At 62.5% G+C, this 115343-nt stretch carries 98 protein-coding genes (2 of these 98 running past the window's edge); 50 read left to right on the top strand and 48 right to left on the bottom strand.

Annotation, left to right across the window (positions count from 1 at the left end; all coding sequences use genetic code 11):
• Positions 1-31 carry the 3' end of a LabA-like NYN domain-containing protein gene (locus ACW9UO_RS09980; RefSeq protein WP_457085664.1) on the top strand. Its footprint begins 539 nt before the window's first position, so only the last 31 of its 570 coding nucleotides appear in the window; the start codon falls outside the window, past its left edge; the stop codon is at positions 29-31.
• A 15-nt stretch (positions 32-46) separates the two neighbouring features.
• Positions 47-478, top strand: coding sequence for a YqaA family protein (locus tag ACW9UO_RS09985; protein WP_457085665.1), 432 nt, complete (start codon positions 47-49; stop codon positions 476-478).
• Between the two features lie 144 nt (positions 479-622).
• Here the strand turns inward: ACW9UO_RS09985 and ACW9UO_RS09990 are convergent, their stop codons facing one another.
• Positions 623-1093: a c-type cytochrome gene (locus ACW9UO_RS09990; RefSeq protein ID WP_457085666.1), complete on the bottom strand. Its 471-nt coding sequence runs from the start codon at positions 1091-1093 to the stop codon at positions 623-625.
• A gap of 139 nt (positions 1094-1232) precedes the next feature.
• Between ACW9UO_RS09990 and ispH the strand changes: the two genes are divergently transcribed.
• The 4 genes from ispH (at position 1233) to ACW9UO_RS10010 (ending at position 4344) form a co-directional block, all read left to right on the top strand.
• Positions 1233-2186 carry a 4-hydroxy-3-methylbut-2-enyl diphosphate reductase gene (ispH, locus tag ACW9UO_RS09995; protein ID WP_457085667.1) on the top strand — a complete coding sequence of 318 codons (954 nt, stop codon included), beginning with the start codon at positions 1233-1235 and terminating at the stop codon, positions 2184-2186.
• Positions 2187-2191: 5 nt separating this feature from the next.
• Positions 2192-2854 (top strand): MarC family protein, encoded by a 663-nt coding sequence (locus ACW9UO_RS10000; protein ID WP_457085668.1) that lies wholly within the window; start codon positions 2192-2194, stop codon positions 2852-2854.
• A 106-nt stretch (positions 2855-2960) separates the two neighbouring features.
• A complete protein-coding gene (gene rnhA / locus ACW9UO_RS10005) occupies positions 2961-3419 on the top strand; it encodes a ribonuclease HI (RefSeq protein ID WP_457085669.1) in 459 nt (152 codons plus the stop codon).
• A gap of 301 nt (positions 3420-3720) precedes the next feature.
• Positions 3721-4344, top strand: coding sequence for a trimeric intracellular cation channel family protein (locus ACW9UO_RS10010; RefSeq protein WP_457085670.1), 624 nt, complete (start codon positions 3721-3723; stop codon positions 4342-4344).
• Between the two features lie 47 nt (positions 4345-4391).
• Here ACW9UO_RS10010 and ACW9UO_RS10015 read toward each other — a convergent pair whose 3' ends face one another.
• Entirely contained in the window at positions 4392-5450 is a 1059-nt protein-coding gene (locus tag ACW9UO_RS10015) for an NAD(P)/FAD-dependent oxidoreductase (protein ID WP_457085671.1), read from the bottom strand.
• Between the two features lie 56 nt (positions 5451-5506).
• Between ACW9UO_RS10015 and mnmD the strand changes: the two genes are divergently transcribed.
• Together mnmD and ACW9UO_RS10025 are read left to right on the top strand one after the other, a co-directional pair.
• A complete protein-coding gene (mnmD, locus tag ACW9UO_RS10020; RefSeq protein WP_457085672.1) occupies positions 5507-6175 on the top strand; it encodes a tRNA (5-methylaminomethyl-2-thiouridine)(34)-methyltransferase MnmC2 in 669 nt (222 codons plus the stop codon).
• The gene (locus ACW9UO_RS10025) at positions 6172-7065 is read left to right on the top strand and encodes a DMT family transporter (protein ID WP_457085673.1); all 894 of its coding nucleotides are present in this window, start codon (positions 6172-6174) and stop codon (positions 7063-7065) included. The genes mnmD and ACW9UO_RS10025 overlap by 4 nt, the downstream gene beginning before the upstream one ends.
• 136 nt (positions 7066-7201) lie before the next feature.
• Here ACW9UO_RS10025 and ACW9UO_RS10030 read toward each other — a convergent pair whose 3' ends face one another.
• A complete protein-coding gene (locus ACW9UO_RS10030; RefSeq protein ID WP_457085674.1) occupies positions 7202-9436 on the bottom strand; it encodes a lytic transglycosylase domain-containing protein in 2235 nt (744 codons plus the stop codon).
• A 141-nt stretch (positions 9437-9577) separates the two neighbouring features.
• On the opposite strand from ACW9UO_RS10030, the gene dapA reads away from it, so the two are divergent.
• Complete coding sequence (gene dapA, locus ACW9UO_RS10035) at positions 9578-10453, top strand: 4-hydroxy-tetrahydrodipicolinate synthase (protein WP_457085675.1); 876 nt, start codon at positions 9578-9580, stop codon at positions 10451-10453.
• Positions 10454-10558: 105 nt separating this feature from the next.
• On the opposite strand, the gene ACW9UO_RS10040 is transcribed toward dapA, so the two are convergent.
• From ACW9UO_RS10040 to ACW9UO_RS10075, 8 genes are all read right to left on the bottom strand, one after another.
• Positions 10559-11911 carry a M16 family metallopeptidase gene (locus tag ACW9UO_RS10040; protein ID WP_457085676.1) on the bottom strand — a complete coding sequence of 451 codons (1353 nt, stop codon included), beginning with the start codon at positions 11909-11911 and terminating at the stop codon, positions 10559-10561.
• Complete coding sequence (locus ACW9UO_RS10045; protein WP_457085677.1) at positions 11908-13281, bottom strand: M16 family metallopeptidase; 1374 nt, start codon at positions 13279-13281, stop codon at positions 11908-11910. Before ACW9UO_RS10045 ends, ACW9UO_RS10040 begins: the two co-directional genes overlap by 4 nt.
• A gap of 185 nt (positions 13282-13466) precedes the next feature.
• Positions 13467-14255: an exodeoxyribonuclease III gene (locus ACW9UO_RS10050; protein ID WP_457085678.1), complete on the bottom strand. Its 789-nt coding sequence runs from the start codon at positions 14253-14255 to the stop codon at positions 13467-13469.
• A 166-nt stretch (positions 14256-14421) separates the two neighbouring features.
• Entirely contained in the window at positions 14422-15600 is a 1179-nt protein-coding gene (locus tag ACW9UO_RS10055) for an ABC transporter permease (RefSeq protein WP_457085679.1), read from the bottom strand.
• A gap of 5 nt (positions 15601-15605) precedes the next feature.
• Positions 15606-17276 (bottom strand): ABC transporter permease, encoded by a 1671-nt coding sequence (locus ACW9UO_RS10060; RefSeq protein WP_457085680.1) that lies wholly within the window; start codon positions 17274-17276, stop codon positions 15606-15608.
• Positions 17276-17566, bottom strand: coding sequence for a DUF1330 domain-containing protein (locus ACW9UO_RS10065; RefSeq protein ID WP_457085681.1), 291 nt, complete (start codon positions 17564-17566; stop codon positions 17276-17278). Before ACW9UO_RS10065 ends, ACW9UO_RS10060 begins: the two co-directional genes overlap by 1 nt.
• Positions 17567-17682: 116 nt before the next feature.
• Positions 17683-18804: an extracellular solute-binding protein gene (locus ACW9UO_RS10070; RefSeq protein ID WP_457085682.1), complete on the bottom strand. Its 1122-nt coding sequence runs from the start codon at positions 18802-18804 to the stop codon at positions 17683-17685.
• A gap of 121 nt (positions 18805-18925) precedes the next feature.
• Entirely contained in the window at positions 18926-20026 is a 1101-nt protein-coding gene (locus ACW9UO_RS10075; RefSeq protein WP_457085683.1) for an ABC transporter ATP-binding protein, read from the bottom strand.
• Between the two features lie 383 nt (positions 20027-20409).
• Between ACW9UO_RS10075 and ACW9UO_RS10080 the strand changes: the two genes are divergently transcribed.
• On the top strand, positions 20410-21603 hold the full coding sequence (locus ACW9UO_RS10080; protein ID WP_457085684.1) for a M24 family metallopeptidase: 1194 nt from the start codon (positions 20410-20412) through the stop codon (positions 21601-21603).
• Positions 21600-22745 carry an acetylornithine deacetylase gene (gene argE / locus ACW9UO_RS10085; protein ID WP_457085685.1) on the top strand — a complete coding sequence of 382 codons (1146 nt, stop codon included), beginning with the start codon at positions 21600-21602 and terminating at the stop codon, positions 22743-22745. Before ACW9UO_RS10080 ends, argE begins: the two co-directional genes overlap by 4 nt.
• Before the next feature lie 72 nt (positions 22746-22817).
• On the opposite strand, the gene ACW9UO_RS10090 is transcribed toward argE, so the two are convergent.
• The 3 genes from ACW9UO_RS10090 to ACW9UO_RS10100 all read right to left on the bottom strand — a co-directional run bounded on the left by ACW9UO_RS10090 (position 22818) and on the right by ACW9UO_RS10100 (position 25511).
• Entirely contained in the window at positions 22818-23345 is a 528-nt protein-coding gene (locus tag ACW9UO_RS10090; RefSeq protein ID WP_457085686.1) for a GNAT family N-acetyltransferase, read from the bottom strand.
• A gap of 13 nt (positions 23346-23358) precedes the next feature.
• Positions 23359-24753: an aspartate aminotransferase family protein gene (locus ACW9UO_RS10095; RefSeq protein ID WP_457085687.1), complete on the bottom strand. Its 1395-nt coding sequence runs from the start codon at positions 24751-24753 to the stop codon at positions 23359-23361.
• Between the two features lie 95 nt (positions 24754-24848).
• Positions 24849-25511, bottom strand: coding sequence for a GntR family transcriptional regulator (locus tag ACW9UO_RS10100; RefSeq protein WP_457085688.1), 663 nt, complete (start codon positions 25509-25511; stop codon positions 24849-24851).
• Positions 25512-25658: 147 nt separating this feature from the next.
• Between ACW9UO_RS10100 and ACW9UO_RS10105 the strand changes: the two genes are divergently transcribed.
• The 11 genes from ACW9UO_RS10105 (at position 25659) to ACW9UO_RS10155 (ending at position 37475) form a co-directional block, all read left to right on the top strand.
• Positions 25659-26744, top strand: a complete 1086-nt coding sequence (locus ACW9UO_RS10105) for a polyamine ABC transporter substrate-binding protein (RefSeq protein WP_457085689.1) — start codon at positions 25659-25661, stop codon at positions 26742-26744.
• A gap of 60 nt (positions 26745-26804) precedes the next feature.
• Entirely contained in the window at positions 26805-27926 is a 1122-nt protein-coding gene (locus tag ACW9UO_RS10110; protein WP_457085690.1) for an ABC transporter ATP-binding protein, read from the top strand.
• A 3-nt stretch (positions 27927-27929) separates the two neighbouring features.
• Positions 27930-28820 carry an ABC transporter permease subunit gene (locus ACW9UO_RS10115; RefSeq protein ID WP_457085691.1) on the top strand — a complete coding sequence of 297 codons (891 nt, stop codon included), beginning with the start codon at positions 27930-27932 and terminating at the stop codon, positions 28818-28820.
• Between the two features lie 76 nt (positions 28821-28896).
• Positions 28897-29715, top strand: a complete 819-nt coding sequence (locus ACW9UO_RS10120; protein ID WP_457085692.1) for an ABC transporter permease — start codon at positions 28897-28899, stop codon at positions 29713-29715.
• Positions 29716-29858: 143 nt separating this feature from the next.
• A complete protein-coding gene (locus tag ACW9UO_RS10125; RefSeq protein ID WP_457085693.1) occupies positions 29859-30935 on the top strand; it encodes a coiled-coil domain-containing protein in 1077 nt (358 codons plus the stop codon).
• A gap of 220 nt (positions 30936-31155) precedes the next feature.
• The gene (locus ACW9UO_RS10130; RefSeq protein WP_457085694.1) at positions 31156-32286 is read left to right on the top strand and encodes a hypothetical protein; all 1131 of its coding nucleotides are present in this window, start codon (positions 31156-31158) and stop codon (positions 32284-32286) included.
• Positions 32287-32377: 91 nt separating this feature from the next.
• A complete protein-coding gene (locus ACW9UO_RS10135; protein ID WP_457085695.1) occupies positions 32378-34312 on the top strand; it encodes an AAA family ATPase in 1935 nt (644 codons plus the stop codon).
• Complete coding sequence (locus tag ACW9UO_RS10140; RefSeq protein ID WP_457085696.1) at positions 34309-35052, top strand: HNH endonuclease; 744 nt, start codon at positions 34309-34311, stop codon at positions 35050-35052. The genes ACW9UO_RS10135 and ACW9UO_RS10140 overlap by 4 nt, the downstream gene beginning before the upstream one ends.
• Positions 35049-36392 (top strand): DUF6638 family protein, encoded by a 1344-nt coding sequence (locus ACW9UO_RS10145; RefSeq protein WP_457085697.1) that lies wholly within the window; start codon positions 35049-35051, stop codon positions 36390-36392. The genes ACW9UO_RS10140 and ACW9UO_RS10145 overlap by 4 nt, the downstream gene beginning before the upstream one ends.
• A 3-nt stretch (positions 36393-36395) precedes the next feature.
• A complete protein-coding gene (locus ACW9UO_RS10150) occupies positions 36396-36671 on the top strand; it encodes a hypothetical protein (protein ID WP_457085698.1) in 276 nt (91 codons plus the stop codon).
• A 159-nt stretch (positions 36672-36830) separates the two neighbouring features.
• The gene (locus ACW9UO_RS10155) at positions 36831-37475 is read left to right on the top strand and encodes a DUF1523 family protein (RefSeq protein ID WP_457085699.1); all 645 of its coding nucleotides are present in this window, start codon (positions 36831-36833) and stop codon (positions 37473-37475) included.
• 101 nt (positions 37476-37576) lie between these two features.
• Here the strand turns inward: ACW9UO_RS10155 and ACW9UO_RS10160 are convergent, their stop codons facing one another.
• Positions 37577-38716 carry a citrate synthase gene (locus ACW9UO_RS10160; RefSeq protein ID WP_457085700.1) on the bottom strand — a complete coding sequence of 380 codons (1140 nt, stop codon included), beginning with the start codon at positions 38714-38716 and terminating at the stop codon, positions 37577-37579.
• Positions 38717-38744: 28 nt separating this feature from the next.
• Between ACW9UO_RS10160 and ACW9UO_RS10165 the strand changes: the two genes are divergently transcribed.
• On the top strand, positions 38745-39596 hold the full coding sequence (locus tag ACW9UO_RS10165) for a phosphate acyltransferase (RefSeq protein WP_457085701.1): 852 nt from the start codon (positions 38745-38747) through the stop codon (positions 39594-39596).
• 56 nt (positions 39597-39652) lie between these two features.
• On the opposite strand, the gene xsc is transcribed toward ACW9UO_RS10165, so the two are convergent.
• Both xsc and ACW9UO_RS10175 read right to left on the bottom strand, forming a co-directional pair.
• Positions 39653-41428, bottom strand: a complete 1776-nt coding sequence (gene xsc / locus ACW9UO_RS10170) for a sulfoacetaldehyde acetyltransferase (RefSeq protein ID WP_457085702.1) — start codon at positions 41426-41428, stop codon at positions 39653-39655.
• 153 nt (positions 41429-41581) lie between these two features.
• The gene (locus tag ACW9UO_RS10175) at positions 41582-42703 is read right to left on the bottom strand and encodes a glycosyltransferase family 4 protein (RefSeq protein WP_457085703.1); all 1122 of its coding nucleotides are present in this window, start codon (positions 42701-42703) and stop codon (positions 41582-41584) included.
• Positions 42704-43068: 365 nt separating this feature from the next.
• Between ACW9UO_RS10175 and ACW9UO_RS10180 the strand changes: the two genes are divergently transcribed.
• Positions 43069-44490: a hypothetical protein gene (locus ACW9UO_RS10180; RefSeq protein ID WP_457085704.1), complete on the top strand. Its 1422-nt coding sequence runs from the start codon at positions 43069-43071 to the stop codon at positions 44488-44490.
• A gap of 3 nt (positions 44491-44493) precedes the next feature.
• Positions 44494-45822: a glycosyltransferase family 4 protein gene (locus tag ACW9UO_RS10185; protein WP_457085705.1), complete on the top strand. Its 1329-nt coding sequence runs from the start codon at positions 44494-44496 to the stop codon at positions 45820-45822.
• Here the strand turns inward: ACW9UO_RS10185 and ACW9UO_RS10190 are convergent.
• Together ACW9UO_RS10190 and ACW9UO_RS10195 are read right to left on the bottom strand one after the other, a co-directional pair.
• A complete protein-coding gene (locus tag ACW9UO_RS10190; RefSeq protein ID WP_457085706.1) occupies positions 45797-46384 on the bottom strand; it encodes an exopolysaccharide biosynthesis protein in 588 nt (195 codons plus the stop codon). The genes ACW9UO_RS10185 and ACW9UO_RS10190 overlap by 26 nt on opposite strands.
• Complete coding sequence (locus ACW9UO_RS10195; protein ID WP_457085707.1) at positions 46381-47241, bottom strand: SDR family oxidoreductase; 861 nt, start codon at positions 47239-47241, stop codon at positions 46381-46383. Before ACW9UO_RS10195 ends, ACW9UO_RS10190 begins: the two co-directional genes overlap by 4 nt.
• Positions 47242-47374: 133 nt before the next feature.
• Between ACW9UO_RS10195 and ACW9UO_RS10200 the strand changes: the two genes are divergently transcribed.
• The gene (locus ACW9UO_RS10200) at positions 47375-47860 is read left to right on the top strand and encodes a transglycosylase SLT domain-containing protein (RefSeq protein ID WP_457085708.1); all 486 of its coding nucleotides are present in this window, start codon (positions 47375-47377) and stop codon (positions 47858-47860) included.
• Between the two features lie 197 nt (positions 47861-48057).
• Here ACW9UO_RS10200 and ACW9UO_RS10205 read toward each other — a convergent pair whose 3' ends face one another.
• The 4 genes from ACW9UO_RS10205 to ACW9UO_RS10220 form a co-directional block, all read right to left on the bottom strand.
• Positions 48058-48813 (bottom strand): class II aldolase and adducin N-terminal domain-containing protein, encoded by a 756-nt coding sequence (locus ACW9UO_RS10205; RefSeq protein WP_457085709.1) that lies wholly within the window; start codon positions 48811-48813, stop codon positions 48058-48060.
• A gap of 181 nt (positions 48814-48994) precedes the next feature.
• On the bottom strand, positions 48995-51157 hold the full coding sequence (locus ACW9UO_RS10210) for an esterase-like activity of phytase family protein (protein WP_457085710.1): 2163 nt from the start codon (positions 51155-51157) through the stop codon (positions 48995-48997).
• A gap of 120 nt (positions 51158-51277) precedes the next feature.
• Positions 51278-53236: a vWA domain-containing protein gene (locus ACW9UO_RS10215; RefSeq protein ID WP_457085711.1), complete on the bottom strand. Its 1959-nt coding sequence runs from the start codon at positions 53234-53236 to the stop codon at positions 51278-51280.
• Positions 53233-53769, bottom strand: coding sequence for an RNA polymerase sigma factor (locus tag ACW9UO_RS10220; protein WP_457088635.1), 537 nt, complete (start codon positions 53767-53769; stop codon positions 53233-53235). The genes ACW9UO_RS10215 and ACW9UO_RS10220 overlap by 4 nt, the downstream gene beginning before the upstream one ends.
• A 316-nt stretch (positions 53770-54085) precedes the next feature.
• On the opposite strand from ACW9UO_RS10220, the gene ACW9UO_RS10225 reads away from it, so the two are divergent.
• Positions 54086-54946, top strand: a complete 861-nt coding sequence (locus ACW9UO_RS10225; RefSeq protein WP_457085712.1) for a DMT family transporter — start codon at positions 54086-54088, stop codon at positions 54944-54946.
• A 33-nt stretch (positions 54947-54979) separates the two neighbouring features.
• Here ACW9UO_RS10225 and ACW9UO_RS10230 read toward each other — a convergent pair whose 3' ends face one another.
• The 3 genes from ACW9UO_RS10230 to ACW9UO_RS10240 form a co-directional block, all read right to left on the bottom strand.
• Entirely contained in the window at positions 54980-56188 is a 1209-nt protein-coding gene (locus ACW9UO_RS10230; RefSeq protein WP_457085713.1) for an aminopeptidase P family protein, read from the bottom strand.
• 222 nt (positions 56189-56410) lie between these two features.
• The gene (locus ACW9UO_RS10235; RefSeq protein ID WP_457085714.1) at positions 56411-56698 is read right to left on the bottom strand and encodes an HU family DNA-binding protein; all 288 of its coding nucleotides are present in this window, start codon (positions 56696-56698) and stop codon (positions 56411-56413) included.
• A gap of 131 nt (positions 56699-56829) precedes the next feature.
• Positions 56830-58314, bottom strand: a complete 1485-nt coding sequence (locus ACW9UO_RS10240; RefSeq protein WP_457085715.1) for an AMP nucleosidase — start codon at positions 58312-58314, stop codon at positions 56830-56832.
• Between the two features lie 88 nt (positions 58315-58402).
• On the opposite strand from ACW9UO_RS10240, the gene ACW9UO_RS10245 reads away from it, so the two are divergent.
• Positions 58403-58861, top strand: a complete 459-nt coding sequence (locus ACW9UO_RS10245; protein ID WP_457085716.1) for a VOC family protein — start codon at positions 58403-58405, stop codon at positions 58859-58861.
• Here ACW9UO_RS10245 and ACW9UO_RS10250 read toward each other — a convergent pair.
• The 5 genes from ACW9UO_RS10250 to ACW9UO_RS10270 form a co-directional block, all read right to left on the bottom strand.
• A complete protein-coding gene (locus tag ACW9UO_RS10250) occupies positions 58827-60245 on the bottom strand; it encodes a pyridoxal phosphate-dependent decarboxylase family protein (protein WP_457085717.1) in 1419 nt (472 codons plus the stop codon). The two genes, ACW9UO_RS10245 and ACW9UO_RS10250, sit on opposite strands and share 35 nt — an antisense overlap.
• Positions 60246-60421: 176 nt before the next feature.
• On the bottom strand, positions 60422-61306 hold the full coding sequence (locus tag ACW9UO_RS10255; protein ID WP_457085718.1) for an OmpA family protein: 885 nt from the start codon (positions 61304-61306) through the stop codon (positions 60422-60424).
• Between the two features lie 41 nt (positions 61307-61347).
• Positions 61348-61920, bottom strand: a complete 573-nt coding sequence (locus ACW9UO_RS10260; protein ID WP_457085719.1) for a peroxidase-related enzyme — start codon at positions 61918-61920, stop codon at positions 61348-61350.
• Between the two features lie 20 nt (positions 61921-61940).
• The gene (locus tag ACW9UO_RS10265) at positions 61941-62669 is read right to left on the bottom strand and encodes a GNAT family N-acetyltransferase (protein ID WP_457085720.1); all 729 of its coding nucleotides are present in this window, start codon (positions 62667-62669) and stop codon (positions 61941-61943) included.
• Positions 62666-63388, bottom strand: coding sequence for a competence/damage-inducible protein A (locus ACW9UO_RS10270; protein WP_457085721.1), 723 nt, complete (start codon positions 63386-63388; stop codon positions 62666-62668). Before ACW9UO_RS10270 ends, ACW9UO_RS10265 begins: the two co-directional genes overlap by 4 nt.
• Positions 63389-63434: 46 nt before the next feature.
• Between ACW9UO_RS10270 and sfsA the strand changes: the two genes are divergently transcribed.
• From sfsA to ACW9UO_RS10305, 7 genes are all read left to right on the top strand, one after another.
• The gene (gene sfsA, locus ACW9UO_RS10275) at positions 63435-64142 is read left to right on the top strand and encodes a DNA/RNA nuclease SfsA (protein WP_457085722.1); all 708 of its coding nucleotides are present in this window, start codon (positions 63435-63437) and stop codon (positions 64140-64142) included.
• A 156-nt stretch (positions 64143-64298) separates the two neighbouring features.
• On the top strand, positions 64299-65111 hold the full coding sequence (gene map, locus ACW9UO_RS10280) for a type I methionyl aminopeptidase (protein ID WP_457085723.1): 813 nt from the start codon (positions 64299-64301) through the stop codon (positions 65109-65111).
• Positions 65112-65230: 119 nt separating this feature from the next.
• The gene (gene gpmI, locus ACW9UO_RS10285; protein ID WP_457085724.1) at positions 65231-66754 is read left to right on the top strand and encodes a 2,3-bisphosphoglycerate-independent phosphoglycerate mutase; all 1524 of its coding nucleotides are present in this window, start codon (positions 65231-65233) and stop codon (positions 66752-66754) included.
• On the top strand, positions 66751-67869 hold the full coding sequence (locus tag ACW9UO_RS10290; protein ID WP_457085725.1) for a murein hydrolase activator EnvC family protein: 1119 nt from the start codon (positions 66751-66753) through the stop codon (positions 67867-67869). Before gpmI ends, ACW9UO_RS10290 begins: the two co-directional genes overlap by 4 nt.
• Positions 67870-67876: 7 nt before the next feature.
• The gene (locus tag ACW9UO_RS10295; protein WP_457085726.1) at positions 67877-69217 is read left to right on the top strand and encodes a S41 family peptidase; all 1341 of its coding nucleotides are present in this window, start codon (positions 67877-67879) and stop codon (positions 69215-69217) included.
• A 106-nt stretch (positions 69218-69323) separates the two neighbouring features.
• On the top strand, positions 69324-69815 hold the full coding sequence (locus ACW9UO_RS10300; protein WP_457088636.1) for an RNA pyrophosphohydrolase: 492 nt from the start codon (positions 69324-69326) through the stop codon (positions 69813-69815).
• 4 nt (positions 69816-69819) lie between these two features.
• A complete protein-coding gene (locus ACW9UO_RS10305) occupies positions 69820-70326 on the top strand; it encodes a hypothetical protein (protein ID WP_457085727.1) in 507 nt (168 codons plus the stop codon).
• Between the two features lie 63 nt (positions 70327-70389).
• Here ACW9UO_RS10305 and ACW9UO_RS10310 read toward each other — a convergent pair whose 3' ends face one another.
• Both ACW9UO_RS10310 and ribA read right to left on the bottom strand, forming a co-directional pair.
• Entirely contained in the window at positions 70390-70869 is a 480-nt protein-coding gene (locus ACW9UO_RS10310) for a L,D-transpeptidase family protein (RefSeq protein ID WP_457088637.1), read from the bottom strand.
• 2 nt (positions 70870-70871) lie between these two features.
• On the bottom strand, positions 70872-71966 hold the full coding sequence (gene ribA, locus ACW9UO_RS10315; RefSeq protein WP_457085728.1) for a GTP cyclohydrolase II: 1095 nt from the start codon (positions 71964-71966) through the stop codon (positions 70872-70874).
• Positions 71967-72118: 152 nt separating this feature from the next.
• Between ribA and ACW9UO_RS10320 the strand changes: the two genes are divergently transcribed.
• Complete coding sequence (locus ACW9UO_RS10320; RefSeq protein WP_457085729.1) at positions 72119-72805, top strand: response regulator transcription factor; 687 nt, start codon at positions 72119-72121, stop codon at positions 72803-72805.
• Between the two features lie 421 nt (positions 72806-73226).
• On the opposite strand, the gene ACW9UO_RS10325 is transcribed toward ACW9UO_RS10320, so the two are convergent.
• The gene (locus tag ACW9UO_RS10325; protein ID WP_457085730.1) at positions 73227-74096 is read right to left on the bottom strand and encodes a branched-chain amino acid aminotransferase; all 870 of its coding nucleotides are present in this window, start codon (positions 74094-74096) and stop codon (positions 73227-73229) included.
• A gap of 159 nt (positions 74097-74255) precedes the next feature.
• Here ACW9UO_RS10325 and ACW9UO_RS10330 point away from each other — a divergent pair, with 159 nt between their 5' ends.
• The 6 genes from ACW9UO_RS10330 (at position 74256) to dxs (ending at position 79489) form a co-directional block, all read left to right on the top strand.
• Entirely contained in the window at positions 74256-74750 is a 495-nt protein-coding gene (locus tag ACW9UO_RS10330) for a MarR family winged helix-turn-helix transcriptional regulator (protein ID WP_457085731.1), read from the top strand.
• Positions 74747-75448 (top strand): response regulator, encoded by a 702-nt coding sequence (locus ACW9UO_RS10335; RefSeq protein WP_457085732.1) that lies wholly within the window; start codon positions 74747-74749, stop codon positions 75446-75448. The genes ACW9UO_RS10330 and ACW9UO_RS10335 overlap by 4 nt, the downstream gene beginning before the upstream one ends.
• A 62-nt stretch (positions 75449-75510) precedes the next feature.
• Positions 75511-76437, top strand: coding sequence for a histone deacetylase family protein (locus tag ACW9UO_RS10340; RefSeq protein ID WP_457085733.1), 927 nt, complete (start codon positions 75511-75513; stop codon positions 76435-76437).
• Entirely contained in the window at positions 76434-76676 is a 243-nt protein-coding gene (locus ACW9UO_RS10345) for an exodeoxyribonuclease VII small subunit (protein ID WP_457085734.1), read from the top strand. Before ACW9UO_RS10340 ends, ACW9UO_RS10345 begins: the two co-directional genes overlap by 4 nt.
• Complete coding sequence (locus tag ACW9UO_RS10350; RefSeq protein WP_457085735.1) at positions 76677-77543, top strand: polyprenyl synthetase family protein; 867 nt, start codon at positions 76677-76679, stop codon at positions 77541-77543. It abuts the gene before it with no gap.
• A 17-nt stretch (positions 77544-77560) separates the two neighbouring features.
• The gene (gene dxs, locus ACW9UO_RS10355; RefSeq protein ID WP_457085736.1) at positions 77561-79489 is read left to right on the top strand and encodes a 1-deoxy-D-xylulose-5-phosphate synthase; all 1929 of its coding nucleotides are present in this window, start codon (positions 77561-77563) and stop codon (positions 79487-79489) included.
• On the opposite strand, the gene ACW9UO_RS10360 is transcribed toward dxs, so the two are convergent.
• Entirely contained in the window at positions 79486-80238 is a 753-nt protein-coding gene (locus tag ACW9UO_RS10360; protein WP_457085737.1) for a WecB/TagA/CpsF family glycosyltransferase, read from the bottom strand. The two genes, dxs and ACW9UO_RS10360, sit on opposite strands and share 4 nt — an antisense overlap.
• A gap of 258 nt (positions 80239-80496) precedes the next feature.
• On the opposite strand from ACW9UO_RS10360, the gene ACW9UO_RS10365 reads away from it, so the two are divergent.
• The 6 genes from ACW9UO_RS10365 to ACW9UO_RS10390 all read left to right on the top strand — a co-directional run bounded on the left by ACW9UO_RS10365 (position 80497) and on the right by ACW9UO_RS10390 (position 88188).
• Positions 80497-81618 carry a Gfo/Idh/MocA family protein gene (locus tag ACW9UO_RS10365; RefSeq protein ID WP_457085738.1) on the top strand — a complete coding sequence of 374 codons (1122 nt, stop codon included), beginning with the start codon at positions 80497-80499 and terminating at the stop codon, positions 81616-81618.
• A complete protein-coding gene (locus ACW9UO_RS10370; protein ID WP_457085739.1) occupies positions 81606-82553 on the top strand; it encodes an NAD-dependent epimerase/dehydratase family protein in 948 nt (315 codons plus the stop codon). Before ACW9UO_RS10365 ends, ACW9UO_RS10370 begins: the two co-directional genes overlap by 13 nt.
• Positions 82550-83791 (top strand): glycosyltransferase family 4 protein, encoded by a 1242-nt coding sequence (locus ACW9UO_RS10375; RefSeq protein ID WP_457085740.1) that lies wholly within the window; start codon positions 82550-82552, stop codon positions 83789-83791. The genes ACW9UO_RS10370 and ACW9UO_RS10375 overlap by 4 nt, the downstream gene beginning before the upstream one ends.
• A complete protein-coding gene (locus tag ACW9UO_RS10380) occupies positions 83788-84762 on the top strand; it encodes a glycosyltransferase family 2 protein (protein WP_457085741.1) in 975 nt (324 codons plus the stop codon). Before ACW9UO_RS10375 ends, ACW9UO_RS10380 begins: the two co-directional genes overlap by 4 nt.
• 5 nt (positions 84763-84767) lie before the next feature.
• A complete protein-coding gene (locus tag ACW9UO_RS10385) occupies positions 84768-86861 on the top strand; it encodes an NAD-dependent epimerase/dehydratase family protein (protein ID WP_457085742.1) in 2094 nt (697 codons plus the stop codon).
• Between the two features lie 103 nt (positions 86862-86964).
• Positions 86965-88188: a CpsD/CapB family tyrosine-protein kinase gene (locus tag ACW9UO_RS10390; protein ID WP_457085743.1), complete on the top strand. Its 1224-nt coding sequence runs from the start codon at positions 86965-86967 to the stop codon at positions 88186-88188.
• 21 nt (positions 88189-88209) lie between these two features.
• On the opposite strand, the gene ACW9UO_RS10395 is transcribed toward ACW9UO_RS10390, so the two are convergent.
• The 6 genes from ACW9UO_RS10395 to ACW9UO_RS10420 form a co-directional block, all read right to left on the bottom strand.
• Positions 88210-89517: a GumC family protein gene (locus ACW9UO_RS10395; protein ID WP_457085744.1), complete on the bottom strand. Its 1308-nt coding sequence runs from the start codon at positions 89515-89517 to the stop codon at positions 88210-88212.
• A 235-nt stretch (positions 89518-89752) separates the two neighbouring features.
• Positions 89753-94312, bottom strand: coding sequence for a MupA/Atu3671 family FMN-dependent luciferase-like monooxygenase (locus tag ACW9UO_RS10400; RefSeq protein ID WP_457085745.1), 4560 nt, complete (start codon positions 94310-94312; stop codon positions 89753-89755).
• A complete protein-coding gene (locus tag ACW9UO_RS10405; RefSeq protein ID WP_457085746.1) occupies positions 94309-95301 on the bottom strand; it encodes a glycosyltransferase family 2 protein in 993 nt (330 codons plus the stop codon). Before ACW9UO_RS10405 ends, ACW9UO_RS10400 begins: the two co-directional genes overlap by 4 nt.
• Before the next feature lie 2 nt (positions 95302-95303).
• The gene (locus ACW9UO_RS10410) at positions 95304-101732 is read right to left on the bottom strand and encodes a type I polyketide synthase (protein WP_457085747.1); all 6429 of its coding nucleotides are present in this window, start codon (positions 101730-101732) and stop codon (positions 95304-95306) included.
• 82 nt (positions 101733-101814) lie between these two features.
• On the bottom strand, positions 101815-103182 hold the full coding sequence (locus tag ACW9UO_RS10415; protein WP_457085748.1) for an oligosaccharide flippase family protein: 1368 nt from the start codon (positions 103180-103182) through the stop codon (positions 101815-101817).
• Positions 103179-104018, bottom strand: a complete 840-nt coding sequence (locus tag ACW9UO_RS10420; RefSeq protein WP_457085749.1) for a glycosyltransferase family 2 protein — start codon at positions 104016-104018, stop codon at positions 103179-103181. The genes ACW9UO_RS10415 and ACW9UO_RS10420 overlap by 4 nt, the downstream gene beginning before the upstream one ends.
• Positions 104019-104115: 97 nt before the next feature.
• On the opposite strand from ACW9UO_RS10420, the gene epsE reads away from it, so the two are divergent.
• Positions 104116-105336, top strand: a complete 1221-nt coding sequence (epsE, locus tag ACW9UO_RS10425) for an exopolysaccharide biosynthesis GT4 family glycosyltransferase EpsE (RefSeq protein ID WP_457085750.1) — start codon at positions 104116-104118, stop codon at positions 105334-105336.
• On the opposite strand, the gene ACW9UO_RS10430 is transcribed toward epsE, so the two are convergent.
• The 7 genes from ACW9UO_RS10430 to ACW9UO_RS10460 all read right to left on the bottom strand — a co-directional run bounded on the left by ACW9UO_RS10430 (position 105330) and on the right by ACW9UO_RS10460 (position 115004).
• Complete coding sequence (locus tag ACW9UO_RS10430; RefSeq protein WP_457085751.1) at positions 105330-108356, bottom strand: calcium-binding protein; 3027 nt, start codon at positions 108354-108356, stop codon at positions 105330-105332. The genes epsE and ACW9UO_RS10430 overlap by 7 nt on opposite strands.
• 205 nt (positions 108357-108561) lie before the next feature.
• Positions 108562-109257 carry an urea ABC transporter ATP-binding subunit UrtE gene (urtE, locus tag ACW9UO_RS10435; protein ID WP_457085752.1) on the bottom strand — a complete coding sequence of 232 codons (696 nt, stop codon included), beginning with the start codon at positions 109255-109257 and terminating at the stop codon, positions 108562-108564.
• 2 nt (positions 109258-109259) lie between these two features.
• The gene (urtD, locus tag ACW9UO_RS10440; protein ID WP_457085753.1) at positions 109260-110000 is read right to left on the bottom strand and encodes an urea ABC transporter ATP-binding protein UrtD; all 741 of its coding nucleotides are present in this window, start codon (positions 109998-110000) and stop codon (positions 109260-109262) included.
• Positions 109997-111175, bottom strand: coding sequence for an urea ABC transporter permease subunit UrtC (urtC, locus tag ACW9UO_RS10445; RefSeq protein ID WP_457085754.1), 1179 nt, complete (start codon positions 111173-111175; stop codon positions 109997-109999). The genes urtD and urtC overlap by 4 nt, the downstream gene beginning before the upstream one ends.
• A gap of 94 nt (positions 111176-111269) precedes the next feature.
• Positions 111270-113231: an urea ABC transporter permease subunit UrtB gene (urtB, locus tag ACW9UO_RS10450; RefSeq protein WP_457085755.1), complete on the bottom strand. Its 1962-nt coding sequence runs from the start codon at positions 113229-113231 to the stop codon at positions 111270-111272.
• A gap of 68 nt (positions 113232-113299) precedes the next feature.
• On the bottom strand, positions 113300-114583 hold the full coding sequence (gene urtA / locus ACW9UO_RS10455; RefSeq protein ID WP_457085756.1) for an urea ABC transporter substrate-binding protein: 1284 nt from the start codon (positions 114581-114583) through the stop codon (positions 113300-113302).
• 169 nt (positions 114584-114752) lie between these two features.
• The gene (locus tag ACW9UO_RS10460) at positions 114753-115004 is read right to left on the bottom strand and encodes a hypothetical protein (protein ID WP_457085757.1); all 252 of its coding nucleotides are present in this window, start codon (positions 115002-115004) and stop codon (positions 114753-114755) included.
• Between ACW9UO_RS10460 and ACW9UO_RS10465 the strand changes: the two genes are divergently transcribed.
• Positions 115005-115343: the 5' portion of an urease accessory protein UreD gene (locus ACW9UO_RS10465; RefSeq protein ID WP_457085758.1), read on the top strand. It continues 480 nt past the right edge of the window; the window shows 339 of its 819 coding nt (coding positions 1-339); its start codon is at positions 115005-115007; its stop codon lies off the right edge, out of view.

A 115343-nucleotide genomic window follows, 5' to 3' on the forward strand; every position in this document is an offset into this window, starting at 1 on the left:
AGAGCGGACCGCTTCGGCCGTAACAGGCTGATCCGGGCCACCTGACTTGGGCGAGGTTGTCTCTCTGTTCACGCTGTTTGCAGCGGCGTTCGGGGCGGCGACCCTTTTGCCGTTGCAGTCAGAGGTGGTCTTTGTCGCCATGCAACTGGGCCAGACGGCTCCGGTTCCCACGCTGATCCTTTGGGCCAGCGTGGGAAACGTGCTGGGCGCATGTGTGAATTACGTGCTGGGGCGGTTCGCCGTGCAGTATCAGGACAGGCGTTGGTTTCCTGTTTCACGGTCCGCGATGGCGCGGGCCGAGGGATGGTATGCGCGTTGGGGTGTCTGGTCGCTGCTGCTCAGCTGGGCGCCCTTGGGCGATGCCTTTACCGTGATTGCGGGCGTGTTGCGCACCCCGGTCTGGCTGTTCGTGCTATTGGTCACGCTGGCCAAGACCGGGCGCTATATTGCGCTGGCTTGGGTCACGGCGCAGGTATAGCGGCCACGCGCCAATGGCCTCCTGGACGAGCGCCGGAAGGCCATGGGGGCGGGCTGGCGGGGAGGCCCCGGATCATGTCCGGGGCGCTTTGGCGCTGTCCGCCCACTGCGCCCCGGCTAATGCGCCTCGTCTACTGCCCTTCGTTTACTGCGCCTCGACCCGCCGATTCATTTCATTGTGGCGGGCGATCACGCGCTCGGGCCACTGCGCCTTGATATAGGCCAGCACCGCCAGAATCTCGTCATCGCTCAGAACATCGCCAAAGCCCGCCATGTCGGATTCCACGGCACCTCCGGTGACAACCTCGGTGCCACGCTTGGTGATATCGAACAGTTGCGCATCGGCGTGGTGCCAGGTGTGGCCGGTCTCGTCATGTGGTGGCGCGCGGAACCCGCCGTCGTCTTTGCGCCCGCGCCAGTCCTCCTCGCCTTCCAGCTTGGCCCCGTGGCAGGCCGCACAGTTGTCCGCATAAAGCGCTGCCCCCTGTGCCACCGCAGCCTCGTCCCAATACGGAAACAGCCCTGCCGCATCCTCGGGCCGCTCTTGTGCCACCAGCGGCGCGCCCGCCAGCACCATGGTCATCGCCACCGTCATCGCCAAAACCTGTCGGTTCATCTGTCATGCTCCATGTCATTTTGCCCCCAATCGGGCCTTCCCACACTGGAAGGTCAAGTCACCGCCCCGTGATAGCGCCCACCTCTGGACGCCGCGCCGCAGAGCCATTACTTCGGGAGGGACACCGGAGGCCCCTGTTATGACCAATACCCCTGCCCTGACCCTTTATCTCGCGGCACCGCGCGGCTTTTGCGCCGGTGTGGACCGGGCGATCAAGATCGTCGAAATGGCGCTCGAGAAATGGGGCGCGCCGGTCTTTGTGCGCCATGAGATCGTGCACAACAAATATGTGGTGGATGATTTGCGATCCAAGGGCGCGGTGTTTGTCGAAGAGCTGTCGGATTGCCCCGATGACCGGCCGGTGATCTTTTCCGCTCATGGTGTGGCGAAATCGGTGCCTGCCGCCGCCAAGGCGCGCGAAATGGTGTTTGTCGATGCCACCTGTCCGCTGGTCAGCAAGGTGCATATCGAGGCGCAACGCCATGCCGACAACGGGTTGCAAATGATCATGATCGGCCATGACGGCCACCCCGAGACCGTCGGCACCATGGGGCAATTGCCCGAGGGCGAAGTGCTTTTGGTGGAAACGGTGGCCGATGTGGCAGAGGTCACGGTACGCGACCCGGCCAAGCTGGCCTTTGTCACCCAGACCACGCTGTCGGTCGATGACACCGCCGATATCGTCGCCGCGTTGAAGGCGCGATTCCCGGCCATTGTCGGCCCGCACAAAGAAGACATCTGCTACGCCACCACCAACCGGCAAGAGGCGGTCAAGGCGATGGCGGCGAAATGCGATGCGATGCTGGTGGTGGGCGCGCCCAACTCCTCAAACTCGCGCCGATTGGTCGAGGTGGGTGCCCGCGCGGGCTGCAATTATTCGCAACTGGTGCAGCGAGCGACCGACATCGATTGGCGCGCATTGGACGGCATCCGCTCGGTCGGCATCACCGCAGGCGCATCCGCCCCCGAAGTGCTGGTGAACGAGGTGATCGACGCCTTCCGCGCTCGCTATGACGTGACTGTCGAACAGGTCGAGACCGCGCAGGAAAACGTCGAGTTCAAAGTGCCGCGCGTCCTGCGCCAGACGGCCTGATCGGGATGGACTGGACCGCGCTGCTCCGCGAATTTATCACGCTGACCGTGGTGATCGACCCGGTGGGCACGATCCCGGTCTACCTGTTTGCCGTGCAATCGGTGCCGCGCCACCTGCATCGCCGGTTTGCCATTCGCGCCATCCTGATTGCGACGCTGGTGCTGCTGGCGTTCCTCGTCGGCGGACAGTTCATCCTCGAAACGCTGGGTCTGCGGCTGGGGTCGTTTCAAATCGCGGGCGGGATTGTGCTGTTCCTGTTTGCGATGACGATGATCTTTGGCGATAGCAAACCCGCGCGCGAAATCGAAGAAGCCGAACGCGATGATCACCTTGCCGGGGCGGTGTTTCCACTGGCGATGCCGTCGATTGCCTCGCCGGGCGCGATGCTGGCGATTGTGGTGCTGACCGACAACCACACCGAACCGCTGGCGGAACAGCTGATCACCGCTGGCATGCTGGTGGTTGTGCTGCTGTTTACGCTTGGTCTGCTGCTCGGGGCGAGCGTCATCCACCGGGTGATCGGCAACACCGGGGCTTCGGTGATCAGCCGGGTGATGGGGATTATCCTGGCCACCATTGCCGTCGATCAGGTGCTCGGCGGGTTGAATGCGATGGGTGTGCTTGACGTGACCGGCGCACCGGCGTCCGTGCAAGCGCCGCTGCCCTGACGCCACGCGCGCCAAACCGCGGGCCACACTGTCGCGCAACAAGAGCCCCTTGCAACCTGCGCCCGCCTTTGCGATGTGGCCCCAAACCCAAGCCCGGAGATGCCCCATGACCGCCCTTTTTGCCTATACTGACGGTGCCTGTTCCGGCAATCCCGGCCCCGGTGGCTGGGGTGCCTTGATGCAGGCCAAGGACGGCGACACCGTCGTCAAAGAGCGCGAGCTTAAGGGGGGCGAGGCCGATACCACCAACAACCGCATGGAGCTTCTGGCCGCGATCCACGTGTTGGAGGCCTTGGAGCGGGCGTCCAAGATCACCGTGATCACCGACAGCGCTTATGTCAAAAACGGCGTGACGGGGTGGATTCATGGCTGGAAGCGCAATGGCTGGAAAACCGCCGCCAAGAAGCCGGTCAAGAATGTCGAGCTGTGGCAACGGCTGGATGAGGCGCAGGCCCGCCACGACGTGACGTGGGAATGGGTCAAGGGCCACGCCGGCCACCCCGAAAACGAGCGCGCAGATGAGCTGGCCCGCGCGGGCATGGCCCCATTCAAGAGCAAACCGTGATCCGCGCGCGCCCCGATCTGTCGACAGATCGGTACCGATCCATCAATGGATCGGTCTCCCCCGCCGGAGCAACTCCCCGCAAACATACCCCCATCCAAACCCGTACCTCACAGCGCGCACACCCCGATCTGTCAACAGATCGGCACCGATCCATCAATGGATCGGCCTGCCCCACCGAAGCAGCCCCCCGCAAACGATCCCTCCTCCAAACCCGTACCTCACAGCGCGCGCACCCCGATCTGTCAACAGACCGGCACCGATCCATCAATGGATCGGGCGCCAGTACCCTAGGCCGCGCGCAATGATCCTGACCCTGCTCGATTACGCCTCGGTGGTGGTCTTTGCCCTGACTGGCGCGCTGGCAGCCTCGCGCGCCCAGCTCGATATCGTTGGTTTCGCCTTTCTCGCCAGTCTGACAGCGGTGGGCGGCGGCACCGTGCGCGACCTGTTGCTCGACCGGAACCCGGTGTTCTGGGTGGCTGATCCCGGCATCATCCTGACCGCCTGCGGTGCCGCCCTGTTCGTGTTCTTCACCGCGCATTTGGTGGAAAGCCGCCTACGCTGGCTGCTGTGGCTCGATACCTTTGCGCTGGCCGTCGCCGTCGCCGCAGGCACCGGCGTTGCACTGTCGCTCGATCAGCCGCCGGTGATCGTGTTGATCATGGGCGTCACCACCGGCTGTTTCGGCGGGCTGATGCGCGACGTGGTGGCCAACGAGGTCCCGGTGGTGCTGCGCCAAGGCGAGCTTTATGCCACCGCCGCACTGGCCGGATCCGGCACAGCGCTGATCATCAAGACGCTGGGTTTCGGGCCAGATTGGACCCTGTTGGGCTGCGCCGTCGCGACCTGGGCCTTGCGCGCAGGCAGCTTGGGATTTGGCTGGTCGCTTCCAGTCTACAAAAGCCGCCCACCGCGCGAGAAATAGGCGAGGGGCGGGCCAGCGGTGCCCACAAAGTGTCGCTGCAACGGCACTTAACGCCGTGCCCCGCTGTCGCCCCGCGACAACGCGTACGGCCTGAAACCCTCCGGCACCCTGTCCTGCCCCTCCAGCACCAGATCGGCCATCACCTCGCCCACCAGCGGCGCCATGCCAAAGCCGATCTTGAAGCCACCGTTGGCAATAAACGCCCCCTCGTGCAGCGGATGCGGCCCGAGCACCGGCGCGCGGCTCTTCGCACGCGGACGCACCCCGGCCCAGCGCGCCACAATCTCCGCCCCCGCCAACACCGGAAACGCCGCAATCGCCCGCGCAATCACATCGTCAAGCAGGCTGTCCACTGCCTGCGGATCGTCATACTCCCGCTCAGAGGTCGAGCCGATCGCCACTGTGCCATCGCCATGCGGCACAATATGGAGCGCATCGGCAAAGAGCTGCGGTCGGTCGCGGGCCTCAAAGCGCAACAGCGCCGCCTGTCCCTTCACGCCGGTGCCCATCATCCGCCCCGCCGCCCGGCTCATCGCGTCAAGATCATGTACGCCGGTCGCCCAGACCACCGCGCCCCGGTCCGATCCCTCGGCGAGGATCTCGACCCCCTTCGCCTGACAGGCCGCCACCAAGGCCGCACAGGCCTGACGAGGATGCAGCCGCCCGGTCAGGCTGTCCTCTACCAACAAACCGGTGGGCGAGAACGGCGCCCAGTCACCGAACCCCGCTGCATCAACCACACGCCACGCGGCCTTGCCCTGCCACAGCATCTCTGCTGTCCCGGCCCGCTGCCGCGCCAAATCCACCGCGCGCGCGTCCGCCAGAGGCTGCAACCGGCCCGACCGCAGATAGCCGGGATCGCGCCCGCCGGCGGCCTGCACCCCGGCCCAAAACGCCTCGGCCATGATCAAGCTTTCAAATTGAAACGCCTTCTTATCATTCCAGTTCTCCGGCACATGCGGCGCAAGCGCCCCGACGATTCCGCCAGAAGCCCCCGCCCCCGGCCCCTGCGGATCGATCACCCGCACCCGCGCGCCCCGTTGGGCGCAGGCCCAAGCCACCGACAGCCCAAAGATGCCGCCGCCTCGCACTGTCACGTCGCCCATTGCATCGCCCTCCGAACAGAATTAACCCCACAGGGAAACCCATAAGGCAGCCGAAAATGACAGACCAGAGCGCAGAGCTGGAATGGCGCGACGGGCGCGTGCCTGTCTCGACCCGGTTTGACGATCCGTATTACTCGCTCGACAACGGGCTTAACGAGACCCGACATGTGTTTCTGGCGGGCAACGACCTGCCTGCGCGCTTTGCCGATGGCTTTCACATTGCCGAACTGGGCTTTGGCACCGGGCTGAACCTGCTGTGCGCGTTGCAAGCCTTCCGCGGCGCCAACACCGGCGGCCGGCTGCACTTCACCACGTTTGAGGCCTATCCGATGGCCGCCGATGACATGATCACCGCCCAGGCCGCCTTTCCCGAACTGGCCGATCTGGCCGCCGAATTGCACCCCTTCTGGCTGGCCGGCGACACCACATTCCAGACCGCCGACCTCAGCTTTACGCTGATCCAAGGCGATGCGCGCGACTCCCTGCCACACTGGGACGCCGAGGCCGATGCGTGGTTCCTCGATGGCTTTTCACCCGCCAAGAACCCCGAATTGTGGGGCGAGGACCTGATGGCCGAGGTGGCCCGCCACACCGCCCCCGGCGGCACAGCGGCAACCTACACCGCCGCGGGCCATGTGCGCAGGGCGCTGGCGGCTGGCGGATTTACCGTCACGCGCGGCCCCGGCTTTGGCCGCAAACGCCATATGACAAAGGCCACCCTATGACCCAGAACGACTCCGTTCGCGGCATCTGGCTGATGGTCGCCACCACCTTTATTTTCGCGATCCAAGACGGGATAAGCCGACACCTCGCCTCGGAATACAACGTGTTCATGGTGGTGATGATCCGCTACTGGTTCTTCGCGGCCTTCGTCATCGCCCTGTCGGCGCGCAAATCCGGCGGGCTGCGCGATGTGGCCCACACCGACCAGCCTTGGGTCCAGGGCTTCCGCAGCGTCCTTCTGGCGCTGGAAATCTGCGTGATGGTTGGGGCGTTCACCTTCCTCGGGCTGGTCGAAAGCCACGCGGTCTTTGTCAGCTACCCGCTGCTGGTCGCGGCCCTCTCTGGCCCGGTGCTGGGCGAACAGGTCGGCTGGCGGCGCTGGCTTGCGATCGCGGTGGGCTTTGTCGGCGTCTTGATCATCATCAACCCCTCGGCGGGCGTGTTCTCGGTCTATGCGCTGATCCCGCTGGCGGCGGCCCTGATGTTCGCGCTCTATTCGCTGCTCAACCGCTACGTCGCCCGACGCGATTCCGCCGCCACCTCGTTCTTCTGGACCGGCATAGTGGGCTGCGTCGTGATGACCGCCATCGGCATCTGGTTCTGGGAGCCGATGACAGCGCCGGATTGGGGCTGGATGATCGCGCTGTGTTTTACAGGCGTGGCGGGGCACTGGTGCATGATCAAATGCTACGAAGTCGCCGAGGCCAGCGCGGTGCAGCCCTTCGCCTACCTGCAAATGCCCTTCGCCACCGCCATCGGCCTTGTGGTGTTCGGCGAAAACCTGCGGCTCTCCGTGGTCTTCGGCGCGGCGCTGATCGTCGGGGCCGGCCTCTTCACCCTCTGGCGCGAACGCAAACGCCGCCGCGCCGCCCAAAGACGCGCCCAACCGTAACCCAAATCAAAGCGCTCTCGGCCCTCACACCCTCCCCCTGCTTCTTCTGTTCAAAAATACCTCGGGGGAGAGGCCGCAGGCCGAGGGGGCTGGCCCCCTACTTCCTACAACGCCTCCCCACACGCGCCGTCTCAGATCACTCCGACACCGGCAACAACGTCGATCCCACAAGCTCTTGGGAAAACGGCACCGGATGCGGATCTTTGCCCAACCGCGCGCGATACACCGGCAGGCTTTCAGACACCCGCATCACGTAATTGCGGGTCTCGTTAAACGGGATCGTCTCGATCCAATCGATCATGTCGATCTCCCCCTTCAACGGGTCGCCATAACTCGACTTCCAGCTCCTTGGCCGCCCAGGACCGGCGTTATACCCCGCCGACATCATAATCACATTGCCATCGAAATCTTCGGCCAGACCTCGCAGGTAGTCGGCCCCCAACTGCGAATTATAGACCCAATCGCTGGTCAGCCGGTCGCGGCTATACGAAAGCCCCATCCGCCCGGCGACCAGCCGCGCCGTCGCAGGCATCACCTGCATCAACCCGCGCGCCCCGGCATGGCTGACAACGGCAGGATCAAATTCGCTTTCGCGCCGCGCAATCGCCAGCACCATTTCCTTAGGAATTGGATGCTTGCGGCTCGCGACCGGATGCAGCGCGTAATATGGCGCGGCGATTTCAAACCCGGCCTGCGCGGCCCGCTTGCCCAACATCACACCCAGATGCGGCTGGCCAAGGTCTTCGAGCATCTTGCCCATCATCTGAAGGTTGGCCTCATCCTGACTTTCCGCCAGATGCGTCCAGAATTGTTCGGCCTGCCACTCTTCGCCGGCCGCGAGGAACAGCATCGCCGCCTCATGCACCCGCGATTTGGCAAATGCGGCCTGCTTCCAATCCCCCGCAGGCAGCTTGCCCGCCAAGGCCACATTAAACGGAAGCCCGCCGCGTTCAGCGGCCAGTAGCCCATAGAAGCTGGTCTGATAGTCGGCCCCCAGAGCATAGGCCTTTTTCGCGGCTTCGGCATTTCCGGCGGCCTCATGCGCACGGCCCAGCCAATATCCGGCACGGCCCAGCGAAATCGGCGTAAACACCGCGTCCTTGAACTTGGTGAAATGCGCCAGCGCCTTGGCCGGATCCTTCTGAAACCGCAGTGCGAGGTAGCCCGAGAGCCACTCCAACTCGGCAAACTGACTGCCTTCGGTGGCGAAATTGGTCGCGGCGATGCGATAGGCTTTTGTGGTCTCACCTGCGCGCATGGCGCGATGCGCCATCGAATGGCGCCGCCCGAGCCAGTAATCCGGCTCACCCAGGCTTTCGGCACCGGTCGACCGCTCGAGCATAAGCTCAAGCCCGCTGTCGCTCAGCCCTTTTTGCATCCGCCACTCATAACGCTCATACGCCAGCCCCGGATCATCCGCGAGGCTCTTGGGCACGGCGGCGATCAGCGGATCGGGGTTGCCCTCGCGCTCGCGCAGCCCCATCCGCGCCTTGGCCAGCTTCTGCCACCCGTCCGAGACCAGCGGCAGCATGCGCGTGGCATTGACCTTCCAGCCTTCCCACAACAGTCGATCCATCCGCGCCTCGTGGTGCGGTTTGAGCAGGTCGTTATAGCTGGCCAACATCCGCGATTGTTCGGTGTCCGACAGCGCCAGCGTGCGCCACGCCAGAACGATCTCGGCCTCCGCCGCGCCGGTGTTGCCCGCGTCTTTCAATGCTTCGGCATAGGCCAGCGCCCCGGCGCCGGTTTCCGGGCGGTGATCCTTGAAAAACGCCAAACGCTCCGAGAAGGGCGCATCGCTCATGGTCTCTTCGGTTTTTTCGCGCAGATAGGCGAGGCCAGGCCAATCGCCGCTGCGCGCCAGAAAGCCGGTGACATCGCCGGAACTGCCGCTGCCCCCGCGCAGGAAATGCCACATGATGACGTCGCGCGCGACCGAGCCTTCGGGCCCGGCGGTGCGGAATGCATCCTCCCAGCGGTCATTGCGCATCGCCCTGAGGGCGGCGGTAAAATCGGGGTTGGTTGCCGGCACATTGGCCGCCAGCGGTATGGTGATCAGCCCCTGTGGCCGAGACTGCGGCCGCAGACCGGCCAATTCGGCCAGCGCCTCTTCGACAGGGGCCACCGCGTCGGGCTCACCCGCCACCGGGCCGCCCGCATCCAGCGCCGCGTCCGCGTCACCGGACACTTCCTCCGCGAGATCACCCACCTCCGCGTCGGGCACCGCGTCGGGATCTGGTGCCTCGGTCGAGGCGCGCGCGCGCGGGCGCAGGCTCGACGTTGGGTCGAGGGTAAGCCCCTCATCGGAGGCTTGTTGGGTCACGGCTGGCGTTGCCGCCATGACAAGGAGGCAAAGAAGGGCACGCATCATGACTTGCAATTTCTTATGTGAGAAGGAATAGACACGATCCAGAGGATAACCCGCCAAACGCATCCTTCAACTCACGATGCTGACAGTGGCGGATCACCGCGGCCAAAATCGACCGCCTGACCAAAGAAAAGGAGCGTCACCATGTTTAAAGGGTCCATGCCTGCCCTGGTCACGCCGTTCAAGAACGGTGAGATCGATCTGGAGACGCTGGAAAAACTGGTGGATTGGCACGTGGAGCAGGGCAGTACCGCCCTTGTGCCCGTTGGCACCACCGGTGAAAGCCCCACCCTGACCCACAAAGAGCACGAACTTGTGGTGACCGAGGTTGTGCGCGCCGCCGCAGGCCGTATTCCGGTGATTGCCGGGGCCGGGTCGAACAATACCGCCGAATTGATTCGTCTGGCGAAACATGCCAAATCGGTCGGGGCCGAGGCCGCGCTGGTGGTCACGCCGTATTACAACAAACCGACGCAAGCCGGGCTGATCGCGCATTTCACCGCGATCACCGAGGCCGTGGACCTGCCGATCATCATCTACAACATCCCGCCGCGGTCTGTTGTTGATATGACACCGGCGACGATGGGCGCATTGGCCAAGCTGAAAAACATCATCGGCGTCAAGGATGCCACCGGCGATCTGGCGCGGGTTTCGGCGCAGCGGATCACCTGCGGCACCGATTTCGTCCAACTGTCGGGCGAGGATGGCACGGCGCATGGCTTTAACGCCCAAGGCGGCGTCGGGGTGATCTCGGTCACGGCCAATGTCGCGCCGAAACTGTGCAGCGATGTGCAAAAGGCCTGCCTCGCGGGCGATTACGCCACCGCACTGCAGGTGCAAGACAAGCTGATGCCGCTGCACCAGGCGATCTTTACCGAACCGGGGCTGTGCGGCGTGAAATACGCGATGTCGAAACTGGGCCTGTGCGAGAACAGCGTGCGCCTGCCGCTCTTGCCGGTCACTGAAGCGACGCAAGCCAAGATCGATGCCGGCCTGCGCCACGCGGGACTGCTGACCTAGACGGAACCAAAAATTTTTCGAAAATTTTTGACAAATTCCATCAATGGAATTTGCACCGTTAGTGGCCCGGTCGCGATCAACGCGCCGGGCCATTTTCTTGCGCGGCTACTGGGTTGCGTCCGCGTCGAGGCCTTCGGGCTGACCCACCACGACAAAGTGCAGGTTTTCCGGCGTATAAACCCGCTGGGCCACGCGGTTGACCTCTTCCAGCGTCAGCGCCTCGACCATCGCATTGCGATCGGTCACGTAGTCGGTCGACAAACCGTCCATCTGCATGCCGACGAGAATATTGGCAATTGGCCCGTTGCCATCAAACCGCAGCGGATAAGCGCCGGTCAGATAGGTCTTGGCTGCCGCAAGCTCCTCGGCGGTGACACCCGCTTCGGCCAGCTTTGCCCACTCATCCCGCACAACGGCAATGGTAACGGCCACCCGGTTGTTGGCCGAGGCCACCGACCCCATCACCAGCGCCGCGTGATCCTTGGGCACCAGGTAGGAATACACCCCATAGCTCAGCCCGCGCTTTTCGCGCACCTCTTGCATCAATCGGCCCGTAAGCCCGGAGCCGCCGAATATCTCGTTCACCACATAAGACGCCAGGAAATCCGGGTCATCGCGTTCCAGCCCTTCATGGCCGAACAGCACCACCGATTGCGGCGTCGCGAAGGGTTCGACCGTCAGCCCGCCTTGCATCAGGAACGGGGCCGCGCCCGGCAACGGCGCGCCGGTTTCGGGCAGATCCCCCAGCAGCGTATCAAGCAAGGTCGACAGCCCCTCGGCGTTGATATCACCGACAGCACTGACAAACACCCGGTCGCGCGTCAGGGTTGCACGATGGGCCGCAACGATATCCTCGCGGGTCAGCGCCGCCACGCTTTCGCGGGTGCCGTCAAGCGAGGTGGCATAGGGATGATCGCCAAACGCCAGCCTGTCAAACAGCCGACCGGCGATGCTGTTGGGGTCGGTTTCATCCGAGGCGATGCCGGAAAGAACCTGCGCCCGCACCCGGTCCACCGCCACCTGGTTGAACGCCGGCTCTACGATCGAGGCGCGCAACAGCGCCATCGTTTCATCGGTCGTGTCGGTGAGGAACTTGGCAGAGATCGAGAGGGTGTCATCGCGGGTATTATAGTCAAACGACGCCGCGAGGGTTTCAAGCGCGCGTGCAAAGGCCCGCGCATCCATCTCGCCGGTGCCCTCTTCGAGCAGCCCCATCATCAGGTTGATCGCCCCGCGTTTGCCCGGCGCATCCAGCGATCCACCGCCCTGAAACCGCAGCTCCAGTGCAACAATCGGGATCGATGGTTCTTCGACCAGCCAAGCATTGATGCCGCCGGGCGTTGTGATTTCCTGAATTTCGATTTCGGCAGAGGCGGGCAGAGCCGCCATCACCAGCGTGGCCGCCGCAGTGGCAGCAAGGGCCAAAGCCCGGAGCGGTGTCTTCAACAGCGCGGTCATTGGGTCACCTCCTGCGGGCGTTTGAGCCAGCTCGTGACGCTGGTCTTGGGATCAAAAACATCGCGCGCGGCGGCAAGGATGTCTTCCTCTGTCACCGCCTCGACGATGGCGGGCCATGCGTTGACATCTTCGATCGTCAGGCCCGAGGTCAGCGCGCGGCCATACACGTTGGCAATGCTGTTCACATCGTCCCGCGCATAAATCCGGCTCGCCGTCATCTGCCGCTTGATCCGGGTGAGCTGTTCTGGGTCGACACCGGCCTCCATGAACTCGGCAACGGCCACGTCAAGCGCATCCTCGGCCTCTTGCAGCGTCACCCCTTCCGAGGGCACCACCACCAGCGAGAAGGTGGTATCGTCGAGATTAACGCCACTGTACGACGCGCCGGCATAGACCACTTTCTGTTGCTCGAATTGCAGCTTTTCGTTCAGAACCGAGGTTTGCCCCCCGCCAAGAACCTCGGCCAAAAGCTCCAATGCGGCGGCAGTCTCTTGCGCGCCCGGGTCCCGCTCGGGGGCGAGATAGGTGCGGATCACATAGGGTTGCGATACGCGCGGATCTTCGAACACCATGCGGCGCGGCGCGGTTTGCGGCGGCTCTTGCGGGCGGGCGCGCGGCTTGAGATCGGGGTTGGGGGCCAGCGGGGCATAGTGCTTTTCAGCCAGCGCCATCACCTCGTCCGGGGTCACGTCACCGGCCACCACCAAGAGCGCATTGTTGGGCGCATAATAGGTCTGATAATAGTCCAACGCGGCCTCAAGATCGAGGCCCTCCATCTCATGCTTCCAGCCGATGACCGGCACGCCATAGCGATGGTTGAGGAATTGCGCGGCGCGGGCCTGTTCGCGCATCAGGGCACCGGGGTCGTTCTCGGTGCGCATGTTGCGCTCTTCGATGATGACCTCGCGCTCGGTGCGAATTTCCTCATCACCGAGCTGAAGGTTGACCATCCGGTCCGCCTCCATCTGCATCATCAGGCCCAGTCGGTCGGCCGCAACACGCTGAAAATACGCGGTTTGGTCATAGCTGGTAAAGGCGTTGTCAGTGCCGCCATTCTCGGCCACCACCCGGCTTAGCTCTCCGGGGGCCATGGTCTTGGTGCCTTGAAACAGCAAGTGTTCCAGAAAATGCGCCACACCCGACACGCCGGGGCGTTCATCCGCGCTGCCTGCGCGATACCAGACCATGTGCACCACCACCGGCGCGCGGTGATCTTCGATCACGATGACCTCCATGCCGTTGTCGAGGGTGGCGGTGGTGACGAGATCCTCGATCTTGGTCTCGGCCTGGGCCACGCTGACCGCGCCGGTCAGCAGTAACGCAGCCGCACAGAGGCGCGCGGCGGCACGCCTGAGGGGGGGAAGGGGCATGAAACTCTCCTGGAAAGGCATTTGCTATAGAATGGCCCCAAACGGTTTGAGATCAAGAGCAGACCGCGTGACACTTGCGTGAGCGCGGGCGTTCACTGGCCTAGCCCGGCGCGGGCGTTCACTGGCCAAGCCCAGCGCGGCCTGTGTTTGGCGACAAGGCCGCGCCTTTGGTCCGGGGCGGCGTTTCAAACGTCGAAGGAGGCAAACACCGGCGCGTGATCAGACGGCTGCTGCCAGCCGCGCACCGGGCGCAGGATGCGGCTGGAATGACCGGCGTTCGAGATGTCGGGGGTGGCCCAGATGTGATCGAGCCGGCGGCCCTTGTCGGCACTGTCCCAATCGGCGGCGCGATAGGACCACCAGCTGTAAAGATTGCCCTCGGGAATGTCCTGCCGGGTGATATCGACCCATTTGCCTGCGTCCTGCGTCTCGGCCAGATGTTCGACCTCGATGGGGGTGTGCGACACGACTTTCAGCAGCTTCTTGTGATCCCAGACGTCATCCTCGCGCGGGGCAATGTTGAGATCGCCAACAAGGATCGCCTTTTCGGGAGTTTCCGAATGAAACCAATCGCGCATCTCGGTAAGGTAGTCGAGCTTTTGGCCGAACTTTTCGTTGATCTCGCGGTTGGGTTTGTCGCCGCCCGCCGGGACATAAAAGTTGTGCACCGTCACGCCGTTTTCCAGCTTGGCGGCAACGTGGCGGGCGTGGCCCAGCGTCGCGAAATCTTGGCCGCCCGCGTCTTCCATCGGGATTTTCGACAGGATGGCGACGCCGTTATAGCCCTTTTGACCGCGCGCCACCATGTGGCGATAGCCCAGCGCGTGGAACGCCTCGACCGGGATCTTGTCGACCGGACTTTTGCACTCTTGCAGGCAGAGCACATCCGGCGCTTCGTCGGTCAGCAGTTTCTCCACCAGAGCGGCGCGCAAGCGGACCGAGTTGATGTTCCAGGTGGCGAGGGTGAAGGGCATAAGGGCGGCTCCGGGTGTTGCAAGGCTGGCGGAGAATGACGGGTCACGCCGTGGGTTGCAAGGCGCGACGGGCCCAAAGTAGCGCCCCGCCCGGCGGGAGGCCGGGCAGCCCCCGACCGGCCCCACGGGCGGGGCCTGCCCTTTGCTCTGTCACATTAACCGTTGCTTAGGACGGCGACATGCCCCGCATCCGCTCTGACCGGCGGCGCAGCACTTCGACGGTGGCCAGCAGCGCGATGGAAATCCCCACGAGGATCGTTGCCGCCGCAAGGATGGTCGGCGAGATCTGCTCGCGCAAGCCGGTGAACATCTGCCACGGCAGGGTCTGCCATTCCGCCGACCCAAGGAAGATCACCACAACAACCTCGTCAAACGAGGTGATAAAGGCGAACAACCCGCCCGAAATCACCCCCGGCAAGATCAGCGGCATCTGCACCCGAAAGAACGTGGTGACCGGATCGGCCCCCATATTGGCCGCCGCGCGTGTCAGCGAGCGGTCAAAGCTCACCAAAGTTGCCGTCACGGTGATGATCACAAAGGGAATGCCCAGCACAGCGTGCGCCAGAACGATGCCCCAATAGGTGCCCTGGATGCCGATGGAGGAGTAGAAGAAGTACATGCCGGTGGCCGAAATGATCAGCGGCACGATCATCGGTGAAATCAGCACCGCCATGATGATCCGCTTGCCCGGCACATGCGATTGCGACAGGCCAATCGCCGCCAAAGTGCCCAGCGAGACCGAGATCAGCGTCGCCACCGGGGCGATCTTGACCGAGTTCCACACCGCGCCGGTCCATTCCGAGTTGGTCAGGAAATCGCGGTAGTGCTTGAGCGAATAGGCATCGGGATCAAGCTGCAACATGCCCGGCGTGAAGGTAAAGAAATCCTCGGCGTTGAACGAAAGCGGCATCACCACGATGATCGGCGTGATCAGGAAGGTGAAGATCGCGCCGCAGATCACCCGGAAGGTATAGTGCCACAGCACCTGCCCCGGCGTGAGATACGGCACCAGCTTGGCGCGATACCGCCCCTCGCCGATCCAGAACAGGAACCAGCCGGTGAACCAGCCAAACAGCCCGGCCATGATCGCCCCGGACACGCCGCCCATCAGAAACCCCACGAGCGTGAACGCAATGAGGATGATCCAGCGGGCGGGTTTTTCCTGTCGCCAGACTTCGAGGAAGAGATAGGCAATCCCCGCCATGACCACCGCGCCAATCAGCACGCCAAGGATGCCAGAGCCGTTGGCGATGCCCATGAGCAGGCCGACAAAGCCGCCAAGCGCTGCCATCACCGGGCCGGAAAACGAAAACGGTTTGGGTTCGATAGGTGTCAGTGCTGCCATGTCTCTTACCCCAGTTTCACGTTATCGATGCCGACGATCTTGTCGTAGGCCCAGTACAGGATCAGGACGACCGCAAACAGGATCGTGCCCAGCGCCGCCGCCAAACCCCAGTTCAAAGAGCTGGAGATGTGATAGGCGATCCGGTTCGAGATAAAGACACCCTTGGTGCCGCCCACGATTTCCGGCGTGATGTAGTACCCAATCGACAGGATAAACACGAGGATCGACCCCGCGCCAATGCCCGGCACCGATTGCGGGAAATACACCCGCCAAAAGGCTGTCCAGTTCGTCGCGCCCAGCGATTTGGCGGCGCGCAGATAGGTCGGGTTGATGGTCTGCATCACCGAATACATCGGCAAGATCATGAACGGCAAAAGGATATGCGTCATCGCCACGATGGTGCCGAACTGGTTGTTGATCATCACCAGCCGGCTGTCATCAGCCACAAGCCCCAGCCAGACCAGCACATCGTTGATCACGCCTTGCTGTTGCAGCATCACCTTCCACGCCGAGGTGCGCACCAGAAGTGAGGTCCAGAACGGCAGCAGCACAAGGATCATCAACAGGTTCGCGGTGCGCGTCGGCAGATTGGCCAGGATCCACGCCACCGGATAGCCCAGCAGGATGCAAGACGCGGTGATCACCAGCGACATGAAGATCGTGCGCTGGAACAGGGTGATATAGATCCGCTGGTTCTCGGGCCGCGCCTCAAACCCGTCGGGGGTTTTCTGGAGGTCGACCGAGTTCAGGAAATAGCCGTTGGTGTAGCGCGGGCTGTAGGTCTGGAAGGTTTGCCAATTGTCGATCTCACCCCAATCTTCGTCGAGATCAAGGAAGGCCGCTCTGAAATCGGGCTGCGGCAGGATGTCGGTGTTGGCGGCGGCCTCTTTCAGCAGGTCGGCCTGCGGGCCGCTATAGCCTGCCAGTTCGGCGGCGGCCCCATCGGCCATCAGGTCAAGCGCAAGCGCGGCATAGACCGCTTCCCACGGGTCTTCCTTGGCAACTGTATCGTTGTCGGCATAGACGGTGAACATCGCCCAGGCGGTATAGGCGCGGGTGGTGCGGGGCAAAAGCGCCGCAATCTCTTGGGACGGCACAAAGCCAATGTCGCGCTTGTCCTCAGAGCTGGTCAGCCGGTTGTAGCGTTCGCGTTCGCTTTTGACCAAAGCCATGGCCTTGTCACCGCTGCCGCTCATCAGCTCATACCAAACAGCGCCGTCTTTCCATCCTTTGTTCAGATTTTCCAAAGGCTTCTGAAATTCCTTACCAACGTCATCAAGCTTGCGGCCAGATTGCCGGAAAAGCGACGACACGCCGGTTTTCTCATAGTTCAGTCGGGTGCCAAGCTTGGTGTGCTCTTTGGCCTCGGCGGCATAGAACAGGTCGAAAAACAGGTTCTCATAGACCTCTTCCGCCGGCATTTCGCCGGTGCCCGCATCCCATTTTTCAAGCGAGGCGATTGTCATTGGGATGGTGTCTTGGACGATATCGTTTTCAACCGAGCGGAACAGCATCGACGCAATCGGCGCGATAAAGGTGACCATCACAAACAGCAGCAGCGGCGCAACCAGCAGCAGGGCGCGGATCTTTTGCACCCGCAGCGCACGGCCCAGCGATTTCTTGAGCGATTGGCCATCGGCTGTGGTCAGCGTGCCTGAACTTGTTGCATCCGACATTATTCGGCCCCTTCGACGATGATGATGTCACTGTCCGCGTTTGCCCGGCGGATCGCGGCGACTTCTTGATATTCGGGATCATTGTAGGCAGCCAAGGCCGCCTCATAGCTCGGGAACTCGATCACAACATGCCGGTCCTTGCTGACGCCTTCGGCCGTTTCGGACGGGCCGCCGCGCACAATAAACTTGCCGCCAAGTCCCAAAAGGATCGGCGTGTCGCGCACGACGTATTCCTTATACGGCTCGGGGTCGGTCACTGTGATATGCGCAATGATATAGCCCTTGGGCATCGGCACTGTTCCCTGTTTTTGTTTGTTTTTCTTGTGGTTGGAAAGGCGCGACAAGGGCCGCACCTTTCAGGATCATGCCGATACGGCGGGCCATGACGACCCGCCGCTGTGCTGTCTTACTTCGCCAGCCACGCCTGGAATTTGGCGTCGATGTCGTCGCGGTAATCCGCCCAGAACTCGTAGTTATAGAGGAACGTGTTCTTGGCGTTTTCCGGATCGGTCGGCATGTGTTGCGCCATCTCGATACCAAGGTCGGCGTGTTGGCCAACCAGCGGTGCCGAGGACAGACGCGCCGGACCATAGGAGATGTACTTCGCCTGATCGGCCAGACGCTGGGTGTCGGTCGCGAACTTTACAAAGTCCTTGACGCGCGCCAGACGATCGTCAGGCAGACCTGCTGGGATGATCCAACCGTCGAGGTCGAACACCTGTGCGTCCCACATCATGGCAACGGGCTGGTCCTGCTCTTCGATCACGCTGAACAGACGGCCGTTGTAGGTCGACCCCATGAAGACTTCGCCATCCGCCAAAAGCTGCGGCGTATCGGCACCGGCCGACCACCAGACAACGCTGTCTTTGATGGTGTCGAGCTTGGCAAGCGCCTGCTCTTGACCTTCTTCGGTTTCAAGCACGTCATACACGTCGTCTTTGGCAACGCCGTCACAGAGCAGCGCCCATTCCATGTTGTTGATCGGGCGCTTTTCCAGCGAACGCTTGCCGGGATAGGTTTCCAGATCGAAAACCGAGCAGATTTCCGACGGCGCATCGACGCCTTCCGGTACCATATCGGTGCGATAGCCGAAGGTGGTCGAATACACGATCTGCGGGATGAAGCAGTCGCCGACCAGCAGGTCGCCAAAGTCATCCTCGGCGCTGGTCCCATCGGGGGCCGCGGCCAGATCTTCGTCTGGGTCGATTTCCATCGCCAGACCTTCGTCGCACAGGCGCAGCGCGTCTGCCGCCACGACGTCGACCAGATCCCAGGTCACGTTGCCGGCTTCGTTCATCGCGCGCAGCTTGGCCACGGCCTCGGCCGAGCTTTCATCCCACGAGATGTTCACGTCAGCGTTCATCTCTTGGTAGGGGTCGGAATAAGCTTTGATCTGCGAGTTCTGATAGGCACCGCCCCAGCTCACCAGCGTCATGTCATTGGCCATGTTCGCATGGGCTTCGGCAAACGCCATCCCGCCAGCAACCGTGAGTGCGGATGTTGTCAGAAGGATTTTCGTCATTTTCATACTTTGTGCTCCCTGTAAAATACCCGTGTCGTGAACGTGCAGCCGGTAAGCGACGGGCGACGCCGTGCCGAACCGCATACATCATGCCTCCGCCCGCTTCGGGGCGGCAGGCATGTTCTACTTACGCATCAAGCGCGCGGCAGTCTTCCGGCAGCCACCCGATCTCGATCTGTTGGCCCGGCTTCAGGCGAACCTGATCCGGCGCATTGCGTGTCTTGACGACGAATTCGCTGTTGCCAGCGACCCGCAGACGGGTGCGGAAAATGTCGCCCATGTAAATGAATTCAAGCACTTCGGCCTTCAGCGTATGCGCGCCTTCGGGCATCCGTTCCTTGTTGAACTCCACCCGCTCGGGGCGGATTGACACCCGCGTGCGTTCGCCCACCTGGCTCACGTTGATCGGCTTGCAGTCGATCAATTCGCCATCGTCAAGCTGCACCAGCGCGAGGCCGTTGTTGATTTCCTTGACCGTGCCTTCGAGCGTGTTGTTCTCGCCAATGAACTGCGCAACGAAGCTGTTTTCCGGCTCTTCATAAAGCTGATCTGGCGGCGCAAGCTGTTGAATGCGGCCATCGTCAAACACCGCAACCCGGTCCGACATGGTCAGCGCTTCGGTCTGGTCGTGGGTCACATAGACCACAGTGATGCCCAGACGGTGCGCCAGATCGGTGATCTCGAACTGCATCTTTTCGCGCAGCTGCTTGTCGAGCGCGCCAAGCGGTTCGTCCATCAGCACCAGTTCGGGTTCAAACACCAGCGCCCGCGCCAAGGCGATCCGCTGTTGCTGACCACCGGACAATTGCGCTGGGCGGCGGCCGCCAAAGGCCCCCATTTCAACCATATCAAGCGCGCGCTTCACCTTTTCCTCACGCGTCGATTTGCCGATCTTGCGGACTTCCAACGGAAAGGCGAGATTTTCGGCAATCGTCATATGCGGGAACAGGGCGTAGTTTTGAAACACCATGCCAATGCCGCGTTTGTGCGGCGGGATGTTGTTGATCGAGGTGCCGCCAAGCCGGATGTCGCCGTAAGTGGCGGTTTCGAACCCCGCAAGCATCATGAGGCAGGTGGTTTTGCCCGACCCTGACGGCCCGAGCATTGTCAGGAACTCGCCCTTCGGCATCGAGAGGTTAAGGTCTTTGACGACGAGCGTTTCGCCATCATAGCTTTTCTGCACGCGTTCAAATTCGACGAAAGCGTCGTTCCCTGAGCTGTCTGCCAAAGCTGGCTCCCTGTTTTTCTGTTGGGGTTTTCCCCTTTGCCCCAGAGTAAAACGCGCATTCTCCCAGACTGCAACTGAGTTGCGACGCTTTACCGACCATCTGCGCCATAGCAGGACAATCGACCTCAAAAGTGCAATTCAGCAGGACATTTCACTGCGATTGCCGCGAAATCTATTGGCACCTGTGCGGGGATTAAGCATTTCCGTGCTTCTCAAACCGCTTTTAGAGACAAGGGGCGCCAAAGATTCCAACTGCCCAAAGCTTCGACTCACCGCCCCGCCCCGAGCGAATTTGTGCAGTTTTCGAGCAAAAATGTCGTTTTCCTTCGTGCGTCTCCGCATCTCCCGGTCCACGGTTGCGAAATCAACAACAGGGGGATTGCATGCCGCAGCACCGTTTCGCCAAGGACATTCCGTTTTCGGATGCCGAATACGCCCGCCGTCTGGCCAAAACCCGCGCCGCGATGGCCGAACGCGGGCTCGATCTCTTGTTTGTCACCGATCCGTCCAACATGGCGTGGCTGACCGCCTATGACGGCTGGTCGTTCTATGTGCATCAGGGTGTGATCATCCTGCCCGACGCCGATCCCATCTGGTGGGGCCGCGCCCAGGATGCCAATGGCGCGCTGCGCACCGTGTGGATGGATGACGACCGGATCTTTGGGTACGCCGACCACTTTGTGCAATCCACCGAACGCCACCCGATGCAGGATCTGGCCGTGCGAATCGGCGATCTGGAGCTTTCGGCGGCGCGGATCGGCGTGGAGATGGAGAACTATTACTACTCTGCCAAGGCGCATCAGGAGCTGATCGCTGCCTTGCCGCAATGCGAATTTGTCGAGGCCACCGCGCTGGTCAATTGGTGCCGGGCGGTGAAATCCGACGAAGAGATCACCTTTATGCGCCGCGCCGCGCGGATCAGTGAAAAGATCATCGACGGGCTGATGGAGCGCACCGAACTGGGTGTTCCTAAAAACGTGGTCGCCGCCGCCGCGATGGCCGATGCGATCGAGGGCGCGGATGGCCACTGGGGCGATTACCCGGCCATTGTGCCGCTGTTGCCCTCGGGGCCGGATGCCGCCGCACCGCACCTGACATGGAACGGCAAATCCTTTGCCGGGGGCGAGGCGACTTTCTTTGAAATCTCCGGCTGTTATCGCCGCTACCACGCGCCGCTGTGCCGAACGATCTTTCTTGGCACCCCGCCCGATTTCCTCAAACGCGCAGAAGAGGCACTGGTGCGCGGCCTAGAGGCCGGGATCGAGATGGCGCGCGCTGGCAACCGTGCCTGCGACGTGGCCAATGCGCTGGCTGATGAATTGGGCAAATCCGATATCAAACGGGCCGCGCGCTGCGGCTATCCCATCGGTCTCAGCTATCCGCCCGACTGGGGCGAACGCACGATCTCGCTGCGGTCTGAGGATGAAACCGTGCTGGAACCGGGCATGACCTTTCACTTTATGCCGGGGCTCTGGATGGAGGATTGGGGGCTGGAAATCACCGAATCGATCCTGATCAAACCCGACGGCCCCGCCGAACCCTTCTGCAACCGGCCGCGCATGGTGACCGTCAAATGAGCCATCTGAAGGACAGTATCGACTTGCTGGCAGAGCTGGTGGCCTATCCGACCGTCTCTGCCGACAGCAATCTGGAAATGATCGGCTATCTCGCGACCCGTCTCGAAGATGTCGGCGCGCGGGTGCGTATTCTGGCCGATGACAGCGGCACCAAGGCCAATCTCTTTGCCTCGCTTGGGCCGGACACCGGCGGCGGGCTGATGCTGTCGGGCCATTCCGATGTGGTGCCGGTGCTGGAGCAACCCTGGAGCAGCGACCCCTTCGAGATGGTCGAACATCGCGGCGCGCTGTATGGCCGGGGCACCTGTGATATGAAGGGGTTCATCGCCTGCGCCACCGTCATGGCCGCTGAATACGCCCAGCGCGACCTGCGCCGCCCGGTGCATTTCGCCTTTACCTATGACGAGGAAACCGGCTGCCTTGGTGGTCAGGCGCTTGTCGACAGCCTGCGCAAGATGGAGATTCGCCCCGACATGGCCATCGTCGGTGAACCCACGTCGATGCGGATCATCGAGGGCCACAAGGGATGTTGCGAATACACTGCCCGGTTCCGCGGATTGGAAGGCCACGGCAGCGCGCCCGACCGTGGGGTGAACGCTGCAGAATATGCCACGCGCTACGTGTCGCGCCTGCTTGACCTGCGCGACGAGTTGAAATCGCGCACGCCATCGACCAGCCGTTTCGTGCCGCCTTGGTCAACCATCAACATCGGCGCAATCCACGGCGGCCATGCCCACAACGTGATTGCCGCGATGGCCGAGGTGGCGTGGGAAATGCGCCCGGTCCAGCCGACCGACGCGGAATTCGTCACCGGAGAAATGGCTTATTACGTTGAAAACGTCCTGCTGCCCGCGATGCGCGCGGTCGACCCCGAGGCCGATATCAGCGTCGAAACCATTGGCGAGATTCCGGGGCTAGAGCCGATGGAGGCCAACGAAGCGCGTGACCTCGTGGCCCGGCTGACCGGCGCGAATGGAACCGATCTGGTGGCGTTCGGGACCGAGGCAGGGCTGTTTCAAAGCCTCGGCACCGATGTGATTGTCTGCGGCCCCGGCTCTATCGAACAGGCGCATATGGCGGATGAATTCGTGACCATTTCCCAGATGCAAACCTGCCTCGATATGCTGGAAAAGATCGCCTGACCTTCAGGTCTCTTCCGCTTGAACAGGGATCGCGGGGGCCAGCCCCTCGCGCCCCTTTTGACCGCAAGCGCCTTATGCCGCCCAATCCACGCGCCGCACCCGATAGCACCGGTAATCGGACGCGCCGTTCCCAAGGTTGAACGTGGCATCGTTCACATGCACCGCGCCAATCTTTTCAGCGGCGCGTTGTGACCGGATATTGTCGAGACCGATATCAAGCCAGACCTCATCGAACACCGTGAAAACGTGACCGAACATCAGCGCCTTCATCCGCGCGTTCATTGGCCCGCCCCAATAGGCGCGCGACAGAAAGGTGAACCCGATGGCCATCGTGCCGGGCCGCTCTGCGACCTGGTAAAATCGGGAACAGCCGATCACCTTGCCGCCAAGGTCCAGATCTTCGGCCACCAATGTGCCGCCGGCTTGGAGAAGAAATGCGAAGTATGGGGCGAACACCGCTGGCTGGTGTCGCGTCTTTGCCGGGTGCTGCGCCCAAATCAAAGGATCGGACGCAGCGGCCAACAGCGGTTCGAAATCCGCCTGCCCCAAGGGGCGCAGGCGCAAATTTTGGTCGGTCAGATCAGGCGCGACATCAAACATGATCCCGCACCACTCAAGCCGCTTTATACAGCCCGTCCGCCTTGATCTTTTCAAACGCCTGATCCAGCGAAAGCGTCGCGCGTTCGATCAGCAGATCGATCTCGTCCTTGGTGATCACCAGCGGCGGCGACACGATCATCCGGTCGCCCACATGGCGCATGATCAGGTTGTTGGCGAAACAGATGTCGCGGCAGATCCAGCCGATCGTGCCCACATCCGCCGCAAATTTCGCACGGCTCGCCTTGTCCGGTGTCAGTGCCAGTGACGCCATCAGCCCCGAGATTTTCGCCTCGCCCACCAGCGGGTGATCGGCCAGCGCCTCCCATTTTTGTTTCAGGTAAGGCCCGGCCACATCGCGGACGTGATCGACGATGTGCTCTTCTTCAAGAATACGCAGGTTTTCCAGCGCCACAGCCGCCGCAACCGGGTGGCCGGAATAGGTGTAGCCGTGGTTAAACTCACCCTTCGCAATGGTCGCTGCGACCTCATCACAGACAATCGAGCCGCCGATGGGCGCGTAGCCAGAGCTGAGCCCCTTGGCGATGGTCATGATATGCGGGCGGATGCCCACGGTCTCTGAGCCGAACCAGTTGCCGGTGCGGCCAAAGCCACAAATCACCTCGTCGGCGATCAGCAGAATCTCGTATTTGTCGCAAATCCGCTGGATCTCTGGCCAATAGCTGTCGGGGGCGACGATCACACCGCCCGCGCCTTGCACCGGTTCACCGATAAAGGCGGCCACGCGGTCGGGGCCAAGCTCTTTGATCGCGTCTTCCAGCTCGCGCGCACGAGCGAGACCGAATGCCTCGGGGTCCATGTCGCCGCCTTCGGCCCACCAATTCGGCTGGTTGATGTGGTGAATGTTCGGGATCGGCAACCCGCCCTGCGCGTGCATCCCCGACATGCCCCCCAGCGAGCCAGAGCCGACCGACGAGCCGTGATAGGCGTTCTTGCGCGAGATGATGATATTGCGATCCGGTTGGCCCTTCATCGCCCAATAGTGGCGCACCATGCGGATATTGGTGTCATTCGCTTCCGACCCGGACCCGGCAAAGAAGACTTGGTTCAAATCGCCCGGTGCCAGATCGGCAATCTTCTTGGCCAGCGCGATGGCGGGCACATGTGTCGTTTGGAAAAACGTATTGTAATACGGCAGTTCGCGCATTTGACGCGCGGCAACCTCGGCCAGCTCGTCACGGCCATAGCCGATGTTCACACACCACAGCCCCGCCATCGCATCAAGAATGCGCTGGCCATCGCTGTCGGTGATGAAAACGCCATCGGCCCGGGTGATGACCCGCGCGCCCTTTTGCGCCAAGGTATCCCCGGCGGTAAACGGGTGCATATGGTGGGCGGCGTCCAGCGCCTGAAGCTCTTCGGTGGGCAGGTGGTTGGTAATCATGTTCATGGGCTGGTCCTCGCGCGCCAAAGTGTCGCCACCCAAAATATGATCAAATTTCGCCCTGTCAATCGAATCAACCGCCTTCGCAGGTGCAATCGCGGCTATTCCACCGTTTGCAGGATCTGCTCCATGCCTTGGCGGACATCTTCCTCCATAGCGCAGGCGGCGGAGTCGGCGTCGCCCCGCGCCATCGCCGCCAAAATCGCCTTGTGTTGATCCGGAAGGCTTTGAGTTCCGTACCGGCCGCAGACCACCCGCAAAGACGGCCCAAACCGCAGCCACAAACCCTCGGCCAATTCCTGAAGGATCGGTGCCTGTGCCAAACCGTAAAGATGCAGGTGAAAGCGGTAATTCTGCTCAAGATAGCCGCGCACATCGCCCTGCGCGATGCTGGCATCAAGCCGGTCATCAATCATCCGCAGCGTGGCAAGATCGCCCACACCCGCCGTATCACAGGCGCGGCGGGTCAACTCTGGCTCGATCGCCACGCGCGCATGGATCAACTCGCTCACCGCCCCGGCATCAAGCCGCGGCACCGACACCCGGCGATTGCCTTGAAACACCAGCGCGCCTTCGGCTGTCAAACGCCGGATCGCTTCGCGCACCGGGGTCATGCCGGCCCCAACCTCAAGGGTCAGCCCCTGGATCGTGACCGGCGCGCCGGGTGGCATTTCGCCAAACAGCAGCAAATCGCGCACCTGCCGATAGACCTGTTCATGCGCCGGGATCATCGGCTGTTCGGGCTGTTTTGCGATGTCGTTCATCTGCTTGATAATTCACCAATTCGTGGGGACTTGCGACTTTACCCTGACCGTGGAAGCATTTCCATATTGCCTGATTGGGCATAATTTGATCAAATCGGGGCAAGGCGGCAAGCTCTTATGACCGCCATAACCCAACGGGAGCACGAAATGAAGAATTCTGTGATGGTCTGCACCGCGGCGCTGGCACTCGGCGCATCGATGGCGGCCGCCGAGGAAGTTCGGGTCTACAATTGGTCGGACTATATCGATGAAGCGCTGCTTGAGAAATTCGAGACCGAAACTGGCTTGGAGCTGATCTACGACGTGTTCGATTCGAACGAAGTTCTTGAAACCAAGATGCTGGCCGGCGGCTCGGGCTATGACGTTGTTGTGCCCACCGGCACCTTCCTGCAGCGCCAGATCCAGGCGGGTGCGTTCCAGAAGCTTGACCCCGAAATGCTGCCGAATGCGGGCAACATGTGGGATGTCGTCAGCTCGCGGACCGAGCAGTATGACCCCGAAAATGCCTATTCGATCAACTACATGTGGGGCACCACCGGGCTTGGGGTGAACGTCGGCAAGGTCAAGGAACTGCTGGGCGAAGACGCCCCGATTGACAGCTGGGCGCTGGTGTTCGATCCGGCCAATATGGAAAAACTGGCCGGTTGCGGCGTGCACTTCCTTGATGCCCCCGCCGAGATGATCCCGGCGGCGCTGAAATTCATTGGCGAAGATCCCAACAGCCATGATCCGGACGTGATTGCCAAGGCCGAAGGCGTCTATATGCCGGTCCGCCCCTACATCCAGAAATTCCACAGCTCGGAATACATCAACGCGCTGGCCAATGGCGATATCTGCGTCGCGGTGGGCTGGTCTGGCGACATTCTTCAGGCGCGTGACCGTGCGGCCGAGGCCGACAATGGCGTCGTGATCGCCTATAACGCCCCCTCCGAAGGCGCGCAGATGTGGTTTGACCAGATGGCGATTCCGGTGGATGCACCCAACCCCGAAGGCGCGCACAAGTTCTTGAATTTCATCATGAATGCCGAGAATATGGCCGCCGCGTCGAACTATGTGAACTATGCCAACGGCAACAAGGCGAGCCAGGCGCATCTGATCGAGGACGTGATCAGTGACCCGGCGATCTATCCCTCGGAAGCCGCGCTGAACAACCTGTTCACCACCACGCCGTTTCCGCCCAAGGTACAGCGTGTTGTGACCCGGCTCTGGACCAAGATCAAATCCGGCACCTGAGACAGACAAGCGGCCCGCGCCACCCCCGGCGCGGGCCTTCTTTTTTCGACTGGAATTGTGATGTCCGACCCCGTCTTTGCCCCTTGGACCGACCCGACGCAAAAGCCGCTTATTCAGTTCAAGAACGTGACCAAGCGGTTTGGCGAATTCACCGCCATCGATAATCTGACGCAGGATATTTACCCGCAGGAATTCTTTGCCCTGCTTGGGCCGTCGGGCTGTGGCAAGACAACGATGATGCGGATGCTGGCCGGGTTCGAGAACCCGACGGAGGGCCAGATTCTGATTGCCGGTCAGGACGTTGCTGGCCAGCCGCCGAACAAGCGGGCGGTGAACATGATGTTCCAGTCTTATGCGCTGTTTCCGCATTTGAACGTGTCCGAAAACATTGCCTTTGGCCTGAAACGCGAGGGCAAGCCCAAAGACGAGATCGCCGCGCGGGTGGCCGAGATGCTGCGTCTGACCCGATTGGAGCGGTTCGCCCAGCGCAAGCCGCACCAGATTTCCGGCGGCCAGCGCCAGCGGGTGGCCCTTGCCCGGTCACTGGCCAAGGCCCCGAAACTGCTGCTGCTGGACGAGCCCCTAGGGGCGCTCGACGCCAAGCTGCGCCAGCAAACGCAATTTGAGCTGATGGACATTCAGGAAAAGACCGGAACGACCTTTGTGATTGTGACCCACGATCAGGAAGAGGCGATGACCGTCGCCAGCCGCGTGGCGGTGATGGACGAGGGGCGCATCGTTCAGGTCGCCACTCCGGCAGAGATTTACGAACAGCCGAACTCGGTCTATGTCGCTGATTTCATTGGTGATGTGAACATTATCGAAGGCAGCGCCACGCCGTTGGACGATGGATATGAGGTGGCGTGGGCCGAGGGGTTGCCCGCGCTGCATGCCAAGACGGACCGGGCGTTTGACCGTGGCCAGCGCTGTTACCTCGCCATGCGCCCCGAGAAGGTGGCGATTGGCACCGAAGAGCCCGCGACCCGCAACAAAGTCCGCGGCCGGATTCATGACATCGCCTATCTCGGCAATCTCTCGACCTATCATGTTAAGGTGGCGGGCGGGCGGATGCTCAAGGCGCAGACTGCCAATACCCGCCGCCTTTCCCGGCGGGCGCTGACGTGGGAAGATGACGTCTGGCTCAGCTGGACCGACACCGCCGCCGTGCTGCTGGAGGCCTGAGGGATGCGCCGTCTGACCCTGATCGCCGTCCCCTATCTCTGGCTGCTGGCACTGTTTCTGGTGCCGTTTCTCATTGTCCTGAAAATCTCACTGTCGGACACGGCCATCGCCATTCCGCCGTACACGCCGACGCTTGACCTCTCTGCCGGGTGGACGGCGTTCCGAGACTTCCTGTCGCAACTCGACATGGAGAACTTTGTCTGGCTGACCGAAGATGACCTGTATTGGAAAGCCTACCTGTCCAGCGTCAAGATCGCCTTTGTCGCGACGGTGCTGACGCTTCTGGCTGGCTATCCCATCGCCTATGCGATGGCCCGCGTCGCGCCGGAATGGCGTCCTACGTTGCTGATGCTGGTGATTTTGCCGTTCTGGACCTCGTTTCTGATCCGGGTCTACGCGTGGATGGGCATCTTGTCGAACGAGGGGTTGCTCAACAGCTTTTTGATGTGGACCGGGTTGATTTCCGAGCCGCTGACTATCCTGAACACCAATTATGCCGTCTATATCGGCATCGTGTACACCTATCTGCCGTTCATGATCCTGCCAATCTATGCGGCGTTGGAAAAGATGGACGACAGCCTGCTGGAAGCCGCCGAAGACCTAGGATGTTCGCGGTTTCAGGCGTTCTGGCTGGTCACGGTGCCGCTGTCAAAACAGGGCATCATCGCGGGCTGTTTTCTGGTGTTCATCCCGGTGGTGGGCGAATTCGTCATTCCGTCGCTATTGGGGGGATCGGGAACGTTGATGATCGGCAAGGTGTTGTTCGAGGAATTCTTCAACAACCGCGATTGGCCGGTGGCCAGCGCTGTGGCGGTGATCCTTCTTCTGGTGCTGATTGTTCCGATCATCCTGTTTCAACGCAACGAGCAAAAGCAGCGGGAGGCCGAAGGATGAGCGCAGCGCAGCCGAAATCTTACAAAGATTTCGGACCGATTTCTTTGAAAGAAATCGGCTCCGGGACGGTGACCACATGAAACGGTTTTCTGCCTTTAACGCGGTGTCGCTGACCCTTGGCTTCGCCTTCCTCTACTTGCCGATGATCATTCTGGTGATCTTTTCGTTCAACGCCTCCAAGCTGGTGACAGTTTGGGCCGGTTTCTCAACCAAATGGTACGCCGAATTGCTCCAGAACGAGGCGTTTCTCGATGCCGCCTGGGTCACCATCCGCGTCGCTGTCGTCAGTTCGTCCATCGCCACGGCCCTCGGCACGATGGCGGCCTATGTTTTGGTGCGCGCAGGTCGCTTTCATGGCCGCACGCTGTTCTCCGGCATGATCTATGCCCCGCTTGTCATGCCCGAGGTCATCACCGGGCTCTCGCTGCTCTTGCTGTTCATCGGCATCGGGCTCGACCGTGGCATCGTCACAATCATCCTCGCGCACACCACCTTTTCGATGTGCTACGTTTCTGTCGTGGTCTCCTCGCGCTTGGTCAGCTTTGACCGTTCTCTCGAAGAAGCCGCGCTTGATCTCGGCTGCACCCCGTTTGAGGCCTTCCGTCTTGTGACCTTGCCGATCATCGCGCCCGCTGTCCTTTCGGGCTGGTTGCTGGCCTTCACCCTGTCGCTGGATGATCTGGTGATCGCCTCGTTCACCGCCGGCCCCTCGGCCACGACCCTGCCGATCAAGATCTTCTCCGCTGTGCGCCTCGGTGTCTCGCCCGAGATCAACGCCCTGTCGACCATCATGATTGCCATCGTCACCGTCGGCGTCATCACCGCCTCCTTGGTGTCGAAACGCGCCAGTGTCCGACAGCAAGCCGACGAACAGGCCGCCCTGCGCACCTCCTGACCCCGCACAAGGGGGTCAGGTATTTCCGACCTTTCTTTTGCAGCGCGCTTTTGCCAATGTTTGCGAAAATCCGGTGCGCCCTGATGTAAACCGGCATAACATTACCCATATTCGTCGCAAGCATTTGCAATAGGGAGTTTGACATGTCCAATTTCGACACACAGTTGCGCGAAAGCCAGTCGCAGGTGGCCGAGACCCAATCCAAGATTTCCGAGATCACCAGCCGCATCGAAACCGCCCGCCAGAAGATGAAGGAAGGCACCGAGACTGACATCGATGTCGAAACCGCCACCCTTCAGGACGTGCACAATCATACCGAGGTGATGAACGCCAATATCGCCGAGCTGATCATGGGCCTCGACGATGTCACCGCCGCCTTTTCCCGCGATTTCGACGAGATGCGCTCAAAAACCGGCTGGGAGAGCTTTGTTGGGGTGTTCTCCAAGGGCCGGTCGGATGCCCTGCGCCAGGAGCGGATGAAAACCGCCAATATCGATGACAAGCTGCAAGACCTGATTGCCAAGTCTGACATCATCACCAAACTGCTGGAAAACCAGCTTGCGGTGTTGGAGGACCAGAAATCCAAGGTCGAAACCAACCTGACCGAAACGCTGGACGAGCGTGAAATGACGGTGGGCGAGCTGGAGGCCGTCAAGGCCGAGATCCTCGCGATGGATCCGCAGATCATCGCCCTGGAAAACAAGATCGCGGTCGAGCAAGACGCCAGTGCGCGCACCAAGCTGGAGACCGAACTGGCCGATCAAAACAAGGCCTATAACGCGTTGGTGCAGAGCGAACAGGTCAAGATGGCCAAGAGCCAGACGCTGGAACGCTATATCGAGAAAGGCAAAACCTGGGTCGATTCACTGCAAAATCAGGCGGCGACGCAGATGGTGCTGATCAACAAATTGCAGACCGACACCAAGCAACGCGTGGTGCTGTATGATGCGCTGACCAAATCGCTCAAAACCGCGCAGCAACAGGATGTGGCGCACCGGATCAACGAGATCGGCGTGAAAACCGATCAAGAGGCACAGACCGCGATGGCCGCCATTGGCTCCGCCACCAACCAAAAGATGGCCGATATGCTCGAGGCGCACGAGGATCACATGGTCTTTGCCCGCGATGTGCTTGAGGCCAAGGCCAAGGCCGACGAACGCTTTGCCCGCCGCTTTGCCGCGATTGTCGAAAAGCATGACAGCAATGCGTATGGTGGGTGATGTCTGATCTGGCCCGCCGTGTTCTTAGGGACTCCGGACACAGGTCTGGGTCTCGCGCAAGCCGCGTATCGCAGGGCCGTGGTGCGGCGGTCCAACGGGTGTTCGGAGCGCTTTATCTCGCAACATCCGTAAGAGCTGCGAGCAATGCGACGGTGGCGGCCATATCGCCGCTGTTCACGCGGTTGGCGCTTGGACCCGGCCGTTTCGCGGGTGGTAAGCTATGACGGGGCGCACGACGGACGCCGCCTCTGATCACAAAGGCCTCACCGACACCTTCGCCAGCCGGCGCTATTTCCAGAAGTTCGAGGCGATCACCGCCCATCTCGGCCGCGTGGCCGCCGTGATGGAAACCGAGGGCAGCCTGAGCCGCGAGGATGTGAAAATCCTCGCGCGCTATATCCGGGGCATCGCGTACACCTTCAAGGCGCTCAGCATGAAATACCTGCTGGTGGGCCGCGACACCGGGCAGTTCTTTGGCTCGCTCGCCATCGACGCGCACGAGAGCGGATTTCCGACGTTCCAAGAGCTGCTGGTGATGGCGAATGACGCCCAGCAGGCCGAGGCGCATCTGGAAAACATGCCCAGCGCGGCGGTGATGAAGGATCAGATGATCAGCCAGATCATCTCGGAGCAGACAATCCCGACCAAGCTGCAATTCGCCCTGTCGCAGCGCCTGTACTACGAAGAACTGCTGAGCGGCCACCTGTTCTGGGCCCGGATGGACCCGCGCGTTGATTGGGTCGAAGGCTTTGAAGGACGGCGCAAATATCGCATCCATTGGGCGGTCTATGACAGCCAGATCAACCTGCCGACGATCTATATCCTCGAGCTTGACGACACCGGCCGCACCGCCCTGCCCAAGGACGAACGCCGCTGGCCCGAGGTGCAACGCCATCTGATGGCGCAATCGCTGGGCGCGCTGAAACTGTTGACCATCGCCAAGGGCTTTGACGAGAGCTTTGACGATCTGCACCCCAAGCGCCTGCGCCGGTTTCACATCGGCCCGATGTATTCGCACGGTTTCACACGCCAGACCGGACCAATCCGCGATGTGCTGGCCGAGGCGAAATCGCCGCCGGGCGAAGACTGGACCCTGGCCTGGACCGCTGAAACGCTCGAAAGCGAGCGGGTCAAGGAAGAGCGCGCCGGGTGGTTTTCCACTGTCGAGCGTGAGGTCTTTGCGCTCGATCCGTTTTCGGGCCGCGGCGTCGACACCGGCGCGACCGACACCACCCGCGCCATCATCCTGCCCCAGCGGCCATTTCAGGTGCTGGCCGAGAAAAACCCGCCCGGTTTTGCCACTGTGCGCAAGTTTGTCGTCAGCCCCGGCGGGCGGGTTTTGTCTTATTAGACCGCACGTTAGACCGCACACCGGGCTGAGGCCCGACCTACAGTATTGCCCGTAGGCCGGGTTTACGCCCGGCACCGTTTGGAGAAAATGCATGAGCCAGACAACCGACCAGATGGAGCTGCGCGAAGACGATATCCGCAAGCATTACGCCGCTGCCACCGCGCTGCTCTCCGGCTTTGATCACACCCCGCGCATCGCCACGCCCCAGACTGCGCCCACGCAAGAGCGCTCCCCCGGCATTCCCGCCCGCCGGTCGCGGTTTCGCGCCACCACCCCCGGCCTCGCCACCCGCCGCAGCGCCGCCAAACACGGCGTTCACCTGCGCGATACGATCGAGGCCAGCGACGAAGACGCCCTCACCACCCCCCTGCAAGCCACCGCTCTGCACACCCTGCGCCGTGCCATCGCCGTGGCCCAAGCTGTTGGCGAAACCTACGCCGAGGCCACCGGTCTGACCGACCTCAAGCGCGCCAACCTTGAAAGCGCCCTGCCCGCCAATCGCAAAACCGAATTCGCCGAATTGCTCAGTGCCGAGGCGCTGATCACCGCCCACACATGGGCCAACGCCACCGCCTATCTGCTGTCGCCACACGCCACCGAAACCACTGTTGAGATCGCCGAGGTCGAGGAGCTGATCCCCGACAACGCCCAGATCGCCCTGCATGGCCTGCTGTGGGAGCTTGACCAAACCCTCACCACCCAAACCGCCGATGACGCGCATCTGATTGCCACGCTCACCGCCTTTGCCGAGCAGGTGATGGAGAAGGTCGCCCTGCGCGCCCAAACCGCCCCCCGCCTCGCCCCGTTTCAAAACGCAACCTGGCATGTTGAGGCCGACGACCTGACCCTGCGCGGCTTTACCCCCGCCACCAAAGCCAAATCCACCACGTTGACGATGACCTTCAAGAAACCCAACGAAGTCGTCGGCAACCACATCGCCAAGTACCAGGCGATGAAGCTGGCCAAGATGCTGATGGCTTATGATTTTACTCGCAAACTCAACCCCTTCGCCGATCTCGGCGGCTTTATCTTTACCTTCATGGGCGATGGCAAACCCGGCACCGGCAAGACCACGCTGATCCAGATGATGGCCGGGCTGATCCACGACTATTGCAAGGTCGCGGGCTATCCGTTCCGCTATCAGAACCTGTCGACCGACAATATCGACAGCTATCAGGGCAAGTCCGGCCAGAACGCCAAGGCCTTCATCAACACCATCCTCGATCCTGCGGTGATCGGCTTTGGCACCATCGACGATATCGACCAGCTTGCGGGCAAACGCGGCGACCGGCAGTCTTCGGCCGGTCAGCTCGAAATCACCGCCGTGTTGATGGAGAGCTTTGCCGGCGCCAACACCGTGGTGCGCGGCAATTGCACCTTCGGCATGTTCTCGAACTACCCCGAAAACGTCGACGACGCTCTGCGCCAACGCGCCGGCGCGCGGTTCCTTGTTGACGGGCCGCAAACCCGCGACGACTACATCGACATCCTCTACCTGCTGATGGGCAAAAACCACGCTATCCCCTTGGGCGACCACGAGGTTTTCTCAGCGCAAGAGATTAAGACGGCGGTCTCTGCCAGCTTTTCCGCCCACGCCCGCCCGCACGAAGAGGGGCTGTTGCAGGTCTTCGACCGGGTGCAATCGCGGGTTGGCGAGCTCGACACGATTGCCAAGATGGGCACCTATCTGAAGGGCATCCAAGAGGCCGACGAGCGGTTTACCGGCCGTGCCATCAAGAACATCACCGACGCGGTGAAAGTGCGGGCGATGGACTTTGAACTGCCCGACGAGTGGATGGAAAACCCCGAGCTGTTCCTGCTGCGCGACTACGAGACGAAGACGTCGATGATCTCCGAGTTGCGGGTGCCGGTGACGACGGAGATGGTGCTGCAAGAGATCAACCGCTACGCGGATTCCGAGTTCCGTTATGCTGACAAGTCGGATGAGGTGGCGATAGACACGCTGGTGCGCGACTATGGGCGGCAGGAAGAGGCCAAGCGGCGGTATTTGGAGGACAAAAGATGAGCCGAATTGCTTTTGCACGGAAGTTTGGAGCAGAACCGCACAACCCAAGAAATGCTTGGTCCTACATTAATCACGAAGAGCGGTTCGTCATGTTCGGAGCATGGTCACATGTTGAAGAGGATGGTCGCCAGCAGGTGTTCTCCGAGAGTTGGAAAAAGGACGCGAACGGACGTAAGCCAGCAAGCTACGGTCCATCCCTTCGGCACATAGAACATATACTAGAAGACGGATACACGCTGTACACGTTTCGCCAATACGCCGATCCTGACAGCCTAAGCGGAATTCCGAGAATTTCCAACTTTGATGAAATACGGGAGAAACGCAGTCTTAACGTCGTTGGGAGAGATTATTTCGCCGTTGAAGAATCGACTACCTCAGAAATGACCTCAGAAATCGAACCCACTCTATTCACGGAAGGCTTGAGGTTTGATGTGGTTCAAACTCATTTTGAACGAAATAGAGCGGCGCGCCAGAAATGCCTCGAACTACATGGTTCAGTTTGCAAGGTCTGCCATCTGAATTTTGAGGATGTATATGGAGAAATTGGGAAAGGTTTTATCCATATTCACCATATCGTTCCGGTCGCCCATAGGCGAACACAATACAAGCTCGATCCAAAAACCGACTTGATTCCCGTGTGTCCCAACTGCCACGCAATGTTGCACAAAAGAGTTTCTGACCCGTACTCTCCCGAAGAACTTCAAGATATTATGTTTAAGAAAAGTAAAAGTAGGTCATGAACCGCCTCATCCAATCCGGCCTCATGTTCGGCAACCTGATCCGCGTCGACTCCCCCGCGCTGATCGACCGCTACAACCGGGCCCTCAAACACCTCACCACCCGGCAAACCCAACTGCAAGAGTTCCACATCGACATCTCCGGCTTCTCCCCCGAGATCGGCGATGAACTCGACGACCCGCAGTACCTCAACCACAACGGCGTCAACCGACAGTTCATCCTGCTCACCACCGAGCAAAAGCAAGCGCCGCTGCTCAACGCCACTTTCTCGACCTCCCGCACCATCCTCAAAGACTTCATTAAAACCAACGAGGCCCAACTCTTTGCCCTCACCGCCCGCGATGCGGTGGCAGGCGAGCTGGTGAACTCTGTCTTCACCCTCACCACGCCGCAGCGCCTGTTTGATATCCGCAAGATCACCGTCGAGGCCGACACCACCGGCGGCACCCTGCGCGAGGCGCAAACGCTTGCGACAATGGTCGATGATTTCAAAACCCGCGAGGATGCGTGGTTTGACGACGTGCTGATCGCCAAGATGATCGGCACCGCCCAGCGCACCGGCGACATCATTCGCAATCCGGTGCTGCTCGACACCATGAGTTTTGAGCAACAGAACTTCTGGACCAGCCATTTCGGCGGCTGTTACCTGTTTCGCAAGGTCGACCACCCGGCGCTGATCACGGCGGGCGACAAAGACGCGCTGCAAGACCTGCCGATCAAGTATGTCTTCGACCTGAGCGACCGCAACCGCATCGCCAAGTTCTTTGACTACAACGATCTAGTCGAACCCATCGTCAAAGCCCCCGGCATCGACGCCGCCGCCATCCTACGGCAAAAGATGGATTTCATCGTCGTCGACGCGGCCCAAGACGCCGGCCTCGACCTGACCGGTGCCACAAGACGCGACATTCGCCACCTCGCCCGCCGCCACGCCGGCGACCTCCCCGAGGAATACCACGGGCTGAACAAACTGGTGCAATGGGCCGAGGGGTCGGGCCAGTGGCCGCGCATCGCCTCCGACCACCCGGCCTATTTCCTAAGCCTGCGTGCCGCCGACACCCCCGACCGCGATCTCGTCAACATGCTGCTCGCCGAACTGGCCCCGCGCGACATCCGCCAACTGTTCATCTGCCACAAGCAACTGTTCTACCAACTCTACCGCAGCTGGTCTGATACCAAACGCTCCTACATCGTCGACCTTTTGACCCGCGAGTATCAGGTAGACAAGGCAGGGGCGCGTGCCGCACTCTTTGGCCACGAGGCCCCGATGCAGGAAACCGCCCCCGCGCGCAGCACAAAACCCGCGCGGGTCGGCCCCTGGGGCCCGGCAACAGGAAGGTAGACCATGCTGGCATTCATCAAACTGTCGTTCATCGGCTTTGTCGTGCTGACAGTGGTTTACATCTGCCTGTCGCTCTACTCCCGCGCCGTGCGCCGCGACAAACTCGAAGCGGAATGGGACAGCGAAGCGATGCAAGGCGACGACGACGCCAAAGAAGCCTTCGTGCAAACCGGCCTCACCGACTATGACGGCTCATTGCGCCGCAAGCTCATCCTCGGGGTCTACATCGTGCCGGTCACCCTGATCATCGCCATCGTCTACTTCACCAATTTTCACTGACCCACAGGCGCGCACCACGTCCCTCTTCTTCTGTTTAAAAATACCTTCCGGGGGTCCGGGGGTGGAAAACCCCCGGCGGCCCGCCAAAAGCACCACCGCCAGCGGTTTCCAACCCGCCCCCAAAGCACTACATATCCTCCAAACCACGGGGTATCCGACATGCGTTACATCAAATGGCTTCTGATCCTGACCTTCTGGGTGCTGATCGGGGCGTTCTTTCACTACACTCTGCCACAGCACGATATCGCACGGATTTCCGATACGGAAACCCGCCGGGTCGATTTCGGCGAAAACTCGATTTTCTGGTCCAGCCCCGACAGCGGCAATGCCACCGGGCAGGTCAACCGCGACGTGTTCTTTATCCAGACGATCCGCGACAATGGCCGCCCGATGGTCTATCGCAACGAGGATACCGGCTGGGGCTGGCCGCCGTATTTCAAATTCGACACCGCCAATCTGCAAACCGAAGCCGCCGATCTGCGTTCGACCTCGGAAACCCCAAAATGGGTGGCGATCAAGCACTACGGCTGGCGCAATGAATTCCTGTCGATCTATCCCAACGCCGTCGATGTGCGCCGGGTGGACGACCCAGCGGCCACGATTATCCCCTGGACCAACATCATCGTTTTAACCCTCGTGGCGATCTTGTTCTGGGCGATCTACGTGCGCTGGCGGCGGTTCCGCATGGCGCGGATCGATCCGATGCTGTCAGACGTCGAAGAAGGCTTTGCCGATGCCTCAGACGCGGTCAAAGGCACCGGAAACCGAATGCGCGGCTGGTTTGGCGGCAAAAAGAAGGTTTAACCCTACAGGTCGGGTGCCAAGGTGCCCGACTAGACCACCCCTACCCCAAACCTGACCTGACCGAACCGGGCCGGAAGCCCAAAGCTCGGTCTAACCAGGTGTCAGTCGCGATCGACGAGCGGAACATAGGCCCGCTCATCCGGCCCGTTATACAGCGTCAGCGGCCGGATCAGGATGTTGCCGCGCTGCTGTTCAAGGCATTGCACCACCCACCCCGGCATCCGTCCGATGGCAAAGATCGGCACGTAGAGGTCCATCGGGATGCCGTGCAGCTGATAGATCACGCCAGAATAGAAATCGACGTTCACGTTAAGCCCGTGGCGGGCATAAGGCTTCATCGCCTCCACCACCGCCTGAAGGATCGCGTACCACTCCGGCGCGCCCTTTTCTTCGCCCAGCTTGCGCACACCTTCACGCATGTGACGCGCGCGCGGGTCTTCAGCGCGGTAAACCCGGTGTCCAAACCCCGTCACCGGCTCGCGCGCAGCGCGCTTGGCTTTGACATAGGCCGCGGCGTTCTCGGGCGTTCCGATCTCATGCACCATCTTCATCACATCCTCAGCCGCGCCACCGTGGGCAGGACCGGCAAGGGTGGACAGCGCGGTGACGATGGCACCGTGCAGATTGGCCTCGGTGCCCACGGTCACGCGGGCGGCAAAGCTCGAAGCGTTGGCACCGTGTTCGGCGTGCAGAATGAAATCCACATCGGCCAGCCGGGCGGCGGTGTCGCTCGGCTTTTCCCCGGTCAGCATCCACAGCCAATTGGCGGCGTGGCTCAGCGTCGGGTCGGGCGCGACCGGCGTGCGCCCATTGCGAATGGCCTCATGCGCGGCAACAATCATCGGCACCTGCGCCGTCAGCCGGATGCCGTTGCGCAGAAACGCCGCCTCGCCCACCTCACGGCTGTCTGCCTCCAAGGCTGCCAGAGCCGAGACTGCGGTGCGCAGCACGTCCATCGGATGGCCCTCTGCGGCACTGCGGATGACGTCATAGACCGGCGGCGGCAGGGTGCGGGCGTCCTTCAGCGCGGCGTCAAACTCCGCCAGCTGATCGGTACTCGGCAATTCGCCGTGGATCAGCAGGTAACAGACCTCCTCGAACGTCGAGTTTTCCGCCAGATCGTGGATGCTATAGCCGCGATACAACAGTTCGCCTTTGGAGCCGTCGATGTGACTGACGCCAGAGCGTTCGAAATAAATGCCCTTAAGGCCCCGGTTGATCTTCACGTCTTGGGTCATCATGGTTTCCTTTCAGGCAGCGGAGGTCGGTATGGCAGTTCTGGAACAGGCGTATGAAACGGCACGCGCGCGGCAGGCGCGGGTGGTCTTTCCCGAGATCGAAGATGCGCGGGTCGCTGCGGCCTGCGCAGAATTGCGCCGCGACGGGCTGGCAGAACCGGTCGCCTTGGCCGAAGTGTCAGAAGCGCAGATTGCCGCGCTGGTGGCCAATCGCGGGATGAAAGAGGGCATCGCCCGGCGGATGCTGGCACGGCCGCTGATCCGGGCGGCGGCAATGGTCGCGGCGGGGGAGGCCGATGCGATGGTCGCCGGTGCCGACAGCCCGACCGCCAAGGTGATCGAAGCCGCCGGGCTGGCGATTGGATTGGCGCCCGAGGTCAGCCTGCCGTCATCGTTTTTCCTGATGGTGTTTCCGGACGGGCGCGAAATGGTGTTTGCCGATTGCGCCGTAAACGTTGCCCCCGATGCCGCCGGGCTGGCGGCGATTGCCCGCGCTTCGGCAGCCTCTTGCGACGCACTGATCGGCCCGGCGCATGTGGCGCTGTTGTCGTTCTCCACCGCCGCGAGCGGCACAGGCCCGAGCGTCGAGGCGGTGCGCGCCGCTGCCGAGGCCACGGGATACACCGGCCCGATCCAGGCAGATGCGGCGCTGAACGCTGGCATCGCGGCAAAAAAGGGGTTGGGCGCGGGCAATGCCAATGTGCTTATCTTTCCATCGTTGGATGCGGGGAATATCGCCTACAAACTGGCGCAAGAGCTGGCGGGCGCACAGGCCATCGGGCCGTTCCTGCAAGGCTTTCGCCGCCCGGTCTGTGACCTGAGCCGCGGCGCAACGGTGGCGGATATCGTGGCCGCCACCGCCGTAACACTCGCTCTGAGCTAGACGGAGCCAAATTTCATCATGAAATTTGCAAATTCCGTCGACGGAATTTTGCCCGCCTAGACCTTCTGTTCGCGCATATCTGCGGCGTCGATCCCGGCGACAGACACCGGTTTCTTCATCGCATCGCGGCGGAATGGCTCGCCCAGTTCCTGATTGATCAGCGCCTCAATCAGCGTGGTTTTGCCGTTCTGCATCTGGTCCTTGATCGCGGTGGCCAGCGCGGTGGTCAGCTCTTCCATCGATTTGGTCTGCACCCCTTGCAAGCCGCACGCCTTGGCGATCCCGGCATAGCTCACGCCATCGTCCAGCTCGGTGCCGACAAAGTTGTCCTCGTACCACAGCGTCGAATTGCGCTTTTCCGCGCCCCACTGATAGTTGCGGAACACCACCATCGTGACCGGCGGCCATTCCTCGCGCCCAATCGCCGTCAGCTCGGTCACCGCGATGCCAAAGGCACCGTCACCGGCAAAGCCCACCACCGGCACATCCGGGCAGCCGATCTTGGCCCCGATGATCGCCGGCAGCCCATACCCACACGGCCCAAACAGACCGGGTGCGAGGTACTTCCGCCCCTGCTCAAAGCTTGGATACGCGTTGCCGATGGCGCAGTTGTTGCCAATGTCGGACGAAATGATCGCCTCACGCGGCAGCGCGCTTTGGATCGCGCGCCAGGCCATGCGGGGCGACATCCAGTCGGGCTTGTCCTTGCGGGCGCGTTCGTTCCACGAGGTGCCCGGATCGTCATCCTCATGGTCCATCGAGGCAAGTTGCTGCGCCCAGGCGCTCTTGGTCTGGATGATCAGGCTTTCGCGGTCCTTGCGGCCTTCGTCACCCGCGCTATCGGCCAGTTGCCCCATGATCCCCTGCGCCACCTTTTTGGCGTCGCCCACAATGCCGACCGAGACCTTCTTGGTCAGGCCGATGCGATCCGGATTGATGTCGACCTGAATGATCTTGGCGTCCTTGGGCCAGTAATCGATGCCATAGCCCGGCAGGGTCGAGAACGGGTTCAGCCGCGTGCCGAGGCAGAGCACCACATCCGCCTTCGAGATCAGCTCCATCCCAGCCTTTGAGCCGTTATAGCCCAGCGGCCCGGCAAACAGCGGGTGCGAGCCGGGGAAAGCGTCGTTGTGCTGATAGCCAACGCAAACCGGCGCAGACAGCCGTTCGGCCAGCATCATCGAGTCGTCGATGGCGTTGGCCAAAACCACGCCCGCACCATTGAGGATCACCGGAAACTTCGCCTCCGACAGCAGTTTCGCCGCCTCGGCAATCGCGGTTTCGCCACCGGCGGGGCGTTCGAATTCCACCACCTCGGGCAGGTCGATATCAATCACCTGCGTCCAGTAATCGCGCGGCACGTTGATCTGTGCCGGGGCGCTGGCGCGGTGCGCGTTCAGGATCACCCGGTTGAGCACTTCGGCGATGCGCGACGGGTCACGCACCTCTTCCTGATAGGCCACCATATCCTCGAACAGTTTCATCTGCTCGACCTCTTGGAACCCGCCCATGCCAATTGATTTGTTGGCCGCTTGCGGCGTGACCAGCAACAGCGGCGTGTGGTTCCAATAGGCGGTTTTGACGGCGGTAACGAAGTTGGTGATGCCGGGGCCGTTCTGGGCAATCATCATGCTCATCTTGCCGCAAGCACGGGTATAGCCATCGGCCATCATCCCGCCCGACCCTTCGTGCGCGCAATCCCAGAACTGGATGCCCGCCTTGGGAAACAGGTCCGAAATCGGCATGAACGCCGAACCGATGATGCCAAAGGCGTGTTCAATCCCGTGGCGCTGGAGCACTTTCACAAAGGCTTCTTCGGTGGTCATTTTCATCGACGGCAACTCCTGAGACTTCTGCGGCACGGGGGCTCTGTGGCCCGGCCATTTGGGCGCAGGCTAGTGCTTTGCCGCGCCGAGCGATAGGGCCAAAGCACCGGGCGGAATAAGTCCAGACGCCACCACCGGCTGGCCGCGATGCCAGTGCCCTCAGCGCCCCTGCTGCGCCAACAGGTCATCCACCGTCCGGCCCCAGGCATCCCAGTTCAGCCGCGTCTCGTATTCCTGCCGCGACGTGCGGCGCAGCTCTTCATAAGCCTGCGGCGCGTCAAGATAGGCGCTCACACAGTCCAAAAACGCCTCAGGCCCAGACCCAAGCGGCAAGGCGTGGCCATTCACCCCCTCACGCACCGGCACCCCGCCAATGCGCAGACACAGCGACGGCAGGCCATAGGCCGAGGCCTCGCAAAAGGCGAAGCCGTAGCTCTCAAAAGACGGCTGAAACAGGAAATGCGCCCGGCGCTTCACGGCTTCAAAACGGGCCATCTCTTCGGGCCGGGATTTGTCGATCACACCGTGCAGTTCCACGAAATCGCCCTGATGTTCGGCGGGCGGATCCACCCCGATCACGTCAAGCCGCGCATCCAGCCCTTTGGCGCGCATCTGGGTGATCGTTTCAAACACCAGCGGCCCACCTTTGGCGTACCAATCCCGCCCCACCAGCGCAAAGCGGATCGGCGCGCCCCGGCTTATTGCAGGGGCGACATCGCTGGGCCGGGGGTCCGACACATTCGCCCCCCAAGGCACCACAAGCGACCGCTCCGGCGCGAGGCCATAAAGGCTGTCTGCCCCGGATTTAAGCCATTCCGTCGGCCAGAGCAGCAGATCGGCATTGCGAAACACCTGCCGCTCTGCGCGCAGGATCACCGGATCAAGCAGCCGCGACATCCGCATATAAGAGCCAAAAGACGCCCCCACCTCTGAGCGCTTGTAGGTCGTCGGGGTGGCATCCGAGGTATAGACCGAAAACACCCCCGGCGGCAGGCGCAACCCGGCCATGGAGTGAAACGAATAGGCGCCAAACAGCACGTCATACCGCCCCTGCGTCACCTGCGACTGGATCGCCGGGGCAATCAGCCGCGACAGCCCCAGCTGCATCCGCCACAGCGCCCGAATGGTGACAGACTCGGGCAGGGCCACAATCATCCGCCGCAGCAGATCAAGCCGCCCCCAGCCCGGATCAAGCAGGGTCACATCGCCGACATGCTCCTGCAACGCATCGAAAATACGTGCGTTACCGCCGGAATACGTCAGCGGGTCCTGCGGAGACAAATCGCAGAGATAGGCTATCTTGCGGCGGTGTGGCACGGCTTTCCAATTACGTGAGGTCACCCTGGGCGCAAAACTGGCCAAGACCCCACCAAAGTACAACCCCCAAAAACCAGTCTGCGTGGAAATTCAGGGACTTGTGTCATAGGGAAGTCAGGGGCTTACGTCACGGGGCAGTTGGTAACGTGCGTTGCGGGGCAGTTACCGATTTGCATTAGGGGCAGCCGCAACAGCGGTGCATCGCCCAAAGACGGGGCGCGCATGCGGGGCAGTTTGCCATTGCGCGGCGGACGGGTAAACTTGGGGCTGGCCTAAAACTTGCCCCATTCCCTTGGTAGGCTGCGCCAGTTGCAACAAAAGACCCGCTGATGCCCAATTTACTGGCAAATCTTATGCTGGCCTTATGGCCAATCGTGACAGTGATCCTGTTTCGCCGCCTGCCCTTGCCGCAGGCGCTGCTGGTGGCGTTGATCACCGCCTTCCTGATACTGCCCCCGCCCCCCGCCGCGTTTGACTTTCCGCTGCTGCCGCCGTTGCACAAACACTCGATCCCGGCGCTGGCCGCGCTGGTGATGGCCCTGCTGATCTATGGGCTGCGCAAATCGATCCTGCCCGACACGCTGCTGGGCAAGGTGCTGATGCTGACGTTTATCCTGTCGCCCATCATCACCGTCGCCACCAACACCGAGCTGGTGCGCTGGGGCGATGCGCTGGTTTTGCCGGGGTTGCTGATCACCGATGCGATTGCGCTGACCCTGACGCAAATCCTGATCTTCATCCCCTTCGTTCTCGCCCGGCAATACCTGGTCGAGGCCGCGTCGCAACGGCTGTTGCTGGTGGTTTTGATGTGGTCCGGGCTGGCCTATAGCATCCCGTCGCTGATGGAAGTGCGGATGTCGCCGCAGCTTAACATCTGGATTTACGGCTATTTTCAGCATGAGTTCGCCCAGACCTACCGCTTTGGCGGCTGGCGGCCGACGGTGTTCCTCTATCACGGCATCTGGCTGGCGTTCTTTGCGATGATGGCGCTGACCTCGGCGGCGGCGCTGTTGAAGTTCGAGACCGGGCGCAAGATGATGTTCACCGCGATCACCCTCTGGCTTGGCGTCTGCCTTGTGCTGTTCAAATCGCTCGGCGCGATGCTGTTTGCGGTGATCCTGATCCCGGTGGTGCTGTTGTTTGGCGTGCGCTCACAGCTCAAGATCGCGGCGCTCCTGGCGGTTTTGGCGATTGGCTATCCGGTGCTGAAAGCCGTCGATCAGATCCCCACCGAACAGATGCTCGCCGCCGCGGGCAGCATTGATCCCGACCGCGCGGCCTCGCTGCTGTTTCGGTTCCAGAACGAGGATATGCTGCTTGACCGGGCCTATGAAAAGCCGCTGTTTGGCTGGGGAAGCTGGGGCCGGAACCTGATTTACAACGATGTGACCGGCGCGCTGGAAACCATCAGCGACGGGCGTTGGATCATCGTCATGGGGCAATACGGCTGGCTTGGCTTTCTGGCCGAATTCGGGCTGCTGGTCCTGCCCATCTTCTTGCTTTGGCGCGAAATGCTGGCGCGTAAAACCGAAGAGATTTCGCCCTATATCGGCCCGCTGACCCTGCTTTTGGCGGTCAATGCGGTGGAACTGGTGCCCAATGCGACGCTCACGCCGCTGACCTGGCTTTTGTCGGGCGCGCTGATGGGCTACGCAGAGACTCTGCGAAGCGAGCGGCTCCGTTTGGCAGAGAGTAAATTGCGCCGCAAAGCCGGGCGGTTTGCCCTGCGCTGGCGTCCTGTGATGGAGTAATTAGTGTCTCGTTACCGCGTTCTTGCCATTGCCGAGGCGGCCAACCCGGACTGGGTTTCCGTGCCTCTGGTGGGCTGGTCACTGGCGCATGCCCTGCGCGATGTGGCCGATGTGCATCTTGTCACCCATATCCGCAACCGCGACGCCATCCTGAAGGCGGGCTATGTCGAGGGGCGCGACGTCACCTTTATCGACAGCGACAGCATTGCGCGCCCGCTGTGGCGGATTGGCGAAATGCTGCGCATGGGCCAGGGCAAGGGCTGGACTATGGTGCAGGCGCTCAACGCGCTGGCCTATCCGCATTTTGAAAAGCTGGTGTGGCGGGAATTTGGCGATGCGATCAACGCGGGCAAATATGACATTGTGCACCGCATCACCCCGCTCAGCCCAACGATTTCCAGCCCGATTGCCCGGCTTTGTGCCGGGGCCGAGGTGCCGTTTGTCCTGGGGCCGCTCAATGGCGGTGTGCCTTGGCCTGAGGGGTTCAACTCCGAGCGGTTGCGCGAACGCGAAGTCCTGAGCTATCTGCGGTCGGCCTATCGCTATTTGCCCGGTCGGGCGCGGACCCTGCGCCACGCGGCGGCCATTCTCACCGGGTCGCGCCATACACAATCCGAGATCCCCGAAGCGTATCATGGCAAAACCGTCTATCTGCCGGAAAACGCGGTTGATCCCACCCGGTTTTCCCGCCTGTCCCGCCCCGGCACGCGGCCGCTGCGCGCCTGCTTTATTGGCCGCATGGTGCCGTACAAAGGGCCGGATATGTTGCTGGCGGCGGCGGCGCCTCTGCTGCAATCAGGCGCGTTAACGCTTGATATGATCGGGGACGGCCCGATGATGAAAGACCTGCGGGCGCAGGTGGCCGATGAGGGCATCGAGCACGCAGTCACCTTCCACGGATGGTTGCCACATGACGAGGTCGAGGCGGTGGCGGCGCGTTGCCATATGCTCACCTTCCCGTCGATCCGCGAATTTGGCGGCGGTGTGGTGCTTGAGGCGATGGCGCTCGGACTGGTGCCGATGATCGTGGATTATGCCGGGCCCGGCGAACTGGTGACACCCGCGACCGGCATCAAGGTGCCGATTGGCCCGCGCGCCGCGATCATCAAGGGGTTTCGCACGGCGCTAAAGGCGGCTGTGGCCGATCCAGCCCAGCTGATTCCGATGTCCGAGGCCGCGCGCCTGCGGGTGCAGGATCACTTTACCTGGCAGGCCAAGGCGCGGCAGGTGTCACAGATCTACGATTGGGTAAGCGGGGCGGTGCAAACCCGTCCGGATCTGTTCGATCCAATCCAGCGACCCAGCGTTAAACCTGTCCCAGCAGCCAGATAACCAGCCCGGCGCTGGCCGCGATTGTGGCGTATCCCGCCGCCAGCCAAAGCCCATCGCGCACCATGAGGCCAAAGGCCAGCAGCGACAGCGCAAGCGCGCCAATTGACGTGACCATCGGCAGGATCTCAAGCACCGGCCATGTCACGGCCACGGCAATGATCACCAGCTTGGTCACAAGCACCATTGGCGGGATCGTCAACACGCGAAACCGCTTGCGCGCGTGGCCATCCACCCAGTCGGCCGCGGGCCTGAACCAGTCGATGGCCTTGGCCAGACGCTCGCCCGATATCGATCGGCGCAGCAGGACTTGCGGCAACCAGATATGTTTGTGCCCCACCAGCCATTGCGCGGTGATCAGCACGATCAGACAGGCCCCGATGGTCGGCACGCCCGGAATGCCAGACACCGGCGTGATCAGCAGGACCGAGATCAACAGCACCAGCGGCGCATAAGATCGGTCGCCGACCTCGGCCAGCATGTCCTGCACCGAAACCTTGTCCGAGGTGTCTTCTTCCGGGCGAATGGCGGTGAGCAAGGCACCGAGGCTGCGGGGCGGTGTCATCTGTCGCGCTCGTCCGCCAAAAGGGCCCGCAGGCCCGCGCGGTAATCAGAATATATCAGTGTCACGCCCAGCTCCTGTTTGATCCGATCGTTTCTCACCCGCTTGCTTTCGGCATAAAAGCTGCGGGCCATCGGAGTCATCTCAGCCTGTTGAAATGGCGTGGCGGGAGGAATTGGCAAGTCCAGAAGCGCGGCGGCATAGGCGATGACGTCCTGCGGCGGGGCGGGATCATCGTCACACAGGTTATAGATCGCCCCCGGATCGGGCTGCGCAACCGAGGCTTTCAGCACCTGCGCAATATCCTCGACGTGAATGCGGCTGAACACCTGCCCCGGCTTAATGATACGCCGGGCCGTGCCCTTGCGCACCTTGGCAAAGGGTCCGCGCCCGGGGCCATAGATGCCCGCAAGGCGGAAAATATGCAGCGGAAGGCCGGGGATGGCCTGCCACTCGGCCTCGGCCTGCGCGCGCATCTCACCCCGGCGGGTTGAGGGGGCAAGAGGGGTGTCCTCGTCCACCCAGCCGCCTTGATGGTCGCCGTAGACGCCGGTGGTCGAAAGATACCCCACCCATTTGAACTGCCCGGCCCGCGCGGCAATCTCGTCTGCGAGCTGGGCCAGCACCGGGTCGCCGTCCTCATTTGGTCCGGCAGAGATCAGCAGATGGTCGGCCGCGTCCAGCGCGGCGCGCATGTCGTCGCCGGGAAACAGCAGCGGCTCTATCCCGGTTTCGGCCAGTGCGGGCTGGTTTTCTGCGGTGCGCGTGGTGCCAATCACCCGCCAGTCGGCGGGGGGCAAAAGGCGGGCAAAGGCGCGGGCGCTATAGCCGTGGCCGAATGAAAGGAGTGTATGGGTCATGGGTGCAAATTGTGCCGGTCGGCGGAGAAGCGCAAGCCATTCGGCGCCCGCTCGCCTATGCGCGTATGCCGCAGATGCACGGTGGTGCAACCGCAGGTAGGGTCAGGCCAGTTTTCACTGACCGAGTCGTCTGATGTCCAAGCTATCCCGCCGCGTCTTTTTCCTGGGCACACTTGCCGCCATTTCCGGCTGTGCCCGCCGCCCCGAAGCCAAACAAGAGCCCGATCCCCGCGACTTTAACCCGCCGCTGCACCCCAATGAAACGCCCGAACTGCGGCGGTTGATCAACAAGTGGTCGGATCATTACGACGTGCCGCGCACGTTGGTCCACAGGCTGGCCATCCGCGAGAGCACCCACCGGCCCGGCGCGCGCAATGGGCCCTATTGGGGGTTGATGCAAATCCTGCCGCAAACGGCGCGGGGCATGGGCTTTCGCGGAGCGTCCAAGGACCTGCTGAACCCGGACGTCAATCTACAATACGCGGTGAAATACCTGCGCGGGGCCTGGCTGCTGTCGAACGGCAGCGAAAAGACCGCCGTGAAGTGGTATTCGCGCGGCTACTACTACGAAGCCAAACGGCGCGGGATGCTGGTTCAGACCGGGTTGCGGCCGGGATAGCCTTGCAGTGATTGCGGGCGCGGCGCGGACCGGAGCCCGCCCGAAGCAGGCGTTCCGACGCCGCTGGATCCACCCGTGCCGCTCTTGGGCAAGCACGGCTCAGGCTCCTCTGGCAGCTGTCCTTAAACGGCCGCACCCGGACGCAACCCGATCTGTCAACAGATCGGCACCGATCCATTGATGGATCGGCCTCGCGCTCAGCTGGCGTAGTCCGACCCCTCACTGTCCAAGATCGCCTTTAACTCGCTGAAGTGCCGCAGATCCTGCTCCGGATAGATCTCGACCTCAGAGGCCACCTTTTCCGCCACCGCATCGGACAAAACCCGCAGCGGCTGCCCGGTTTGCAAGGCGCGGATGTAGGTCTCGGCCGCGCGTTCGAAATAATACAACCGGTTGAAGGTCTCTGCCACGCTGTCGCCGATGATCATGACGCCGTGATTGCCCATGATCATCACCTTCTGCTTGGGGTCGCGGAACAGCTGCGCACAGCGTTCGCCTTCGTCCTCGAACGCCAGACCGGCATAGCCGTCGTCGATCACATACCGCCCAAAGAAACTTGCGCAGTTCTGGTCGATCGGCAAAAGCCGGCTGTCGGCGAGGCTCGCCAGCACGGTGGCGAAAATCGAATGGACATGCATCGCACAGCGGGCGTGCGGGCAATGCCGGTGCAACCCGCCGTGCAAGCCCCAAGCCGTCGGATCGGGGGCGTTCGGGCCGTCGAGCGCACTTGGATCATTGGCATCGACTTCGATCATGTCGCTGGCGCGGATGCGGGCGAAATGCATCTGGTTGGGGTTCATCAGGAACGTGGAGCCCGCCTCATCGGTGGCGAGGCTGAAGTGATTGGCCACCGCCTCGTGCATGTTGAGCCGAGCGGTCCAGCGGAAGGCCGCCGCCAGATCGATACGTTCCTGCCAGAAGTCCATATTGGAACGGATATGGGTGACGGTCATGGCGAGCCTCCTTGCCCTGTGCTTCGCAAAGCAGCTTGCCCGATTCTGCGCGGAAGGTCCAAGCGGGGGGCCCGATCCATCAATGGATCGGCACCGATCTGTTGACAGATCGGGGTGGCGTCGGGTTGAAAAAAAGAGGGACCCGCAGGCCCCTCTCTCGCAGACTGTTATGGCGTGCCGCCTACATCGCGCCGCCAATCGAGAAGAACATTGTCTCGCCCGAGTGATCATCAACCCCGTCATTGTCGGTCGACACGAAAATCTCGCCATCCGAGGTGATCGCCAGACCTTCGACCTTGTCCAGAACATAGCCGCCGGTCGCCGTCAGGTCGGGCAACAGGTCGTGCACCAGCTCTTTGGTCACGACCGGCAAATCCCCTCCCAGCGCCGCTGGCTGCATCTCGGACAGCGCAACACGATAGATCTTTTTCGTCACCGCCCGATCATCATGCTGGTTGTCGCGCTCGACGATATAGACGTACTCGCCGTAAACCGCGATTTCCGACAGGCCTACCCAGCCGGTCGCCGGCGCAGCCTTTTCATACAGCACCGCGCCCCATTCTTTGGACTCGATATTGTAGGCCACCAGCTTGACGTGATGGTCCGGATCGTCGCGCCATTCGCGCTGCACCGGCATCCACAGGGTATCGCCCACCTTGGTGATCCCCTCAAACCCGAACCGCTGTTCCACCGCCATCAACTCCGCTGGCAGGCCGACCTCGTGTTTGATCTCACCCGCAGCGTTCACATGATACAGCGCATGTGGGATCACGCGGTCGGTGCGGCCTTCGCTGGCCAGCCAGAACCCGCCCTCGCCATCCAACGCGATGCCTTCCAGATCAAGCTTCTGCGCGATCTGACCGGCGCGGGTGATCTGCATCGCATCGGTGATCTGCGCAGGCCGGGCCGACGCGTCGATGGTGAAGATCGTCGGTTGATAGCCGTAAAAGCTGTCATTCACTGCATAGATCGTCTTGCCCTCACCCGCGACCATGCCGGAAATCGCGCCCCAGCCGGTCAGCTCGTCCATGCCTGCCGAGGTCAGATGCGGATACTGCGCAGCCGCGTCCTGATATACGTACAGCATGACATGCGCCCGCGCGCCGCCATCTTCGATCAAATCGCCTTCGTTGGCCGAAACCAGCAGATTACGCTCGGGGATCACCACATAGCCCTCTGGCCCCACACCCGACGGCAACATCTGCGTCAGCACCGGCGCAGCAAGATCGGTCACGTCATACACCCCAACAATCGAGGCACGCTCCGCCCCGACAAACACAAAAGGCGTGCCGCCAAAGTCGCCAAACGTCACCGACTCAGGCTCAACCCCTTTGGCGTCCGAGCGTTTGTCCGGGTAGTGGCCGATCTGGATGATCGCGTGTTCAAACGATGTGCCGGAGTCGTAGACAACGGTGCCATCCTTGTGGAAAATCGTCCAACCGCGCGATCCGCCTTCGTAATCGCCCTCATTGGCGGTGGCAAAGTGATCGCCGTCGATCCATGTCACTGCGTCAGGCTCGCGTTTGCGGCCCGTCTGGCTTTCGGTGAACAGCAGCGCGCCGCGTTCGTCAGTGGCATCGATGCCGTCAAGATCGACCGCTCCGGCGGAGAAGTGGTTCAGGATCTCGCCGTCTTTCGACACCACAACCATGTGGTTGTTTTCCTGAAGCGTCACGACGACGTCGCCCGCCGCATTGATCGAGACATACTCCGGCTCGGGGTCATCGCCCGCAACATCGGCCAGCCCGGTCAGCGCGACCACCTTCATCGTGGCGCAATCCAAGCTGCCGCCGACGACATCAACCATGATCAGCGATCCGGCCGGCATCTGCGGCAGCGCGCCGCCGTTCAGATCTTCGTCGCGTTCGTTTTCAATCGCGATGGCAAGGAACGACCCGTCCTTGGCCTTGGCGATGCTGTCAGGCTGCCCGCCAAGATCACAGGCCGCCAGTTCCGCGCCGTTGGTGGTGTCGATCGCCTTGATCGCGCCCGACGGGGCGACAAAGCTTTCAGAGGTGTTCACGCCAACAAACGCGGTGGTGCCGATCACGGCCACTGACGTCGGTTCGCCGCCCATCGCAATGTTGCCTTTGGGCGTGGGATTGGCTGGGTCGGTGATGTCGATCAGGCCAATCGCCTCAAGCGGGCTGTCGGTATAGACCAGCGTCATGCCGTCTTGGGTGACGTCGATGATCTCGGGCGCGCTTTCGCGGCTGGTGTCTTCGCCTGCGGCCATATTGGCAATGACCGGGAACGACGCGATGCGGTTAAAGTTCATCTCGGCCACGGCCGACCCGGCGGTCAGCGCGAGTACGGACGTAAGGCAAATGGTGCGGATGACCATGAAAAATCCCCTGTGTGAATGCAGTCCGGCTCTCCTGCGCCGGGGATGTAACGCGAGCATGACGGGGCGACGACCGTTTTGCGAAAGCGGGTGCGCCTCCGCGGCGCACCCTTTGGGCGATTATTGCGCCAACGTCTTGGCCAGACGCATCAGCCGCACCGCCTCGGCGCGGTAGCCGAAGTCGTCCGCACCCTTGGCGCTATTGGCAAGGGTGATGGCGTCATCAAAGCTCCAGTCGCCAAGGTAGTCGCCGCCGCGCAGCACCTGGCCAAACCCGGCAATCGCAAAGGCAAAGCCCATGTCGGCGCTGACCTCGCCCCCCGCAACAATCGGCGTCTCGATCAGGCGGCTGGCGTCTTCGCCCGGAGCCTTGTAGCGCAGCCGCAAAAGGCCCAGCTCGTCGCTGTCATTCGCCGCCGGGGCCGCGCCATAGCGCAGTGGATCGGTCAGGCGGGCGTCTGACCCCACCGGCGTCACCTCATAGAGCGCCGTCACCTGATGGCCCGCGCCAATATCACCGGCATCGACCTTGTCGTTGTTGAAATCCTCGCGCCGCAGGCTGCGGGTTTCATAGCCAATCAGCCGATATTCCGCGACCTGCGCCGGGTTGAACTCGACCTGGATCTTCACGTCATTGGCAATCGGAAACAGCGCGCCGGTGAGTTGATCGACCAGCACTTTTTGCGCCTCGCTCAGCGTATCGATATAGGCCGCCTGCCCGTTGCCGTTCTGCGCCAGCGCCTGCATCGTGGCATCGTCAAGATTGCCACGCCCAAAGCCGAGCACACTGAGATAAGTGCCGCTGTCGCGCTTGGCTTCGATGAAATCCGTAAGCGCATCGGGGTCGTGAATGCCGATGTTGAAATCGCCATCGGTGGCCAGCAGCACGCGGTTCACTTCGCCCGCGCCGCCCATCTGCTCGGCCATCTGGTAAGCACGCTCGATCCCCTGCGCGCCTGCCGTGCCGCCGCCTGCGCCAAGGCTGTCGAGCGCGGCCAGTATCGTCTCGCGCTCACCGGCTTTGGTTGGCTCGAGCGCCACACCGGCCTGCCCGGCATAGGTGACAATCGCCACCTCATCCTCGGGCCGCAATTCGCCCAGCATCAGCCGCAGCGACTGTTTCAGCAGCGGCAGCTTGTTCGGCGCGTCCATCGAGCCAGAGACATCAAGCAGGAACACAAGGTTCAGCGGCGGGCGGGCGTCAACCTCGGGCAAGGCGCCCTGAAGGCCGATATGCACCAGCTGCGTGCCTGCGTTCCACGGCGTATCCGCGACGGTCACAGCGGCGCGAAAGGCGTCGCTCCCCTCGGGGCCGGGATAGTCATAGGGGAAATAGTTCAGCATTTCCTCGATCCGCACGGTGTCTTTCGCCGGCAATTGCCCGGTCTCAATCATGTTGCGCAGAACCGACCAACCGGCGGTATCCACATCAATCGAGAACGTCGACACCGGCGTTTCGGCGGTGACTTTCAGCGGGTTGCTCTCGGCCTCGGGGAAGCTTTCGGTATTGCTTTCGGGGGCGATAAAGGTTGGTTCAGGCATCGGCTGGAACTGCGGCGCCGCCTGTTTGCTGGCGGCGCGGCCAACAACGCGCCCGGCCCCCACCGGAGCCTCCATCGACATGATCCCACCCATGCTGTCGGACATGGCCTGTTCGGCGGCAATCGGCGCGGGGGGCGCAGGCGGCGCAGGGGCGATCTCTGAAAGCGCGAGGTCTTCCTCTTGCGGGTCGCTGGAGTCTTTTGTGGCGGTGGGCACGGCCACGGGTTTCGGCAGGCTGGTCAGACGCGGCGCGCCGATGTCCATCACCGGCACCACCAAAACGGCGGCGACAAGCGCGATGGCGGTGGTTGCGCCCAATGCGGCGCGCGGGGAGATCGAATTCAGCATGGCTCCAAGTCCTTTTGTCCAGGCACCCCTGTTCGGGCGCTCAGAACTATGACGGGCGTTGTCATGCGATCCTTGGCGGGTTTGAAAGTTTTTTTCCGCAGCGGCGATGGTCCGGGCCTTATGCTCGGCATCCGGCGAAGGGGTCGCGGCGTGCAGCGCCTGCCGCAGCTTGTCGAGTTCGTCGCTCATTCCTCTGCCTCCTTCAGCGCTTTCAGGCGCTTGCGTATCTCGGACATGCGCCAGCTGACCGTGCCCTCAGAGATGCCCTGGATCTGCGCCACCTCGGCGTGGGTCAGCGGCTCTAGCACCAGCACCAGTGTGTCGCGCAGGTCTTCGGGTAGCGCGTCCATCGCCTCGGCCAGCCAACCCAGTTGCGCGCGCGCCTCGTCATTCTCGGCCCGGCGGGCCAGTTCCACATCACCCCAGCCTTCGGCCGCCCGGGCGTGGGTTGCGGCGCGGCGGCGGCGGTCATGCGCGGCGTTGACCACCACGCGGTAGAGCCATGTTGTCAGCCGCGCGCGCCCGTCAAACCCGGCCAGCTTGCCCGGCAGGGCGGCACAGATGTCTTGCGTCAGATCCTCGGCCTCGGCCCGGCTGCCGGTCAGGCGAAAGGCCAGCCCGAACATGCGATCGTACACCCGTTCCAACAGGCGCGAAAACGCCGCGCGGTCGCCGCCAGCGGCCTCAAGAGCCAGGGTTTCATCACTCACCGTATCGCGCATATCTTTGGTAAGACGCGCGTCGGCCTGCGATCCTTGGGAGAGGCGCGAGAAAAATCGCATCAGATCGGGAAACGCCGGACCGAAGGCATCTCCGGCAGTGCAATCTTGACGAAAACGGCCATTTAATCCTCCCGCGTTGTCGCCAGTCTCGGCCATCGCGCGCGCCAATGGCAAGCGCTGCAAGGCATGCCGAATTAACATACCAGTCATGCGTGGCGTGCAATTGACCTTTGCCAAGCAGAAGCGCAGCATGCCGCGTATGCATATAGGACGCGGCATCGCGCTTAAACTCATAGCACTTGCCGTATTTACCATCATGGCAACGCTCATCAAGGCGACATCCGATGTGATACCGCCCGGCGAAGCCGTGTTTTTCCGCTCTGCCTTTTCCATCCCGGTGATCATTGTCTGGCTGCTGGCCAAGGGCGAATTGTCGACCGGACTGAAAACCGACCGACCGATGGGCCACATGTGGCGCGGCTTGATCGGGGTGTCGGCGATGGGCACCGGCTTTGCGGCGCTGGGCATGTTGCCCCTGCCCGAAGTGACTGCCATCGGCTTTGCTTCACCCCTGATCACGGTGATCCTCGCGGCACTGCTGCTCGGCGAGCGGGTGCGGGTGTTTCGACTGACGGCGGTGGGCATCGGGCTGATCGGGGTGGTCATCATCCTGTGGCCAAGGCTGAGCTTTGACGGCACCGCCGACAAGATCGCCACACTCGGCGCGATGCTGATGCTGTTCAGCGCGGCGGCGCGGTCCTTGGCACAGGTGCACATCCGCCGGTTGGTACAGAAAGAGCATGCGGCGGCGGTGGTGTTTTACTTCATGCTGACCGCGACGGTGTTTTCGCTGTTCACGCTGCCGTTTGGCTGGGTCTGGCCGTCACCGACTGAAACCCTGATGCTGGTCACGGCGGGGCTGGTGGGCGGCGTGGGGCAGATCCTACTGACCTCGTCCTATCGCTTTGCGCCGGCGTCGGTGCTGGCACCGTTCGATTATGCTTCGATGCTGTTTGCCGTCTTCGCGGGCTATGTTCTGTTTGCCGAGGTCCCCACCGGCCCCACCATCCTCGGCTCGCTGGTGGTGATGGCGGCAGGGGCGCTGATCATTTGGCGCGAACGCCAGCTTGGCCTGCAACGCGGCAAGGCGCGGCCCCGCATGGGGCATCTGGGATAGGCGAGGCACCGGCAGGCCCCTCGCCCTGTCAGGTCAGCCGACCACGTTGAACTCTGGCCCATAAGGATAGCCAGTGATGTTCTCGTTGCCATCTTCGGTGATCACCAGAATATCATGTTCACGGTAGCCCCCAGCCCCCGGCTGCCCGTCGGCAATCGTCAGCATCGGCTCCATCGAAATCACGTGACCCGGTTCGAGCACCGTGTCGATATCCTCGCGCAGCTCCAGCCCGGCCTCGCGGCCATAGTAGTGGCTCAGCACGCCAAAGCTGTGGCCATAGCCAAAGGTCCGGTGTTGCAGCAGATCGCGTTCGGCAAAGAAATCGTTGATCGCATGCGTCACCTCCGAACAGCGCGCCCCCGATTGCAGCAGCGAAATCCCCAGCTCATGCGCGCCGACATTGGCCTCCCAGATCTTCAGGCTGGCGTCGTCGACCTCGCCCACAAACAGCGTCCGCTCCAGCGCGGTGTAATAGCCCGAGATCATCGGAAAGGTGTTGAGCGACAGGATATCGCCACGCGCGAGCTTGCGCGCCGTGACCGGGTTGTGCGCGCCGTCGGTGTTGATCCCGGACTGGAACCAAACCCAGGTGTCGCGGTACTCGGCCTCAGGAAAGCGTTTGGCGATTTCATGCTCCATCGCATCCCGCCCGGCCATCGCCACGTCAATCTCGCGCGCGCCAACCCTGACCGCGTCGCGGATGGCATAGCCGCCAACATCGGCCACCGCCGCCCCGGCCCGGATCAGGGTGATCTCGGCGGGGCTTTTCATCATCCGCTGCTGCATTGTTGTTGCCGACAGGTCCACCCGCGCCGAGGGCGACAGAAAGCTCGACAGCTTGTCGCTTTGCACCAGCGTCAGGTGATCGCCCTCAAAGCCAATCGCCCGCCCCGGCCCGGTGACCGACAGGATCGCGCTCCAGTAATTGTCGCGCTGCCAGTCGGTATAGGTGATGTTGTCGCCAAAACAGCGCCGCCACGGTTGGCCCGCGTCGATCCCGGCGCTGATGGTCACCGATGTCTCGGGCGTTACGACAACCGCATAAGGCCGGCCAAAGGCGCAATAGGTGAAGCCGGAATAATAGCTGACGTTGTGCATCGAGGTCAGCACCGCCGCCTCGCAGCCGAGATCGGCCATGCGCGCACGCAGACCGGCAAGCCGCGCCTCATATTCGGCATCGGCAAATTGCAAAGCGGCCTTTTGGCCGTTGTGAAAACGATAGAAATCAGGACGTGCAGTCATTGCGACCCTCCTCGTCAAAGAAAGGTCCCGGCGTTCAGGACTGGGATAGGGTGCAGTCTGGGGCGACGCCATCGCCCCTCCCGCGCCCAGATTGTGCAAATCGTGGGTTTTGGCAAGCGAAATTCACGGGTCTGGCCTTTTGCGCGGCGGAACGGCTTTGCCAAAAAAAAGGGGCCGCCCCCGATGGGACGGCCCGAAACATACCGACTGTAAGCGCGCGGCTCAGTCGTTGACGCTGTCTTTCAGCGCTTTGGCGATGGTCACTTTCACGACCTGATCCGCCTCTTTCTTAAACTGTTCGCCGGTGGCAGGGTTGCGCACCATACGCTCGGGGCGCTCGCGCAGGTAGAATTTGCCGACACCCGGAAGCGTCACCGCACCGCCACCCGAAACTTCACGAGTGATCAAGTTGCACACCGCATCAAGCGCCGCGCCGGCGGCTTTCTTGTCGGTGTCCATTTCCTCTGCCAGAGCCGCAACGAGCTGGGTCTTGGTCATTGGTTTTGCCATTTTCTGGTCTCCTTGGTTCTGCCCAGCTATTGGGCCTCATTGCGCGCATTAAACGTTATGTTGCGTACCAACACAACTATTTGTGGGCGGTTGCGTCATAAAAATATAGGTTTTTTGCGCTTTACCCGACGTCAAAGGAAGGCGGTTTCGTCAAAAGCCCGCAATTTCCGGCTGTGGATACGCTCTAGCGGCATCTCGCGCAGGTGTTCCATTGCCCGAATTCCGATGCGCAGGTGCCGCGCGACCTGAGTCTGATAGAAGGCGCTGGCCATACCAGGCAGCTTTAACTCGCCATGCAGCGGCTTGTCCGAGACGCAGAGCAGCGTGCCATAGGGCACCCGGAAGCGAAAGCCATTGGCGGCAATCGTGGCACTTTCCATATCCAGCGCCACGGCGCGCGATTGCGAAAGCCGCTGCACCGGGCCTTCCTGATCGCGCAACTCCCAGTTGCGATTGTCGACGCTGGCTACCGTGCCGGTGCGCATGATCCGCTTGAGGTCATAGCCCGAAAACTGGGTTTCCTCGGCCACCGCCTCTTCCAGAGCGATCTGAATTTCGGCCAGCGCCGGGATCGGCACCCAGATCGGCAGGTCGTCGTCGAGCACCCGGTCTTCACGCAGATAGGCGTGTGCGAGCACAAAATCGCCCAGTGACTGCGTGTTGCGCAGCCCGGCGCAGTGACCCACCATCAGCCAGGCGTGCGGGCGCAGCACGGCGATGTGGTCGGTCGCTGTTTTGGCGTTCGACGGGCCAACGCCGATATTGACCAGCGTGATCCCCGCGCCATTCGGGCGCTTGAGGTGATAGGTCGGCATCTGCGGCTGTTTCAGCGTCGGCGGGATGATCTGATCGGGGGCCGTAATCTCGACATTACCGGTGCTGACAAAGCTGGTGTAGCCACTGTTCGGATCGGCCAGCATCTCGCGGGCATAAGCCTCGAATTCGCTGACGTAGAACTGGTAGTTGGTGAACAGCACATGGTTCTGGAAATGGCCGGGGTCGGTGGCGGTGTAATGCGACAGGCGGGCCAGCGAATAATCCACCCGTTGCGCGGTGAACGGCGCCAGCGGCGCGGCCCCGCCGACAGGCACGGTGAAGGTCCCGTTGACGATATCATCGTTGGTGGTCGACAGGTCGGGCACGTCAAAGACATCGCGCAGAATGAACTCAGAGGCCCCCTCTTGCGGCACGGTGACTTCGGTCTTGGAAGCGACGGCAAAATGCACCGGGATCGGCGTATCGGACACGCCAATCGCCACCGGCACGCCATGGTTTTCCATCAACAGCCGCAACTGCTGGCTTAGATACTGCCGGAACAGCCGTGGCTGGGTGACGGTGGTGGCATAGGTGCCGGGGCCGGAGACATGGCCAAAGCTCAGCCGGCTGTCGACCTGGGCAAAGCTGGTCGTGGTGATGCGGATCTCGGGGTAAAAGGCGCGCTGGCGCATCGCGGGCTGGCCCTTGACCATCGCGCGGCGAAACGCATCCGACAGGAACGTCGTCGCCTTGTCGTACAGCATGCACAGCTGGTCGACAGCCGCTTCGGCATCCGTAAAGAACTGCTGCTCCGGAAGTTCCGGGGTCTGCACCGCCTTGATCTGTTCTCTACCTGTCATACCGGCCCCTGTCCTGTCTGTTGCGCGCGACATTGACTTAGGCGCAGGGCGACTTCAACCATAACGGAGCGTGAAAAAGAGCGGTGCGATGGATTTCGAGACAGTGACCCCCGAGGCATTCGGTGCGGGCCTGCGTGGCCTGGGCCTCAATCTGCTGGTGAGAGATGTGGCGATCAGCGCGAATTTCCTGCGCGTGGTCTTTGGCATGGGCGTGCATCGCATGTCGCGTGATTTCGCCATCGTGGCCTATGGCGATCAGCTGTTTCAGCTGCACGCCGATCACACCTACGCAGACCACCCCCTGCACGAGATGCTGCCGGAACACCCACCGCGCGGGCTTGGCGTTGAGATCCGGCTGTATGACAGCGACCCTGACCAAGCCGCCGAGCGCGCCGGGGCGTCAGGCGGGCTTGTGCTCGCCGCGCCGATGGACAAACCGCATGGACTGCGCGAGGCGTTCCTGCTTGATCCCGATGGGTATTGCTGGGTGGCCTCGCGGCCAAAACAGGCGGTTACTCGGCCTGAAGACCCCGCCACGCCGAGATGATCTCATCTGCAAGGGTGTCGGCATGTTTGCGAAAAATGCCATAGCCCGACACCGACACCCGGATGATCCGACGCCCGCGCCATTCTCCATGTGAGGGGTACACCCGGCCCCGTTCCTGAACCCGGTGCAGCACCTCATCGGTCTGAACGTTGCCCTCGGCCCCGTCGCCGCAGCAGATCGCCACTTGATTGAACACCACGTCGTTCAGCACGGTCAGCCCCGGCTCGGCCTCGATACGTTTGGCGATGTGCTGGGCAAGCTGATGATGGCGCAGGATCATTTCACGCACCCCGGATTGCCCAAGATGGCGCATGATCGCATAGCTCGGCACGCCGCGCGCCCGGCGCGACAGCTCTGGCGTGCTGTCGGACGGGTCCCAATGCCGATTGCACTCCGGAAGATAGGCCCCGCGCGCCGACATTGCCGCCACCAGCGCCCGCCGGTCCCGCACCAGAACAACACCGGCATCGAAAGGCGCACTCAGCCCCTTGTGCAGGTCCACTGCCCAACTGTCGGCCTCGGTGATCCCGGCGCAACGTTGCGACAGTTCCGGCACCGCTGCGGCCCAGAGGCCAAAGGCACCGTCGACATGCACCCAGCCGCCTCGGTCATGCACCGCGCCAATCAGCGCCTCGAAAGGATCAAACGCCCCGGTGTTGATTTGTCCGGCTTGCAGGATCACCAGCGGCGGTGCCTCGCAAGCGGCCAGTTTTGTGGCGAAATCCTCGGGGCAGATCCGCCCTTGGTCATCGGTGGCCACCCGGATCGCCCGGCCTGTGCCAATGCCGGAATAGCGCAGGGCGGCGGTGATCGCCGAATGGCAATCCGCCCCGATCAGCACCGGGAAGGCGGGTGCGCCGAGCAGGCCATCCTCTTCCACGTCCCATCCCTGCGCCGCCAAAAGCGCGTGGCGCGCGGCCAGCACCGCCGAAAAGTTGGCGACCGTGGCGCCGGTCACAAGGCCCGCGCCGGTCTTTTCCGGCAGGCCGAACATCTCGATCAACCAGTCGCACAGCGCCCGCTCCATCCCGGTGATCGCAGGCGATTCCGTCGAGGACGCCGCGTTCTGCCCCCAGGCCGACACCAGCGCATCGGCGGCCACCCCCACCGGATGTGAGGCCCCGCAGACATAGCCAAAAAAGCTCGGGGCCGTCATCGGATGGATCGCGCCTTCGGCCTTGGCCGTGATCTGCGAAATCACCTGCGCCGCTTGCTGCCCCTCTTCGTCGAGCGGCGTGCGATACCGGGCGACGGCCTCATCGAGCGGCACAACCGGACGCGCACCGCCCAAGTTGACGTTCGACCGATACTCCAATGCCGCAGAATAGGCCGTTGCCAACGCCGCGCGCTCTTCGGCCGTCAGACCGCTTTCAATTGATTCCATACGCATATTCGCTTGCTCACGTGCCTTCAGTTTTGTCTGGGTAGTAACCGAGATTTCCCAAGGCTACCCCGGCAATTCCGGCGGAAATGATGACATGGCGCACAGTTGCCGGCGGTTTTCACGCTCGCATCACTTAAAAAATGAGACTCAGATGGGCCGGGGACTGGCGCGCGGTCTCACTCGGTCGAAACCAGCACCGCTTCGACCCGGCGATTGGCCTCGCGGCCCTCTTCGGTCAGATTGCTGAGGATCGGTGCCAGATAGCCCATGCCGCCCGCCTCTAACTGGCCGCGCGCAACGCCGTAGGTCGCCACCATCCGCTCTAAAACCGAGGCCGCGCGTTTGCGCGACAGGGCGATGTTATTCTCCAACGTGCCGACGGAGTCGGTGTGCCCGACCAAGGCGATGCGGCGGTTGGGATAGGTCGTGAGGTAATCGGACAGCGCCGCGAGGCTTTCAAACGCCTCCTCGCCCAGCGCCGAAGAGCCGGTGGCGAAATTCAGATCGCTCAGCACAACACGCCCGGCGCTTTCAAGTTGCGTGCCCAGCGGGCCGGTGGGGCGCGGGATCGTCGGGTTGGCCGGGCCTGCGGTGGTGGTAAAGCCCGCATCCGGGGCGGTGCCGACCCGGATCACCTGAACGAACCCGGCAGAGGCGCTGCGCGACACCAAAAGCGAAATCGCCCCCTGCTCGGCATTCTGCGCCGCGAGAAAGCGGAAATCGGTCAGGTCGACATACATACCGGGGCCGGGCAGAACCTCGGTGCCAAAGCGGAAATCGAAACCGCCACATTGCCGGGTGCGGCATTCAAACAAGATCTCGAACCCCGCCGCCTCGATCTGGCTGCGCAGCGGCGCAAGCAGTTGCAAGGTGGTGCCGGTGCTGGCCGGAACGCGAAACGCCTGCCGCTGCACCGCGCCTTCGATCACCTTGACCGGGATCGCCCCATCGGCAATGCGGCCAAGCGGCATGGCATACGACCCCGGATCGCTTTTTGCATCGTGTTCAAGCCGGGTTCCGGCGGGCAAGCTTAGCACCTGCGCCGCGACGGGCGCGGCCAAGGCGGCGAAACACCCTATTATGAGCGCAGCGCCCCGCAAGGTCAGCGCGCCTGAGAATGGTAATCCGGGTTGGGCCGCATATCGATGGCGCTGCTCACCCGGTTGGTCATGTTAAAGAACGCCGCGACCGAGGTGATGTCAAAGATATCGCGGTCACTAAACCCAGCATCGCGCAGCGCTTGGCGGTCGGCCTCTGTCACTTCGGCGCTGGCCTTGGTGACCTTTTCGGCAAAGCCCAGCATCGCGGTTTGGCGCGCGTCCAAATCAGCGGCCCGCCAGTTCATCACCATCATTTCACCCAAGGCCGGATCGCCCGAAAGCTGTCGCACCGCCGCGCCATGTGCCGTGAGGCAATAGAAGCATTTGTTGACTGATGACACCACGACGGCGATCATCTCACGCTCAAGCTTGCTCAGCCCGCTGTCGGCCAGCATCAGCTCGTTGTACATGCCGGTGAAGGCGTTAAGCTTTTCGATATCAAAGGCATAGGCTTGCAAAACGTTGGGGATCATCCCCAGCTTATCTTGACAGACATCGAAATATTTCTGCGTCTCGTCCGGCAGGGGATCGGCCATCGGCAGATCCAGCGCAGTGATCTTGTCGGTCTGGCTCATCGCCGGTCTCCCCCTCGCGGTCATGGTTGTTTGATACGGTAGTGATAGCTGCCAGCCGGTGCAAATCCCATCGCGCGATAAAGCGCGTTGGCAGCAGCGTTTTCCTTGACGCAGAGCACCGAGAGATGCGAGCCGCCCTGCGCCCGCGTCCACTGGGCCGCCGCGCGCATCATCCACTGCGCCATGCCCTTGCGGCGCTTGTCCGGCGTGACCTCAAGCGCGTGCACCATGGCCGTGCCGTCATGCAGGCCGACATAGGCGGTGGCGGCGGGGTTGTCTTCGATTCGCCCCAGAAGGCCAGTTTTCGCACAGGCGGCGCGCTGCATGACAGCGATCCGGTCGGCATCAATGCCCGCCTCGGCCCAGAGGTCGATCATGATCGCCAGCGGCTCCCAGATGCAAAAGGTGGTGACGCGCGGAATCGCAACATCAGCCAGCGCTTCGGCGGGAATGACGTAAAGCTGCACCGGGTCGATGATCTCATACCCAGCGGCGGCAAGACTGGCGTCAAAGGCGTCTTCGCCGGGACGGATCTGGAACAGCGGCGCTTGGCCGATCTCACGCATGGCGGCTTCGGCTTGGTGCCGGTCCGCCTCGGTTGCGGTGCCCCCCGGCGCCAATGTCGCCGCCGAGACCCGTTTGCCGCCCCCCGCCCCATCGCGCAGGGTGAACGGCCCGAGGTCAAAGCGGCGCGCAGGCGGCCAAGTCGCCTCGCACACCTGCATCAGATGATCGGCGCCCGGCATCATTCTCCGAACAGCGCGCGCAGGCGGGCCATGGCCGCGTCGATCCGCGTGCCATCAGAGCCGCGCACCACGACATTAGAGCCATAGGCGCCGTTTTGCTGAAACGGATAAGAGCCAAACGACAGGTCGTCGAATTCGGTCGCAAGATCCGACAGCGGCGCAGCAATGTCGCCCTCGCCCCGTTGCACTCGCAGCGTTTGGCTCAGCAGCGGCGCGCCGCCGGTGAGCGTGGGCAGGACGGTGGCAACCATCGCCTGAAACACATTCGGCACCCCGGCCATGACGTGCACGTTCTTCATGGTGAAGCCCGGCGCGATCGACACCGGATTGTCGATCAGCGTCGCGCCGTCCGGAATGCGTGCCATGCGCAGGCGGGCGTCGTTCAGCTCGCGTCCTGTGTTGGCGTAGTGTTCGGCCAACAGCGCGCGAGCGTCGTCGCGCACGTCGATATGGGCGTCAAATGCCTGCGCGATGCAATCGGCGGTGATGTCGTCATGGGTGGGGCCGATGCCGCCCGAGGTGAACACATGGTCAACCCCCTCGGCCAGCGCCCGCACGGCGGCAACAATCGCCGGGGCGTCATCGCTGACCACGCGGACCTCCTTAAGGTCGATGCCGTGTTTGGTCAGCTCACCGGCGAGGTAGTGCATATTGGCGTCGCGGGTGCGGCCTGAGAGGATTTCATCGCCAATAACAAGCATCGCAGCGGTTGGGTTGGCCATGTCGGGCCTCCTTGAAGACGGGTCTGCTGAGGTATAGGCCGGGCGCATGCGCTTTCAAACCCCTCTTGTCCCGGCCACGCTGATCCGACGCTACAAACGTTTCCTAGCCGATTGCCGGCTTGAGGACGGGCGCGAAGTTGTGGCCCATTGCGCCAATCCCGGCTCGATGATGGGGCTGGCCGAGCCCGGCTTTGCCGTCTGGCTTGAGCCGAACGACGATCCGAAAAAGAAGCTGGATTACGGCCTGCGGCTGGTGTCGCCCGCGCCCGGCGTTTTGGTGGGGGTCGATACCTCGGTGCCCAATCGCGCGCTTAGGGCGGCGCTGGAGGCCGGCGAAGTGGCCGGGTTGGACGGCTATGCGCGCGTGAAACCCGAGGTGAAATACGGCACGAACAGCCGGATCGATTTCCTGCTGACTGCCGAGGGGCGGCGGGATTGTTATGTCGAGGTGAAATCGGTGACGTTGAGCCGCGAAACCGGCATGGCCGAGTTCCCCGACAGCGTGACCGCGCGCGGCACCAAGCATCTGGGCGAGTTGGCGGCGATGGTGCAGGCCGGGCACCGGGCAGTGATGCTCTACCTGATCCAGCGCAACGATTGCCCCGTGATGCGGCTGGCGGGCGACATTGACCCGGCTTATGCGGCGGCGTTCAACCTGGCACAAAAAGCGGGCGTCGAGGTGATGGTTCTGGGCTGCGATCTCAGCCCCGAGGGGATCAGCCCCACCGGGGCCTTGCGGTTCGACCCGGAATAACACGGAATAACGCGCGAAATTGACCCGCAAGCCAGTGAACCGCCATGAAAATCGCGCTAAAAGGGTGCGGCGCGGGGCCTGTCTGCGCACATCCTCTGGCTCTTTTCGCTGCAAGCGCATAAGTATGGGCCAAGAATTGATTTACGGAGCATTGCCATGAACCGTCACAAGGGCCGCATGACGCGCGACGGCATCAGAATTCACGACCCCGCCGACTATGAGGGCATGCGCAAGGCCGGCAGTGTCGCGGCGCAGATCCTTGATGAGGTCGCCGCGCTGGTCGAGGTTGGCCAGACCACCGGCGCGCTGGATGACTTCATCGAGCGGCGGGTCACCGAACTGGGATCGAAATCCGCCACCATCGGCTACAAAGGCTATGAGCACGCCAGCTGTATCAGCGTGAACCACGTGGTGTGCCACGGCATCCCCGGCGACAAGAAACTGAAAGACGGTGATATCCTGAATATCGACGTCACAGTGATTGTCGATGGATGGTTTGGCGACACCAGCCGGATGTATGTGGCGGGCAAACTGCCGCGCAAGGCCGAGCGGCTGATCCAGGTGACGCATGATGCGCTGATGCTCGGGATCGAAGCGGTGAAGCCGGGCAACACCTTTGGCGACATCGGCCATGCGATCCAGAGCTTTGTCGAGGCACAGCGCATGTCGGTGGTGCGGGATTTCTGCGGTCACGGGTTGGGCACGGTGTTTCATGCGCCGCCCAATGTGCTGCATTATGGCCGCTCGGCCACCGGGCCGGTGCTTGAGGAAGGCATGTTCTTTACCATCGAACCCATGGTCAATCTCGGCCGTCCCGAGACCAAGGTTCTGGGCGATGACTGGACCGCTGTGACCCGCGACAAATCGCTGTCGGCGCAGTTTGAACATTCGGTAGGCGTGACTTCGGACGGGGCGGATATCTTTACCCTCTCGCCTTCGGGCCGGTTCCACCCGACCTTTGATATTTGAACGCACGTCCCCATGCCTGTGTAACGCGGTGCCCGTTTTACCCGGTGCCTGATTAATTTTGAACCCAATGACCGCCCCGCGTGCCGGGGCGTGACATCCCCCAGAACGAGGACAAATCCATGTCTGCTCCCAAACCCGTAGTTCTATGTATTCTTGATGGTTGGGGGCTGTCGGAGCGAACCGAAGGCAACGCCGTCGCTCTTGCTGACACGCCGAACTTTGATCGACTGATGGCGGAGTGTCCGAATGCGACGCTGATGACCCATGGCAATGATGTGGGCCTGCCGACCGGGCAAATGGGCAACTCGGAAGTGGGTCACACCAATATCGGCGCGGGCCGGGTGGTGGCGATGGATCTGGGCCAGATTGATCTGGCCATCGAGGACAAATCGTTCTTTTCCAACGCGGCGATCCAGTCGTTCATCGACACCCTGCGCCAATCCGGTGGCACGGCGCATGTGATGGCGGTGATTTCCGATGGCGGCGTGCACGGCCATATCGAACATGCGCTGGCGGCTGTCGAGATGATTGCCAAGGCCGGGGTGCCGGTGGTCGTTCATGCCGTGACCGACGGGCGCGATGTGGCCCCGAAATCCGCCGACGGCTATCTTGAAACACTGGTGGCGCGACTGCCGGAGGGGGCCAGCGTTGGCACCGTGACCGGGCGCTATTTTGCGATGGACCGCGACAACCGCTGGGACCGGGTGGAAAAAGCCTATCGCGCGATGGTTTGCGGCACCGCCGAGCACACCGCGGCGACGGCTCTGGATGCGGTGAGTGCGGCTTACGGGCGCGAACAGACCGATGAATTTATTCCCGCCACGCTGATCGGAGATTACGCCGGGGCCAAGGACGGCGATGGCTTCTTTTGCCTGAACTTCCGCGCCGACCGGGCGCGTGAAATCCTGCTGCCGATTGGTGCTGCCGACTTTGACGGCTTTGCCGACCGCAACCGCCCCAACTGGGCCGCGCTGCTGGGCATGGTGGATTATTCCAAGGCGCATGACGACTTTATGACCGCCGCTTACCCCAAGAAGGTCGTGGTCAACACGCTGGGCGCATGGGTCGCCGCAAAGGGGCTGAAACAGTTCCGTTTGGCCGAGACCGAGAAATATCCGCATGTCACCTTCTTCCTCAACGGCGGCAAGGAAACGCCGGAAGTTGGCGAAGATCGTTACATGGCCCCCTCGCCCAAGGTGGCGACCTATGATTTGCAGCCCGAGATGAGCAGCGGCGAGGTCAGCGACCAGTTCGTCAAGGCAATTGAGGCGGGCTATGACCTGATCGTGGTGAACTATGCCAACCCCGATATGGTCGGTCACACCGGCGATCTTGAGGCGGCCAAGGCGGCCTGCCATTCGGTCGACACCGGGCTGGGGCGGGCTTTGGAAGCGCTGGAAAAGGCCGGCGGCGCGATGATTGTCACGGCGGACCACGGCAACTGCGAAATGATGACCGATCCCGAAACCGGCGGGCCGCATACCGCGCATACGCTCAATCCGGTGCCGGTGATCCTGGTCGGTGGCCCCGAAGGCGCGACCCTGCGCAGCGGCGGGCGGCTGGCCGATCTGGCCCCGACCTTGCTGGGGCTGATGGGCATTGACCTGCCCGAAGAGATGACCGGAGAGAGCCTTATCGCATGATCCTGCGCGCGGCGGTAATCCTGTGCCTGTGCGCAGGCACGGCATCGGCCCAGATGACCCCGGCAGAGGCCGCGCGCGATGCGCAGCGGATGTTGGCGGAAAGCGCCGAGGCCTTGAGCGAGGCCAAGGGCGGGCGCGAGCGCGTCAAGGCGCTGACCGAGATCGTCAAAGGCTATGAACAAGGGCTGGCGGCGCTGCGCGATGGAATGCGCAGTGCCTCGCTGCGGGAATCGCAGCTGGCCGAGGATTTGCAAGCGCGCGAGACCGAGATTTCGCAGCTTTTGGGCGTGTTGCAATCGATGTCGCGTGCGCCTGCGCCCGCCACTTTGCTGCACCCCTCCGGCCCGACGGGCACGGCACGCGCCGGGATGCTCTTGGCCGAGGTGACGCCGGGGCTGAAGGCCAAGGCCGATACCCTGCGTGCCGATCTTGAAGAGGTGCAGGCGCTGCGGCTGTTGCAAGAAGATGCGACGGTCAAGCTTCAGGACGGGTTGCAAGGCGCGCAAGAGGCCCGCACCGCGCTGTCAAAGGCTGTGGCCGACCGCACCGACCTGCCGCGCCGTTTTGTTGAAAACCCGGTGCAAACCGCCGTGCTGATTGCCGCCACCGAAACGCTTGATGCTTTTGCCGGCGGGCTTGGCACCATTGCCGAAAACGAAGCGCCCGGCAGCCTGCCGGACATCAGCCACCGCCGCGGCAACCTGCCGCTGCCGGTGCAGGGCCAGCTTTTGCGCCGCTCGAACGAGGCGGATGCGGCGGGCGTGCGCCGCCCCGGCATCCTGATTGCCACCGGACCGCAGGCGGTGGTGACCACGCCAACCGCCGCCACCATCCGCTATGCCGGGCCGCTGTTGAACTATGGCCTTGTTACCATCCTCGAACCGCAGGCCGATACGCTGTTCATCATTGCCGGGCTCGACGCCGTCTTTGGCCGCATCGGTCAGGTGCTTCCGGCGGGGGATCCTGTCGGGCTGATGGGCGGCACGTTGCAAACGGATGTGTCACTATCGGGTGAAGGGGCTGGAAACACCCGGCCGGAAACGCTCTATATAGAAGTCAGAGAGCTGAATCAGCCAGTGGACCCACAGGAATGGTTCCGAACCGACAAGGGATAAGACACCAATGAAGAAGTTCGTCATGGCCGCCGTCGGCGGAACACTGGCAGGTATTGTCGCAACCACCCAACTGGCCGCGCCGCTGCTGGCGCAGGAAGACGGCAAGCAGGTTAACGTTTATGAACAGCTCGACCTGTTCGGCGATATTTTCGAACGCATTCGTGCGCAATACGTCGAAGAAGTTGATGAAAGCGAGCTGATCGAAGCGGCAATCAACGGCATGCTGACCTCGCTTGACCCGCATTCGAGCTATCTTTCGCCCGATGACGCCCGTGATATGCGGGTGCAGACGCGGGGCGAATTTGGCGGTCTCGGGATCGAGGTCACGCAGGAAGAGGGCTTTGTAAAAGTCGTCTCGCCGATTGATGGCACCCCGGCGGATGCCGCTGGTGTCGAAGCTGGCGATTTCATCACCCATGTCGATGGCGAGTCTGTGCTGGGTCTGACCCTGAATGACGCGGTCGAGCTGATGCGCGGGCCGGTCGGCTCGGAAATCATCATCACGCTGGTGCGCGAAGGCGAGCCGGAGCCCTTTGACGTCTCGATCATCCGCGACACCATCAAGCTGACGGCCGTGCGCTCGCGCACCGAGGGCGAGACTGTGGTTCTGCGGATCACCACGTTTAACGATCAGACGACGCCCAACCTCGAAGAGGGGCTGGCCGAGCAGATCGAAGCGGCGGGTGGCATGGACAATGTGAACGGCATCGTTCTGGATCTGCGCAACAACCCCGGCGGGCTGCTGACCCAGGCGATCCGGGTGTCGGATGCCTTCCTCGAGAAGGGTGAGATCGTGTCCACCCGTGGGCGCAAGGCCGAAGACGGCGAACGCTATAATGCGACGTCGGGCGATCTGGCGATGGGCAAACCGCTGGTGGTGCTGATCAACGGTGGCTCTGCTTCGGCCTCCGAGATTGTGGCAGGCGCGCTGCAAGATCACCGCCGCGCGATTGTTGTGGGCACCAAGAGCTTTGGCAAAGGCTCGGTCCAGACTGTGATGCCATTGCGTGGCGATGGCGCGATGCGCCTGACCACGGCGCGGTATTACACGCCGTCGGGTCGGTCGATCCAGGCGCTGGGCGTTTCGCCGGACATCATGGTGGAACAGCCGCGCCGCAAACCCGCGAGCGAGGAAGAGGACGAGACGTCGACGCCCAATTCGCGCTCCGAGGCTGATCTGCGCGGCTCGCTCGACAATGACAGCCTGAGCGAAGACGAGATCAAGCAGATCGAGGATGACCGGGCCAAGGCCGAAGCGGCCGCCAAGCTGCGGGAAGATGATTACCAACTGGCGTATGCGATCGACATTCTCAAGGGTCTGTCGGCGCTGGGCAGCAAGCCCGAGTAACTCAAATCGCCCCCGGCACTGACATCTGTGTCCGGGGGCGACCCCGATTTGTCGACAAATCGGTGAAAATCCATTGATGGATTTTCCGCCGGATCAAGAGGCCAGGATGACGCCAGAAGAGATTGCCCGCCTGCCGTATCGCCGCAATGTCGGTGTGATGCTTGTCAATGCCGAGGGGCACGCTTTTGTCGGCCAACGGATCGACAGCGAGACCGCCGCCTGGCAGATGCCTCAAGGCGGGATTGATGACGGGGAAGACGCCCGCGCCGCTGCACTGCGCGAGCTTGAGGAAGAGACCGGCGTGCTGCCGGAGCTTGTCACGATCGAGGCCGAGACCACGGGCTGGATTCCCTACGATCTGCCGCATGACATCGTGGCGAAGCTGTGGAAGGGCCGGTATCGCGGGCAGGAACAAAAGTGGTTCCTCATGCGGTTTCACGGCACCGACGATCAAGTGCGCATCGATGCTGACGCGCATCAGGAATTCTCGGAATGGCGCTGGCTTCCGTATCAGGATCTGGTGGCCAATATCGTTCCGTTCAAACGCGCGGTCTATGCCCGCGTCGTTGAGGACTTTCGCCCGTATTTGGAGGACTAACCCGGTGTTCCGCAAACCTGTGTTCCGCCTATGTGTCGCCGTGCCATGTCTGCTCTGGGCCGCCAGCGCGCAGGCCCTGAGCTGTCTTCCCCACGACGTTGCCGCGATCTTCCAAGAGGCGCAGGCCAGCGAGGATCGGTTCATGGCCATCATCGGCGAGCTGACCTTTGACGAAACGCGCCTGCCCAAGGCCGACATGGACAGCCAGCAGGACACGCCGCCCGATACACTGATCCCGGCCCGGCTCAGCGGGCGCTCCCTAAGCCGCGCGGGGTTCACCGGCGACTACAGCGCTGACATCATGCTCAACGCGCAGTGTTACGGTCCGTGGTGTGCCGGGGCGCAAAGCGGCATGGCCTATCTCGCTTTCGTCAATCTGGACCGAGACGTGCCCGAGGTGACGATCAACCCCTGTGGCGGTTTCGGGTTTCCCCAGCCGACAAAGGAGATGGAGCAGCAGGTTGTGAGCTGCTTACAGGGTGGCACCTGCACCCCGCGCCTGCACCGTTAGTCCCGCACCGGCGCGCCGCGAATTGTCAACAATTCGCCTCCGATCCGTCGACGGATCGGGGGGCTAGGCGATAACCAACCGGGTTCCTGGAACGGCCAGCCGCACGATCTGATCAAAGTGATCTGGCCGAAAGGCAACGCAGCCCTCAGTCGGGTATCCGGGACGCCGCCAACGGTGAAGAAAGATCGCCGAGCCCCGCCCCGGCACAGCGTCAGGCCAGTTCCAATTGGTCAGCAACACCAGATCATAAAGCGGGTCGGCGCGGCGCAACCGCTCGTGCGATCCGGCATAAGGCGCACGCACCAACTGGTTGTAATCCATCAATCCGGCATCGTCAGACCACAGATCACCGGGGCGGATCGCCTCGGCCCAAGGCGTGGGTTTGACCATCCGGTCCGGGCGATAAAGCAGCCCGGTGATCTGATGCGTGCCGCGCGGCGTGGCCCCGTCGCCTTCGCGCTTGTCTGACGTGAGGCCACCGCGGCCAATCGTACAGGGCCAATACCGCCCGGCAAAGCGCACACCGCGCGGCGTCACCACCATGTTCACAGCAAATGCCCCGACTTTTCCGCCTTGGTGGCGAGGTAGGCGGCGTTCTGATCAGTCAGCCCGACCTTGAGCGGCACCCGTTCCGCCACCGCCACCCCAGTTTTCTCCATCATCGCAATCTTGCGCGGATTGTTGGTGAGCAAACGCACCGCGCCAAACCCCATCCTTTTGAGAATATCCGCGCCGATCCGGAAATCGCGTTCGTCATCCTCAAATCCCAGCCGGTGATTGGCCTCGACCGTATCGAATCCCTGATCCTGAAGGCTGTAGGCCCGCATCTTGTTGGCCAAGCCAATCCCGCGCCCCTCTTGGTTGAGGTACAGCAGAACGCCGGCGCCCTCCTCGCCCATCTGGGTGATGGCGGCGTGCAGTTGCGGGCCGCAATCGCATTTCAGCGACCCGAGCACATCGCCGGTGAAACAGGCCGAATGCAGCCGCGCCAAAACTGGTTGAGAGCGATCCGGGCTGCCGATCTCAAAGCCGTAGTGCTCGACCCCGCCGTCATCGGGGCGAAAGATGTGCAGCCGCCCACCATTGGCAAACCGGCTGGGCAAGCGGGCGGCCACCACCGGATGCGGATGGCTGGCGCGCAACAACAGCGGGCCTGCGGTCTCGGCGTCAAGTCGGGTGAGCAGCGCGGCATCGGGCAGCGCAGCCGCATCACACTCGAGAACCAAGGCGGCGGGCAGAAGCTGTGCGCTTTTCACCAGTGAAACGGCCAACCGGTGCAGCGCAGCATCGCCGTCGCGCCGGGCAAACAGCGGGCCTTTCATTGGCATCCGCAGATCATCCGCCGGATCGGCAATCGCCCGAATCCAGGCACAATCCGCATCCTCCGGCAGAGGCAAACGTGCCACATCGCCGTCATACGCCCGCGCCTTTAGCGTTTCGGCCCGACGTCCGGTGATCGCCAGAACCGGCTTGCCGCCAAGAGCGCGCAGCGCCTTGAGCCGCGCCGGCCCCATGGTCTCTGCAGCGAGCACCAGCGCAGAGGCACCCTGACCGCACAGCACAACCGGCACCCCCATCCGAAGATCGGCGCGCGCGCGGTTGATCAACTCCGCCGTGTCAGGTGCAAACAGTCCAGTCATCAGGTCTGTGATGTAGCCGGTAATCTTTGGAAATTGAAACATTTCCTCGCCAGAGCGACGTTATTCACACGACCGCGTGAACGGATTGCAGCAAATCTTGTGCGTCCGGCCAATCACCCCAATCTCACACTCAAGAGATTTGGAGGTCCTTCATGGCACAACTCAAAAACTTGCTTCTCGTCGATGACGACGATGACCTGCGCGAAGCGCTGGCGGAACAGCTGATCATCACCGAAGATTTCGAAGTCTTCGAAGCTGGCAACGGTGCGGACGCGATGGAAAAGGTCAAGGCGTCGCACTTCGACCTGATCATCCTCGATGTTGGCCTGCCCGACACAGACGGCCGCGAATTGTGCCGTTTGATGCGCAAACAGGGCGTGAAAGCGCCGGTTCTGATGCTGACAGGCCACGACACCGATTCCGACACCATCCTTGGCCTTGATGCCGGGGCCAATGACTATGTGACCAAACCGTTCAAGTTCCCGGTGCTTTTGGCGCGCATCCGTGCCCAGTTGCGCCAGCATGAACAGAGCGAAGATGCGGTTTTTGCGCTGGGTCCGTATACCTTCAAACCCGCGATGAAAACGCTGGTGACGGAAGATGAACGCAAGATTCGCCTGACCGAGAAAGAGACCAATATCCTCAAGTACCTCTATCGTGCGCCCGATGGCGTGGTGCCGCGGGATGTGCTGCTGCATGAGGTTTGGGGCTATAACGCCGGCGTCACGACGCACACTTTGGAGACGCACATTTATCGTTTGCGCCAAAAAATTGAGCCCGAGCCGTCAAACGCGCGGCTTCTTGTCACCGAATCGGGCGGTTATCGTCTGAATGCCTGAAAGGTCGCATAGATCGGTACTGTTTTTCGTGCTAATCTATAACTCGCCTTTAAGGTGAAAGAGTTCCCGTTGCATGTGCGGGTTATCGCATGCTCCTCCCTGTTGGACTGACCCGGGCTTCGGCTCGGGTCTTTTTTTTGCTGTGCGGGGGAGGTGGCCGAGGTCTGCAAATTGCATCTTCTGTCAGATCTTGGCGCAGAGCCTGATCCATCGATGGATCAGTTCCGATCCGTTGACGGATCGGCGGCCGCGCGCATGATGTTGATGATGCGAATTGGGGCCCGGAGTGCGCGCTGCGCCGTCTTTGAATGAGGGTGGCCGAGGGCAGCAAGATGCACCCCCGGCCTGCATTTCATCGCGGAACCTGATCCATCAATGGATCAGGACCGATCCGTCGACGGATCGGCCCCCGCGCATAAAGTCAGCTACGGACCAGTTTTTCGTACGCCGCCGACATGTCGCGGGTGATGTCGCCCACTTCAAAGGTGTACTCGCCGATCTGGCTCACCGGGGTCACTTCGGCCGCCGTGCCGGTCAGCCAGCATTGCTCAAACCCTTCCATCTCTTCGGGCATGATGTGACGCTCATGCACCTTGATGTTGCGATCCTTGAGCATCTTGATCACGGTCTGACGGGTGATGCCGTTGAGGATGCAATCGGGGTCAGGCGTGTGCACTTCGCCGTCCTTGACGAAAAAGATGTTGGCCCCCGTCGCCTCGGCCACGTAGCCGCGGAAATCCATAAACAGCGCGTCGGAACAGCCTTTGGCCTCGGCCGCGTGTTTGGACATGGTGCAGATCATGTACAGACCGGCGGCCTTGGCCGAGGTCGGGATGGTTTCCGGGCTGGGGCGTTTCCACTTCGAGATGTCGAGCTTGGCGCCCTTCATCTTGGCATCCCCGTAATAGGCACCCCATTCCCAGACCGCCACTGCCACGCGCACCGGGTTTTTCGCCGATGCGACACCCATGTCTTCGCCCGAACCGCGCCATGCCACCACACGCACATAGGCATCCGACAGGCCGTTGGCTTTCAGCGTTTCGTATTTCGCTGCTTCGAGTTCTTCGACGGTGTAAGGGATCGGCATGTCGAGCAAATTGCCCGAGTTGAGCAGCCGCTCAGAGTGACGCACGCTTTCGAAGATCGTGCCATTGTAGGCGCGTTCGCCCTCAAACACCGAGCTTGCGTAATGCAAGCCGTGGGTCAGAATATGCACATTGGCATCGCGCCAATCGACAAGTGTGCCATCCAACCAGATCTTGCCGTCACGATCATCATATGAGCCAGCCATGTTGCTCCTCCACGCCCTTTGTTTTCAAATGTTGCGCAATTTTGATCCGATGCGGACATAATATTGCGCAAAAACTGCCCGTCGCTACCAGTTCACTCTTGGAATGTCAACAAGGCTGACGTAATGTGGCTCAAAAGAAGTGATGTGTAAGGGAGCGGTATGGCGGAGCCGAGCGGAGAGCAGCTGCTTTATCTGACGGATGAACAGCTTCGACAGGGGATCGAGGCGATGTTCTTTGCCTATCGTGGCTTTACCGCCGATCCTGACCGAATCCTTGAGGGCCAATCGTATGGCCGTGCCCACCACCGGGCGGTGCATTTCATTCACTGCGCGCCGGGCACGACGGTCAACAACCTGCTGAATATTCTCGGGGTCACGAAACAGTCGCTTAACCGTGTGTTGCGTACATTGATTGCGGACGGTCTTGTGGAAAGCAGGGTTGGGCGGTTGGACAAACGCGAGCGCCATCTGCACCTGACCGAAGACGGAAAAGCACTGGAGGCGCAATTGTCGGATGCCCAACGCGCGCGGATGCGTGCCGCCTATCGCAAGGCCGGACCGCAGGCTGTGGCCGGGTTTCGCCAAGTGCTTGAGGCGATGATGGACCCTGAAATGCGCCGCTATTATCAAGCGTTGCGGGAGCCTCGGACATGAGCCTGCCTGACGTGCATCTGCTCATTGTCGACGACGATGAGCGCATTCGCCTGCTGCTGCAGAAATTCTTGATTCGCAACGGTTTTCTTGTCAGCGCCGCGCGCGATGCCGGCCATGCCCGGCGCATTCTGTCGGGTTTGGATTTCGATCTGATCGTGCTTGATGTGATGATGCCGGGCGAAGACGGCATCAGCCTGACCCGCAATCTGCGCCAGACCTCTAAAACCCCGATCCTGCTGCTGACCGCCAAGGGCGAGACCGAGGACCGGATTGCCGGGCTTGAGGCCGGGGCGGACGACTACCTTGTCAAACCGTTCGAACCCAAGGAACTTTTGCTGCGGATCAACGCCATTCTGCGGCGGATGCCCGAGGCGCCTGAAACCAGCAACATGCCCAAGGTGATCTCGCTCGGGCCGCTGCGCTATGACATTGAGCGCGGCGAACTGTGGCAGGGCGAAGAGCCGGTGCGGCTGACAGCGACCGAAAGCCAGCTGATGCGGATTTTTGCCGCCAAGCCGGGCGAAGCGGTGAGCCGGGGCCAACTGGTTGAGGATCTGGGCCGCGACAAGGGCCAGAGCCAAGAGCGGGCGGTGGACGTGCAAATCACCCGCTTGCGGCGCAAGCTCGAGGCCGATCCGAAACAGCCGCGTTACCTTCAAACCGTGCGCGGCGCGGGGTATATGCTGGCCCCGGATTGAGGCGTGGTGGGTTGAAAACCCACCCTACCAGCGGGCGTGACATAGAAAAGGACAGGGGCCAAATGGCGACATTGGTGCTGACACATGAGGCCGGGCTGGGGCATGTGACGCCCGAAGGCCACCCCGAACAGGTGGCGCGGCTGGAGCATATCCTGCATGCGCTGCGGGCGGCGGATATCACGGTGAACACCGCGCCCAAGGGCACCCGCGAGGATGTGCTGCTGTGCCATCCCGCGGCGTATTTCGACCGGATCGAAGCCGAATCCCCCAGCACCGCGGCCAAACAGCTCGACGCCGATACATGGATGTCGCCGGGAAGCCTAAGCGCCGCCTTGCATGGCGTCGGCGCGGTGCGCGAAGCCGTCGACCGGGTGTTGGCAGGCGATGCGGGCAATGCGTTTTGCGCCATGCGGCCGCCGGGACACCACGCCGAACAGGAAACGCCGATGGGCTTTTGCCTGTTCGGCACCGCCGCCATCGGCGCGAAACACGCGCTTGAGCGGCACGGGTTGGCCCGCGTCGCGGTGGTGGATTTCGATGTGCATCACGGCAACGGCGCGCAGGCCCTGCTTTGGGACGAGCCGCGCGCGTTTCTGGCCACCAGCCAGCAAATGCCGCTGTGGCCCGGCAGTGGCGACCCTTCGGAACGCGGCGCGCATGACAATATCCTGAACGTGCCGCTGGCTCCGAACACCGATGGCTATGAAATGCGCGACGCTTATACCCACACCATCCTGCCCCGCTTGCGCGATTTTGCGCCCGAGTTGATCGTGATTTCCGCCGGATTTGACGCACACAAAGACGACCCTTTGGCCAATCTCAACTGGAGCACCGAAGATTTCGTCTGGCTCACCCAAGAGATTTGCAAAGTCGCGGCAGAGACCTGTCAGGGCCGGGTGGTCTCGGTGCTGGAAGGCGGTTATGATCTGGCCGCATTGGCGGAGGCAGTCACCGCCCATGTGAAAACGCTTCAGGAGGCAGCAGCGTGAGCGACAAACCAGTCGAGAAACTGACATTCGAAGAGGCGATGGCCGAGCTGGAACAGGTGGTCGGCAAGCTAGAGCGCGGCGACGTGGCCCTGGACGATTCGATCAAACTTTACGAACGCGGCGCGGCCTTGAAAAAGCGCTGTGAGAAAAAGCTTAAGGAAGCCGAGGAAAAGGTGCACGCGATCACCACCGATGGCGCGGGCAATCCCACCGGAACGACGCCCGTCGAAGGGCTGTAAGTGTTTCCAGACATTCTGAAATCAGACGCGGCGCGGGTTGCGGCCCATCTTGATGCGGTGATCGCGGGGATGGACGATTTGCCCGTGAGCCGCGCCATGCGCTACGGCGTCGCGGGCGGCAAAGGGTTGCGCGGCTTTCTGGTGATGGAAAGCGCGCGCTTGCATGGCATCGGCGCACAGGCGCTTTGGCCTGCGGGGGCGATCGAGGCGGTGCATGGCTACAGCCTTGTGCATGACGATTTGCCCTGTATGGACGACGACGATCTGCGCCGGGGCCAGCCGACGGTGCACATCAAATGGGATCAGGCGACGGCGGTTCTGGCGGGTGATGCGCTTTTGACGCTGGGGTTTGAGATGGTCGCAGATCCGCGCTGTCATGACCGCGCCGAGGTGCGCGCCGATCTGACGCTGTCCTTGGCCAAAGCCGCAGGCGCGCGGGGCATGGTTCTGGGTCAGGCGCTTGATATTGCGGCGGAAAGCACATCGACTCCGCTGACGCTGGACGAAATCACCCGGCTTCAGGCGGGCAAGACCGGCGCGCTGATTGGCTGGTCCGCCGAGGCCGGCGCGCGGCTGGCCGGGGCGGATATTGCGCCGATGCGGCACTATGCCGAGGCGCTGGGCCTTGCCTTTCAGATTGCTGACGACATCTTGGATGTGGAAGGTGATGCGCAAAAAGCCGGCAAGCGGCTGCAAAAGGACGAAGCGGCGGGCAAGGCAACCTTTGTGTCGCTGCTGGGGTTGGAGGCGGCCAAGGCGCGGGCCAAGGCGCTTGTCACCCAAGCCTGCGATGCGCTTTCGCCGTTTGGCGCAGACGCCGAAACCTTGCGGGACGCGGCCCGGTTCGTTATCTCGCGCGACAGCTAAAGGCCGAGGAGCCCCAGATGCCAGACCGTCCCGAAACGCCGCTCTTGGACAAAGTGCACGGCCCTGCCGATCTGAAACAGTTTTCCGACGGTGAATTGGTGCAGTTGGCGCATGAGCTGCGCGAAGAGACGATCAGCGCCGTCAGCGAAACCGGTGGCCATCTGGGCGCCGGGCTGGGCGTGGTCGAATTGACGGTGGCGCTGCATGCGGTGTTTGATGCGCCGCGCGACAAGATCATCTGGGACGTGTCGCACCAGTGTTATCCGCATAAAATCCTGACCGGGCGGCGTGACCGTATCCGAACCCTGCGGCAAAAGGACGGGCTGTCGGGTTTTACCAAACGCAGCGAAAGCCCGTTTGATCCGTTTGGCGCCGCGCATAGCTCCACCTCGATTTCCGCCGCTTTGGGCTTTGCCGTCGCGCGCGATCTTGGAGGGGCTTGTGACACCGGGCATGGCGATGCGATTGCGGTGATCGGCGACGGCGCGATGAGCGCGGGGATGGCGTTTGAGGCGCTGAACAACGCGGGCCACTTGAAAAAGCGGATGATTGTCATCCTGAACGACAATGAGATGTCGATTGCGCCGCCGGTGGGCGCGATGTCGTCTTACCTGTCGCGGCTTTACGCCGAGGCGCCGTTTCAGGATCTGAAAGCCGCCGCCAAAGGTGCGGTGTCGCTTCTCCCTGAGCCGTTCCGCGAAGGGGCCAAGCGCGCCAAGGATATACTCAAGGGCATGGCCGTTGGCGGCACCTTGTTCGAAGAGCTCGGCTTTTCCTATCTCGGGCCGATTGATGGCCACGACCTGAGCCAATTGCTCCCGGTTTTGCGCACGGTGCAGGCGCGCGCCACCGGGCCGATCCTGATCCATGTGCTGACGAAAAAGGGCAAAGGCTATCACCCGGCTGAGACAGCCAGCGACAAGGGCCATGCCACCGCGAAATTTGACGTGGTGACTGGCAAGCAAAAGAAAGCGCCGTCGAACGCGCCGAGCTATACCAAGGTGTTTGGCCAAGAGCTGATCAAGGCGGCGGAGGTCGACAACCGGATTTGTGCAGTGACGGCGGCGATGCCGGATGGCACCGGGCTTGACCTGTTCAATGCGCGCTATCCCAGCCGCTGTTTCGACGTGGGTATTGCCGAACAGCATGGCGTGACCTTTGCCGCCGGGCTGGCGGCGGGTGGGATGCGGCCGTTCTGCGCGATCTACTCGACCTTCCTGCAACGCGGATACGATCAGGTGGTGCATGACGTTGCGATCCAACGCTTGCCGGTGCGTTTCGCGATTGACCGGGCGGGCCTTGTGGGCGCGGACGGCGCGACCCATGCAGGCGCATTTGACATCGCCTTTATGGCCAACCTGCCGGGCATGGTGGTGATGGCGGCGGCGGATGAGGCCGAATTGGTGCATATGGTCGCCACCGCTGCGGCGCATGATGCTGGGCCGATTGCCTTCCGTTATCCGCGCGGCGAAGGCGTGGGCGTCGATATGCCCGAAAAGGGCGTGCCGTTGGAAATCGGCAAGGGCCGGATGGTGCGGGCCGGCAAAGGCGTGGCGATCCTGTCGTTTGGCGCGCGGTTGAAGGAAGTGCTGGACGCCTGCGATTCACTGGCGGCCAAGGGCATCACCCCAACGGTGGCTGACGCACGGTTTGCCAAACCGCTCGACCGCGAGATGATCTTGAAACTGGCGGCCGAGCATGAGGCGCTGATCTGTGTCGAAGAGGGCGCAGTGGGCGGCTTTGGCAGCCATGTGGCGCAGTTGTTGGCCGAAGAAGGCGTGTTTGACAGCGGGCTGAAATACCGCTCGATGGTGCTGCCTGATATCTTTATCGACCAGTCCAGCCCGCGTGACATGTATGCCGTGGCCGGGCTGAATTCTGAGGATATCGAGGCCAAGGTGCTGGATGTGCTTGGCGTCGCGGAGATCAAAAGCACCCGCGCCTAACGGTGCCGCATGTGCCAAGCCTGCCACGCATGGCCCGGCAGGATCGCGGCGCATTGGGCATAGCGCCCCACCATGCGCCGCGGATTGCCCATCATCCGCCAGACCCACTCTAGCGCCAGCTTGCGAAAGATCGCGGGCGCGCGGGTCTGCTCTCCGGCAAGGAAATCAAGCCCGGCGCCGATGGAGGCAAAGCCAACCGCAGGCGCGATCTTGCGCCCCCGCGCGGCCAGAACCTCTTGCTTGGGCGCACCAAGCGCCAGAAACGCCAGCCCCGCCCCGGATGTTTTGATCTGTTCGAGCAGCGCGGCACCCCCCTCCCCTTCGGGATCAAACCCCATCGGCGGCGCGAGGCAGGCGGCGATGCTCAGCCCCGGCACCCGGCGTTGCAAATCCGCCGAAGCCGCCGCCAAGGCCGCCTCGGTGCTGCCCACCAGAGCCACCGACACGCCGTTTTGCGCCGCCAGTTCGGCCAAGGGCACCACCATATCCGCGCCGGGCACCAGTTCGACCGGACGCGCCGCCAGACGCGACAGCCAGACCACCGGATTGCCATCCGCCACCACCAGATCCTGCGCGCCATAGGCCGCGCGGAACGCCCGCGATGTGCGCAGTTTCACCAGATGATCAAGGTTGAGCGTGGCCAGCGCAAACCCCTCGCCCCGCGCAAAAGCGCCGGCAATCGCCGCCTTCAGGTCGGCGCGCGTTGGCACGTTGATCGTCACCCGGTCTTCACCCACGTCAAAATACACAGCACCCTCCGTCTTCTCGCCCGCATAATCCGCAGCCAACCGGGCAAAGGTAAGGCCAAATCTTCACAACCGCGTGCATCGATGGGTTTTATTGCCTGCAACCGGCGCAAGTTATGGAACTTTCCCGTGAAAGGGCCGAAAAGTTGCCATGATGTGATGGTTTAAAGCGGCAAGACCAACAATGCGGACACATGGATCCATGCCCCAGTCACGACCCGGCCCAGATGCGCGGCCCGGCCTCTTTTCAGGGGGTCGGTGATGCGGGCTGTGGGCATAATCGGCTGTGGCTTTGTCGCCGATCTCTATATGCGCTCGCTGGCGCTGTATCCCGATATCACCGTCGCCGCCGCCTATGATTGCGACGGCGCGCGGCTTGCCGCCTTTGCCGCCCATTGGTCCGTTCCCACCGCGCCCGACCTTGCCGGGTTTCTGGCCGCATTGCCCGAGGGGGCCATCGTCCTCAACCTGACCAATCCCGGCGCGCACTACGCCCTCAACCTCGCCTGTCTTGAGGCCGGGCGGCATGTGTGGTGCGAAAAGCCGCTGGCTCTGACGTTGGAGGACGCCGCGCATCTGACCGCGCTGGCCGATGCGCGCGGGCTGATGTTGGCCTCTGCGCCCTGCAGCATGCTGGGCGAAACAGCGCAGATTCTGCTGCGCGAGGTGCGCAATGACACGGCGGGCAAGGTGCGGCTGGTCTATGCCGAGCTTGACGACGGGTTCATCCCGCAGGCGCGCTATGGCAACTGGATCAGCGAAAGTGGTGCCCCCTGGCCCGCCGAGGATGAATTTCGCGTTGGCTGCACGCTTGAACACGCCGGGTATTACCTGTCGTGGCTGATTGCCGCCTTTGGTCCGGTGCGGCGGGTGGTTGCCGCCTCGGCCGAGACCATCCCCGACAAGCCCGGCGGCGGCGATACGCCTGATTTCTCGGTCGCCACGCTGTTTTTCCACACGGGCGTGGTGGCGCGGCTGACCTGCTCGATCACCGCGCCGCATGATCACCGCATCCGCGTGATCGGTGACACAGGCGTGCTTGAGGTGCGCGAGGCCTGGAACAACGCCGCCCCGGTGCGGTTTCGCAAGCGGGTCAATCTGCGGCGCAGGCTTCTTGAGCTGCCGTTCGGGCGACGGTGCCGCGCCGGTGGGCCGACCCATGCGAAAGTTTCGCGCAAAGGCGCAGCGGCGATGAACTTTGCCCTTGGTCCGGTCGAGATGCTCGACGCGCTGCGTGACACCCGCCCCAGCCGCGTGGCCAACGATTTCGCGCTGCACCTGACCGAAGTGACGCTGGCGATTCAGAACGCGGGCGACAGCACCGGCCCGCAGGACATGACCACCCGTTGCGACAGACCGGAGCCAATGCCATGGGCGCGTTAACCCTGCTGATCACCGGCGCCGCCGGCTATGTTGGTCGCGGTGCGGTTGCGAGGGCGCGCGCGCAGGGCCATGACGTGATCGCCGTTGTTCGCGCTGCCGGAACGGTGCCTGAAAGCTGGACGGATGATCCGGCGATCACCGTTTTGGAATGTGATCTGACCGAGGGCACCGGGCTGGCCGAGGCCTGCGCCAAGGCCGACGTGGTGCTGCACCTCGCGGCGTCGATGTCGGGCGACCCCGACAGGCAGGCCCGCGATACCTTGCAGGCCACCGAAACGCTTCTGCGCGCTCTGCCGCGCGGGGCCAAAGTGGTTCATCTCAGTTCGATCGCGGTCTATGATATGCAACAGGTCACTGCGGGGGACATGATCACCGAAAAGGCCGAGGTCTTGACAGAAACCTCCTGCGCCGATGCCTATGCGCTGGCCAAAGCCGCGCAGGAACGGTTGTTGCTGGAGGTATCTGAGTTAAAGCTCACAATCCTGCGCGCCGGGGCGGTTTTTGGGCCGGGGCGGCTGTGGAATGCCCATCTGGGAGTTGCGCCGGGGCCGATCCTGTTCCGTCTGGCGACACGCGGTCAGATCCCGCTTTGCCATATCTCTACGTGTTCCGACGCGCTGATTGCCGCCGCTGAGCGCCGCGCAACCGGGCCGATCAATGTGCTCGACGAAGACCTGCCAGACCGCAAGCGCTACTTGAATTGCCTGAAACGAAAGCCGCCCCTCACGATGCCGCTGTCATGGCGCGGGCTGATGCCCTTGGCGTGGCTGGCCACCCGGATTGCCCCCCGTGACAGGCTGCCAGGCCTGTTGCGACCCGAGGTTCTGCGTGCGCGATTCCTTGCCCTGGGCTATGACAACAGCCGGATGCGAGAAGTGCTTGGCTTGCGGCAAGCGCAGAATTTTGAGGCCCTGATGCACGAGGCGCAAACATGAGCGGCCCCGGCCCCATCCTCTATCTGACCGGGGAATATCCCCGCGCCACCGACACGTTTATCCAGCGTGAAGTGGCGGCATTGCGGGCGCAGGGCCTGACCGTCCTCACCTCGTCGATCCGCCGAACCGGGCCCGAGCATCTGGTCGGCGAAGAGCAGCGCAGTGAGGCGGCGCAAACGTTTCACATTCTCGAAGCCGCGCGCAATCCGCTGCGTTTGGCGGCCGCGAAACTGCGGCTGTTGCGCCATCCCGCGCGCTTTTTCCGCGCCTTTGCGCTGGCCTGGCGCACCGCGCCGGGCGGGCTGCGCGGCTGGCTTTGGCAGATGTTCTATTTCGCCGAGGCGATCCTGTTGGCCGATCACATGCAGCGCAACGGCATCCGCCACTTGCACAATCACATCGCCAAAGCGAGCTGTACGGTGGCGATGCTGGCCTCGGAATTGTCGGGCATTCCTTACAGTTTCACGCTGCACGGCCCCGACATCTTTTTTGCGCCCGAGCATTGGCGGCTGGATGAAAAGATCGCGCGGGCGCGGTTTGTCGCCTGCATTTCCGAGTTTTGCCGGGCGCAGGCGATGATGTTTTCCGATCCGGCGCAGTGGGGCAAGCTGCACATTGTGCACTGTGGCATCGATCCCGCACGGTATGATCCCACCCCCCGCACCGGCGCGCCACATCTGCTGTTTGTCGGGCGGCTGGCCGCGGTCAAAGGCGTGCCGGTGTTGTTCGACGCGCTGGCGCAAGTGCGGGATGCCCTGCCCGACCTGCGAGTCACGCTGATTGGCGACGGGCCGGAACGCGGTGAGCTTGAACAGGCGGCGGCGGGTCTTGGGCTGGGCGATATGGTCGCGTTTGCGGGCTATCGCAACCAGACCGAGGTGGCGCAGGCATTGCGTGACACGGATGCGCTGGTGCTGCCGAGCTTTGCCGAAGGCGTGCCGGTGGTGTTGATGGAGGCGATGGCGGCAGGGCGGCCCGTGATCGCCACCCAAGTCGGCGGCGTGCCCGAACTGGTGGAACATGGCGTTAGCGGCTGTTTGGTCCCACCGGGGGACGGTGATGCCTTGGCCAAGGCCATCATGGCGGTCATGGCCGACCCGGACACACGCGCCGCGATGGGGCGGGCGGGGCGCGAGAAGGTTGTCGACGGCTTTGACATCGCCAAGGAAGCGGCTTGGCTGGCGCGCCTTTTTGGCGCTTACGCGAGCAATCACTCTGATTTGGGCAAGCGGCCATGAGCGGCGTTGACCTTATCCTGATCGGACGCAATGAGGGCGACCGATTGCGCCGCTGTCTGGCCTCGGCTCAGGGGCAGGCGCGTCGGATTGTCTATGTCGACAGTGGCTCAACCGATGACAGCATGGCCGTTGCAGCGGCTGCCGGGGCCGAGACTGTGGCGCTCGACCCCGCCCGGCCCTTCACGGCTGCGCGTGCGCGCGATGCGGGGTTCCGCCACCTGCAAGCGCAGGGTGGCGCGGCGGCGTTTGTTCAGTTCATCGATGGCGATTGCGCCATTGCGCCGGGCTGGATCGCGGCCGCGCAACAGGCGCTTTTGGCTGATCCCAAACGCGGGCTTGTGACCGGCTGGCGGCGCGAAGTTGCGCCCGAGGCCTCGATCTACAACGCCTTGGCGGATGTCGAATGGCACCGCCCCGCAGGCGATATCGCGGCCTGCGGCGGGGACATGATGGTGCGGCATGACGCCTATGAGCAGGCCGGCGGCTTTGACAGCACAGTGATTGCCGCCGAGGACGATGAATTTTGTTGCCGGTTGCGCAAATCGGGCTGGGTGCTGACCCGCATTCCGACCGAAATGACCCTGCATGACGCCGCCATGACGCGGTTTTCGCAGTGGTGGCAACGGGCGGTGCGCACCGGGCATGGCTTTGCGCAGGTCGGCCATCTGCACCCCGAGTATTTCCGCCGCGAACGCGCGCGCGTTTGGGTCTGGGGCCTCATCGCGCCCGTACTGGCGCTTGTCGGTTTGTGGCTGGCCCCTTGGCTGGCGCTGATCGTTGTGCTGGCCTACGGGCTGTCTTGGCTGCGCACCGCGCGCGGCCTGATGCAGCACGAAGATCTGCCCACCCGTAAAGCGCTGCATCATGCGGTGTTTCTAACGATTTCCAAATTTCCCAACCTGATCGGCATGGTCCGGTTTCATCTGCGGCGGCGGATGGGGCGCGACATGCGGATCATTGAATATAAGTGAGTGACATGGTTTTGAGAACTGGCATCATCGGCGCGGGGTATATCGCGGATTGGCACGCAGACGCGGTGCGCGCGACCGGAGCGGCCAAAGTGGCGGCGGTTTGCGATCTTTCTGCCGATGCGGCGCGAGCCTTGGCGGGGGCGCATGGGGCGCAGGTGTTCACCTCGGTCGACGACATGATCGCGGCGGGCGCGGTGGACGCGGTGCACATCTGCACCCCGCCACAGCTTCACCATCCGCTTGCGCTGAAGTGTCTGGACGCCGGGCTGCATTGCCTCGTGGAAAAGCCTGTTGCGCTTGATCTGTCCGAGATGGAGGACATGGCTGAATGCGCCTTATCGTCGGGTAAAGTTCTGGCATCCGGGCATAATTTCCTCGGCATACCGGGGTATGAGCGGCTGAGATCGATGATTGCGATGGGCACTCTGGGCCGCGTTGCACAGGCCGAAATCAACTGGCATTTCCCGCTGCCGCCGCTGCGCTCGGGGCCTTATGGACTTTGGCTGCTGCGCGAACCCGGAAACCTGCTCAAGGAGTTGGGGCCGCATCTTTACGCCTTTGCGGTCGACCTGTTCGGCCCGTTGGAGGTGCTACATCTTGAGGTTGGCAAGCCGGTTGATCTGCCCGGAATGGGCACGCGGCCCCAGGTCTGGCGGGTGCTGGCGCGGGCTGGGCATGTGGACATCGCGTTCAACATCTCGCTGGTCGAAATCATGGACGACCGGTCGGTCACGGTGCGCGGATCATCGGCGATGGCGCGACTGGATTACGCCAATGACACGCTTTCGGTCAGCCGCGAAAACACCGCGGATATCGTCGCAAACCCCTTCCTGCGCGAGATGCAGATGGCCGGGCAACACCTGCGCGAAGGCTTTGTGAATGGCGCGCGCCACCTTACCTCTCTGAATCGAAAATCGCCTTATGCGCTGTCGTTTCAGGGCGTGATCCGCGCGTTTTACGCCGCCGCCGAGAGTGGCAAACCGATTGATCCGCGCTTTGGCTCTGAGGCGGCGCTTAACGTCACGCGCGCGCTAGAGGCCACGCTGGCCAAGCTTCCTGCCCAGACCGCTGCGCCGCTTCCTGCCAAGACACAGGACCCCAAGCCAACCGCGCTTGTGATCGGCGGCACCGGCTTTATCGGCCGGCATCTGACGCGGGCGCTGGTGGCACGGGGCACCGATGTGCGCGTGCTGTCGCGCGGGCGCACCGGGCCGTTTGACGACCTGCCTGACCGGGTGGAAACCGTCGCAGTGTCGCTGAAAGACGCCGAGGGGCTGCGCGCGGCGATGGAGGGGATCGACACGGTTTACAACCTCGCCCGGTCGCTGGAATCCACCTGGGACGGCGCTCTGGAAAACGATGTTGGCGTGGCCGTCCGGGTGGGCGAAGCGGCGCTGGCGGCGGGGGTGCGGCGGCTGGTTTATACCGGCACCATCGCATCATATGACATGTCCGATCCGACCCAAACGATCACCGAAGCCACCGGATTTGCCGAGGATATGGCCGACCGCAATATGTACGCGCGCTCCAAGGCGGAATGCGAGCGGCGGCTGTTGGCGATGCACGCCGAACGCGGCTTGCCGGTTACGATTGCCCGGCCCGGCATCGTGGTTGGCCCCGGCGGTCCGCTACAGCATTGGGGCATCGGGCGCTGGCATGGCGCGGGTGCGGTGCGGATTTGGGGCAAGGGGCGCAATCTGTTGCCTTTTGTGCTGATCGACGATTGCTGTGACGGGCTGATTGCGATGGCCGAACATCCGGATGCGCCGGGCGAAAGCTTTAATCTGGTGGGGCCGATGATGATGACCGCCTGCGATTATTTCGACGCGATTCACACCGCCAGTGGCGCGCGGATTGCGGTGAATCCGGGCAATCTGCACCTGTTCTGGGCGGCGGATGCGGTCAAATACCGGCTAAAACGCCACGTTCTTGGGCGAAAATCGGCCCTGCGCGCCTCGCTTTGCGATTGGAAAAGTCGCGCGCACCTCTCGCCGTTCGACAATGCCAAACCACGGGAAATGTTGGGCTGGACCCCGGAAACCGACCGCGCGACCTTTATCGACAAGGCAATCACCAAGGCGAATCTTTTCGGTTTCTGACATGCTTCAAGGATTAGGCTTAATTCTGCCCGATTTTTCGTGTCCTTTGGCATCGAAGAGGCACGCGAACAGGACCGGGTTAAACCGGCGATAGCGGTAGGTTATGGAAAAACGCTGGACCAGAAAAAAGCGCGCGGCGCGCGATGCAGGCGGGCCTGAGCCCAAACCGGCTTTGTCGGGCGGCATTCGTATGTCTGGGCAGGACATGCCGATTGCGAACCTGCGGCCCAACGCCGAGACAACCGCATCAGACGGGCCCACGCCCGACGCCGCACCAAAGCCAAAGGTGCAGCGGCGCGTGACAGACCCGGAGACGCCGAAACCTGAGGCAGTTCCTGAGGTAAAGCAGCGGACTAAAGACTTAAAACCCCGGCCTGCGCCCAAGCCCGAGACGGCACCAAAGCCGCTTGCGCAACCGCCCGTGGCGGCGCCTGAAACGCCGGAACCCGAGGTGCACCAGCACAAGGCGAAACCCCAGCCTGCACCGGCCCCAGTTTCGACGCCAACTCCGGCACCCGTTGCCAAGGCCGCGGAGGCAGCCGAACGCGAAACCCCGCAGCCCGACACGCCGATGCCTGCCCCCGCAGTGTCCAAAATGCTCGACAACGCCTGGACCCGGCTCGATTCCTTTCCGATCAATGCCCGCAAGCTTGAGCGTAACCGCGTGATCACAGCCACGCGCGAAGATCCGGCGCATTCTGCCTTTGACGTGCTGCGCACCAAATTGCTGCGCGCCCTGCGTGACAATGGCTGGACCCGCGTCGCCGTGACCTCGCCCACCGAAGGCTGTGGCAAGACGTTTATGTGCGCCAACCTCGCGCTGTCATTGTCGCGGCAAAGCAATTGTCGCTCCGTGGTGCTGGATCTCGATCTTCGGCATCCGTCGCTGCACAAGGCGCTTAACATCACCGATCCGCCAAACCTTCCGGCGTTTCTGCGGGGCAAACTGCCTATCGAGGATGTGTTTCGCCGCCCTGCGGACAATCTTGATAACATTGGCGCAAACGTCGCCTTTGGCGTCAACGGCCAGCGCGAACCTTACGCCGCCGAACTGCTGCAAGACACCAGCACCGCCGCCGTTCTGAATGCGATGGAGAAGGCGTTTGACCCGGATGTGATCCTGTTCGACATGCCACCCGCGTTGGTCAACGATGACGTGCTCGCCGCGCGCGGGCTGTTTGACGGCATCATCCTTGTTGTGGGCGGCGGTATCACCAAACCCCAACAGGTTCGCGATGTTGAACGTCGCATGGGCACGGAAACCCCGCTTTTGGGCGTGGTGCTGAACCGTGCCGAAGGTGAAAACGCCGAGATCTACGGTTACTAAAACCGGTCTCGGCGGGTTGTGTCAGAGCCGGGCAGCCTGGCGATCGCCCCTCTTAAAAGGGTTGGAATTGGGCCACCGGTCCGTGATCAGCCGCAGCGCGGCGGTGATAAGCGTCAGCGCACCAACCGCCCAGCCCACAACCAACATACCGCGCAGGCGCTTTTCGCCGCGGGTCCGCACAACCGGGATCGACACCACGGTCTGCACCCCCAAAGCCCGCTCAAGCTGCATCGAATTGCGGATCGCCGGGTTGGTCATTTCCAGAATAAGCGCGAGCCCGAGGCCAAAGATCACGCTGGCGATGCCGCCCATGATGGCGGTTTTCTTGCGGCTGCGCGACACCGGATATTCCGGCACAAGCGCGGTTTCCAGCACCTCGAAACGCTCGGTCTGTTTCTGCTGTTGCAGGGTGCGCTCGGTTTCCTCAGCGACCTTGCGGCCGGTGATTTGGCTGAGCTGTTCGCGCAATTGGGTCAGCTCGCGGTCAAGAACGTTAAGCTCTTGCTCGACCCGAGGCGCATCATCAAGCGAGGCTTCCACCTCGGAAATGCGCCGCCGCACAAGACTGCGCTGTTCCTCAAGCTGGGTGATCTGGGCCTCGATCACGCCTTCGCGGGCGCGGCGGGAATTGGTCTGAAGCTCGATCAGATCGCGGTCAATGTCCAACTCAGTCTGGCGCAGGGTGTCAAGTCGGGTGCGCTGGCCAGTCACTGCGCTGGGAAGGCTGTCGGAATTGCGCTGTTTGAACTCGGCAACGCGGCGTTCGGCATCCAGGATCAACCCGGTCAGCCGCCGCTCCTCGCCCGAGAAAAACGCCAACGCCTGCTCGGTCTGCTCTTCCTGACGCGATCGCCCTTGGTCGACGATCCGCGCCAGCAGCTCGTTCGCCACATCCGCCGCCTGCTGCGGGTCAGACATGGTGACGGTGATGGTCAGGCCGGTTGGGCTGCCGTTGTTCAACCAAGGCTGCGAATTGTCCATCACCGGAGTAATCCGGGTGGAATCGCGAAACAGGGCGACCTTATAGCCGACAAATTCGTCTTCCTCGGTAAACAGTTGAAAGTCTTCGATAATTTCGATCACGTTGTCGCGCGCCATCATCCGCTGTTCGATCAGGGTAAGCCGATGTCCGGCGTCGGTCTGGCCGGTGCGGTTGTCGATGATCGTGGCATCCTCGATCTGGGCCACGGCGATGGCCTCATAGACCTTGGGCTGCTTCAACGCGAAATGCACCGAAAGCGCGCACCCGATCAATGTTGCCAACATGATCAGGGGCAGCCGCCGGCGCAGTACGTTTTTCAGGTCGCTGAACGATCCCAACTGGTTCATCTTGTTGCTCCAACACGCGCCCCCGCGGGAGGCAATGCACGATATCGTCCGCGGTCGTTCCGGCCCGGTGGGCCGATGCAAAACGCGGGTGACTTGCCCCACGTTAACTTAGGTCAGCCGCCCTATTTTTGCCACCTTTTCGGTGATGAAAATTGGAAACAATGCGTTTCCGGGGTAGCGTTTTTTATAGATAATCCAATAGATTACCCTCTTCTCGCTGCGGCTTCCCTCCGTTTTACCCCGACAGGCGGCGCGCGCGCATCTCACGCCGCCGCGCCATCGCGGTTTGCCGGGCCGCAGCGCGGGGATTGTCGCTGACGTCGCTGCTTGGCCTTTGTGCCACATTGGCCACGGGTGGCATTGGCTTTGGCGGCGCTTCCCCTGCCTGGCGCACCGGTTTGGCACCGCCGATCTCGGCGATGCGCGCCGCCAGCCCGGCCAAAGTGGGGTATCCAAACACATCCGCGATGCTCAGCCTTGTCGCGCCCAGCGCCGTGCGCAAATCGCGATGCGCCTGCACCGCCAACAGCGAATGGCCGCCAAGCTCAAAGAAATTGCCCTGCGGCGGGATATCCGAAACGCCCAAGGTCCGCCGCCACACGTCTGCGATTTGCGCTTGAATCTCCGCCGTCGGCACGGCCGCCCCAACCGGGCCAGGCCGCTCGGTCACCATGGGTTTTGGCGCTGCGCGAACAGGTGCGCGCGAGGCCAAAGCCTGACGATCAATCTTGCGATTGGGGGTCAGCGGAAACTCGATAACCTTATGGAATTGCGACGGAACCATATAGCCGGGAACCTGCGCCGCCATCGCGTGACGCATCTGGCTGGCCGAGAGGTCGCCGTCGTAAAACGCCACCAAAGTCTCGCCATCCCGCACCACTGCCACCGCCTGTTTCACCCCCTCAAGCGCTTCGAGCCGCGCTTCGATTTCGCCCAGCTCAATCCGGTAACCGCGCAGTTTCACCTGCGTGTCGGCCCTTCCGAGGAAATCAAGCGTGCCATCCGCGCGCCACCGCGCCAGATCGCCGGTGTCATACATCCGACCGGGCGCAAAGGGGTTGGCCACAAACCGCGCGCCGGTCAGGTCGTCGCGCTGCCAATAGCCCCGCGTCACGCCATCGCCGCCGATATAAAGCTGGCCGACCACACCCACCGGCGCGGGCTGGCCAAGGCTGTCGAGCACATACATCTGGGTGTTGGCGATCGGCGTGCCAATGCCACAGATCGCATCGCCCCCCGTCGCCGGGCCGGTCGACGACCAAATCGTCGTTTCAGTCGGGCCATACATGTTTTCGATCCGGGCGTCGGTCAGCTTGCGCAACTCGTCCACCAAAGCCCCGGCCAAAGGCTCGCCCCCCAGCATGATCTGATCGACGCGGCGCAGCGCGCGGCCCGTTTCGGGCGACAGCAACAACAGCCGCATCGTGGACGGGGTGCATTGCAGATGCGTCACCTCGTGGCGCGCGATCTGGGCGGCAATCGAATGGTCGCGTTCCACGCCTTCGTTACAGCGCCGCAGCACCTCGGCCAGTGGGCGCAACCCCTCCAGAACAGTGTCGGCGGCGATGCCATAATCGATCAGGCAAGCCACCTCTGTCACCCCGATCTGCTTGAGGCTCTCGACCCGCGCAACGCAGTCCTCAACCGTGCCAAACAGGCCCGACTCGTCGAAATAGCGCTGGAAGGCAAAGTCGAGGATCGCGTCCATCTCCTCCTCACTCAGCCCATCGAGCGACAGATCAAAGGCGTTCGACACCCCCTCGGGCCGCTTGAAGGCCGGAAACGCCCAAGCGTATTGCTTGATCAGCCCGGCGGCGGCGCGCAGGTAGGCTTTCATCGGCTCGCGCGCCACATCGCGGGCTCCGTCGCGGGTGGCGGCGACAAAGGAATGCAGCATCAGCGTGACCTTGAAATCCGCCGGGTCATGCCCCGCCTCCCGCAGCGCGGCGTGGTAGATCTCAATCTTGCCAGCCACCTCATCCACCGATTGGCCCAGCAGGTGCGTCAGGACATTGGCCCCGATCTTTCCCGCCTCTTGCCATGTCGCCGGATTGCCCGCCGTCGTCACCCAGATCGGCAGGGTTTTCGACACCGGGCGCGGCTGGGTCACAACCGCATGCAGGGTGCCATCCTGCTTGGCAAATTCCACCGGTTCGCCAGCCCACAGCCGGCGCAGATCCTCGATCTGGCGCAGCATCGCGGGCTTGTTTTCGGGCGGGGTATTTTCGGGGCGCAACACAAAATCATCGGGCTGCCAGCCAGAGGCAATCGCCATCCCGGCGCGGCCATTGGTGAGGTTGTCGATCACCGCCCATTCCTCGGCAATCCGCGCGGTGTGGTGCAGCGGCGCAACGCAGCTGCCTGCCCGAACCGAGAGGTTTTTCGTCACCCCCGCCACCGCCGCGCCGGTCACCGCCGGGTTGGGATAGGGGCCGCCAAAGGCATGGAAATGCCGCTCGGGCGTCCAGACCGCGCAAAAGCCATTGTCGTCGGCAAACTTCGCGCCTTCGAGCAGGGTGCGATACTTGTCACGGCCCACGCCGTCATCGTTGCCCCAGTAAAACAGGCTGAATTCCATGCCCTCGCCGGGGGCGGTGGTCTCAAGCTTTTGTTCCTCGTTGACCAGCACCAGTTTGTAGCCGCGCGCGAGGCTGTAAAACAGTTCCAGCACCGAAATATCAAAGCTGAGCGAGGTCAGCGCCAGCCATGTGCCGGGGGTGTCGCGCCCGATGCGCGCGTCCATTCCGGCAAAGAAATTGGCGACGTTGCGGTGTTCGACCATCACGCCCTTGGGCCGCCCGGTCGAGCCGGAGGTATAGATCAGATAGGCGAGGTCGTCGGATTGGGCGCTGGCCGTGGGATTTTCGGCAGAGGCCGCTGCAATCTCGGGCGCGGCATCCAACACCAGCACCTGCGCGCGGCTCTCGGGCAGGCTGTGCTGCAACGCGGCCTCGGTCAGCACCACCGGCGCGCCACTGTCTTGCAGATAGAGCGCAAGGCGGTCGGCGGGATAGGCCGGGTCCATCGGCACATAGGCCCCGCCCGCCTTGTGGATCGCCAGCGCGCCCACCAAAAGATGCACGTTGCGCCCGGTGCACAGGCCGACCAACACGCCGGGGCCAACGCCCATTTTGCGCAACACATGCGCCACCCGGTTGGCACGCGCGTTCAGCTCGGCGTAGCTGAGGCTGTCGGGCCCAACGACAAGCGCCGTGGCCTCGGGGGTGCGGGCGACTTGCGCCTCAAAGGCGGTTTGGAGCGTGGCGGTGCGGTCATAGTCGGTGCCGGTCTGGTTCCAGCCGTGCAGCACCAGATCGCGTTCGGCCTGGGGCATCGCGGGGATGGGTTGGCCGCTTGCCGCAGCCTCGGCCATCGCTTGCAAACGGTGCGCGAGGATCTGCGCCATCGCATGGCTCAGGCGCTGCGGATCATAGCGCAGCGCCCCGTCTGCACCGATCAGCAGGCGGGCCTCGGAGGTGGTGGCATCCAACGCAAAGGTGATGTCGGGCCGCGTCAGGCCGGTATTGCCGGGCAGACGCAGAGCAATATCTGCCGCCGGTGCCGGTTTCAGCGCCAAGGTCTCGATCGGGTCGCCTTTTGTGAAGGGCAGCCAAGGCAGGGTAAGCGCAGTCTCTCCGCCAAGTCCCTGATGTACAACCGCAATTTCCGCACCGGGCACACCGGCGGCCTGCGCCGCCCACTCTGCCACCAGATTGGCCTTTTGTTGCAGGCTCAACCCCTCGGGCCAGTCAAACGTGATGGCACTGGCCGGGCCGTTCATCTGCCCTTCGCTGGCCAATGTCGCGGGGGTGAAATCGGCGCATCGCGCACGCCAGAACGCATCGGCCTTGGCCAGTTCGGCACCCGTCACGGTGAGCGCCTCGGCCTCAGCCTCGGTGAGAATTTTCAGCCCGCCGGAACGCGCCATCGCCGCACTCAAATCTGCCGCCGCGCCATCCAGACGCCGCACCCCGGTCAGCCGCACCGCGCCGGGCGCACAGCCAATTGTGATGCTCTCAGCGTCGCAGGCAAGGATGTCACCCGGCGCGCCGCTTTCCGCGGCCATCTCAGCCCCGCGCGGCGCATAGATCGTGCCGTTCACCTCAAACTTCGCCACGCAAAGCGGGTTGAGATAGTCGCCATGGTCCAACGCCCGCACCACCCGCGCCACCTCGGCCGCTGGCCGGTCAAACCGCAGCACGCCCATCGCTTTGGGACAAGCCGCCCGGCCAAAATAGCTGCGCCGGCGCAGGTCTTGCGGCTGGCGCTGGGGCGCACCCGAGGCAAGCTGATCAATCAGCGCGCCAAAACTCTCGACCGCCGCCGCATAACATTTCAGATTGAGGCTGAGCGCGGTGTCATCGGGCGCGATGTCAAACATTTGCTGGCCCAGAATATCGCCTTCGTCGATGCCTCCTTCGATCATATGCCAGGTGATGCCGTGCCGCGCCTCGCCGTTCAGCAAGGCCCAAACCGGCGCATTCAGACCGGCATAACGCGGCAACGGGCCATCGTGAAAATTGACCGCGCCCTGCCGGGGCAAGGCCAGCACGTCGGCAGGCAAAACATCGAGGTTGGCGACCGACAGCAGCCAATCGCAGGCCACATCGCGCAAACGTGCGGCGAGATCGGGACCGGGCACCTCGACCCGCAGCCCTTGCGCCAAGGCCCAGTCGCGCAGGTCAGGCACGCGGGTGACAAAGGCCGAAATCGCCTGCCCCCGGTCCAAAAGCTGGCGGGCGCATTCGCGGGTCAGCGTATCATTTCCGACAAGGATCGCGGTGAACGGGGTCATGGCAGCCTCTTTTCGGGTTGCGCCACAGGACTGGGCGCGCGGCGGGCAAAAACGGAGCGAACATAATGCGTTACAAAATCACGCAAAAAATGCGGCGGGTCGACAGAGGGCTTGGTCTGGACCATCCGCCGCAACCGCCAAAGCAGGCCAGCGGCCAGATGTGAGAGGGTCGCCAAGGCCGCATAAGGCGCGCCGTGGTTCTTGGTAAAGTAGTACAATCGACTGTCGAGCCAATACTGCGGAATGCGATCCCACCGTCGCATGCCGGTCGAGACCGAACCGATGTGCATCACCCGGCTGTCGGGCACGCAAACCGCGCGCCACCCGGCGCGTTTGGCGCGCAAACACAGATCGGTTTCCTCGAAATACAGAAAGAAGGTCTCGTCAAACAAGCCGATGTCGTCCAGCATCTCGCGGCGCAGCAACAGCGATGCCCCGGCGAGCCAGTCCACGGGCTGCACGGTCGTGGGCGTCTCCATCGGCACCCGCGCGTTTCGCAACAACCGCGATACAAGGCCGAGGCGCACCGCCCCCTCAAATTCGCTGGCGATTGAGGGGAAGCGGAACGCGGTGGCATGCAGCGCGCCGTCCTCGCCATAGATATGACTGCCGACGATGCCGGTGTCGGGATTTTCATCAAGCCAATCGGCCAGCACCGTGATCGCACCGGGTTCGGGAAAGGCATCGGAGTTGAGGATATAAACGTAATCTGCGGCCTGCCCATCCGCGCGCCCAGCGCGTATCCCAACGTTATTGCCCGCGCCAAACCCGCCGTTGCGCGCCGAGGCCACAACCCGGACATGCGGCCAGTTTTGCTCGGCAACAAAGGCGGTCAACGCCTCGAAAGAGCCATCGCCGCTGTCATTGTCGACAATCACCAGTTCGCCGTCCAGCCCCGCCATTGCGGCCACAGCCGATTGCGCGGCGCGGGCACACATCTCGGCGGTGCGATAGTTGAGCAGGACGCATAGCACGCGTTTTTGGGCCATGATCACTCCGCCGCCTTTTTGTTGTCTGCCATTGGGGCTTCGAGCGCCACCGAGGCCTCAGCCTCTGCGATGGCGGTGCGAATACGGTCTGCCAAGACCCGCACATTCGGCTCAAGCACCATTAAATCGTGGTCGCCCGGCACTTCGCCAACCTGTACGCCCGGCACGTGGCCAGACCAGTCATTGTCGGGCAGAACATAGGCCCGGTCGGCATCCACCAACCGCCCGCCCGACACCTGCCATTTGCCCCGCATCGGCGGGCGGAACAGGTGGAGATTGCCACTCCAGCCCTGCACCTCATACTTGGCAATCGCCTCGTAAAAGGCAGCCTCGATCGCGGCGTTCTGGAATTGATGCTCGGGCGCGGCACTCATCACCGGCGCGCGGCGCTTTGACAGCTCCCAGCGGAGGCGGTTCGTGAGCCAGCGCAGCGGGTACATCACGCCACCCCGACGCAATTCCTGCCATTGGATCAACGCTCTGTCCTTCGGCGCGAGCTTGCGGCGCACCGGCAGCGGCGTGTCGAGCATGACGACAAGCGCCACCTCCTCGCCCATCGCCTCGAGCTGATGCGCCATTTCATAGGCGGTGATGCCGCCGCCCGAAAACCCGCCCAGAAGGTAGGGGCCCTGCGGCTGGATCTGGCGCAGCTCTGCGATGTAATCCCGCGCGGCTTCGCCAATGTCACGGTGGGGCTGGTCGTCGCCATAAAGGCCGCGCGCCTGAAGGCCGTAAAACGGCCGGTCGCTGCCGATCAGATGCGCAAGATGGCGCAGGTTGAGCACATTGCCGAACATCCCGGCAACAAGGAAGAATGGTGTTTTGCTGCCGCCTTCGCCGTCGTGCATCGGCACCACATGGGTGAACCGGCGCTGGGCCTCTTGGCGGCGCGGCCGGTCCTCTCCCGCCTTAGACGGGCCAACGCGGGCCTCGATCAGGGCGGCACAGGCGCGGATGGTGGGGGCCTCAAACAGCACCGAGATCGGGAAATCGGCGCGATAGGTCTTTTTGATCATCGCAAACAGCCGCACCGCGATCAGGGAATGCCCGCCGAGATCAAAGAAATTGTCCTCTGCGCCCACCTGGCTCAGCCCCAGAAGCTCTTGCCAGAACCCGGCCAGCGTCCGTTCGATATCGCTTGTCGGTTCCACGAAATCGGTGTCGAGGTCGGGGCGGTCAAACTGGGTGCCCGCGTTATGGGTGGCACTGGTCGCGCCGGCCTGGGCGATCAACGCCGGCAGGTCGAGCGAGGACACGACGATCTGTGACACATCGCTTTGCAGCGCGCGCAGAAAGGCTTCGGCGCCCTCTTCGGGGCGGATGCCTTGGCTGAGGTTGTGTTGCAGGCGCTCTTCGGCGGCGGACAGCGGCTGGATCTCTTGCGCCTTGTCGAACCTGAGCTCCGCCACCGTGGGCCGGGGCGCTTGGGCAAAGCCGCCACCGATGTCGAGCCGCTTGATGGCGAACTGCTCAATGGTCTCGCACACCCGGCCCTCGGGGTCCATCAACGTGATGTCAAACCGCGCCACCGGATCGGCGGTGGAATTCGCGCCCGCATTGCGCACCCAACTGACAAGCCGTTCGGGCAAGGGGCCAAACACCCGCACCCGGCCATACGACATCGGCACCCAAAGCGCAGAGGGGTCATAACCGTCGATCAGCTCCATCGCCCAGCCGGTGGCAATATCCATCAAGGCGGGGTGCAGCAAAGCGTTGTCTTTGCTGGCCATTTTGGGCAGGGCAAGATCGGCAATGCCTTCGCCCGCGCCAATCGCCGTGGCGTGCAAAACGCGCCAACGAGGGCCGAAATCAAGGTGCATCTCCTGCGCCGAGCGCATCGGAATATCGCTGTATTGCCCGCCATCACAGCGCGCGCGAATGGCAGCAATATCGACTGGCGGCGGCGCGGTGATCGCAGAGAGCGCCAGTTCGGCCTCGGCATGCAACTGCCAGCCCTTGCGGGTCTGATGATCGACCGCGCTGCGCACCTCCATCGTGTACCCGGCGTCAGAGCGGCGCAGATGCAGGCGCACTTCAGTCTCGGCATCGTCAGGCGTGTGCAATGGGCGCAAGAAGGTCAGATCGCGGATCTCGAACGGCCCGGTTTCGCCTTGCGCGGCCAGCGCCTCGGCGGCAAGCTCAAGATAGCCGGTGCCGGGCAAAAGCGCGCGGCCATCGCGGGTGCGGTGTTCGTCCAGCGCCCAGCGCGTATCGGGGCGCCAACGGGCCTCGAACATGCGGTCGCCAGAGTCGCTAAAGGTGGCGACATCAAGCAACGGTTGGTCGACAGGCCGACGGGGCGGTTCGGGCAGATCGCCAGTGCGGTCGGCCACGGCGCGGGCGGCCATGCCAACCTCGGCCCAGATCCCCCAACCCAGCGCCAGAACGCGGGTCTTGCCGCCCTGGCGCGCGCGGGCAAAGGCGTTGAGGTATTCATTGGCAGCGACGTAATCCACCTGACCGGCCGGGGCGGTGACGGTCGAACTGGAGGAAAACAGCACCAGCCAATCGAGGCTGCCATCGGGAAAGACCTGTGACAGAACTTGAGTGCCTTGGATTTTGGGCGTCAGCACAAACTCAATCGAGATTTGGTTTTTGGTCAAAAGCGGCGCGTCATCAATCACACCCGCTGCATGGATAACACCGTGAATGTCGCCCCAGCGGGCGCGGGCCTGATCGGCAACCTCCTGCATTTGCTGCGGATTACAGACGTCGGCAGCGGCGCTCATCACCTCTGCACCCAACGCCTCGAGCGCTTGCACCGCTTCGATGCGGCGGGTCACGGCGTCCTGCGGGCCGTGGCTGTTAAGATGCCGCGCCCAATCGGCACGGTCGGGCAAAGCGCCCCGCGCAACCAGAACAATCTGGGTCGCACCTTCGGCAATCAGCCGCCGGGCGATGGCCAGACCGATGCCGCCGAAACCGCCGGTGATCAGATAGGTGCCGCCCGCGCGCACAGCCGGGGCCTTGGTTGCAGGCAGGTCCATCGGGCGCGGCAGCCGGACATAGCGTTTGTCACCGCGCAGGGCGGCCTCGGAATGTAGCGGCGGGGCCAACAGGTCTTCGAGCACCTGCAGCGCCAGCGCATCCAGCGCCTCGTCACGTTTGCGCCCTTGCGGCAATTCCAGATCAATCGCGGCGGTTGTCACCCCCGGCACCTCGCGCGGGATCACCCGCAGCGGGCCCGCCAGAGTGGCCTTTTCCGGCCAAGGCAGCGGCTCGGATTTGACGCGCGCCGCGCCATTGGTCAGGGCGGTGATGTGCAGCGGTTTGGGCAGGTTTTCGCCTTCCATCGCCTGCGCGAGGAACAGCAGCGAATAGAAACCATGCTCCTGCACCCGGTGAAAAAACGACGATCCGGGGCGGTGCCCGGCATCGCGCGTCACCAGCCAGAAATGCGCCACCCGTGTGGGCACCACACCATGCGCCATCAGATCGCGGATCAGCATCTCATAGCCCTCGCGCCCCCGTTCCGGCGCAAGGATATACGAGCTGTCGGAGGCGCGGGCAAAGGCATCGCCGGGCCAGACTTCGACCACGGTATGCCCGGCCGCGCGCAGCCGGTCGTTGACCTTGGCGGCCAGCCCGGCGTCATCCATGAACACCAGCCAAGTCTCGGCAGAGGCAAGGGAAAGTTCGCTGTCGACGTCAATCTCGCAGGCCGCAAGCTGCGGCACCCAGGCCATGCGACTGGCCCAGCCCGCGATGTCATCGCTGCGGGTCAGGAAGCTGTCGGTCTGCTCGGTGCGGGCCTTGCCGGGTTCGATGAAATAAGTCTGATGCTGGAACGCATACGTCGGCAGGACAACCCGATTGCGCCGCGCCTCGCCCCAGATTTGCGGCCAGTCGATGGCCACGCCCAGCGCCGACAACCGGCCCAGCGCGGCCATGAAAAACGCATCGTCCTCGATCCGGTCTTCGGGGTGACGCAGGGTGCCAAGCACCTGATTTGCGGGCAGATCGGGATGCAGCCGCGCCAATGAGGCCAGCGCCTTGCCCGGCCCAACCTCAAGAAACACCCGGCCCGGCACTTGCGCCAGAGTGCCGATGCAATCCGCAAAATGCACGGTGCTCCGCAGATGTGCGGTCCAATAGTCCGGGTCGGTGGCCTGTGCCTCGGTCAGCGGCACACCGGTGCGATTTGAGATGATCGGAATGCGCGGCGGATGCAGTTCGATAGACGCAAGGTAGGCGCGGAAATCATCGAGGATCGGCTCGAGCATCGCGGAATGCGCGGCGATGTCGATGGCGACCCGCTGGCAATCCACGTCATCCGCGCGCAGCCGCGCCGCAAGATCGTCCAGCGCCTGTTGCGGGCCAGACGCCGCCGAAAGCTCGGGCGCGTTCACCGAAGCGAGATCGAGCGCGTCGCCCAGATAGGGCCGCAGCGCCTTGGCAGAGAGCGACACCGACAGCATTCCGCCCGCAGGCACGCTGTCAAACAGCGTGCCGCGCAGATGCACCAACCCGATGCAATCCTCGAAGGACAGCACCCCGGCCAGACAGGCGGCGGTGTTTTCGCCCATCGAATGGCCCACCAACGCGGCAGGCGTGACACCCCAGCTTTGCCAAAGTTGCGCCAGCGCGTATTCGACGATCATGATCAGCGGCAATTGCACCGACGGCTGTTTCAGCCGCGCGTCGGCCTGCTGCTTGTCGCCCTCGTTGGGCAACCAAAGCGCACGGATGTCGTAATCCAGCTTGGGTTGCAGCACCTCCAACCCACGGTCGACCCAATCGGCAAACACCGGCTCGGTCTCGTACAGATCATGCGCCATCCCGGCATATTGCGCGCCGCCGCCTGGGAACATGAAGACGACCTCGGGCGTGGCCTCCAGCGCGGTATGGGCAAAAACGCGACGGGGATCGAGCGTTTCAAGCACCTCGGCGGCCTGTGCATGGCTTTCCGCCACAAGCACCCGGCGGTGTTCAAACTTGCGGCGCCCGGTTTCCAGCGTATAGGCGACATCGGCCAAATTCTGGTCCGGCTGCGCGCGCAGATGCGCGGCAAGCTGGCGGGCATTGGCCTCGACCGCCGCCTTGCTGCGGCCTGTCACCGTCAGGATGTGGAACGGCCAATCGCTGGCGTCAGAGGCGGGGCGCTCGGGCGCTTCCTCAAGCACCACATGCGCGTTGGTCCCGCCGACGCCCAGCGAATTGACCCCGGCACGGCGCGGGCCTTTGCGGCGCGGCCACGGGGTAAGGCGGTCATTCACCCGAAACGGCGAGGTTTCGAAATCAATCGCCGGATTGGGTTTTTCAAAGCCAAGGCTTGGCGGCATTTCACCATGAGTCAGCGCCAGCGACACCTTGATCAGGCTGGCAACACCCGCCGCCGTATCCAAGTGGCCAATGTTGGTTTTCACCGATCCGATGCGGCAAAATCCAGCCTCATCCGTGGTTTCGCCAAAAGCCTCGGTCAGCGCGGCAACTTCGATGGGATCGCCCAGATAGGTGCCGGTGCCGTGGCATTCGACATAATCCACCGTATCGGCGCTTACCCCCGCCATCGCCTGCGCCTCGGCAATCGCCGCCGCTTGGCCGGAAACGGAAGGCGCGAGATAGCCGGCCTTGGCCGCACCATCATTGTTGACCGCAGAGCCCTTGATCACCGCCCAGATGTGATCGCCATCCGCCACAGCATCCGTCAGCCGCCGCAGCGCCACAACCCCGACACCAGAGCCAAACACCGTGCCCTGTGCGCGGTGGTCAAACGCATGGCAGGCACCGTCGGGCGACAGGATCTCGTTCTCCTTGAACAGATAGCCGCGCCCCTGCGGCAGCTCGATCGTGACACCGCCCGCCAGCGCCATATCACATTCGCCGTTGATCAACGCCTGCGCCGCGTAATGCGTGGCGACGAGCGAAGTGGAGCAGGCGGTTTGCAGATTGATCGACGGGCCGCGCAGATCGAACATATGGCTCAGGCGGGTGGCCATGAAATCCTTGTCATTGCCGGTGTGGCGCAACAGGAACATGCCGGTGCCATCCACCAGATCGGGATTGGAGCAGATGTTGAAATAGAAATAGCTGCCCATGCCGCAACCGGCAAAAACACCCACCGGCCCCTGCGCCGGGTCGGGCACACGCCCGGCAGTTTCCATCGCCTCCCAAGCGCATTCAAGGAACTGTCGGTGCTGCGGGTCCATGATCGCCGCGTCCTTGGGCGAAAGGCCAAAGAACTCGGCATCGAAGTCGGCAAACCCATCAAGCGGCGCGGCAAAGGGCACGTAGTTGCGGTGGCGCATCAGGCCAGGGCTTTCGCCTGCCGCAATCAGATCCTCCTCGCTCAGCCGCCGTATCGACGAGCGGCCATTGCGCAAGTTGTCCCAGAACGCATCAATAGTGGCCGCGCCCGGCAACCGGGCGGCCATGCCGACAATCGCGATGTCAGTCTCGCTTGGCTCAAAGAGGGTGTGTTCTAATGTCATACGTGCATCCAAAGCGTCCTCACCGGCGAATTTAGCTCCAAAATATGGTGAAATTACGGAAAACCCTGAAAACCGGGGCCTGTTATGGTGCGGCGAAAGGCATAAGCCGCAGAATCTCCTCACCATTTATCGCCCAAGCGCCCAGCGCGATCAAAACGCCCACCGCCGCGAAAACCGCATCATGCAGGGGGTCCCAGGCTTTCATCTTGCGCGCGAGCCACACCACCACCGGATAAACCACAATCATTGCGATTCCCTGACCAGCCAAAGCCCCGAGCAGCCCGCCCATCTGAAAACCGGCCAAGATGCCGGTGACCATCAGACAGGCCCGCGTCGCTTGCAGCATAAAGAATCGGCGGCTGTCTCCGGCGGCAATGGCGGTCTGGTCATAGGTCAGCCCCACCACCAGCGGGATCTGCGCAATCGCAATCACCACCGCCACCGGCCCGGCCATCGCATAGGTTTCATCATACATCAGCTCGACCAGCCAGACCCCCGAGGCGGCAAACACCGCCTGCAACCCCATCAGCGCACTCGACACCAGAATACGCATCCGCCGCAGCTTGGCAAAGTTGGCAGGGTCGGCGCCGGGCGGGGTTTCACGATAGATCGGGATCAGCACCTTGCGGGTGATCAACAGTCCCAGAAGCATCGGGAAAGACGCAAGAAAGAAGCCGATGTTGTACACGCCGAACTGGTCAATCGGCAGGTAGCGGCCAAGGATGATCTTGTCGCCCTGATGGAACAGAAAGCCCACCAGCGTCGACAGGAAGATCCACTTGCCGAAGTGGATAAGCTCTTGTGTCGCCGGCTTTTCCCAGCGGAACTGGTTGCCCCGACCGGGCAGGAACACCGCGTTCATCCAAAGATGCACCGCCATCGAAACCACGCCCGAAATCACCAGCGCCCAGACCGAGCGCAGCCAAAAGGCCAGCGTCACCGCGATGACAATGCCGATCACCTGCGTCGCAATCTCAAGCGCGGTGACCCGGCCCAGCATCAGGTGTCGATTGGCCGTTTCCATCTTGGTCGGGTTAAAGCCCTGAATGATCAGCGTCAGCCCCATCGCAGGCAGCAACAACAGCAGCATCGGCTCGTTGTAGATCTGCGAAATCGGCCAGGCGAGCGCACAGGCCGCCAGCCACAGGCAGAAGCCGCGCACCACCTGAATGGTCCACGCGGTATCAAGGAAATCGGGATCATCGCCACGTTTGCTTTGCTGGATCGCCGGGGCGACGCCGACATCGGAAAACATCTGGAGGCCCTGCATAAACACCATCGTCAGCGCCATCATCCCAAAGGCTTCGGGGAACAGCAGCCGCGTCAAGATCAGGTTCGAGGCCAACCGGATGAGCTGTGAGGTGCCAAAACCGCCCAGCGTAAACGCCCCCGAGCGCAGTGCGCGCGCCGTCAGCGACGGGCCGCGAAACTTGTGCGCCATCGCCCTCATCGGCCGCGACTCCAGCCAGCATCGCCGCCCAGCTTTGTGGCCAGCGCCACCCCGGCATAGACCGCAAATCCCAGCGGATCGGCCAGCGCCATACGCAGCTTCTGACCCGCGCTTAGTTTGGGCGTGTCATCATTGGCGGCCAGCGCCGGATAGGCCTGTTCCACCTCGATCACGCCGATATTCTGCCGCCGGCGCACTTTCACCAAGGCGCGCCAGCCCGCAACCAGCGGCCAGCGGTAGCGCCCCGCCACAGAATGCCGCTCTGCGCTGGTGAAGTGCAGCCGGGCAAAGGTATCGTCCGAAATGATCTCGGGCCAGTCGCCCCAACGCGCACGCCCCGCCGCGTTTACCGCAAACAGCCCGCAACCGGGCACGCCCTGCGTGATAAACGGCACCTTGCGATAGGTCCGCGCATAGGCGCGCGTGACCGCAGAGCCGGGCGCAGTGATTTCAAGCGTGCCGCTGCCATAGGCCGGCTCGGGCCTGTCCAGATATTGTGCCAATTGTCCCAAAACCTTACCATCTACCACGACATCAGCATCAAGATAGGCCCGCACCGGCGCCTTTACATCTGCATCACCCGCATTCAGCGCCGCAATCTTGCTGCCGCGCGCCAGTTCGATCACCTCAAGCCGCCAGCCGCGCGCGGCGAATTTATCGGCTTCGGCGCGGGCAAGATCGGCGGTTCGGTCACGACAGCCATTCGCCACAACGATCACTTGCGCGCGCGCTGGCCCACCCGATGCGCGCACCGCATCAAGGCAAGGCCGAATCCAGGCTTCCTCGTCATGTGCGGGGATCACCACGGCCAGCTGAAAAGACGTGTCACAAGACACTTAATGGACCTCAAATCCGAATTGTTCCGGGATCAGGACTATACATGCAACTGTGGCCAAACCATGATGCAGCGCAGAAATTTCAGGGAACGCGCGCATGTCTCACCGCGAAAAAATCGGCTATCTCGTCCCGCAGTTTCCGGGGCAGACGCATATCTTTTTCTGGCGCGAGATTGCAGCGATGGAGGCGATGGGCGTCACGCCGGTGCTGTTCTCCACCCGCAAGCCGCCCGCCGGTTTGATTTCGCATGACTGGTCGGCCGAGGCGATGGCGCGGACCACCTATCTTGGCGAGATTTCCCCACTGCAAGCGCTGCGCATCCTGCCCCGTCTGCCGTGGCAGGAACTATGGCGCGAGGCGCGGCGCGATGGCAAATCGGTGCTCAAGGATGCGATGATTTGTGCGGCCGCCGCCGAGGCGCTGCGCCTGCACTGCGCCGCGCAAGGCATCCGCCATGTCCATGTTCACAGCTGCGGGCGCGCGGCGCTGATTGCGGCGCTGGCCAAGGATTTGGGCGGCCCCGAGTATTCGCTGACGCTGCATGGTCCGTTGTCGGACTACGGCTCTGCCCAGCGGTACAAATGGCGCAATGCACGCTTTGCCACGGTGATCACCCGCAAGCTGATCGCGGAAATGCAGGCCGAGATGCCCGACGACCTGCCGCCGATGATCCTGCGGCCGATGGGCGTGGACACCGCCTACCTTGACCGCGACGCGCCTTATGTGCCCGTCGCCCCCGGCGAACGCCTGCGGATCTTTTCCTGCGGTCGGCTCAACGTGGTCAAAGGCCATCAGGATCTGATCGAAGCGGTGCGGCAGTTGCGCCAAGCGGGCCATGACGTTGCGCTTGAGATCGCCGGGCAGGACGATGACGGCGGCACCGGTTTTCGGCTGGTGTTGGAGCAGTTGATCAAACAGCATCGGCTTCAGGACCACGTCACCCTGCTGGGCGCGATTGACGCCGCCACCGTCAAGGCCAAGCTGCTAGACGCGCATATCTTTGGGCTGGCAAGCTGGCATGAGCCGTTGGGCGTGGCCTATATGGAGGCGATTGCCTGTGGCGTGCCGACCATCGGCACCGCTGCGGGCGGCGTACCGGAGTTGATCGACGACGGGGTAGAAGGGCTGCTTGTGCCGCCAAAAGCGCCCGAAGCGCTGGCCAAAGCGATCCTGCGGATCTCCCAGACCCCCGATTTTGCACGGCAGTTAAGCACCACAGGCCGGGCGCGGATTGAGCGCGATTACAAGGCCAGCCTCGGGGCCGAGGTCATTCTGCGCGAGGTTCGCGCGCAGGCCGACCCTGACAGCACTCACTGAAGCAGATCGGTCGCCAGCTCCAGATCGTCAAACCGCAGAACCTCGATCGCGCGCAGATGCACCACGCCGTCGGGGTGCCAGGCGCGCAGGATACCATTGACGCTGTCAAACCCATAGCTGGCGTAGTCTCCGGGCAAGACCGCCACATCCCGGCCCGCGCCGCCGTGCAGGAAATCGCCACGGCCATGGCCGATCAGGATGTCGTCACCGCCCCGGCCCAGCAGCACATCTTCTTCGCTTGTGCCCTCGAGCCGATCTGCGCCCGCCCCGCCCTGCCGCGTAACGCCGTGAAGAAAGGTGCCGGGCGCGCGGGCCTGCCAATCGCCCAGCTCTTCGGCATTAAACGCCATCAAGGCATCCCAGCGCGGCGTGCTGTCATCAAGGTGGCGCAGATTGCCCCAGCTGCCAAACTTTGACGGCGCGCCAATATCGACGAAAGCATTGAACAGCGTGCCGCCCGCCGCGCGCCAGCCAGCCAGCAAGTCATTGTAAATCTCGCCCATTTCTGGCGCATAGTTCAGCCGGTGGAAATAGGCGGTGACCTCTTCATCCTCCTGCCACGCGCCGTGGCCGAGGATATGCGTGCCGCCCTCGTACATGATCATATCCATGCCGTGGCGCCGCGCCACATCGGCGTGATAGGGCCAAAGCTCGGTCGTCAGCTCGTGCAGCCCGCCGCTGCGCACCTCTTCGATCATCGGCGCAACGGTGCCGTCGAATTGATGCGCCTTGATGTGTTCCCGCAGGGCGACCCGTTGCAGACCCTGCGCCGCGCCCGCCTTGCGCGCACGGGATGCGGCACCGTCGAGCAGGGTGCGCACCTTTTGCCCCCCCTCCGCGTTGCCAACCCGGTGGCCGAAATAGCCCGACACCGCATAGGCGTGAAACCGTTCGGCGGGCGGCGCGTTGCCTTCGGCCTGCCACAGCGGGGCGTCCAGTTGCGGTTCTTCCAGCCCGGGCCAGCCGGTGTGAACGCCGATCACATTGACCAGCCGCGCCTTGGCCTCGGCCCCAAACACCTCGGTCCAGATATCGGCCACCTGCGCCGCGCGCATCCCGGCGAACTGCATCCAGCCATCCTCGCCTGCCGCGTCGCCCCAGCGCGCATCGGCCTGTTCCACGGCCCAGGTCGCTTGCGGGAAAATCCGGTTCCAGACCTCGTTGGAGTATTCCACATAGGTCATCAAACGCGGATCGAGCCGGTCGCGCAGCGCCTCGGCATAGGCGCGCACATAGCCGTCCTCGGCCATATGCGGCATCGACACCCAAGGGTCGGCCCCGACCAGATTGGCCAGCGCCGCGATATGGTCTACCGGCACACCGCGCCGAACATAGGTGTAGTCCTCGGGTCGGGCGCGATCTTCCCATGTCACCTTGGGCGAGCCATTGGTGAACATCCAATCCATGAATCGCAGCGCGCGCAGATCCTTGATCCGGTCGATGAAGGCGGGGTTGTACACCATCCCAACCTCATACAGCGGCACATGCTCTTCGCGCATCACCTTGATATTGCGGATGTAATCTCCAGTGCCGCGCGGATCGGTCTCGTTAATCTGTACCGCCACAGTGCCTTCGCCCGGCTCGTAGAGGAACCAGAGTTCGTGGTCGGCCGTGCTCTGCACCCGCGCATTCCCAACGATGTCGAGCTTGCCCGCACCCTCCCATGTCACCCGGTAGCGGCCTTTCAGCGACACCGCCTCGGGGGGCATGTCGGTCAGCAAAAAGGTCTCGATCCGGTCAACGCCGATTGGAATTTGCGTGACCCACCCTGCAGCATCGAGATGGCCTTTGTCGGCCAGCATCTCAGCCGTCCAGCCGCCCCATTGTTTTGGCAGATGGCCGATCCAGGGGCGGGCGGATTTCATCACGTCGATGAAGGGCTGTTGGGTTGACCAATCGGCAATGCCGTTAAGCCCCATCGCAATCGACGGATTTGCAAGGCCCTGCCCGGCCTTGGTGTCACTCGCGGGGGCAGGAGTCTTGTCAGCGACGGCACTCTCGGCGGGTTCATTTTCGATAGGGTCAGGACGTTTTGGCAGATCAGAGACAGGCGCGACCGGGACAGCCTCTGGACCGTAAGGGGCGGTCGCGATTTCACGGCTTGGGGCGGGGTTTTGCACAGCTGCGGCCTTTCGCGGCGCGGTAAACCCCTCGAGCGCCTGCCAGATATACGCCGCCGTCTCGGTATACTGTGTGGCCAGCAGCGCATGCGCATCCTCGAACTGATCGAATTCGGCCGGCGGCGGCGCGTTGTACAGCGCGGCATAGGTGATCATCGCGGCAATCAGATAGGTGGTTGGCGTGCCATGCGGAGAATTGTCGGTATAAAGATCGACCGGGCGCAGCTCTTGCAGCGGCCCCTCGGTTAGCAGCCCGGTCAGAATGCGGCCCACCGGGATCAGGCGCACATCCATCTCAGGCAAGCTCGCGGCAACGGCATCCCGATACCCCACATACCAGTCATGATAGTCGCCCGTGGTATACGATTGATACCGCCGGTACTTGCGGCGGGTGGGCGGAAAGCGGTCCATCTCGGCCCAGCCTTCGTAGAGGAACACCACAGGATTTGCCCCCTGCCCGGCCGCCCAAGAGGCGAGCGCAACCGTGCCGCTGACGGGCGAGCGGCCATCGGGATTGGCGCCGTCATAAGCGTCTTCGGGGGCCTTGTACTGAATGAAATTTTCCGGGTTTATCAACAGGGTATCGACCCCATCGGCAAATCCATCGCGCCCGGCCTCATACGACGGGGTGACACCGGGAAAGCCCCATTCGGGGAATGGCGGCAGCTTGTCGGGGAACTGCCCGCCAAAGGCATACTGGCCGCTGAGCGCAAAATCCCGCCCGTCTGCCTTTGCCAATTTGGCGAGCCAATAGGGCACCGCGGTGCCCTCAGACGCGGTGGGGTGATTGATCAGCGAATTGCCCCAGACATAGGCCCGCACCCCGTCCGCCTCTTGCGCCGCCACGCCACTTGCCAGACCGGCCAAAAGGCCCAAAGCATACCACACCCGTTTCAACATGAACCAAAACCTTCCGAATCCCACGCCACCAGTTTGCGCAATGTTATGTCGACAATTTGACATGACATCTCACAATGTCGGGCGTGGGGGGATCAGTTCAAGACGCGGATTAGAACTCAGGGTACTAATCGCGCGCCAGTGTCAGCGCGCGACCCATTGCGTTGCGAGTGCCGGGTGCGGAAAGGGTCGGTCGTAGAGGCTGGCTTTAGACCGATACATGCTCCAGCAAAAGCGCGCGATCTGCATCGGCCCGGCTGCGTTCCAGCACCACTTCGCCGCGTTTCAGCACCACAAAGTGATCGCCCAACTCATAGGCAAAATCAAAGAACTGCTCGACCAGAATGATCGCCATGTCCCCCTTGCCGCGCAGATATTTGATCACTTCACCGATCTGCTGGATGATGTTGGGCTGGATGCCCTCGGTCGGCTCATCAAGCAGCAGAAGCTTCGGCTTGGTGATCAAGGCGCGGGCAATCGCGAGCTGTTGCTGCTGCCCGCCCGACAGATCGCCGCCGCGCCGAGAGCGCATCTCTTTGAGCACGGGAAACAGCTCGAAAATCTCATCCGGGACAAAATGCTCGGACTTGGGCAGGCAGGCATAGCCGCTTTCCAGATTTTCCATCACCGTCATCAGCGGAAAGACATCGCGGCCCTGCGGCACATATCCAACGCCCTTTTGCGCCAACACATGGGCCGGGACATGGCCCATAGCCTCGCCATTGATCAAAAGGTCGCCGCCTGCACGGGGATGGGTGCCGGAAATCGCCTTCAACAGGCTGGTTTTGCCAACGCCATTGGTGCCCATCACACAGGTCACTTCGCCCGCCTTCGCCTGCATCGAAATGCCGTGCAGAATTTGGGAATGGCCATATTTCAGCGTCAGATCGCGGGTTTCCAGCATGATTATCGCCCCAGATAGACGTCGATGACGTCCTGATTTTTCGTCACATGGTCGAGCGAGCCTTCGGCCAGCACCGAGCCTTCGTTGAGCACCGTGACCTTGCAATTAAGCCGGCGGACGAACTCCATATCGTGTTCAACCACCACCACCGCATGTTTTTTGGCCGCTTCGACCAGCATCGTCGTGGTCTTTTCGCGCTCGGCCGGGGTCATCCCCGCCGCCGGTTCATCCACCAGCAAAAGCCGCGGGTCCTGGACCAGCAACATGCCGATTTCGAGCCATTGCTTCTGGCCGTGGCTCAGCTCGCCCGAAGTGCGCTTTAACTCTTGGGTCAGGCCGATCAGCTCGGCAATTTCTTCGATCCGCTCGGCCCCGCGCCGCGACTTGCGATAGAACAGCACGTCAAACGGCCCGCGTTTGTTGGCTAGCGCCATAGCAAGGTTTTCGCGCACGGTCTGAGCCTCGAACACCGTCGGTTTCTGGAACTTGCGGCCCACACCAGAGCGGGCAATTTCGCTTTCGCTCATTTTCAGCAAGGACAGGGACTTTTCACCAAACAGCACCCGGCCTTCATCGGGTTTCGTCTTGCCGGTGATGATGTCCATAAAGGTGGTCTTGCCCGCACCGTTGGGGCCGATGATGGCGCGCATTTCCGGCTCGCCGATCTGAAAGCTGAGGTTGTTGATGGCGCGAAAGCCATCAAAGCTCACCGAGACGCCGGACATTTCCAGAAGCGTTTTCATGGTGTGTCCTCTGTCTTTTTGCGCACGATCAGATCAAACAACCCGCCGATGCCTTTGGGGAAAAACAGGGTGACGGCGACAAAGCTGAGGCCGAGCAGCACCAGCCACCAATCGGTCCATTTCACCACGTAAAATCCAAGGTTGATGTTGGGGGCGCCGCCACCCGTGAACCAGCTCGACAGGAGCGACACAAAGGCGGCGCCGATCACCGCGCCATAGAGCCGGCCACGCCCGCCGATGGCGACCCAAACCGCGAGATAGATCGAGGCGATGGGGGCGATTTCCGCCGGGTTGATGATGCCCGCCTGCGGGTAATAGAGCGCGCCAGCGATGCCTGCGACAATGGCGGTGAGGGTGAACACGAAGAGTTTGTAGCTTTCGACGTGGTAGCCGAGGAAGCGCACGCGGGCCTCATTGTCGCGGATCGCGCGGATCACGCTGCCCATTTTGCCGTCAACAACAAAGGCGAACAGAAGATAGCCGAGGCCCAGCGCCAAGGCCGAGGCCCAGAAGAAAGCGATGGAGATGGTGGCCTGTGGTGTCGCCTCGAAACCGGGGATGTTTTGCAGGCCCGAGAGACCGTTGTTGCCGCGCAAACCGGTGTCGTTCTGGAACAGGTAGAGCGAGAGGGCGAGCGTCATGGCTTGGGTTAGGATCGACAGGTAAACGCCGGTGACGCGGCTGCGGAAGGCAAGCCAGCCAAAGACCAACGCCAGAAGGCCGGGGATGACGATGACAGCGATAAGTTGCAGCGGCAGGGAGTGGGCAAAGGCCCAGAGCGCGGGCAGCTCAGAGCCGCCGACCACGCCAAAGATCTGGCTGGTGATGGCATCGCTGACCTCGCCTGCCGTGGGGGGAATGGCCCCGTTTTGCAGGCTTTCGATAACGATGGCCTCGGTCCGGGCGTACATCAGCCACATGCCGATGGCGTAGCCGCCGATGCCGAAAAAGGCAAAGTGGCCAAGGCTGAGGATGCCGCAATAGCCCCAGACCACGTCCATCGCGATGGCGATCAAGGCGAGGCAGAGGGTCTTGCCCAGCGTTTTCACGAAGGAGGTGGAGATAAAGCCAACGCCGGCGGCTTCGGAGAGCACGGTCACGCCGAGGGTGAACAACGCGAGGGCCGCAAGGAACCACATGACGGAGGGGTTGCGAAACAGGAAGGAGCGGTTCATGAAAAATCGCCCCCGCTGCAGCCTAAATCTTCAAAAGATTTCGGTCCGTTTTCTTTGCAAGAAAACGGGGTCCGGTGAATATGCGTTGTCATGGTCAATCTCCTGCCGCACGGCCTTTGAGGGCGACGATGCCCTTGGGGCGGAACTGGATGAAGAGGATGATAAAGAGGATCATGTAGGTCTGTGCCGCCAGGGTGTTGGACGGGTTAAAGAACTCGATGCCCTTTTGCAGAAAGCCGATCAGAGAGGCCCCCGCGAGCGTGCCCCAGACGTTACCGACGCCGCCCACGACCACGGTCATGAAGCTTTGCACAATATAGTCCGCGCCCATTTCTGAGGTGACCTTGGCATAGAGCCCAATGGCGACCCCCGCGATGCCCGCGATGCCGGATCCAAGGCCGAAGGTCAGCATATTGATCTTGTCCGGATTGATGCCCATCGACGAGGCCATGCGCGGATTTTGCGTCACCGCGCGGACCTCAAGCCCGAGGCGGGTTTTCTTCAGGATGAACAGCAGCAGGCCGAGGAACATGAGGGCGAGCACGAAGATGGCGATGCGGATATACGAGATCTGCACCACATCGTTGATCACCCACGCCCCATCAAGCCAACCCGGCGAGGTCAGCGGGCGCGCCTGTGTGCCGAAAATGTTCTTGGCCAGCTGTTGCAGCGCGATCGAGATGCCGAAGGTGGCCAGCAGAGTTTCCAGCGGGCGGTGATAGAGCCAGCGGATCACCAGCCGTTCCATCGCCACACCGGCGGCAAAGGTGACGGCAAAGGCCAGCGGCAGCGCGACGATCAGCGACAGGGTGTAATCGGGGATGAACAGCTGCACCACATAGCCGGTGTAGGCGCCCATCATGATGAATTCGCCATGCGCCATGTTGATCACGCCCATCACGCCAAAGGTGATGGCAAGGCCGATTGCAGCGAGAAAGTAGATCGAGGCGAGCGACACCGCGTCCATCGTAAGATCGATGGTCTGGCCGACGGCGACGCGGGCTTCGACCGAAGAAAGCGCCTCTTCGGCGGCGGCGGTGATGGCCAGATCGGCTTCGTCATACGCGTGGTAAAACACATTGGCGGCGAGCGCCGCGTCAATATCCGCCTCGGTGACCAAGGGCGGCGCTTTGCCGGCGGCGGCGAGCGCGGCGTATGCTTCGGCGCGGGCATCGTCATTGCCAAGACGCGCCAAAGGCACACCGCCCACGCGGTTGCCATCGATATTCGCCTCAAGCGCGGCGCGGATATCGGACCGGCCAACCAGCGGCGGCGCAAGTCCGGCCTCAATCAGCGCGGCATACGCGACATCGCGGTCGATGCCATCGCCCGAGGTCAGGACGCGGGCAATATTGCGATCCGCAGGCAGGGTTTTCGCGGCAGAAAACTGCGTGGTGAGGATCTGATTAAGCACAGCGCGGCCTTCCACGCTGAGATCCTCGGACAGCCCCTGAATGGCGGCGATCCGCGCGGCAGGCTCCGCCCCAAATCGCGCTGTCAGATAGGTGACGAGCCGCGCCTTGCGGACCTTCAGCGCAGGGTCGGTTTCTCCACCAATCGACGCCGCCAGCGCATCAAGTTGCGCGGGATCGGGATTGCGCGAAATCGCGTCAAGCGCCTCGCGGCGGCGGGTGATATCGGGATCGGAGAGTTGAAACTGCACCAGCGCCGCGCCAATTTCGCCGCGCACGCCGCCGTTGGGCTTTACGTTCGTCAGCGCATCGCCGGGCACGCCCGTGGCCACCACAGCGCCGCTGTCGATATCGGTCAGATCATAGGCTGCACCGGATTTGGCAGCGTAAAAGAACAGCCCGTCGTCGGCACGTTCCCAGACATCCTTGTCCGCGTAATGATTGAGAAATTCCGGCACCTGCGGCAGGCCCGCGTTCACCAGAGCATCAAGCACGGTGCCAATGGTTTTGCGCGACGGCTTGGCCACCAGCCGCTGATGCTCTTGCAGGATGGATTGAAGGGTCGGTGCCGGGGCTTCGTCCTGTGCCATTGCCATGATCGGCAGACACAGCAGCGCCAGACACGCGATAAGGACGCGATGCATTATGAGGAGCCTGTTCTTGCGAAAGGAGTGGGGGCGCGACGCAGGCCGCGCCCCCGGGGAAGGTCAGATCAGTAGTTGGATTTGATCTGAACGCAGGTCGAGGTTTCGGTGTTGTACATGCCGCAACCGAGGTCTTTCCAATCCGACGTCAGAACCGCAGATTCCGGCAGGAAATCGGTCCAAGCGTCGCCCGGCACTTCTGCGGTCTGGCTGATGATGTCGAACTGGCCATCGGCAGTGATTTCACCAATCAAAACCGGCTTGGACAGGTGATGGTTTACCAGCATCTCGGCGGTGCCGCCGGTCAGGTTGGGGAAGGTCTGGCCATACATCGCGGTGCGCACGGCATCGACATCGGTGGTTTCGGCCTGGGTCGCCGCGTTCACCCACATGTTAAAGCCAATGTAGTGGGCTTCCATCGGGTCATTGGTCACGCGCTCTTCGCCCATCCGTGCCTTCCACGTTTCGATGAACGTGGTGTTGGCGTCGGATTCAGCGGATTGGAAGTAGTTCCAGGCCGCAAGGTGACCCACGAGGTTGGATGTGTCGAGGCCCGAAAGCTCTTCTTCGCCAACCGAGAACGCCACAACGGGGATGTCATCCGCCGAGATACCAGCCGCGGCCAGCTCTTTGTAGAAGCCAATGTTGGCATCGCCATTGATGGTCGAGATCACGCCAACCTGTTTGCCATCTGCGCCCAGCGCCACAACGTCGGCCACGATTGTGGCCCAGTCGGAATGACCAAACGGCGTGTAGTTGACGAAGATATCTTCTTCGGCAATGCCTTTGTCTTTCAGATAGGCTTCGAGGATGTTGTTGGTGGTACGCGGGTACACATAGTCGGTGCCCAGCAGTGCGAATTTCTCAACACCCAGCTCTTCGAGGAAGTAATCCGTCGCCGGGATTGCCTGTTGGTTGGGCGCGGCACCGGTGTAAAACACGTTCTTCGAGCTTTCTTCGCCCTCATACTGCACCGGGTAGAACAGCAGGCCGTTCAGCTCTTCGATCACCGGCAGAACCGATTTGCGCGACACCGATGTCCAGTTGCCAAAGATCACGTCAACTTCGTGCACCGACAGCAATTCGCGGGCTTTTTCGGCAAACAGCGGCCAGTCGGACGCGGGGTCAACGACAACGGCCTCAAGCTCACAGCCCAGCAGGCCGCCTTTTTCGTTCTGCTGTTCAACCAGCATCTCGATGGTGTCTTTAAGCGTTGTTTCAGAAATCGCCATCGTGCCGCTGAGCGAGTGCAGAACGCCAACTTTGATCGGGCAATCCGCTGCAAAGGCGGGCGCGGCGGCAAACATGCCGAGCGCTGCGATGGATGTAAGTGCTTTATTGATACGGGTCATATCTTATCTCTCCCCGCAGAGCGGCGCGACGCCATTGCACCCGAAGGCACCAAGGCATAGTTTGCGGCTCTGCAACGTATTTGTTGCGAAAGTGTGGCGGCCTGCGCGAATGACAGTTCTAAGGTCGTCACACACCCTTCGCGTTCGAATTTCCCTTCGAGGGAATCTCCTATGCTCGGGCACTGACATGAATTCTGCATTGCGGCGACTGGATCAATTCCGACGGGTTAATTTCCTGAGCAACCTGCACGATTGCCTTCTTTCTGTGCGCCGTTAACGACTTTTGCCTGCTTTTTACGCAAATCAGCGCAAGGCTCGTTCTGAAACTGCCGCGAATCTGGCCATTGCGGGGGTCGATATGCTCAATCCGCAGCAGATTGAATGCTGTCGGAGCAAAGCCATCACCCACCATGTCCGCCATATGGAAGCCGCCGTTAAGGACCAGCCCCAGCCGCGCACCCGCGGGCAACTTGTGCTGTCGGCCAAGCGGCGCGGGGCGGCCAGCGTCATCGACGGGTTGCGGCAGGCCGGGTCGTATCGGGCGCTGTTTCCGCGCTGCGATGCGATGTTGCAGGCGATCTGCATCAACACCTCGGGTGGCGTGACCGGTGGCGACAGGCTGACGCTAGAGGCCTCGGTGGGCGAAGGCGCGGCGCTTGGCCTAACAACGCAGGCGGCAGAGCGCGCCTATCGCAGCCGCGAGGGCGATTTCGGCCATGTGACCAGCGCTTTGCGCGTTGGCCCCGGCGCCACACTGCAC

The organism is Marinovum sedimenti (genome assembly GCF_054052205.1).

Bases quoted from the DNA above. Each gene is read 5' to 3' on its own strand.
- ACW9UO_RS09990 (WP_457085666.1), bottom strand. From the start codon at position 1,093: ATGAACCGACAGGTTTTGGCGATGACGGTGGCGATGACCATGGTGCTG.
- ispH (WP_457085667.1), top strand. From the start codon at position 1,233: ATGACCAATACCCCTGCCCTGACCCTTTATCTCGCGGCACCGCGCGGC.
- ACW9UO_RS10000 (WP_457085668.1), top strand. From the start codon at position 2,192: ATGGACTGGACCGCGCTGCTCCGCGAATTTATCACGCTGACCGTGGTG.
- rnhA (WP_457085669.1), top strand. From the start codon at position 2,961: ATGACCGCCCTTTTTGCCTATACTGACGGTGCCTGTTCCGGCAATCCC.
- ACW9UO_RS10010 (WP_457085670.1), top strand. From the start codon at position 3,721: ATGATCCTGACCCTGCTCGATTACGCCTCGGTGGTGGTCTTTGCCCTG.
- ACW9UO_RS10015 (WP_457085671.1), bottom strand. From the start codon at position 5,450: ATGGGCGACGTGACAGTGCGAGGCGGCGGCATCTTTGGGCTGTCGGTG.
- mnmD (WP_457085672.1), top strand. From the start codon at position 5,507: ATGACAGACCAGAGCGCAGAGCTGGAATGGCGCGACGGGCGCGTGCCT.
- ACW9UO_RS10025 (WP_457085673.1), top strand. From the start codon at position 6,172: ATGACCCAGAACGACTCCGTTCGCGGCATCTGGCTGATGGTCGCCACC.
- ACW9UO_RS10030 (WP_457085674.1), bottom strand. From the start codon at position 9,436: ATGATGCGTGCCCTTCTTTGCCTCCTTGTCATGGCGGCAACGCCAGCC.
- dapA (WP_457085675.1), top strand. From the start codon at position 9,578: ATGTTTAAAGGGTCCATGCCTGCCCTGGTCACGCCGTTCAAGAACGGT.
- ACW9UO_RS10040 (WP_457085676.1), bottom strand. From the start codon at position 11,911: ATGACCGCGCTGTTGAAGACACCGCTCCGGGCTTTGGCCCTTGCTGCC.
- ACW9UO_RS10045 (WP_457085677.1), bottom strand. From the start codon at position 13,281: ATGCCCCTTCCCCCCCTCAGGCGTGCCGCCGCGCGCCTCTGTGCGGCT.
- ACW9UO_RS10050 (WP_457085678.1), bottom strand. From the start codon at position 14,255: ATGCCCTTCACCCTCGCCACCTGGAACATCAACTCGGTCCGCTTGCGC.
- ACW9UO_RS10055 (WP_457085679.1), bottom strand. From the start codon at position 15,600: ATGGCAGCACTGACACCTATCGAACCCAAACCGTTTTCGTTTTCCGGC.
- ACW9UO_RS10060 (WP_457085680.1), bottom strand. From the start codon at position 17,276: ATGTCGGATGCAACAAGTTCAGGCACGCTGACCACAGCCGATGGCCAA.
- ACW9UO_RS10065 (WP_457085681.1), bottom strand. From the start codon at position 17,566: ATGCCCAAGGGCTATATCATTGCGCATATCACAGTGACCGACCCCGAG.
- ACW9UO_RS10070 (WP_457085682.1), bottom strand. From the start codon at position 18,804: ATGAAAATGACGAAAATCCTTCTGACAACATCCGCACTCACGGTTGCT.
- ACW9UO_RS10080 (WP_457085684.1), top strand. From the start codon at position 20,410: ATGCCGCAGCACCGTTTCGCCAAGGACATTCCGTTTTCGGATGCCGAA.
- argE (WP_457085685.1), top strand. From the start codon at position 21,600: ATGAGCCATCTGAAGGACAGTATCGACTTGCTGGCAGAGCTGGTGGCC.
- ACW9UO_RS10090 (WP_457085686.1), bottom strand. From the start codon at position 23,345: ATGTTTGATGTCGCGCCTGATCTGACCGACCAAAATTTGCGCCTGCGC.
- ACW9UO_RS10095 (WP_457085687.1), bottom strand. From the start codon at position 24,753: ATGAACATGATTACCAACCACCTGCCCACCGAAGAGCTTCAGGCGCTG.
- ACW9UO_RS10100 (WP_457085688.1), bottom strand. From the start codon at position 25,511: ATGAACGACATCGCAAAACAGCCCGAACAGCCGATGATCCCGGCGCAT.
- ACW9UO_RS10105 (WP_457085689.1), top strand. From the start codon at position 25,659: ATGAAGAATTCTGTGATGGTCTGCACCGCGGCGCTGGCACTCGGCGCA.
- ACW9UO_RS10110 (WP_457085690.1), top strand. From the start codon at position 26,805: ATGTCCGACCCCGTCTTTGCCCCTTGGACCGACCCGACGCAAAAGCCG.
- ACW9UO_RS10115 (WP_457085691.1), top strand. From the start codon at position 27,930: ATGCGCCGTCTGACCCTGATCGCCGTCCCCTATCTCTGGCTGCTGGCA.
- ACW9UO_RS10120 (WP_457085692.1), top strand. From the start codon at position 28,897: ATGAAACGGTTTTCTGCCTTTAACGCGGTGTCGCTGACCCTTGGCTTC.
- ACW9UO_RS10125 (WP_457085693.1), top strand. From the start codon at position 29,859: ATGTCCAATTTCGACACACAGTTGCGCGAAAGCCAGTCGCAGGTGGCC.
- ACW9UO_RS10130 (WP_457085694.1), top strand. From the start codon at position 31,156: ATGACGGGGCGCACGACGGACGCCGCCTCTGATCACAAAGGCCTCACC.
- ACW9UO_RS10135 (WP_457085695.1), top strand. From the start codon at position 32,378: ATGAGCCAGACAACCGACCAGATGGAGCTGCGCGAAGACGATATCCGC.
- ACW9UO_RS10140 (WP_457085696.1), top strand. From the start codon at position 34,309: ATGAGCCGAATTGCTTTTGCACGGAAGTTTGGAGCAGAACCGCACAAC.
- ACW9UO_RS10145 (WP_457085697.1), top strand. From the start codon at position 35,049: ATGAACCGCCTCATCCAATCCGGCCTCATGTTCGGCAACCTGATCCGC.
- ACW9UO_RS10150 (WP_457085698.1), top strand. From the start codon at position 36,396: ATGCTGGCATTCATCAAACTGTCGTTCATCGGCTTTGTCGTGCTGACA.
- ACW9UO_RS10155 (WP_457085699.1), top strand. From the start codon at position 36,831: ATGCGTTACATCAAATGGCTTCTGATCCTGACCTTCTGGGTGCTGATC.
- ACW9UO_RS10160 (WP_457085700.1), bottom strand. From the start codon at position 38,716: ATGATGACCCAAGACGTGAAGATCAACCGGGGCCTTAAGGGCATTTAT.
- ACW9UO_RS10165 (WP_457085701.1), top strand. From the start codon at position 38,745: ATGGCAGTTCTGGAACAGGCGTATGAAACGGCACGCGCGCGGCAGGCG.
- xsc (WP_457085702.1), bottom strand. From the start codon at position 41,428: ATGAAAATGACCACCGAAGAAGCCTTTGTGAAAGTGCTCCAGCGCCAC.
- ACW9UO_RS10180 (WP_457085704.1), top strand. From the start codon at position 43,069: ATGCCCAATTTACTGGCAAATCTTATGCTGGCCTTATGGCCAATCGTG.
- ACW9UO_RS10190 (WP_457085706.1), bottom strand. From the start codon at position 46,384: ATGACACCGCCCCGCAGCCTCGGTGCCTTGCTCACCGCCATTCGCCCG.
- ACW9UO_RS10195 (WP_457085707.1), bottom strand. From the start codon at position 47,241: ATGACCCATACACTCCTTTCATTCGGCCACGGCTATAGCGCCCGCGCC.
- ACW9UO_RS10200 (WP_457085708.1), top strand. From the start codon at position 47,375: ATGTCCAAGCTATCCCGCCGCGTCTTTTTCCTGGGCACACTTGCCGCC.
- ACW9UO_RS10205 (WP_457085709.1), bottom strand. From the start codon at position 48,813: ATGACCGTCACCCATATCCGTTCCAATATGGACTTCTGGCAGGAACGT.
- ACW9UO_RS10210 (WP_457085710.1), bottom strand. From the start codon at position 51,157: ATGGTCATCCGCACCATTTGCCTTACGTCCGTACTCGCGCTGACCGCC.
- ACW9UO_RS10215 (WP_457085711.1), bottom strand. From the start codon at position 53,236: ATGAGCGACGAACTCGACAAGCTGCGGCAGGCGCTGCACGCCGCGACC.
- ACW9UO_RS10220 (WP_457088635.1), bottom strand. From the start codon at position 53,769: ATGCGCGATACGGTGAGTGATGAAACCCTGGCTCTTGAGGCCGCTGGC.
- ACW9UO_RS10225 (WP_457085712.1), top strand. From the start codon at position 54,086: ATGGCAACGCTCATCAAGGCGACATCCGATGTGATACCGCCCGGCGAA.
- ACW9UO_RS10230 (WP_457085713.1), bottom strand. From the start codon at position 56,188: ATGACTGCACGTCCTGATTTCTATCGTTTTCACAACGGCCAAAAGGCC.
- ACW9UO_RS10235 (WP_457085714.1), bottom strand. From the start codon at position 56,698: ATGGCAAAACCAATGACCAAGACCCAGCTCGTTGCGGCTCTGGCAGAG.
- ACW9UO_RS10240 (WP_457085715.1), bottom strand. From the start codon at position 58,314: ATGACAGGTAGAGAACAGATCAAGGCGGTGCAGACCCCGGAACTTCCG.
- ACW9UO_RS10245 (WP_457085716.1), top strand. From the start codon at position 58,403: ATGGATTTCGAGACAGTGACCCCCGAGGCATTCGGTGCGGGCCTGCGT.
- ACW9UO_RS10250 (WP_457085717.1), bottom strand. From the start codon at position 60,245: ATGGAATCAATTGAAAGCGGTCTGACGGCCGAAGAGCGCGCGGCGTTG.
- ACW9UO_RS10260 (WP_457085719.1), bottom strand. From the start codon at position 61,920: ATGAGCCAGACCGACAAGATCACTGCGCTGGATCTGCCGATGGCCGAT.
- ACW9UO_RS10265 (WP_457085720.1), bottom strand. From the start codon at position 62,669: ATGATGCCGGGCGCCGATCATCTGATGCAGGTGTGCGAGGCGACTTGG.
- ACW9UO_RS10270 (WP_457085721.1), bottom strand. From the start codon at position 63,388: ATGGCCAACCCAACCGCTGCGATGCTTGTTATTGGCGATGAAATCCTC.
- sfsA (WP_457085722.1), top strand. From the start codon at position 63,435: ATGCGCTTTCAAACCCCTCTTGTCCCGGCCACGCTGATCCGACGCTAC.
- map (WP_457085723.1), top strand. From the start codon at position 64,299: ATGAACCGTCACAAGGGCCGCATGACGCGCGACGGCATCAGAATTCAC.
- gpmI (WP_457085724.1), top strand. From the start codon at position 65,231: ATGTCTGCTCCCAAACCCGTAGTTCTATGTATTCTTGATGGTTGGGGG.
- ACW9UO_RS10290 (WP_457085725.1), top strand. From the start codon at position 66,751: ATGATCCTGCGCGCGGCGGTAATCCTGTGCCTGTGCGCAGGCACGGCA.
- ACW9UO_RS10295 (WP_457085726.1), top strand. From the start codon at position 67,877: ATGAAGAAGTTCGTCATGGCCGCCGTCGGCGGAACACTGGCAGGTATT.
- ACW9UO_RS10300 (WP_457088636.1), top strand. From the start codon at position 69,324: ATGACGCCAGAAGAGATTGCCCGCCTGCCGTATCGCCGCAATGTCGGT.
- ACW9UO_RS10310 (WP_457088637.1), bottom strand. From the start codon at position 70,869: ATGGTGGTGACGCCGCGCGGTGTGCGCTTTGCCGGGCGGTATTGGCCC.
- ribA (WP_457085728.1), bottom strand. From the start codon at position 71,966: ATGACTGGACTGTTTGCACCTGACACGGCGGAGTTGATCAACCGCGCG.
- ACW9UO_RS10320 (WP_457085729.1), top strand. From the start codon at position 72,119: ATGGCACAACTCAAAAACTTGCTTCTCGTCGATGACGACGATGACCTG.
- ACW9UO_RS10325 (WP_457085730.1), bottom strand. From the start codon at position 74,096: ATGGCTGGCTCATATGATGATCGTGACGGCAAGATCTGGTTGGATGGC.
- ACW9UO_RS10330 (WP_457085731.1), top strand. From the start codon at position 74,256: ATGGCGGAGCCGAGCGGAGAGCAGCTGCTTTATCTGACGGATGAACAG.
- ACW9UO_RS10335 (WP_457085732.1), top strand. From the start codon at position 74,747: ATGAGCCTGCCTGACGTGCATCTGCTCATTGTCGACGACGATGAGCGC.
- ACW9UO_RS10340 (WP_457085733.1), top strand. From the start codon at position 75,511: ATGGCGACATTGGTGCTGACACATGAGGCCGGGCTGGGGCATGTGACG.
- dxs (WP_457085736.1), top strand. From the start codon at position 77,561: ATGCCAGACCGTCCCGAAACGCCGCTCTTGGACAAAGTGCACGGCCCT.
- ACW9UO_RS10365 (WP_457085738.1), top strand. From the start codon at position 80,497: ATGCGGGCTGTGGGCATAATCGGCTGTGGCTTTGTCGCCGATCTCTAT.
- ACW9UO_RS10370 (WP_457085739.1), top strand. From the start codon at position 81,606: ATGGGCGCGTTAACCCTGCTGATCACCGGCGCCGCCGGCTATGTTGGT.
- ACW9UO_RS10375 (WP_457085740.1), top strand. From the start codon at position 82,550: ATGAGCGGCCCCGGCCCCATCCTCTATCTGACCGGGGAATATCCCCGC.
- ACW9UO_RS10380 (WP_457085741.1), top strand. From the start codon at position 83,788: ATGAGCGGCGTTGACCTTATCCTGATCGGACGCAATGAGGGCGACCGA.
- ACW9UO_RS10385 (WP_457085742.1), top strand. From the start codon at position 84,768: ATGGTTTTGAGAACTGGCATCATCGGCGCGGGGTATATCGCGGATTGG.
- ACW9UO_RS10390 (WP_457085743.1), top strand. From the start codon at position 86,965: ATGGAAAAACGCTGGACCAGAAAAAAGCGCGCGGCGCGCGATGCAGGC.
- ACW9UO_RS10395 (WP_457085744.1), bottom strand. From the start codon at position 89,517: ATGAACCAGTTGGGATCGTTCAGCGACCTGAAAAACGTACTGCGCCGG.
- ACW9UO_RS10400 (WP_457085745.1), bottom strand. From the start codon at position 94,312: ATGACCCCGTTCACCGCGATCCTTGTCGGAAATGATACGCTGACCCGC.
- ACW9UO_RS10405 (WP_457085746.1), bottom strand. From the start codon at position 95,301: ATGGCCCAAAAACGCGTGCTATGCGTCCTGCTCAACTATCGCACCGCC.
- ACW9UO_RS10410 (WP_457085747.1), bottom strand. From the start codon at position 101,732: ATGACATTAGAACACACCCTCTTTGAGCCAAGCGAGACTGACATCGCG.
- ACW9UO_RS10415 (WP_457085748.1), bottom strand. From the start codon at position 103,182: ATGAGGGCGATGGCGCACAAGTTTCGCGGCCCGTCGCTGACGGCGCGC.
- epsE (WP_457085750.1), top strand. From the start codon at position 104,116: ATGTCTCACCGCGAAAAAATCGGCTATCTCGTCCCGCAGTTTCCGGGG.
- ACW9UO_RS10430 (WP_457085751.1), bottom strand. From the start codon at position 108,356: ATGTTGAAACGGGTGTGGTATGCTTTGGGCCTTTTGGCCGGTCTGGCA.
- urtE (WP_457085752.1), bottom strand. From the start codon at position 109,257: ATGCTGGAAACCCGCGATCTGACGCTGAAATATGGCCATTCCCAAATT.
- urtD (WP_457085753.1), bottom strand. From the start codon at position 110,000: ATGAAAACGCTTCTGGAAATGTCCGGCGTCTCGGTGAGCTTTGATGGC.
- urtC (WP_457085754.1), bottom strand. From the start codon at position 111,175: ATGAACCGCTCCTTCCTGTTTCGCAACCCCTCCGTCATGTGGTTCCTT.
- urtB (WP_457085755.1), bottom strand. From the start codon at position 113,231: ATGCATCGCGTCCTTATCGCGTGTCTGGCGCTGCTGTGTCTGCCGATC.
- urtA (WP_457085756.1), bottom strand. From the start codon at position 114,583: ATGACCCGTATCAATAAAGCACTTACATCCATCGCAGCGCTCGGCATG.
- ACW9UO_RS10460 (WP_457085757.1), bottom strand. From the start codon at position 115,004: ATGGCGGACATGGTGGGTGATGGCTTTGCTCCGACAGCATTCAATCTG.